General features: G+C 72.0%; 119 protein-coding genes, 1 pseudogene and 1 riboswitch (1 of these 121 running past the window's edge). Of the genes and pseudogenes, 52 read left to right on the forward strand and 68 right to left on the reverse strand.

The features are described 5' to 3' along the window. Positions 1 to 666: DUF222 domain-containing protein (locus tag EFL26_RS16515; protein WP_123224008.1), on the reverse strand; the 666-nt coding region annotated here is incomplete at its 3' end. 751 nt (positions 667 to 1,417) lie between these two features. Then, entirely contained in the window at positions 1,418 to 3,154 is a 1,737-nt protein-coding gene (locus tag EFL26_RS16520; RefSeq protein ID WP_123224009.1) for a fumarate hydratase, read from the reverse strand. Between the two features lie 377 nt (positions 3,155 to 3,531). Here EFL26_RS16520 and EFL26_RS16525 point away from each other — a divergent pair, with 377 nt between their 5' ends. Next, positions 3,532 to 8,667, forward strand: coding sequence for a hypothetical protein (locus tag EFL26_RS16525; RefSeq protein ID WP_148046749.1), 5,136 nt, complete (start codon positions 3,532 to 3,534; stop codon positions 8,665 to 8,667). A gap of 84 nt (positions 8,668 to 8,751) precedes the next feature. Here EFL26_RS16525 and EFL26_RS16530 read toward each other — a convergent pair whose 3' ends face one another. Beyond that, on the reverse strand, positions 8,752 to 9,870 hold the full coding sequence (locus tag EFL26_RS16530; protein ID WP_123224011.1) for a hypothetical protein: 1,119 nt from the start codon (positions 9,868 to 9,870) through the stop codon (positions 8,752 to 8,754). Positions 9,871 to 10,009: 139 nt separating this feature from the next. Here EFL26_RS16530 and EFL26_RS16535 point away from each other — a divergent pair, with 139 nt between their 5' ends. Beyond that, positions 10,010 to 10,336 carry a hypothetical protein gene (locus EFL26_RS16535; protein WP_123224012.1) on the forward strand — a complete coding sequence of 109 codons (327 nt, stop codon included), beginning with the start codon at positions 10,010 to 10,012 and terminating at the stop codon, positions 10,334 to 10,336. 42 nt (positions 10,337 to 10,378) lie between these two features. Here EFL26_RS16535 and EFL26_RS16540 read toward each other — a convergent pair whose 3' ends face one another. Continuing rightward, positions 10,379 to 11,557 (reverse strand): hypothetical protein, encoded by a 1,179-nt coding sequence (locus tag EFL26_RS16540; RefSeq protein ID WP_123224013.1) that lies wholly within the window; start codon positions 11,555 to 11,557, stop codon positions 10,379 to 10,381. A 62-nt stretch (positions 11,558 to 11,619) separates the two neighbouring features. Next, a riboswitch (TPP riboswitch) is annotated at positions 11,620 to 11,730 on the forward strand. Here EFL26_RS16540 and thiE point away from each other — a divergent pair. The 8 genes from thiE (at position 11,726) to EFL26_RS16580 (ending at position 17,999) form a co-directional block, all read left to right on the forward strand. Then, positions 11,726 to 12,316, forward strand: coding sequence for a thiamine phosphate synthase (gene thiE / locus EFL26_RS16545; protein WP_123224014.1), 591 nt, complete (start codon positions 11,726 to 11,728; stop codon positions 12,314 to 12,316). Its footprint overlaps the riboswitch before it by 5 nt. Further along, the gene (locus EFL26_RS16550) at positions 12,316 to 13,323 is read left to right on the forward strand and encodes an FAD-dependent oxidoreductase (RefSeq protein WP_123224015.1); all 1,008 of its coding nucleotides are present in this window, start codon (positions 12,316 to 12,318) and stop codon (positions 13,321 to 13,323) included. Before thiE ends, EFL26_RS16550 begins: the two co-directional genes overlap by 1 nt. Further along, positions 13,320 to 13,520 (forward strand): sulfur carrier protein ThiS, encoded by a 201-nt coding sequence (gene thiS / locus EFL26_RS16555; protein ID WP_123224016.1) that lies wholly within the window; start codon positions 13,320 to 13,322, stop codon positions 13,518 to 13,520. Before EFL26_RS16550 ends, thiS begins: the two co-directional genes overlap by 4 nt. Beyond that, positions 13,517 to 14,278, forward strand: coding sequence for a thiazole synthase (locus EFL26_RS16560; RefSeq protein WP_123224017.1), 762 nt, complete (start codon positions 13,517 to 13,519; stop codon positions 14,276 to 14,278). Before thiS ends, EFL26_RS16560 begins: the two co-directional genes overlap by 4 nt. Beyond that, on the forward strand, positions 14,275 to 14,844 hold the full coding sequence (locus EFL26_RS16565) for a thiamine phosphate synthase (RefSeq protein ID WP_123224018.1): 570 nt from the start codon (positions 14,275 to 14,277) through the stop codon (positions 14,842 to 14,844). The genes EFL26_RS16560 and EFL26_RS16565 overlap by 4 nt, the downstream gene beginning before the upstream one ends. Next, positions 14,841 to 15,620 carry a bifunctional hydroxymethylpyrimidine kinase/phosphomethylpyrimidine kinase gene (thiD, locus tag EFL26_RS16570; RefSeq protein WP_246000236.1) on the forward strand — a complete coding sequence of 260 codons (780 nt, stop codon included), beginning with the start codon at positions 14,841 to 14,843 and terminating at the stop codon, positions 15,618 to 15,620. Before EFL26_RS16565 ends, thiD begins: the two co-directional genes overlap by 4 nt. A 49-nt stretch (positions 15,621 to 15,669) precedes the next feature. Continuing rightward, positions 15,670 to 17,358, forward strand: coding sequence for a phosphomethylpyrimidine synthase ThiC (gene thiC, locus EFL26_RS16575; RefSeq protein ID WP_123224019.1), 1,689 nt, complete (start codon positions 15,670 to 15,672; stop codon positions 17,356 to 17,358). Positions 17,359 to 17,390: 32 nt separating this feature from the next. Then, a complete protein-coding gene (locus tag EFL26_RS16580) occupies positions 17,391 to 17,999 on the forward strand; it encodes a DUF1707 SHOCT-like domain-containing protein (protein ID WP_123224020.1) in 609 nt (202 codons plus the stop codon). Positions 18,000 to 18,015: 16 nt separating this feature from the next. Here EFL26_RS16580 and EFL26_RS16585 read toward each other — a convergent pair whose 3' ends face one another. Next, positions 18,016 to 18,975 (reverse strand): alpha/beta fold hydrolase, encoded by a 960-nt coding sequence (locus tag EFL26_RS16585; RefSeq protein ID WP_123224021.1) that lies wholly within the window; start codon positions 18,973 to 18,975, stop codon positions 18,016 to 18,018. 138 nt (positions 18,976 to 19,113) lie between these two features. Between EFL26_RS16585 and EFL26_RS16590 the strand changes: the two genes are divergently transcribed. Then, the gene (locus EFL26_RS16590) at positions 19,114 to 19,977 is read left to right on the forward strand and encodes an alpha/beta hydrolase (protein WP_123224022.1); all 864 of its coding nucleotides are present in this window, start codon (positions 19,114 to 19,116) and stop codon (positions 19,975 to 19,977) included. On the opposite strand, the gene EFL26_RS16595 is transcribed toward EFL26_RS16590, so the two are convergent. From EFL26_RS16595 to EFL26_RS16625, 7 genes are read right to left on the reverse strand one after another with little or no spacing between them, the layout of a single operon-like run. Next, entirely contained in the window at positions 19,910 to 20,827 is a 918-nt protein-coding gene (locus EFL26_RS16595) for a carbohydrate kinase family protein (protein ID WP_123224023.1), read from the reverse strand. The two genes, EFL26_RS16590 and EFL26_RS16595, sit on opposite strands and share 68 nt — an antisense overlap. Positions 20,828 to 20,846: 19 nt before the next feature. Then, positions 20,847 to 21,872 (reverse strand): class II fructose-bisphosphatase, encoded by a 1,026-nt coding sequence (gene glpX / locus EFL26_RS16600; RefSeq protein WP_123224024.1) that lies wholly within the window; start codon positions 21,870 to 21,872, stop codon positions 20,847 to 20,849. A 9-nt stretch (positions 21,873 to 21,881) separates the two neighbouring features. After that, positions 21,882 to 22,964, reverse strand: coding sequence for a sulfate/molybdate ABC transporter ATP-binding protein (locus EFL26_RS16605; protein WP_123224025.1), 1,083 nt, complete (start codon positions 22,962 to 22,964; stop codon positions 21,882 to 21,884). Next, complete coding sequence (locus EFL26_RS16610) at positions 22,961 to 23,761, reverse strand: ABC transporter permease (RefSeq protein ID WP_246000237.1); 801 nt, start codon at positions 23,759 to 23,761, stop codon at positions 22,961 to 22,963. The genes EFL26_RS16605 and EFL26_RS16610 overlap by 4 nt, the downstream gene beginning before the upstream one ends. After that, positions 23,758 to 24,513, reverse strand: coding sequence for a molybdate ABC transporter substrate-binding protein (gene modA / locus EFL26_RS16615; protein WP_123224026.1), 756 nt, complete (start codon positions 24,511 to 24,513; stop codon positions 23,758 to 23,760). Before modA ends, EFL26_RS16610 begins: the two co-directional genes overlap by 4 nt. Continuing rightward, positions 24,510 to 24,923 (reverse strand): TOBE domain-containing protein, encoded by a 414-nt coding sequence (locus EFL26_RS16620; RefSeq protein WP_221177004.1) that lies wholly within the window; start codon positions 24,921 to 24,923, stop codon positions 24,510 to 24,512. Before EFL26_RS16620 ends, modA begins: the two co-directional genes overlap by 4 nt. 37 nt (positions 24,924 to 24,960) lie before the next feature. Further along, entirely contained in the window at positions 24,961 to 26,205 is a 1,245-nt protein-coding gene (locus EFL26_RS16625; protein WP_221177005.1) for an SLC13 family permease, read from the reverse strand. Between the two features lie 60 nt (positions 26,206 to 26,265). Between EFL26_RS16625 and EFL26_RS16630 the strand changes: the two genes are divergently transcribed. Next, a complete protein-coding gene (locus EFL26_RS16630) occupies positions 26,266 to 26,841 on the forward strand; it encodes a DUF4245 family protein (protein ID WP_183408232.1) in 576 nt (191 codons plus the stop codon). A gap of 2 nt (positions 26,842 to 26,843) precedes the next feature. Here EFL26_RS16630 and EFL26_RS16635 read toward each other — a convergent pair whose 3' ends face one another. Next, positions 26,844 to 27,053, reverse strand: coding sequence for an exodeoxyribonuclease VII small subunit (locus EFL26_RS16635; protein WP_123224028.1), 210 nt, complete (start codon positions 27,051 to 27,053; stop codon positions 26,844 to 26,846). After that, entirely contained in the window at positions 27,046 to 28,323 is a 1,278-nt protein-coding gene (xseA, locus tag EFL26_RS16640; protein WP_123224147.1) for an exodeoxyribonuclease VII large subunit, read from the reverse strand. Before xseA ends, EFL26_RS16635 begins: the two co-directional genes overlap by 8 nt. A 101-nt stretch (positions 28,324 to 28,424) precedes the next feature. Between xseA and EFL26_RS16645 the strand changes: the two genes are divergently transcribed. Together EFL26_RS16645 and EFL26_RS16650 are read left to right on the forward strand one after the other, a co-directional pair. Next, positions 28,425 to 29,432, forward strand: a complete 1,008-nt coding sequence (locus tag EFL26_RS16645; protein ID WP_123224029.1) for a 4-hydroxy-3-methylbut-2-enyl diphosphate reductase — start codon at positions 28,425 to 28,427, stop codon at positions 29,430 to 29,432. Positions 29,433 to 29,444: 12 nt separating this feature from the next. Then, positions 29,445 to 30,062: an L-threonylcarbamoyladenylate synthase gene (locus EFL26_RS16650; RefSeq protein ID WP_123224030.1), complete on the forward strand. Its 618-nt coding sequence runs from the start codon at positions 29,445 to 29,447 to the stop codon at positions 30,060 to 30,062. Between the two features lie 71 nt (positions 30,063 to 30,133). On the opposite strand, the pseudogene EFL26_RS24965 reads toward EFL26_RS16650, so the two are convergent. Together EFL26_RS24965 and EFL26_RS16655 are read right to left on the reverse strand one after the other, a co-directional pair. After that, positions 30,134 to 30,535 (reverse strand): annotated as a pseudogene (locus tag EFL26_RS24965) (DUF6542 domain-containing protein); the annotation flags it as partial. Further along, positions 30,519 to 31,646 (reverse strand): DNA recombination protein RmuC, encoded by a 1,128-nt coding sequence (locus EFL26_RS16655; protein WP_123224031.1) that lies wholly within the window; start codon positions 31,644 to 31,646, stop codon positions 30,519 to 30,521. The gene EFL26_RS16655 and the pseudogene EFL26_RS24965, both read right to left, overlap by 17 nt. Positions 31,647 to 31,761: 115 nt before the next feature. Here EFL26_RS16655 and EFL26_RS16660 point away from each other — a divergent pair, with 115 nt between their 5' ends. Next, positions 31,762 to 32,523 (forward strand): YwaF family protein, encoded by a 762-nt coding sequence (locus tag EFL26_RS16660; RefSeq protein ID WP_221177006.1) that lies wholly within the window; start codon positions 31,762 to 31,764, stop codon positions 32,521 to 32,523. Here EFL26_RS16660 and EFL26_RS16665 read toward each other — a convergent pair. Both EFL26_RS16665 and EFL26_RS16670 read right to left on the reverse strand, forming a co-directional pair. Further along, positions 32,490 to 33,284, reverse strand: a complete 795-nt coding sequence (locus tag EFL26_RS16665) for an exodeoxyribonuclease III (RefSeq protein ID WP_123224033.1) — start codon at positions 33,282 to 33,284, stop codon at positions 32,490 to 32,492. The two genes, EFL26_RS16660 and EFL26_RS16665, sit on opposite strands and share 34 nt — an antisense overlap. A gap of 9 nt (positions 33,285 to 33,293) precedes the next feature. Continuing rightward, a complete protein-coding gene (locus EFL26_RS16670; protein WP_183408233.1) occupies positions 33,294 to 33,899 on the reverse strand; it encodes a TetR/AcrR family transcriptional regulator in 606 nt (201 codons plus the stop codon). 47 nt (positions 33,900 to 33,946) lie between these two features. Here EFL26_RS16670 and EFL26_RS16675 point away from each other — a divergent pair, with 47 nt between their 5' ends. From EFL26_RS16675 to EFL26_RS16685, 3 genes are all read left to right on the forward strand, one after another. Further along, entirely contained in the window at positions 33,947 to 34,777 is an 831-nt protein-coding gene (locus tag EFL26_RS16675) for an oxygenase MpaB family protein (protein WP_123224035.1), read from the forward strand. 25 nt (positions 34,778 to 34,802) lie between these two features. After that, entirely contained in the window at positions 34,803 to 35,225 is a 423-nt protein-coding gene (locus EFL26_RS16680; protein ID WP_123224036.1) for a hypothetical protein, read from the forward strand. An 86-nt stretch (positions 35,226 to 35,311) separates the two neighbouring features. After that, on the forward strand, positions 35,312 to 37,144 hold the full coding sequence (locus EFL26_RS16685; RefSeq protein WP_123224037.1) for a sensor domain-containing diguanylate cyclase: 1,833 nt from the start codon (positions 35,312 to 35,314) through the stop codon (positions 37,142 to 37,144). Between the two features lie 69 nt (positions 37,145 to 37,213). Here the strand turns inward: EFL26_RS16685 and EFL26_RS16690 are convergent, their stop codons facing one another. Continuing rightward, complete coding sequence (locus tag EFL26_RS16690) at positions 37,214 to 37,846, reverse strand: hemerythrin domain-containing protein (protein WP_123224038.1); 633 nt, start codon at positions 37,844 to 37,846, stop codon at positions 37,214 to 37,216. A gap of 148 nt (positions 37,847 to 37,994) precedes the next feature. On the opposite strand from EFL26_RS16690, the gene ychF reads away from it, so the two are divergent. The 3 genes from ychF to EFL26_RS16705 are packed head-to-tail and all read left to right on the forward strand — an operon-like array spanning position 37,995 to position 40,177. Further along, on the forward strand, positions 37,995 to 39,071 hold the full coding sequence (gene ychF, locus EFL26_RS16695; protein ID WP_123224039.1) for a redox-regulated ATPase YchF: 1,077 nt from the start codon (positions 37,995 to 37,997) through the stop codon (positions 39,069 to 39,071). An 8-nt stretch (positions 39,072 to 39,079) separates the two neighbouring features. Then, positions 39,080 to 39,904 carry an SDR family NAD(P)-dependent oxidoreductase gene (locus EFL26_RS16700; protein ID WP_221177007.1) on the forward strand — a complete coding sequence of 275 codons (825 nt, stop codon included), beginning with the start codon at positions 39,080 to 39,082 and terminating at the stop codon, positions 39,902 to 39,904. A 60-nt stretch (positions 39,905 to 39,964) separates the two neighbouring features. Then, positions 39,965 to 40,177, forward strand: coding sequence for a hypothetical protein (locus EFL26_RS16705; protein ID WP_123224041.1), 213 nt, complete (start codon positions 39,965 to 39,967; stop codon positions 40,175 to 40,177). A gap of 36 nt (positions 40,178 to 40,213) precedes the next feature. Here EFL26_RS16705 and EFL26_RS16710 read toward each other — a convergent pair whose 3' ends face one another. Then, a complete protein-coding gene (locus tag EFL26_RS16710) occupies positions 40,214 to 41,347 on the reverse strand; it encodes a hypothetical protein (RefSeq protein ID WP_148046750.1) in 1,134 nt (377 codons plus the stop codon). Positions 41,348 to 41,412: 65 nt separating this feature from the next. Between EFL26_RS16710 and EFL26_RS16715 the strand changes: the two genes are divergently transcribed. Beyond that, on the forward strand, positions 41,413 to 42,876 hold the full coding sequence (locus EFL26_RS16715; protein ID WP_148046751.1) for a phospholipase D family protein: 1,464 nt from the start codon (positions 41,413 to 41,415) through the stop codon (positions 42,874 to 42,876). Positions 42,877 to 42,892: 16 nt separating this feature from the next. Here EFL26_RS16715 and EFL26_RS16720 read toward each other — a convergent pair whose 3' ends face one another. Continuing rightward, positions 42,893 to 43,324, reverse strand: coding sequence for a hypothetical protein (locus EFL26_RS16720; RefSeq protein ID WP_123224043.1), 432 nt, complete (start codon positions 43,322 to 43,324; stop codon positions 42,893 to 42,895). Positions 43,325 to 43,332: 8 nt separating this feature from the next. Next, the gene (locus EFL26_RS16725) at positions 43,333 to 43,668 is read right to left on the reverse strand and encodes a PRC-barrel domain containing protein (protein WP_123224044.1); all 336 of its coding nucleotides are present in this window, start codon (positions 43,666 to 43,668) and stop codon (positions 43,333 to 43,335) included. A 93-nt stretch (positions 43,669 to 43,761) separates the two neighbouring features. Here EFL26_RS16725 and EFL26_RS16730 point away from each other — a divergent pair, with 93 nt between their 5' ends. From EFL26_RS16730 to EFL26_RS16745, 4 genes are all read left to right on the forward strand, one after another. Beyond that, positions 43,762 to 44,049: a DUF1905 domain-containing protein gene (locus tag EFL26_RS16730; RefSeq protein WP_123224045.1), complete on the forward strand. Its 288-nt coding sequence runs from the start codon at positions 43,762 to 43,764 to the stop codon at positions 44,047 to 44,049. Then, positions 44,046 to 44,630, forward strand: a complete 585-nt coding sequence (locus EFL26_RS16735; RefSeq protein ID WP_246000238.1) for a GNAT family N-acetyltransferase — start codon at positions 44,046 to 44,048, stop codon at positions 44,628 to 44,630. Before EFL26_RS16730 ends, EFL26_RS16735 begins: the two co-directional genes overlap by 4 nt. 64 nt (positions 44,631 to 44,694) lie before the next feature. Then, positions 44,695 to 46,116 (forward strand): glycosyltransferase, encoded by a 1,422-nt coding sequence (locus EFL26_RS16740; RefSeq protein ID WP_123224046.1) that lies wholly within the window; start codon positions 44,695 to 44,697, stop codon positions 46,114 to 46,116. A 26-nt stretch (positions 46,117 to 46,142) separates the two neighbouring features. Beyond that, positions 46,143 to 46,589 carry a globin domain-containing protein gene (locus EFL26_RS16745; RefSeq protein ID WP_123224047.1) on the forward strand — a complete coding sequence of 149 codons (447 nt, stop codon included), beginning with the start codon at positions 46,143 to 46,145 and terminating at the stop codon, positions 46,587 to 46,589. Here the strand turns inward: EFL26_RS16745 and ppsA are convergent. Beyond that, the gene (gene ppsA / locus EFL26_RS16750; protein ID WP_123224048.1) at positions 46,582 to 48,948 is read right to left on the reverse strand and encodes a phosphoenolpyruvate synthase; all 2,367 of its coding nucleotides are present in this window, start codon (positions 48,946 to 48,948) and stop codon (positions 46,582 to 46,584) included. The two genes, EFL26_RS16745 and ppsA, sit on opposite strands and share 8 nt — an antisense overlap. Before the next feature lie 116 nt (positions 48,949 to 49,064). Then, positions 49,065 to 49,376, reverse strand: a complete 312-nt coding sequence (locus tag EFL26_RS16755; protein ID WP_123224049.1) for a hypothetical protein — start codon at positions 49,374 to 49,376, stop codon at positions 49,065 to 49,067. A gap of 95 nt (positions 49,377 to 49,471) precedes the next feature. Between EFL26_RS16755 and EFL26_RS16760 the strand changes: the two genes are divergently transcribed. Beyond that, complete coding sequence (locus EFL26_RS16760) at positions 49,472 to 49,654, forward strand: hypothetical protein (RefSeq protein WP_123224050.1); 183 nt, start codon at positions 49,472 to 49,474, stop codon at positions 49,652 to 49,654. Between the two features lie 13 nt (positions 49,655 to 49,667). On the opposite strand, the gene EFL26_RS16765 is transcribed toward EFL26_RS16760, so the two are convergent. Further along, positions 49,668 to 50,525, reverse strand: coding sequence for a TIGR03619 family F420-dependent LLM class oxidoreductase (locus EFL26_RS16765; protein WP_123224051.1), 858 nt, complete (start codon positions 50,523 to 50,525; stop codon positions 49,668 to 49,670). 207 nt (positions 50,526 to 50,732) lie between these two features. Here EFL26_RS16765 and EFL26_RS16770 point away from each other — a divergent pair, with 207 nt between their 5' ends. The 5 genes from EFL26_RS16770 (at position 50,733) to EFL26_RS16790 (ending at position 59,805) form a co-directional block, all read left to right on the forward strand. Beyond that, on the forward strand, positions 50,733 to 54,668 hold the full coding sequence (locus tag EFL26_RS16770) for a VPS10 domain-containing protein (RefSeq protein ID WP_123224052.1): 3,936 nt from the start codon (positions 50,733 to 50,735) through the stop codon (positions 54,666 to 54,668). A gap of 100 nt (positions 54,669 to 54,768) precedes the next feature. After that, complete coding sequence (locus EFL26_RS16775) at positions 54,769 to 56,853, forward strand: oxidoreductase (RefSeq protein ID WP_221177008.1); 2,085 nt, start codon at positions 54,769 to 54,771, stop codon at positions 56,851 to 56,853. A gap of 62 nt (positions 56,854 to 56,915) precedes the next feature. Continuing rightward, positions 56,916 to 57,692, forward strand: a complete 777-nt coding sequence (locus tag EFL26_RS16780) for an SDR family oxidoreductase (RefSeq protein WP_123224054.1) — start codon at positions 56,916 to 56,918, stop codon at positions 57,690 to 57,692. Continuing rightward, the gene (locus tag EFL26_RS16785) at positions 57,689 to 59,182 is read left to right on the forward strand and encodes an ArnT family glycosyltransferase (protein ID WP_148046752.1); all 1,494 of its coding nucleotides are present in this window, start codon (positions 57,689 to 57,691) and stop codon (positions 59,180 to 59,182) included. Before EFL26_RS16780 ends, EFL26_RS16785 begins: the two co-directional genes overlap by 4 nt. Before the next feature lie 41 nt (positions 59,183 to 59,223). Next, complete coding sequence (locus tag EFL26_RS16790) at positions 59,224 to 59,805, forward strand: NADPH-dependent FMN reductase (RefSeq protein ID WP_123224056.1); 582 nt, start codon at positions 59,224 to 59,226, stop codon at positions 59,803 to 59,805. Positions 59,806 to 59,813: 8 nt separating this feature from the next. On the opposite strand, the gene EFL26_RS16795 is transcribed toward EFL26_RS16790, so the two are convergent. Further along, the gene (locus EFL26_RS16795; protein ID WP_123224057.1) at positions 59,814 to 60,128 is read right to left on the reverse strand and encodes a hypothetical protein; all 315 of its coding nucleotides are present in this window, start codon (positions 60,126 to 60,128) and stop codon (positions 59,814 to 59,816) included. Positions 60,129 to 60,164: 36 nt separating this feature from the next. On the opposite strand from EFL26_RS16795, the gene EFL26_RS16800 reads away from it, so the two are divergent. Beyond that, entirely contained in the window at positions 60,165 to 60,485 is a 321-nt protein-coding gene (locus EFL26_RS16800) for a cupin domain-containing protein (RefSeq protein ID WP_123224058.1), read from the forward strand. 9 nt (positions 60,486 to 60,494) lie between these two features. Further along, on the forward strand, positions 60,495 to 61,136 hold the full coding sequence (locus EFL26_RS16805) for a TetR/AcrR family transcriptional regulator (RefSeq protein ID WP_123224059.1): 642 nt from the start codon (positions 60,495 to 60,497) through the stop codon (positions 61,134 to 61,136). Positions 61,137 to 61,152: 16 nt separating this feature from the next. Here the strand turns inward: EFL26_RS16805 and EFL26_RS16810 are convergent, their stop codons facing one another. Beyond that, positions 61,153 to 62,400 (reverse strand): cytochrome P450, encoded by a 1,248-nt coding sequence (locus tag EFL26_RS16810; protein ID WP_123224060.1) that lies wholly within the window; start codon positions 62,398 to 62,400, stop codon positions 61,153 to 61,155. A 170-nt stretch (positions 62,401 to 62,570) separates the two neighbouring features. Here EFL26_RS16810 and EFL26_RS16815 point away from each other — a divergent pair, with 170 nt between their 5' ends. Continuing rightward, a complete protein-coding gene (locus EFL26_RS16815) occupies positions 62,571 to 63,743 on the forward strand; it encodes an oxidoreductase (RefSeq protein WP_221177010.1) in 1,173 nt (390 codons plus the stop codon). A gap of 84 nt (positions 63,744 to 63,827) precedes the next feature. Here the strand turns inward: EFL26_RS16815 and EFL26_RS16820 are convergent, their stop codons facing one another. Then, positions 63,828 to 64,418: a hypothetical protein gene (locus tag EFL26_RS16820; RefSeq protein ID WP_148046753.1), complete on the reverse strand. Its 591-nt coding sequence runs from the start codon at positions 64,416 to 64,418 to the stop codon at positions 63,828 to 63,830. A 58-nt stretch (positions 64,419 to 64,476) separates the two neighbouring features. Between EFL26_RS16820 and EFL26_RS16825 the strand changes: the two genes are divergently transcribed. Beyond that, on the forward strand, positions 64,477 to 65,340 hold the full coding sequence (locus EFL26_RS16825; RefSeq protein ID WP_123224063.1) for a thioesterase family protein: 864 nt from the start codon (positions 64,477 to 64,479) through the stop codon (positions 65,338 to 65,340). A 1-nt stretch (position 65,341) separates the two neighbouring features. On the opposite strand, the gene EFL26_RS16830 is transcribed toward EFL26_RS16825, so the two are convergent. Continuing rightward, the gene (locus EFL26_RS16830) at positions 65,342 to 66,346 is read right to left on the reverse strand and encodes a hypothetical protein (RefSeq protein ID WP_148046754.1); all 1,005 of its coding nucleotides are present in this window, start codon (positions 66,344 to 66,346) and stop codon (positions 65,342 to 65,344) included. Positions 66,347 to 66,384: 38 nt separating this feature from the next. On the opposite strand from EFL26_RS16830, the gene EFL26_RS16835 reads away from it, so the two are divergent. Both EFL26_RS16835 and mshB read left to right on the forward strand, forming a co-directional pair. Further along, the gene (locus EFL26_RS16835) at positions 66,385 to 66,780 is read left to right on the forward strand and encodes a (deoxy)nucleoside triphosphate pyrophosphohydrolase (protein ID WP_123224065.1); all 396 of its coding nucleotides are present in this window, start codon (positions 66,385 to 66,387) and stop codon (positions 66,778 to 66,780) included. Between the two features lie 10 nt (positions 66,781 to 66,790). Further along, a complete protein-coding gene (gene mshB, locus EFL26_RS16840) occupies positions 66,791 to 67,693 on the forward strand; it encodes an N-acetyl-1-D-myo-inositol-2-amino-2-deoxy-alpha-D-glucopyranoside deacetylase (protein ID WP_123224066.1) in 903 nt (300 codons plus the stop codon). Between the two features lie 141 nt (positions 67,694 to 67,834). On the opposite strand, the gene EFL26_RS16845 is transcribed toward mshB, so the two are convergent. After that, positions 67,835 to 68,770, reverse strand: coding sequence for a GNAT family N-acetyltransferase (locus tag EFL26_RS16845; protein WP_148046755.1), 936 nt, complete (start codon positions 68,768 to 68,770; stop codon positions 67,835 to 67,837). A 59-nt stretch (positions 68,771 to 68,829) separates the two neighbouring features. Between EFL26_RS16845 and fdxA the strand changes: the two genes are divergently transcribed. Together fdxA and dapC are read left to right on the forward strand one after the other, a co-directional pair. Beyond that, entirely contained in the window at positions 68,830 to 69,156 is a 327-nt protein-coding gene (gene fdxA, locus EFL26_RS16850; protein ID WP_123224068.1) for a ferredoxin, read from the forward strand. Further along, complete coding sequence (gene dapC / locus EFL26_RS16855; RefSeq protein ID WP_123224069.1) at positions 69,153 to 70,274, forward strand: succinyldiaminopimelate transaminase; 1,122 nt, start codon at positions 69,153 to 69,155, stop codon at positions 70,272 to 70,274. The genes fdxA and dapC overlap by 4 nt, the downstream gene beginning before the upstream one ends. Here the strand turns inward: dapC and EFL26_RS16860 are convergent. The 4 genes from EFL26_RS16860 to EFL26_RS16875 all read right to left on the reverse strand — a co-directional run bounded on the left by EFL26_RS16860 (position 70,271) and on the right by EFL26_RS16875 (position 73,541). Then, positions 70,271 to 70,525, reverse strand: a complete 255-nt coding sequence (locus EFL26_RS16860; protein ID WP_123224070.1) for a hypothetical protein — start codon at positions 70,523 to 70,525, stop codon at positions 70,271 to 70,273. The two genes, dapC and EFL26_RS16860, sit on opposite strands and share 4 nt — an antisense overlap. Before the next feature lie 138 nt (positions 70,526 to 70,663). After that, a complete protein-coding gene (locus EFL26_RS16865; protein WP_123224071.1) occupies positions 70,664 to 71,488 on the reverse strand; it encodes a hypothetical protein in 825 nt (274 codons plus the stop codon). 31 nt (positions 71,489 to 71,519) lie between these two features. Next, entirely contained in the window at positions 71,520 to 72,476 is a 957-nt protein-coding gene (dapD, locus tag EFL26_RS16870) for a 2,3,4,5-tetrahydropyridine-2,6-dicarboxylate N-succinyltransferase (protein ID WP_123224072.1), read from the reverse strand. A gap of 45 nt (positions 72,477 to 72,521) precedes the next feature. Next, positions 72,522 to 73,541 (reverse strand): M48 family metallopeptidase, encoded by a 1,020-nt coding sequence (locus EFL26_RS16875; RefSeq protein ID WP_123224073.1) that lies wholly within the window; start codon positions 73,539 to 73,541, stop codon positions 72,522 to 72,524. A 34-nt stretch (positions 73,542 to 73,575) separates the two neighbouring features. On the opposite strand from EFL26_RS16875, the gene EFL26_RS24780 reads away from it, so the two are divergent. From EFL26_RS24780 to EFL26_RS16905, 6 genes are all read left to right on the forward strand, one after another. Further along, positions 73,576 to 74,268, forward strand: a complete 693-nt coding sequence (locus EFL26_RS24780; protein WP_123224074.1) for a VOC family protein — start codon at positions 73,576 to 73,578, stop codon at positions 74,266 to 74,268. Between the two features lie 84 nt (positions 74,269 to 74,352). Further along, positions 74,353 to 75,414 carry a succinyl-diaminopimelate desuccinylase gene (gene dapE / locus EFL26_RS16885; RefSeq protein ID WP_246000239.1) on the forward strand — a complete coding sequence of 354 codons (1,062 nt, stop codon included), beginning with the start codon at positions 74,353 to 74,355 and terminating at the stop codon, positions 75,412 to 75,414. Then, a complete protein-coding gene (locus tag EFL26_RS16890; protein ID WP_123224075.1) occupies positions 75,411 to 76,190 on the forward strand; it encodes an LOG family protein in 780 nt (259 codons plus the stop codon). Before dapE ends, EFL26_RS16890 begins: the two co-directional genes overlap by 4 nt. Positions 76,191 to 76,215: 25 nt before the next feature. Further along, a complete protein-coding gene (locus tag EFL26_RS16895) occupies positions 76,216 to 76,494 on the forward strand; it encodes a DivIVA domain-containing protein (protein ID WP_123224076.1) in 279 nt (92 codons plus the stop codon). Beyond that, positions 76,491 to 76,907 (forward strand): hypothetical protein, encoded by a 417-nt coding sequence (locus tag EFL26_RS16900; RefSeq protein WP_123224077.1) that lies wholly within the window; start codon positions 76,491 to 76,493, stop codon positions 76,905 to 76,907. The genes EFL26_RS16895 and EFL26_RS16900 overlap by 4 nt, the downstream gene beginning before the upstream one ends. Continuing rightward, the gene (locus tag EFL26_RS16905) at positions 76,907 to 77,692 is read left to right on the forward strand and encodes a M14 family zinc carboxypeptidase (RefSeq protein WP_123224078.1); all 786 of its coding nucleotides are present in this window, start codon (positions 76,907 to 76,909) and stop codon (positions 77,690 to 77,692) included. Before EFL26_RS16900 ends, EFL26_RS16905 begins: the two co-directional genes overlap by 1 nt. Before the next feature lie 84 nt (positions 77,693 to 77,776). Here the strand turns inward: EFL26_RS16905 and EFL26_RS16910 are convergent, their stop codons facing one another. Both EFL26_RS16910 and EFL26_RS16915 read right to left on the reverse strand, forming a co-directional pair. Continuing rightward, the gene (locus tag EFL26_RS16910) at positions 77,777 to 78,574 is read right to left on the reverse strand and encodes an enoyl-CoA hydratase-related protein (RefSeq protein WP_123224079.1); all 798 of its coding nucleotides are present in this window, start codon (positions 78,572 to 78,574) and stop codon (positions 77,777 to 77,779) included. Further along, positions 78,571 to 79,380 carry a PaaX family transcriptional regulator gene (locus EFL26_RS16915; RefSeq protein WP_123224080.1) on the reverse strand — a complete coding sequence of 270 codons (810 nt, stop codon included), beginning with the start codon at positions 79,378 to 79,380 and terminating at the stop codon, positions 78,571 to 78,573. Before EFL26_RS16915 ends, EFL26_RS16910 begins: the two co-directional genes overlap by 4 nt. Positions 79,381 to 79,609: 229 nt before the next feature. Between EFL26_RS16915 and EFL26_RS16920 the strand changes: the two genes are divergently transcribed. The 3 genes from EFL26_RS16920 (at position 79,610) to EFL26_RS16930 (ending at position 81,716) form a co-directional block, all read left to right on the forward strand. After that, positions 79,610 to 79,777, forward strand: coding sequence for a DUF3117 domain-containing protein (locus tag EFL26_RS16920; protein WP_082574674.1), 168 nt, complete (start codon positions 79,610 to 79,612; stop codon positions 79,775 to 79,777). Between the two features lie 77 nt (positions 79,778 to 79,854). Further along, the gene (locus EFL26_RS16925; RefSeq protein ID WP_123224082.1) at positions 79,855 to 81,354 is read left to right on the forward strand and encodes a leucyl aminopeptidase family protein; all 1,500 of its coding nucleotides are present in this window, start codon (positions 79,855 to 79,857) and stop codon (positions 81,352 to 81,354) included. After that, positions 81,351 to 81,716, forward strand: a complete 366-nt coding sequence (locus EFL26_RS16930) for a hypothetical protein (RefSeq protein ID WP_246000240.1) — start codon at positions 81,351 to 81,353, stop codon at positions 81,714 to 81,716. The genes EFL26_RS16925 and EFL26_RS16930 overlap by 4 nt, the downstream gene beginning before the upstream one ends. Before the next feature lie 6 nt (positions 81,717 to 81,722). Here EFL26_RS16930 and EFL26_RS16935 read toward each other — a convergent pair whose 3' ends face one another. The 32 genes from EFL26_RS16935 to EFL26_RS17090 form a co-directional block, all read right to left on the reverse strand. Continuing rightward, positions 81,723 to 81,977 carry a hypothetical protein gene (locus EFL26_RS16935; RefSeq protein ID WP_123224083.1) on the reverse strand — a complete coding sequence of 85 codons (255 nt, stop codon included), beginning with the start codon at positions 81,975 to 81,977 and terminating at the stop codon, positions 81,723 to 81,725. A gap of 22 nt (positions 81,978 to 81,999) precedes the next feature. Then, positions 82,000 to 84,036, reverse strand: coding sequence for a flagellar biosynthesis protein FlhA (gene flhA / locus EFL26_RS16940; protein WP_123224084.1), 2,037 nt, complete (start codon positions 84,034 to 84,036; stop codon positions 82,000 to 82,002). 77 nt (positions 84,037 to 84,113) lie between these two features. Then, positions 84,114 to 85,259, reverse strand: a complete 1,146-nt coding sequence (locus EFL26_RS16945) for an EscU/YscU/HrcU family type III secretion system export apparatus switch protein (protein WP_123224085.1) — start codon at positions 85,257 to 85,259, stop codon at positions 84,114 to 84,116. A 76-nt stretch (positions 85,260 to 85,335) separates the two neighbouring features. Next, on the reverse strand, positions 85,336 to 86,100 hold the full coding sequence (locus EFL26_RS16950; protein ID WP_123224086.1) for a flagellar biosynthetic protein FliR: 765 nt from the start codon (positions 86,098 to 86,100) through the stop codon (positions 85,336 to 85,338). Positions 86,101 to 86,113: 13 nt separating this feature from the next. Next, complete coding sequence (gene fliQ, locus EFL26_RS16955) at positions 86,114 to 86,383, reverse strand: flagellar biosynthesis protein FliQ (RefSeq protein ID WP_123224087.1); 270 nt, start codon at positions 86,381 to 86,383, stop codon at positions 86,114 to 86,116. An 11-nt stretch (positions 86,384 to 86,394) separates the two neighbouring features. Next, positions 86,395 to 87,318, reverse strand: a complete 924-nt coding sequence (gene fliP / locus EFL26_RS16960) for a flagellar type III secretion system pore protein FliP (protein WP_183408234.1) — start codon at positions 87,316 to 87,318, stop codon at positions 86,395 to 86,397. Further along, a complete protein-coding gene (locus tag EFL26_RS16965; RefSeq protein ID WP_123224088.1) occupies positions 87,315 to 87,803 on the reverse strand; it encodes a FliO/MopB family protein in 489 nt (162 codons plus the stop codon). The genes fliP and EFL26_RS16965 overlap by 4 nt, the downstream gene beginning before the upstream one ends. A gap of 6 nt (positions 87,804 to 87,809) precedes the next feature. Then, positions 87,810 to 88,715 (reverse strand): flagellar motor switch protein FliN, encoded by a 906-nt coding sequence (gene fliN / locus EFL26_RS16970; RefSeq protein ID WP_123224089.1) that lies wholly within the window; start codon positions 88,713 to 88,715, stop codon positions 87,810 to 87,812. After that, positions 88,712 to 89,587 carry a flagellar motor switch protein FliM gene (locus tag EFL26_RS16975; protein WP_246000241.1) on the reverse strand — a complete coding sequence of 292 codons (876 nt, stop codon included), beginning with the start codon at positions 89,585 to 89,587 and terminating at the stop codon, positions 88,712 to 88,714. Before EFL26_RS16975 ends, fliN begins: the two co-directional genes overlap by 4 nt. Positions 89,588 to 89,762: 175 nt before the next feature. Beyond that, positions 89,763 to 90,212, reverse strand: coding sequence for a flagellar basal body-associated FliL family protein (locus tag EFL26_RS16980; protein WP_123224091.1), 450 nt, complete (start codon positions 90,210 to 90,212; stop codon positions 89,763 to 89,765). After that, complete coding sequence (locus tag EFL26_RS16985; protein WP_123224092.1) at positions 90,209 to 91,105, reverse strand: flagellar motor protein MotB; 897 nt, start codon at positions 91,103 to 91,105, stop codon at positions 90,209 to 90,211. Before EFL26_RS16985 ends, EFL26_RS16980 begins: the two co-directional genes overlap by 4 nt. Continuing rightward, positions 91,105 to 91,875, reverse strand: coding sequence for a motility protein A (locus EFL26_RS16990; protein WP_123224093.1), 771 nt, complete (start codon positions 91,873 to 91,875; stop codon positions 91,105 to 91,107). The genes EFL26_RS16985 and EFL26_RS16990 overlap by 1 nt, the downstream gene beginning before the upstream one ends. Beyond that, complete coding sequence (locus tag EFL26_RS16995; RefSeq protein ID WP_123224094.1) at positions 91,875 to 92,180, reverse strand: flagellar FlbD family protein; 306 nt, start codon at positions 92,178 to 92,180, stop codon at positions 91,875 to 91,877. The genes EFL26_RS16990 and EFL26_RS16995 overlap by 1 nt, the downstream gene beginning before the upstream one ends. Positions 92,181 to 92,375: 195 nt before the next feature. Continuing rightward, on the reverse strand, positions 92,376 to 93,230 hold the full coding sequence (locus tag EFL26_RS17000) for a flagellar hook-basal body complex protein (RefSeq protein WP_123224095.1): 855 nt from the start codon (positions 93,228 to 93,230) through the stop codon (positions 92,376 to 92,378). Positions 93,231 to 93,255: 25 nt separating this feature from the next. After that, complete coding sequence (locus EFL26_RS17005; RefSeq protein ID WP_123224096.1) at positions 93,256 to 93,705, reverse strand: flagellar hook capping FlgD N-terminal domain-containing protein; 450 nt, start codon at positions 93,703 to 93,705, stop codon at positions 93,256 to 93,258. 10 nt (positions 93,706 to 93,715) lie between these two features. Further along, the gene (locus tag EFL26_RS17010) at positions 93,716 to 94,942 is read right to left on the reverse strand and encodes a flagellar hook-length control protein FliK (protein ID WP_123224097.1); all 1,227 of its coding nucleotides are present in this window, start codon (positions 94,940 to 94,942) and stop codon (positions 93,716 to 93,718) included. After that, positions 94,939 to 95,958 carry a transglycosylase SLT domain-containing protein gene (locus EFL26_RS17015; protein ID WP_123224098.1) on the reverse strand — a complete coding sequence of 340 codons (1,020 nt, stop codon included), beginning with the start codon at positions 95,956 to 95,958 and terminating at the stop codon, positions 94,939 to 94,941. Before EFL26_RS17015 ends, EFL26_RS17010 begins: the two co-directional genes overlap by 4 nt. After that, a complete protein-coding gene (locus tag EFL26_RS17020; RefSeq protein ID WP_123224099.1) occupies positions 95,955 to 96,410 on the reverse strand; it encodes a flagellar FliJ family protein in 456 nt (151 codons plus the stop codon). Before EFL26_RS17020 ends, EFL26_RS17015 begins: the two co-directional genes overlap by 4 nt. Further along, positions 96,407 to 97,711: a FliI/YscN family ATPase gene (locus EFL26_RS17025; RefSeq protein ID WP_123224100.1), complete on the reverse strand. Its 1,305-nt coding sequence runs from the start codon at positions 97,709 to 97,711 to the stop codon at positions 96,407 to 96,409. Before EFL26_RS17025 ends, EFL26_RS17020 begins: the two co-directional genes overlap by 4 nt. A gap of 79 nt (positions 97,712 to 97,790) precedes the next feature. Then, positions 97,791 to 98,459, reverse strand: a complete 669-nt coding sequence (locus tag EFL26_RS17030; RefSeq protein WP_183408235.1) for a FliH/SctL family protein — start codon at positions 98,457 to 98,459, stop codon at positions 97,791 to 97,793. A gap of 133 nt (positions 98,460 to 98,592) precedes the next feature. After that, positions 98,593 to 99,606 (reverse strand): flagellar motor switch protein FliG, encoded by a 1,014-nt coding sequence (gene fliG / locus EFL26_RS17035; RefSeq protein WP_123224102.1) that lies wholly within the window; start codon positions 99,604 to 99,606, stop codon positions 98,593 to 98,595. Further along, positions 99,603 to 101,201, reverse strand: coding sequence for a flagellar basal-body MS-ring/collar protein FliF (gene fliF, locus EFL26_RS17040; protein ID WP_246000242.1), 1,599 nt, complete (start codon positions 101,199 to 101,201; stop codon positions 99,603 to 99,605). The genes fliG and fliF overlap by 4 nt, the downstream gene beginning before the upstream one ends. After that, positions 101,201 to 101,542 (reverse strand): flagellar hook-basal body complex protein FliE, encoded by a 342-nt coding sequence (gene fliE / locus EFL26_RS17045; RefSeq protein ID WP_123224103.1) that lies wholly within the window; start codon positions 101,540 to 101,542, stop codon positions 101,201 to 101,203. The genes fliF and fliE overlap by 1 nt, the downstream gene beginning before the upstream one ends. Next, on the reverse strand, positions 101,539 to 101,931 hold the full coding sequence (locus tag EFL26_RS17050) for a flagellar basal body rod protein FlgC (RefSeq protein ID WP_123224104.1): 393 nt from the start codon (positions 101,929 to 101,931) through the stop codon (positions 101,539 to 101,541). The genes fliE and EFL26_RS17050 overlap by 4 nt, the downstream gene beginning before the upstream one ends. Continuing rightward, entirely contained in the window at positions 101,931 to 102,296 is a 366-nt protein-coding gene (flgB, locus tag EFL26_RS17055; RefSeq protein ID WP_123224105.1) for a flagellar basal body rod protein FlgB, read from the reverse strand. Before flgB ends, EFL26_RS17050 begins: the two co-directional genes overlap by 1 nt. Positions 102,297 to 102,437: 141 nt before the next feature. Further along, complete coding sequence (locus tag EFL26_RS17060; RefSeq protein WP_123224106.1) at positions 102,438 to 102,917, reverse strand: hypothetical protein; 480 nt, start codon at positions 102,915 to 102,917, stop codon at positions 102,438 to 102,440. 1 nt (position 102,918) lies between these two features. Then, positions 102,919 to 103,284 carry a response regulator gene (locus EFL26_RS17065; protein WP_123224107.1) on the reverse strand — a complete coding sequence of 122 codons (366 nt, stop codon included), beginning with the start codon at positions 103,282 to 103,284 and terminating at the stop codon, positions 102,919 to 102,921. A gap of 164 nt (positions 103,285 to 103,448) precedes the next feature. After that, entirely contained in the window at positions 103,449 to 103,775 is a 327-nt protein-coding gene (locus EFL26_RS17070; protein WP_123224108.1) for a hypothetical protein, read from the reverse strand. Continuing rightward, complete coding sequence (gene fliS / locus EFL26_RS17075) at positions 103,772 to 104,161, reverse strand: flagellar export chaperone FliS (RefSeq protein ID WP_123224109.1); 390 nt, start codon at positions 104,159 to 104,161, stop codon at positions 103,772 to 103,774. The genes EFL26_RS17070 and fliS overlap by 4 nt, the downstream gene beginning before the upstream one ends. A 13-nt stretch (positions 104,162 to 104,174) precedes the next feature. Next, positions 104,175 to 105,506, reverse strand: coding sequence for a flagellar filament capping protein FliD (fliD, locus tag EFL26_RS17080; protein WP_123224110.1), 1,332 nt, complete (start codon positions 105,504 to 105,506; stop codon positions 104,175 to 104,177). 131 nt (positions 105,507 to 105,637) lie between these two features. Next, positions 105,638 to 106,462 (reverse strand): flagellin N-terminal helical domain-containing protein, encoded by an 825-nt coding sequence (locus tag EFL26_RS17085; RefSeq protein ID WP_123224111.1) that lies wholly within the window; start codon positions 106,460 to 106,462, stop codon positions 105,638 to 105,640. A gap of 131 nt (positions 106,463 to 106,593) precedes the next feature. Continuing rightward, positions 106,594 to 107,433 carry a sigma-70 family RNA polymerase sigma factor gene (locus EFL26_RS17090; RefSeq protein ID WP_123224112.1) on the reverse strand — a complete coding sequence of 280 codons (840 nt, stop codon included), beginning with the start codon at positions 107,431 to 107,433 and terminating at the stop codon, positions 106,594 to 106,596. Between the two features lie 216 nt (positions 107,434 to 107,649). On the opposite strand from EFL26_RS17090, the gene EFL26_RS17095 reads away from it, so the two are divergent. The 3 genes in view from EFL26_RS17095 to flgL are tightly spaced (at most 1 nt apart) and all read left to right on the forward strand, a layout consistent with a single transcriptional unit that may run on beyond the window. Next, positions 107,650 to 108,129 carry a flagellar protein FlgN gene (locus EFL26_RS17095; RefSeq protein ID WP_123224113.1) on the forward strand — a complete coding sequence of 160 codons (480 nt, stop codon included), beginning with the start codon at positions 107,650 to 107,652 and terminating at the stop codon, positions 108,127 to 108,129. Position 108,130: 1 nt separating this feature from the next. Continuing rightward, positions 108,131 to 109,525: a flagellar hook-associated protein FlgK gene (gene flgK, locus EFL26_RS17100; protein ID WP_123224114.1), complete on the forward strand. Its 1,395-nt coding sequence runs from the start codon at positions 108,131 to 108,133 to the stop codon at positions 109,523 to 109,525. Beyond that, positions 109,525 to 110,233 carry the 5' portion of a flagellar hook-associated protein FlgL gene (gene flgL, locus EFL26_RS17105; RefSeq protein ID WP_123224115.1) on the forward strand. Its footprint extends 182 nt past the window's final position, so only the first 709 of its 891 coding nucleotides appear in the window; the start codon lies at positions 109,525 to 109,527; its stop codon lies off the right edge, out of view. The genes flgK and flgL overlap by 1 nt, the downstream gene beginning before the upstream one ends.

The raw sequence follows: 110,233 nt of genomic DNA on the forward strand, positions 1-110,233 counted from the left end.
TCGCCGGACGGCGTCGTCGAGGTCGATCGCATCAGCCAGGTCGAGCTCGCCGTGGACCCTGGAGGTGCCGGCGAAGGAGACCTGGTCGTGGTCGATGGCGAAGTACCGCTGCTCCGCTGACCGGTCGCGTTGCTCGGCGGCCAGCTCGGGCATGAACAACGCGATGGCTTGGTCGACCAGGCGTTGGGTCTGGGTGGGTCCGGTCTTGTGCGCGAACGGTGCCACTTGGGCGTCCACGAACCCAGCGGCCTCCTGGTTCAAGTGGAGGGTCGCGTCGGCGATCCGCTTGGCCCGCCACGGCGCCAACGATCCGGCCTGGACCCGTGCCCACGTCTTCGGCAACCGGTGCGCCAGCTCGAGGGCTTGGGCGACCAGGTTCCGACCGGATTCGATGGACAGTCCCAGGGCGGCGGCGAGCTCCCAGACCGCGAACTCGCTGACCAGCGGTGCACCTTCGCCGGCGATCGGGATGCCGGTGTCCCGACCGGTGCCGGTGACCAGCGTGGCTGCGTCGTCGAGGTCGTCGACCACATGGAGGTGCGCCCACTCGAGAACGGTGGCGAGGACGCGGGCTTCGGCTGCGTTCGCTTCGGCCCGGGCCTGCCGGATCGACCCGAGCACAGCACCAGCCGCGGTGGCGGCGTGGGTGCTGGTGGTCGGGTTCATGGTTCGAATCTAGGGGTGACCACCGACACTTTCGGCCCGGATTCGCCTTGCTAGTAGGGGAATTCGGAAGATTTCTCGAGAATCTTTCGCGGCCCGCCGCCGCCCTCGGGTCGGGTGGTTTCGGCAGGCTCAACCACCTCGGGCTGGGCTCAGCCGTCTGTGGTGGGGTCTCTGCCCCGGGGTGGTTTCGAGGCTCGCTGGCGCTCGCACCTCAACCACCGAGGCACCGCAGACCCGCGTCCGACAGCAGGACCCAGCCACGCGCCGGACCCCGTCGTCGCTGCCCGTCCCCCCGGCACAGACCGCTACCTGCCGAGCGTGGTGTCGAGGCTCGCTAGCGCTCGCACCTCAACCACCAATGCACCAGACCCGCGGCCGAGGGCGAGGCCGGGCCCGACGCCGTACCGCCTCGTCGCTGCCCGTTCCCCCGGCACAGACCGGAACCGCCGAGAGTGGTTTCGGCAGGCTCAACCAGCGGTGGCTGGGTCCCTGCCTGACGAGCGTGGTTTCGAGGCTCGCGGGCGCTCGCACCTCAACCGCCGACCCACAGAGCTGCCGCCGACAGCGAGGCCCGGCCCAACGCCGTACCCCGTCGTCGCCGCCCGTTCCCCGACACAGACCGCCACCCGAGAGCGTGGTTTCGGCAAGCTCAACCACCGAAGTGCAAGCTCAACCACCGAAGTGCAAGCTCAACCACCTGAGACCAAGCTCCATCACCCGCGAGCAGGCCCCGTCGAGAGCAGGCCCCCGCTCACTTCTCCTTCGACCGCACCCGGATCCCGCTGGCCGCCAGCGTGCTCAGGGGCACGGTGACCGCGCCGGAGGGGTCGGTGAAGAAGTCGTTGCCCTTGTCGTCGACGACGATGAAGGCGGGGAAGTCCTGGACCTCGATCTTCCAGACCGCCTCCATCCCGAGCTCGGCGTACTCCAGCACGTCGACCGACTTGATGCAGTCCTGGGCCAGCCGGGCGGCCGGGCCGCCGATCGAGCCGAGGTAGAAGCCGCCGTACTTCTGGCAGGCCTCGGTGACGACCTTCGAGCGGTTGCCCTTGGCCAGCATCACCATCGAGCCGCCCGCGGCCTGGAACTGGTCGACGTAGGAGTCCATCCGGCCGGCCGTCGTCGGGCCGAACGAGCCGGAGGCGTAGCCCTCGGGAGTCTTGGCCGGGCCGGCGTAGTAGACCGGGTGGTCCTTCAGGTACGCCGGCATCTCCTCGCCCGCGTCGAGCCGCTCCTTGATCTTGGCGTGCGCGATGTCGCGTGCCACGACCAGCGGCCCGGTGAGCGAGAGCCGCGTCTTCACGGGGTGCTTCGACAGCTCGGCGAGGATCTCGGCCATCGGCCGGTTGAGGTCGATCGGCACGACCTCGCCACCCTGGATGAGGTGCTCCTCAGTGGTGTCGGGGAGGTACTTCGCGGGATCGGTCTCGAGCTGCTCCAGGAAGACACCCTCCGGCGTGATCTTGCCCAGCGCCTGCCGGTCGGCCGAGCAGGAGACCGCGATCGCCACGGGGCAGGAGGCGCCGTGACGAGGCAGCCGCACGACGCGCACGTCGTGGCAGAAGTACTTGCCGCCGAACTGCGCGCCGATGCCGAAGGACTGGGTCAGCTTGAAGACCTCCTCCTCCAGCTCCAGGTCACGGAAGCCGTGGGCGCTCATCGACCCCTCGGTCGGCAGGTTGTCGAGGTAGTGCGCGCTGGCGTACTTCGCGGTCTTCAGTGCGAACTCCGCGCTGGTGCCGCCGATCACGATCGCGAGGTGGTACGGCGGGCAGGCGGCCGTGCCGAGCGAGCGGATCTTCTCGTCGAGGAACTCCAGCATCCGGGTGGGGTTCAGGACCGCCTTGGTCTCCTGGAACAGGAAGGACTTGTTGGCCGACCCGCCGCCCTTGGCCATGAAGAGGAACTTGTACTCGGGCTTCGCGCTGGTGGTTGAGCCTGCCGAAACCTGCGGCGTCGAGTAGATCTCGATCTGCGCCGGCAGGTTGGTCCCGGTGTTCTTCTCCTCCCACATGGTCAGCGGCGCGAGCTGGGAGTAGCGCAGGTTGAGCTTCGTGTAGGCGTCGTACACGCCCTGGCTGATCGACTCACCGTCGTCGGCACCGGTGAGCACGCCCTCCGACTTCTTGCCCATCACGATCGCGGTGCCGGTGTCCTGGCACATCGGCAGCACGCCGCCGGCGGAGATGTTGACGTTCTTGAGCAGGTCGAGCGCGACGAACCGGTCGTTGCCGCTGGCCTCGGGGTCGTCGATGATCCGCCGCAGCTGGCGCAGGTGCGCCGGCCGCAGGTAGTGCGCGATGTCGTGCATCGCCTCGGCGGTGAGCCTGCGGATCGCCTCCGGCTCCACCTTCAGGAACGTGCGTCCGTCCGCCTCGAACGTCGACACGCCCTCGGTGCTGACCAGCCGGTACGGCGTCTCGTCGGGGCCGGTCGGCAGCAGGTCGGCGTAGCGGAAGTCGGGCCCGGAAGCAGGTGCGGTGCTCACGAGGGGAGGGTATTCCGCCGCCGGCCGCGACTTCGACGGTGGGTGGCCGCGTGGACGGGTCCGGACGCGACGGGCGAGCAAGGAGGCGGAAGTAAAGCACCGGGATACAAACCCGGAGTCATTTCGGCGGAACTGGGCTGTGTGCTTTCTGTGAGAACGCCGGAATTGCCGTGGAGAATGTCCGCCTTTGGCCGGGAAATATCGACCGTCCTGTCACTCCCGAAACATCTAGACCGCTGCGATCGGACACGCGGGGCACGTCTTGCGGTACCGGAAATGCCGGATCGATAGTGGCGGGCGATGTCGGAGCCGACCCTCCCTTAGCGACGACGACATCAGCCGTCAATATTCCGTCTGTGTGGGGCAGGTGCATTTCCATGCGTTCCAGGTTCCTGGTTGCTCTCGTGGCCGTGGCAAGCGTCTTCATCGCGGCGTTCATGAATCCCGCGTCAGCGGTCGCGGCCCCGTCGCCCGCCGCTGAGGTGACCGCGACGCCGAGGCTGGCCGCGTGCGACTCCCCGCCCGCCTCGCCGGACGCGACCCCGGAGAACCGCGACCGGTTCGTCGGGCTCTGGTCGGCGCGGATCGCCGACAAGGCGTGGATGCAGAGCTATCTCGACGCCTCCTCCGTGCCTGCCGACATCCAGGCCGAGGGCTTCCACGCCATGAGCGCCGACGTGCAGATCTGGCTGGTCTCCTGCCTGGTCGACGACATGCTGACGCAGACCGGCGAGACGCCCGGCGCGGCGAAGTACAACCAGTACCTCAGCGGCATCAACGTGATGATCTTCGGCAAGGCCGAGATCCAGAAGCTCCGTCACGACCTCACCGCGCCCCCGCAGGACAGCGGCGACACCCTGCCGGTGAAGAAGGACCAGACCGCCGGCGAGCTCAAGGACATGACCAGCCACCTGGTGTCCCAGCCCAGCGTCACGTCCGCCGACCAGCCGAAGGCCGGCGTCAGTGCGCCCACCACCTCGGTCAGCAAGGACGCCGGCGGCTCCGCGTCCCCGCAGCTGCAGCAGCTGGCCGGTCAGCCGGCGATCACGCCGACCACCTCGAGCCCGGCCGCTCCGGCGCTCACGCCGAACCCGAACCTGACCGGGATCACGGTGCTCGACGACCTCGTCGGCATCCCGCTCGTGCAGCTGGTGCTCAAGGCGATCAACGAGCTGCTCCAGGTGGTCGCGAACATCCAGCAGAAGCTGTTCACCTTGCCGGTCGTCAACGTGCTGGCCTCCGCCTTCTACCGGATCTGCGCGGAGTCCCCGACGATGCCGCTGGCCTGCAGCGTGTCCCTGCCCGTCGGCGTCCCGATCCCGGCCGACGTCACCGGCGACAACCTGCCCGACGTGACCGGCACGCTTTTCCCGACCGTCAACCTGATCAAGGGTGACGTCGGCGCGAACTTCCTCGTGCAGCGGCTCTACCCGAACTCCGGCCCGCTGCCGGCGCACGTCTTCGCGGTCTACGACACGCCCTTCGTCAAGAAGCGGATCGAGTTCGGGTACGACGGCCGCGCCTCGACCCTGGCCAGGAACACCCAGACCGCCTTCAAGCTCAACAACGCGGTGGCCGCCCTCACCGGCGACATCTCCGTGTCCGCGGACGTCCAGAGCAACGACCCGGGCTCGACCGAGGCGCTCACCTTCGCGGTGAAGTCGCTGGTCGGCGGCTCGGCCGGCGTGCTGCCGACCGAGGCCGACCCGGTGACGGGCTCGGTGCAGATGAGCCCGTTCCCGAACACCTTCTCGGTGAGCGGCCACCTGACGCACGCCTCGTCGAAGGACGAGGACGTCTTCACGGTCGCGTCCTCGACGCCGACGCGGGTCGACGCGACGATCGACCAGCGGACCACGACGACCTCGCCGCAGAGCAGCCGCCGTTTCACCGCGACCGTCGACAAGCTGCCGACGTCGGTCACGCTCGACCTGGTCCACCAGGGTGAGAACCAGAGCATCGACTACTCCGCGAGCGCCCCCATCGACCTCGTCCGCGCCAGCGACACCGCCACCGGCGACGTGAGCCACCCCGGGTCCTTCACCCAGAGTGCCTACGAGGTCCACGGCGTGCCCACCAACGTCCACGTCGACCTCCAGGGCGCCCAGGACGTGAAGTACACCGCATCCGCCAAGATCCCCGAGGTCGACTTCTCGACCCGGACGCTCGTGGACAACAACCTGCAGCAGCAGGTCACGGCGAAGGCGCACCAGGTGCCGAAGTCGATCCACGTCACCAACCTCACGACCGCCGCCGACCAGAAGGTCGGGTACACCGCCGACGACAAGCTCGCGGATGTCGAGCTCGGCATGTACGACAAGGACGAGGCCGGCGTGGAGACCAACCTGGTCGCCAAGGCGACCGGCATCCCGACGCAGATGCAGTTCACCTCGACCAAGGCGACGGGTGCCTACGACTTCACGTCGAACACCGGTATCGACCTCATCGAGGCGACCCTGACCCGGAACAACGGCTCGATCCTGCCGATGCCCGGCCTGGACCACGCCACCGTCTACAAGCGCGGCGAGCAGCTCGGCGTGGACTTCCGGCTGAGCGGGTTCACCTCTGCCCACTTCGACGGGCACCAGAAGACCGACGTGGGCCTCGGGCTGAGCCCAGGTGGCCAGACCTTCGACGCGATCGCCGACATCGACGACCCGGGCACGGGACCCAACGTGCTGGCGACGGCACACGTCGGCGCGCTGCCCTCGTCGATGCAGGTGACCTTCGACCCGGACAACGGCAAGGCCACCTACCTGGCCTCGAGCGTGATCCCGCTGCTCACGGCGACGTTCACGGACCGCGACACCCTGATGTCCGGCGACGTGAAGCTGACCGACCTCCCGAAGAGCATCGGTCTGACCTTCAACACGAGCGGTGCCGTCCCGACGATCACGTACGACGCCGACTCGCGGCTCGGCTCGATCGAGGCGAACTACACCGAGAAGCCCGGTGGGCTGGTGATGCACGCGAAGATCAGCGATCTGCCGAAGTACATGAAGATCGGCGGGATCAACCCGATCGTCTTCGACGCGCGCGCGGCCGCTCCTGACCTGTCCGGCTCGTCGTACCTGGGCCAGATCTTCTTCCAGTACGGCACCGACGGCACGTTCGCCAGTGCGCCGACGACCGACGACCACGCCTACCTGGACACCAACACGGTGGACCGCACGCACGCGGAGCTGCTCTACAGCGGCCTGCAGCTGCTCAGCGTCGACACCGCGAACCAGGAGCTGCACGCCGAGGTGCGCAACACGGCGCCGCGGCTGTTCCGGGCCTACGTCACCACGCCGTCGGTGAGCCTGACCGGGTTCATCGACAAGGTGCCGGCCGACGTCAGGATCGACCAGGTCGACAAGGTCGTGACCTACGACGCCAGCTCGTCGATCAACGAGATCTACACCACCGTCGACCGCGCCAACGGCGACCACCTCGCCGTCGACGTCACCAGCATCCCGAAGAAGGTGTCGGTGCTGTTCGACGGCGGCAACGCCAAGCTGCAGTGGGACTCCTCGGCGGCTGCGGGCGGCTTCTCGGCGATCGCGCACCTGACGCCCTCCACCGTCGGCGGGACACGCGCCTTCGACGCGAGCCTGGGCATCAACTCGATCCCGACGCACTGGGACGCCTCCTGGGCGGACGGCAACGTGCTGTTCCAGGCGCCCTCCCCGGGCATCGGGTCGATCACGGCCCGCGTCACCAACCACGGCGCCTACCACGTCCTGGGCGGTGACCACCTGAGCGCGTTCTTCGACCAGACGGCCGGTGACGCGCCCGGCGACCTGGACGCCAGCCTGGCGATCAGCAACCTGACCAAGGCGTCGTTCGGAAAGATCACGAACGCCACCGGCGGCGGGTTCCAGGCGAACCTCGACATGGGCACCCACGGGGCGTTCGCCTTCAACGGCAACGTCACGCTGCCCGGCACGAAGCTGCTCGCCTCCGGCCAGTTCGACAACCTGCCGTCCCACATCTCGCTGAAGAGCGACAGCGGTCGGATCACCTACACCGGCGACACCAACCCGGACCTGACCCTCTCGGTGAAGGCCGGCACGCCGGCGGCGATCTCCGCGCTGCCGGCCGTGCCGATGGTCCACGGCGTCGCCGCACGCGATGCGACCGGCGGTGGCGGCAAGGCGTACGGCGCCAACGTGTACCTGACCGGCCTGCCGACGGGGCTCGACCTCAACACCCCGGCAGGGACGTACCAGGTCACCGGCTACCACCCGACCAACAACACCCTGCACATCGACGTCGCGCTCACCACGCTGGCCGCGCAGCCGCTCACGCTGCAGGCCCAGCAGGTGGTGCCGACGGCCAGCCCGGTGAACTTCACGTTCGGACCGTTCGTGAGCGCCACCGACGGGGCGGGCAACCACACGATGAGCCTCAACTACACGGCCAACCAGGACCTCGGTGCGTTGACGGCCGAGGCGACGTACGGCAACACCGACGACGCCAAGCTCGAGATCAGCGAGATCCCGAAGTCGATCTCGGTCAACACCAGCTTCGGTGCCGACCAGAAGACCGTCGGGGTCGCGATGAACCACGGGATCAGCGGCATCACCGCCTCCTACAAGAAGGTCGGCGAGCTGAACTTCGCGGCGTCGGTGCACCTCGGTGACGTGCCGAGCGCGGTCAACCTGACCATCGGCCGGGCCACCGCCTCGGGCGACGGCAAGGACGTCGCGACGCCGGACTTCACGTTCACCGCGAGCCAGCCGGGTCTGGACATCCAGGCCGCCGCGACGGCCGAGATCGCCACGCCGGTCAGCGCCGACGCAGCGGTGTCCCTCGAGGTCGCCGACATGGGCAGCACGGTCACCGGCCAGCTCGACGGCACCACGCTGAAGATCAACTCGGCGCCGAAGACCGCGAAGTTCCTGATCCAGGGAGCGGGCAAGGTCGACTTCGGCACGGGTCTGGACTTCGAGGCCGGACCGTTCAAGAACACCGGCCACCTCGATGCCGACATCAAGATCCACCAGCTCACGCTGGGCTTCGAGAACGCCGGCTACCTCCAGCTGGACCTGGGGCTCACGACCGGACTCAAGGGTGACTACGACACCTTCACCTTCGGTCTGGACACGGACACCACGATCACGCTCCAGGACACCCTGGACTTCTCGATCGGCACACCGTTCGGCGACGCGTCGTTCAACCTCTTCGACGTGCCGACGACGGTCATCCCGCTGCACAACGTGATCGACCACTTCCGGCTGGCGAGCAACACGATGCAGACGCTGTTCACGATCCCGGTGATCGACGTCGGGCTCGGCTACTGCGGGTTCGACGTGAACATCCGGCCGTTCGCGTACGGCGACACCAACGGATCGTCGTTCACGCTCGGCCAGCCGCCGGCGGACGACAACCCGTCGGCCTGGCTGATCATGCCGAACCCGAACCTGCTGGGCTTCAGCCTGCCGGACTTCGTGCTCGACATCGTCATGTACTTCACCTCGCCGTACGGCCACGACATCGGCGGAGACCTGGGCTGCCACAGCAGGATCTAGGCCTTCCCGCGCGGTCCTGGGAGACCAGCGGCGGCGCCGCGGACGTGGGGTCCGCGGCGTCGCCGCCTCACCGGCGTCGCCGCCTCACCAGACGGAGATCTCGGTGCTGAGGCTCTCGTCGAGACCGGTCGGCGACCGCACACGCAGGTAGCGGGCGGTCGTCCGGCCCGGCGGCTCCACGGCGTACGCCGAACCGAAGCCGGTGGCCAGGCTCTGCCAGGTCGTGCCGTCGCGTGAGGTCTCGACCAGGAACTGGCCGCTGAAGCCGCGGACCACCACCAGGCTCAGAGCGCGCGGGGACCCCAGGTCCACGGCGGCGCCGGAGACCGTCCCGCCGCCGCTGAGCCCTGCCGGCCGGCTCAGGTCGCCGTCGGTCTCGGCGCACGCCCCGAAGGCGCCGACCGTCCCGGCAGCGCCGATGACGGGAGCGCAGGGGCGGCCGCGCGAGGGAGGGGCGACGGCGCGCCCGGGGACCGGCAGCCGCGGCGAGAGGTAGCTGGCGCGCACCTTGCCGGCGCCGCTGCCACCGGGGAGGTCGGTGCCGGCGCTGACCGCCGCCGCGCCGTGCACGTCCTCGAGGAGACGCGGATCGACGTCCGCGCGGCTGCCCGACGCCGGCTGGGTCCAGAGCGCGGCTCCGCTGCGGACGTCGGAGAGCTGCACCGAGTAGCCGGTGCCCTTGCCCGCCGGGGCCGGCAGCGGCCGCCAGGAGAGCCGGACCCGGCCGGGCTGAGCCGAGATCCGGGCGCCGAGGTTCCACAGCCGGGCGTCGGGCACGGTCACGCTGGTGTCCTCGGTGGTGAAGCTGACCGTCGTGCTCGTCTGCGAGGAGCGCCCGGAGAAGACCACGTTCATCGTGGCCTTCGTGCCGAGCGAGCCCTGGGTGTCGGAGCCCTTCAGCTCGAAGCGGTAGCGGCCGTCGGCATCGGTGGTCGCCGTGCGCGCCTTCTCGCAGATCGCCGGCGGGTCGGGGGCGAAGCAGATCGTCGAGAGCGTGCCGACCGCGAGCACGCTGCCGAAGATCACCTGCCCGATGTCGGCCTGCCTGACCAGCACCACGTGGGCATGGGCGAGGGGCTTGCCGGACGCGTCCAGGGCACGTCCGGACACCGACACCGAGCTGTGCGGGTCGACCGAGCTGAATCCGCACCCGGCCACCGCAAGACCGAGTACGGTGACGACCGCGGGCACCTCCCTGCGCATGCCCGTCAACGTAGACCAGCTCGCACCCGCTGGAGGGCACCTCATGCGAACCCTTCCCAGGACTGCGGCCGTTTTCGCCGCATTCCTGCTCATTCCCGTGGCGGGATGCTCGTCATCCGACGACAAGCCGTCCTCCGGCATGACCCGGATGACGGTCGACTGCAAGCAGTACGCCGACACCGCGAAGAAGATCACCGACGCCCAGTCGGAGCTCTACAACCCGGCCGGCGGCAGCTCCGGGACGCAGGCCGTGGACGACCTGCTCGGCGAGCTCGCCGGGCTCGAGAAGGGCGCTCCGTCGGACGTGAAGGCCGCGCTCGTCGAGATGAGCGACGCGTTCCGCAAGGCCCAGAACGTGATGTCACACCCGTCGCAGGACGACGCGGCAGCTCTCGCCGCGCTCGGACCGAAGCTGTCGAAGGACAGCCAGAAGATCACCGCGTACGTCGTGTCGCGCTGCCACTGAACGCGCTGCCACTGAACGCAGGGCCACTGACCGCCGCTGCGATCAGCCAGGGGAGACGGCGCTCCAGGCCGACGCCCACACCCGGCCGGTGCTGCCGTCGTCGGTCAGCAGCAGCACCGCGTCGTCGTCGGCGGCGACGGTGACCTGGGTGTCGCCGGTGCTGCGCGGGGTGACCGGCAGCGCCAGCGGCTGCCAGCCACCGTCGGCCGTGCCCGTCCACGCGCGGTAGCGGTCGCCGTCGCTGACGGTTGCCAGGAGGGTGCCGTCGCGCGCGACGAGACCGCTGACGAAGGGAGGCTCGCCGCCTCCCGTGGCGAGCCGGCCGAAGGACCCCGCAGCCCGCCAGACTCCATCCGTCCGCCGCCAGAGGCCGAAGTGGCGGTCGCGGATGCCCGCCGCCACCAGGCCGGCCCGGTCGGTGACGACGCGCTCGAGATCGGCGAAGCCGCCCGTCGTCGCGGGAACCTCCTGCCGGGTCCAGCGGGTGCCGTCGGGCGAGGTCCAGGCGAGGGGAGCGGGGGCGGCTCGGTCCGGCGTCTCCGCCCGGCCGACGACCGTCCACCCGGTGCCGTCGGCGACCTGGTCGAGCACGCTGGTGCGGTGACCGGCGTCGCTGCTGAGGGCCGGGTCGTGCTCGAGGATCCGGAAGGACGTCGCATCCGAGGATGTCCACACCGCGCCGCCGGTGAGCCGGTTGCCGACGATCAGCCAGCCGGCGGGCCCGGCCGCGACCCGGCGTACGCTCACGGCCGCGGGACCGCCGAACAGCTCGAAGGGCGCCCGCGCGTCGACGAGGGTGCCGTCGGCCCGCAGGTACCAGCTCGTGGTGCGCGGGTTGCCGTGCGCGCCTCCGGAGCGGGCGCCGAGGGCGGCCACGTGGCCGTCGCGACAGGCCACCGAGCCGAGGATCGCCCGGCGGGCGTAGTACGCCGACGGTGCCAGCGCGACCGGCTCCCACGTCCGGAGGTCGTCGCTCTGCCAGGCCGCGGGACGGCTCGCGCCGTCAGGTCCGAGCACGGCCCCGACGACGTACCAGGTGCCGTCGCACACGGCTGCGTCCCGGACCGCGACCCGGCCCGCCGGTCCGGGCGGGACCGGGAGCGTGATGGCGCGCCAGGCCGGGCGGAGGGTCGTCGGGCGCTCGACGTCGCCGGCAGAGCTGCAGGCAGCGAGGAGACTGGCCGTCAGGGCGAGGGCGACGACGGCGGACCAGCGCTTCACGGCACCGACCGTACGACGACACGAGGGCCCCGAGCCCGCCCTTTCGGCTGTGCTAGCGTCCGGGCATCCACCACGGGAGCCCGCGGCAGCGGGCTGAGAAGGAGCTGGAGCCGCTCCGACCGTCGAACCTGATCCGGGTCATGCCGGCGAAGGAAGCGAGGAGCTGCCGTGTTGCCGAACCTCTTCTGCCTGGTCGACGCGGGCGCCGACCCGAGCGTGCTCGCCGAGCTTGCCGCCACCGGTGTGCCCGGCTTCCAGGTCCGAGCCAAGGGGCTCACCGACGCCGACCTGCTGGGCCTCACCCGGGCCGTGGTCGGCGCCGTCCGGATGCACGGTGCCACCGTCGTGGTCAACGACCGGCTCGACGTGGCCATGGCGGCAGGCGCCGACGGCGTGCACCTCGGGCGCGACGACCTGCCGGTCGCGGCGGCCCGGCGGCTGGCGCCCGCGCTCCTCGTGGGCGCCACCTGCCGCGACCGGAACCAGGCCGAGGCCGCGGCCCGCGACGGCGCGGACTACGCCGGCTTCGGGCCGGTGTTCGCGACCTCGAGCAAGGCCGGTCTGCCGGCGCCCCTGGGACTCGAGGCCGTGACCGCGGCCGCCGGCGTCCTGCCCCTGGTCGCGATCGGCGGCATCGAGCCCGCCACCGCGCGCGCCGCCCGCGAGGCGGGCGCCCACGGCGTGGCCGTGATCGGCGCGATCTGGCGACAACCCGATCCCGTGGTGGCGGCGAAGGAGCTCCTCGAAGCGGTCGCCTGATGCGGGTCGCGGTCCTCGGCGCCGGCATCATCGGCCTCTTCTGCGCCGACGAGCTGATTCTGCGCGGGCACGAGGTCACCGTCGTCGACCCCCGCCCGGCGTCCGGAGCGTCGTACGCCGCGGCCGGGATGCTCGCCCCGTCCGCCGAGGTGTGGCACGGCGAGGAGGCGCTGCTCGCGCTCGGGCTCCGCAGCCTCGACCTGTGGCCCGAGGCCGCAGCCCGCCTCGGCGTGCCCCTGCAGACGACCGGCACGCTGCTGGTCGGCGCCGACCACGGTGACCTGCAGCAGGTCGAGCGGCAGCGTGCGCTGCTGGAGAAGCACGGGCGCGAGGTCGCGGTCCTCGACCGGCGGGCCCTGCGCGACGAGGAACCGGAGCTCGGTCGCACCGTCATCGGCGGCGTCCTCCTCCGCGACGACCCGAGCGTCGACCCGAGGGCCGTGCTCGCCGCACTGCTCGCTCGCGTGCCGGTGGTCCCCGACGATCCGGGGAGTGCCGACCTCGTGGTGGTCGCGACCGGGTCGGTCCTGCCGGCTCCGTTCACCTCGCTGGTGCGCGGAGTGCGGGGCGAGATCGTCCGCGCCCGAGGCGGCTCGGTGCCGGCGCGGACGGTGCGCGGCTGGGTGCACGGCGAGCCGGTGTACGTCGTCCCGCGACCCTCGGGCGAGGTCGTGATCGGCGCGACGTCGGAGGAGCACGACGCCGAGCCGGTCCCGACGGTCGGCGGCGTGCTCCGGCTGCTCCGCGCCGCCCGCGAGCTCGTGCCGGGGCTCGACCGGGCGGAGGTCACCGAGGTGATCGCGCGCGACCGGCCCGCCACCGCCGACAACCTGCCCCTCGTCGGTCCGTCGGGCGTCGACGGGGTGGTGCTCGCGGCCGGCCACTTCCGGCACGGTGTGCTGCTCGCACCCCTCACCGCCCAGCTCATCGCCGACCACGTCGAGACCGGCCGCATCGAGCCTGGGCTCGACCCCCGTCGGCTGACCAGGGCAGGGGCCCTTCGATGACGATCGTCCTCAACGGAGCCGACGCCCCGGGCGCAGCCAGCGTCGCCGACCTCCTGGAACGTCACCTCGGCGTCCGGGAGCCGCACGGCGTCGCCGTCGCGGTCGGGGGCGAGGTGGTGCCCCGGTCGGGCTGGCCGTACCGGTCGCTGCCGGAGGGCTCCGTGGTCGAGATCGTCACGGCGGTGCAGGGCGGATGAGCGTCACGATCGCCGGCCGCGAGCTCGGCTCCGCGCTGTTCCTGGGCACGGGCGGACTGCCCAGCCTGGCGCTGCTCGATCCCGTGCTCGTGGCCGCCCGCCCGGGTCTCGTCACCGTGTCGGTACGCCGCACGTCCGCCGCCCAGGAGGGGGGCCTGCTCGACGTGCTGCGCCGCACCGGCGTACCGCTGCTCCCGAACACCGCCGGGTGCACCAGTGCCCGCGAGGCCGTGCTGACCGCGCGCCTGGCGCGCGAGGCCCTGGAGACGACCTGGGTGAAGCTGGAGGTCATCGGCGACGAGGCCAGCCTGATGCCCGACGCACTCGAGCTCGTCGATGCGGCGGAGACGCTGGTGCGCGACGGCTTCGTGGTGCTGCCCTACACCACCGACGACCCGGTGCTGGCCCGGCGGCTCGAGGACGTCGGCTGCGCGGCCGTGATGCCGCTCGGCTCGCCGATCGGGTCGGGGCTGGGCGTGCTCAACCCGCACGCGATCGAGGCGGTCGTCGCGGCGGTCTCGGTGCCCGTCGTGCTCGACGCCGGCGTCGGCACGGCGAGCGACGCCGCCCTGGCGATGGAGCTCGGCTGCTCGGCGGTGCTCGCCGCCACGGCGATCACGCGGGCCGACGACCCGGTGACGATGGCCCGCGCTCTCCGGCTCGGGGTCGAGGCAGGGGCAGCGGCACGCGCGGGCGGTCGGATCCCGCGGCGCACGACGGCGCGCGCGTCGAGCCCGACGACGGGGCGGATCGGATGAACATCCCGCGCCTGCTGCTCCTCACAGACCGGTCCCAGCTCCCCGCGGGTCGAGGACTGATCGACGCCGTGCGCGCCTGTGCCGGCGCCGGTCTGACCCACGTCGTCGTCCGCGAGCACGACGTGCCACCCCCGCGCCGCGAGCGCCTGGTCACCGCTCTGGCCGCCGTCGACGGCCTGACGGTGCTGTCCTCGCGGCTCCCGGCCGAGGCTGCTGCCGGACTGCACCTGTCCGCCGATCAGGCGCAGCCGCCGTCCGGGTGGTTCGGCCGGTCCTGCCACGACCTGGGCGAGGTTCGGCGCGCGGCGGCGGAGGGGGCGGCCTACGCGACGCTGTCCCCGTTCGCCGCCACGGCGAGCAAGCCGGACTACGGACCTCCGGTCGCCCGGGTCGACTACGCCGGCCACCACGGCGTACCGGTCCTCGCGCTGGGCGGGATCGATCCCGGCAACGCCGCGGACGCCCGCGCCGCCGGCGCGCACGGTGTCGCGGTGATGGGCTGCGTCATGCGCGCCGCCGATCCCGCATTGGTCGTGCGTGCGCTGCTGAGGGAGGTCGGCGCGTGAGCCGGTTGGCCCCGCCACCGGTCGTGCTCGCGGTGGCCGGCACCGACTCCGGAGGCGCGGCCGGGCTCGCCGCCGACCTGACCACGATCGCCGACCTCGGCGCCCACGGCGCCTGCGTGGTCACGGCCGTCACGGCCCAGGACACGGCCGCCGTCCATGCCGTCCATGCCCTGCCGGCGACGATGGTGGCCGCGCAGCTCGACGCGGTGCTCGACGACCTGCCGGTCGCCGGCGTGAAGACCGGCATGCTCGGCAGCGCCGAGGTCGTCACGCTGGTGGCCGAGCGGCTCGGTGGCCGAGGGATCCCACTGGTGGTCGACCCCGTGCTCGTCGCGACCTGCGGAGCCGTGCTCGGTGACGAGCAGGTCGCCCGCGCCTACGTCGAGCAGCTGCTCCCCTTCGCCAGCGTCGTCACCCCGAACCTCGACGAAGCCCGCGCTCTCCTCGGCGCGAACCAGCCGGCGGAGCGCCTCGCCTCGATGCTGTCCCGCCTGGGACCCGCGGTGGTGCTCACCGGAGGCGTCTCGTCCGGTACCTGCACCGACTGGGTCGCCGAGCCCGGGGAGGAGCCCGTCGCCCTGCGCCACGCCGCCGTGGAGACGACGAGCGACCACGGCACCGGCTGCACCTTCAGCGCGGCGCTCACCGTGCACCTCGCCCATCGCGTCCCCCTGACCGTCGCCGTCCGCCGGGCCGCGACGTACACCGCTGCCCAGCTGCAGCTGAGCCGGCACTGGGGCCTCGGCCGCGGCCGAGGCCCGATCGCCCACACCTGAGCGGCCACACCTGTTCGCCCCACCCCGATCGTCGACCACCAGGAGAGCCATGACCGTCCACGAAGCCCACACCCGCGTCCTCGTCGAAGGACCGCGCCCCGACGTCCGGGTGCCGGTCACGCGGGTCGCGCTCACCAACGGCGAGACCTTCGACCGCTACTGCACGGAGGGGCCCGGGTCTGCTCCGGAGGCCGGGCTGCCGCGGCTCCGCGCCGCCTGGATCGAGGAACGCGCCGACACCGAGCCGTACGACGGTCGCGATACCGACCTGCTCGACAACGGCCGCGCGGCCGTGCGCCGTGGGGCGGCCCGTGAGGAGTGGCCCGGCGCCCAGGCCCGCCCGCGGCGAGCCGTCGGAAGTCGGCGGGTCACGCAGCTGCACTACGCCCGCGCCGGGATCGTGACGCCGGAGATGGAGTACGTCGCCGTTCGCGAGGGCTGCGACGTCGAGCTGGTCCGCAGCGAGGTGGCCGCCGGCCGCGCGATCATCCCGGCCAACGTGAACCACCCGGAGTCCGAGCCGATGATCATCGGCCGCCGCTTCCTCGTGAAGGTCAACGCGAACATCGGCAACAGCGCGGTGACCAGCAGCATCGCCGAGGAGGTCGACAAGCTCACGTGGGCGGTGACCTGGGGAGCGGACACGGTGATGGACCTCTCCACCGGCGACGACATCCACACCACCCGCGAGTGGATCCTGCGCAACTCCCCGGTGCCGATCGGCACCGTCCCGATCTACCAGGCACTGGAGAAGGTCGACGGCCAGGCCGACCGGCTCACCTGGCAGGTGTTCCGGGACACCGTCATCGAGCAGTGCGAGCAGGGCGTCGACTACATGACGATCCACGCCGGCGTGCTGCTGCGCCACGTGCCGCTCACCGCCGACCGGGTCACCGGCATCGTCTCGCGTGGCGGTTCGATCATGGCCGGGTGGTGCCTGGCCCACCACGAGGAGAACTTCCTCCACACCCACTTCGACGAGCTCTGCGAGATCTTCGCCCGGTACGACGTCGCGTTCAGCCTCGGCGACGGCCTGCGTCCCGGCTCGGTCGCCGACGCCAACGACGCCGCCCAGCTCGCCGAGCTGCGCACGCTCGCCGAGCTGACGACCCGGGCCTGGGAGCACGACGTCCAGGTGATGGTCGAGGGCCCCGGCCACGTGCCCCTGAACCTGGTGGAGGAGAACGTCGTGCTCCAGCAGGACTGGTGCCACGGCGCGCCGTTCTACACGCTCGGGCCGCTCGCCACCGACATCGCGCCCGGTTACGACCACATCACCAGCGCGATCGGCGCTGCCACGATCGCCATGCACGGCACGGCGATGCTCTGCTACGTCACGCCCAAGGAGCACCTCGGCCTGCCGAACCGCGACGACGTCCGCACCGGTGTGGTCACCTACAAGCTGGCCGCGCACGCCGCGGACGTCGCCAAGGGCCATCCCGGTGCCCGAGCCTGGGACGACGCGCTCAGCAGGGCCCGCTTCGAGTTCCGCTGGCGCGACCAGTTCGCCCTCGCGCTCGACCCGCAGACCGCGGAGTCCTTCCACGACGAGACCCTGCCCGCCGAGAGCGCGAAGACCGCCCACTTCTGCTCGATGTGCGGTCCGAAGTTCTGCTCGATGCGGATCTCCCAGGACGTCCGTGACCGCTTCGGTTCCGGGGTCGACGCGGAAGCAGGGATGAGGCAGAAGGCGGCCGAGTTCCTCGAGCTCGGGGGGTCGGTCTACGTCGAGCGCTGACCGCGTGGCGGTCGCGGCCTAGGCTGGCCACCATGAGCGAGCTGGACCCGTTGCGGATGCGCGTCTCGGACGCCGACCGCAACAAGGTCGCCGAGATCCTGCGTGAGGCAGCCGGCGACGGGCGGATCGACCTCACCGAGCTCGACGAGCGCCTCGAGGCGACGTTCGCCGCGAAGACCTACGCCGAGCTCGTGCCGATCACCCACGACCTGGCCTCGGCAGTCGCGTCCCAGGCTGCGGTGGTGCCGGGCGTCTCCGCGGAGCGAGCCGTGGCGATCATGGGTGGCGTCGAGCGCCGCGGCATCTGGACCGTGCCGGAGCAGTTCTCGGTGTTCTGCTTCTGGGGTGGCGCCGATCTCGACCTGCGCGAGGCGCGCTTCTCCGCGCCGGAGGTCACCTTGACGATCAACACCTTCATGGGTGGGGCCAACGTCGTGGTGAACCGCACGACCCACGTCGTGGTCCACGGCGTCGGCATCATGGGTGGCTACTCGGGCCCTCGGTCGGACCCCGGGGTGCAGCTGACCGCCGACTCACCCGTGGTGCACGTCAAGGGCGTGGCGATCATGGGCGGCGTCAGCGTGGTCCGCAAGCGGATGCCCGGCGAGGACAAGACGCCCGGCTGGCGCTACCGGCACTGAGGGTTTCGACCAGAGGTCAGGCGCGGTCGGCGGTGCGCCGGATGGCGTCGCGGAAGGTCTCGAACAGCGCCGGCGGGAGGTCGTGGCCCATGCCCGGGATCAGCAGCAGCTCGGCACCGTGGATCGCCTGGGCGGTCGAGCGACCGCCCGAGACGTGGACCATCCGGTCCTGCATGCCGTGGATGACCGTCGCCGGGATGCGCAGCGAGCGCAGGGCGCGGGCACGGCTCGGCTGGGTCAGGACCGCCATCATGTGGCGCATCACGCCGGCGGGGTTCAGGCCGCGGTCCCAGGTCTCCCGCGCCCGCGCCCGGGCGGCGTCCTCGGGCTCGAGGTAGGCCGGCGAGCCGATCGCGGCGGCGCCCTTGACCGAGGCCTCGACGTACTCCTCCAGGGTGCTGCCGCGCCGGCCGAGCATCATCGGCAGCAGCCGCGGGTCCAGCCAGCCGACCGTGCGGCGACCGGTGGTCGACATGATCGAGACCAGGCTGCGCACGCGGGACTGGTCCTGGATCGCCATCGTCTGGGCGATCATTCCGCCCATCGACACCCCGACCACGTGGGCCGACTCGATGCCGAGGTGGTCGAGCAGCCCGAAGCCGTCGCGGGCCAGGTCGGCCAGGGTGTACGGCGGCCGCACCGGCCGGCCGAGGAAGGCCTGGACCAACATGCCTCGGGTGACGCGGCCGGTCCCGCGGCTGGACCTGCCGGTGTCGCGGTTGTCGTAGCGGATCACGAAGAACCCGGCCTCGGCGAGCATCCGGCAGAAGGAGGGGTCCCACCACGTCATCGGACCGCCGAGGCCCATCACGAGCAGCAGCGGCTCGTCGTCCGCGTTGCCGAAGGTCTGGTAGCACAGCTCGACACCGGGGCTCACCGGCGCCGAGAGCTCGGCCGACTGCGCGACCTCCTGGATGGCCTCGGGTGTCCCGGCGGGACCGGAGGACCGGCGACGGGTGCGGATGCGTGGTGGCATCGGGGGGCTCTCCTCGGGGTACCGGGCAGTAATGAAGGGCTGCGAGAGGAGTGTACGGGCCGCGCCGAAGCGGCGCGCGGGCCGCGGATAACGTCGAATTGCGGCGCAATTGACGTTGAATCCTTTACTTTCGAGGACATGAACTCACCGATGGGCGACTTCCTGAGACCCGAGGGCTACCTCGGTCCGCAGGGCCTGCGCGCCCTCTCGCGGGAGAGCAGCGCGGCCGTGGAGCTCGCGCGCTACCTGCGCCGGGCCCGGGCCGACCGGAAGTCGCGCAAGTCAGGCGCGTACGCCGACGCCGGCCGGCGTCACGCCCACGAGCCGGTGATGCTGATCCCGGGGTTCATGGCCGGTGACCCGACCCTGCGCGCGATGTCCTCGATGCTGCGCGGCGCCGGCTACCGCACCTACCGTGCGCAGATCCAGGTCAACGCCGGCTGCACGCGCGAGGCCGCCGACCGGCTCGAGCGACGCCTCGAGGCGATCGCGATCCGCCGCGGTCGCAAGGTGAGCATCGTCGGGCACAGCCTGGGCGGCATGCTCGCCCGCGGCCTGGCCGCCCGCCGCCCGGACCTGGTCGCCGGCATCGTGTCCATGGGCAGCCCGATCATGGCGCCCGGCGCCGTGCACGGCGTCCTCGCCTGGGACGCCGAGATGTTGACCCGGCTCGCCCGCGCGGGCTTCGGCGGCCTGATGAGCGACGACTGCGTGGGCGGCGAGTGCGCGCGCACCAGCTTCGAGGAGATGCAGGCGCCGCTCGATCCCGACGTCGCCTTCACCGCCATCTACTCCCGGCGCGACGGCATCGTCGACTGGCGGGCGTGCATCGACCCGGCCGCGGAGGCCGTCGAGGTGCCGACCAGCCACGTCGGCATGGCGTTCGACCCGGTGGTCTTCGACGTCGTGCGCGACGCCCTCGACCGGCACCAGGTCATGCGGGCCAGTCGGGCCGCAGCTCCGGACGCGTCGGCGCCGCTGCGCCCCGCCGTGAACAGGTGATCCCGGCGACCTCGACCGCCGCCTGCAGCATCTGCTCGAGCCGGACCTCGTCGGTCGGCACGCCCGCGCCGTAGCCGCCGAACGCGGACCCCTCGTACAGCACGGCCAGGGTGGCCGCCATGAACGCGTCGCCCGCCCCGACGGTGTCGACGACCTCGACCCGGGCCGCGGGGACCCGCACGACCAGGTCGCCCACGAAGCCGACGGCGCCCTCGCCGCCCCTCGTGAGCAGCACGATCTCGGTGCGCTCGCCCTGCAGCAGCGACCGGGCGATGTCCTCGGGGTCGGCCCCGGGGTGAAGCACCTCGACGTCCTGGTCGCTGAGCTTGACCAGGTGGGCCCGCCCGGCGAGGGACTCCAGGTCGCGCCACGCCTGCACCGGGTCGGCCACGAGCGGTGCGCGGACGTTCGGGTCGTAGCTGACGAAGACGTCGCGCGCCCAGGCCTGCTCGACCAGGTCGAGCACGCTGTCCCGACCCGGCTCGAGCACGGTGCCGAGGGAGCCGACGTGCAGGGCGTCGCAGTGCGGCAGCTCCTGGTGGGGCAGTGACCAGCCGATGTCGAAGTCGTACGACGCCTCGCCGCCGTCGAGCAGCACGGTGGCCGTGGCGGTCCGGCCGGTCACCGACGGAGCGGCGATCAGCTCGGCACCGCTGTTCTCGATCTGCTCGACGATGCGGGAGCCGCGCTCGTCGTGGCCGACCTCGGTGATCAGCAGCGTCGGCACGTCCAGGCCGGCCAGGGTGGTCGCGACGTTCAGCGGCGAGCCGCCGACGGTCTCACGCGCGTGCTCGGGGTGGCCCGGGTCCGCCACGACGTCGACCAGCGACTCCCCGACGACGACGATCATCTCGGTCGCGCCCGGCCGTTCAGCGGCCGAAGTCGACGTCGGCGTACGCCTTCAGCTTGCTGAGCTTGTGCTCGCTGATGATCTGCCGGATCGTGCCACTGCGGCTGCGCATCACCAGCGAGTGCGTCGACGCGCCACCGGCGCGGTAGCGCACGCCCTTCATCAGCTCGCCGTCGGTGATGCCGGTGGCCACGAAGAAGCAGTCGTCGCCCGAGACCAGGTCGTCGGTGTAGAGCACCCGGTCGAGGTCGTGGCCGGCGTCGACCGCGCGCTCGCGCTCGGCGTCGTCCTGCGGCCAGAGCCGGCCCTGGATCACGCCGTCCATGCACTTCATCGCGCAGGCCGCGATGATGCCCTCGGGCGTGCCGCCGATGCCGAGCAGCAGGTCGATGCCGGTGTCGGCCCGCGCCGCCATGATCGCGCCCGCGACGTCACCGTCGGTGATGAACTTGATGCGGGCGCCGGCCTCACGGATCTCCTGGGCGAGGCCTGCGTGGCGCGGCCGGTCGAGGAGCACGACCGTGACGTCCTCCGGTGCGCTGCCCTTCGCCTTGGCGACCTGGTGGATGTTCTCCGCCACCGGGTAGCGGATGTCGACGACGTCGGCGGCCTCGGAACCGGTGACCAGCTTCTCCATGTAGAACACCGCGGACGGGTCGTACATCGAGCCGCGCGGTGACACCGCGAGCACCGAGACGGCGTTCGCCATGCCCTTGGCGGTCAGGGTGGTGCCGTCGATCGGGTCGACGGCGACGTCGCACTCCGGACCCTCGCCGCTGCCGACGCGCTCGCCGTTGTAGAGCATCGGGGCGTTGTCCTTCTCGCCCTCGCCGATCACGACGACGCCGTTCATGCTCACGGTCGAGATCAGCGTGCGCATCGCGTTGACCGCGACGCCGTCGGCGCCGTTCTTGTCGCCCCGGCCCACCCAGCGACCCGCAGCCATCGCGGCGGCCTCGGTGACCCGGACCAGCTCCAGGGCGAGGTTGCGGTCAGGTGACGACGGGGCCACGGCGAGCTCGTCGGGGAGGGGTGCGTCGGCCATGGCCCGATGCTATCGGGCCGAGAACGCCGTGGGGCGGCTCGCGGCGTAGATGGTCACCTCGGTCGCCTTGACCATGAGCTGGACCGTCGCGCCCGGGCCGAGGCCCAGGTCGGCGACCGCCGCCGGAGTCACGTCTGCCGCGAGCCGGTGCCCGGAGGCCTCCGTGCGCACGCGCACCCGGTCGCCCAAGGGCTCGAGGTCGGTGACCACGGCGGAGAAGGCGTTGCGCGGGCTGCCGGTCGGCGTATCGCGGAAGACGGACACCGCGTTCGGGGCGAAGACGGCGACCGCCTCCTCGGCGCGGGCAGGGGCCGGATCGCCGGTCATCCCGCGCACGACCAGGGGCGCTGCCGCGACCCCGGAGCCGTCCCACGTGCCGGCGACCAGGTTGAGACCCGCGATCCGGGCGGCGAAGACGCTGCGGGGGCGCGTGAGCACCTCGGTGGTCGGGCCGTCCTCGACGACGCGGCCGCCGTCGACCACGACGACCCGGTCGGCGAGGAGCAGCGCGTCGAGGGGTTCGTGGGTGACGAGCAGGACGGAGCGGTCGACCAGCACCTCGCGCAGCAGCTGGCGGACCGAGGGCGCGACCGCCACGTCGAGCGCGGCCATCGGCTCGTCGAGCAGGAGCAGGGCCGGATCGGCCGCGAGGGCGCGTGCGACGGCGACGCGCTGGGCCTGGCCGCCGCTGAGCTGGTGCGGCCGGCGGTCGCCGAGGTCTGCGACGCCCACGCGGTCGAGCCACAGCCGGGCGGTCGCCCGGGCCTGCGGGCGGCGTACGCCGCGTGCCCTGGGCCCGAACGCGACGTTCTCCAGCGCGGTGAGGTGCGGGAAGAGGAGCGGGTCCTGTGCGAGCAGGGCGACGTCGCGGCGGTGGGGCGCGACCACCGGGCCCGTGGCGGAGACCAGGGTGCGACCACCGAGCGTCACCTGTCCGGCCGTGGGAGCCAGGAGTCCGGCGATCACGCCGAGGACCGTCGACTTGCCGGCGCCGTTCGGGCCGAGCAGGGCCACCGTCTCGCCCGGCCCCACGGTGAGCCGGACGCTCACGTCGCGAGCGCCGACGGTGGCGTAATACTCGAGGGTGGTCATCGGGTCCCTCGGCGGTGGCGGACGGTCGCGCGGCTCGCCGGGGCGATCACCAGCACGGCGACGACGACGAGCAGCAGGGAGAGGGCGACGGCTGCGTCCGGGTCGTCGAACCGCTCGAGGTAGATCTGGATCGGCAGGGTGCGCGTGGTGCCCGCGAGCGAGCCGGCGAAGGTGATCGTCGCGCCGAACTCGCCCAGGGACCGGGCGAAGGCCAGCACGGCACCGCTGACCAGGCCCGGCAGCACCAACGGCAGGGTGACCCGCCGGAAGACCGTGCTCGGAGAGGCGCCGAGCGTCGCGGCGGCGACCTCGTAGCGCTGTCCGGCGGTGCGCAGCGCGCCCTCGAGAGAGATCACCAGGAAGGGCAGCGCGACGAAGGTCTGCGCCATCACGACTGCGACCGACGTGAACGCGACCTCGACGCCGACGACGTGCAGCGCGTGCCCGAGCAGGCCGCGCCGCCCGAAGGTGTAGAGCAGGGCGATCCCGCTCACCACCGGCGGGACGACCAGCGGGAGGAGCACGAGCGATCGTGCGGCGGCCTGCCCGCGGAAGTCGGTGCGGGCCAGCACCACCGCCATCGGCACGCCGAGGACCACGCACACGAGCGTGCTCGCGGCGCTGGTGCGCAGGCTCAGCCACAGCGCCTCGCGGGAGGACGGCGACGTGATCAGGGCGACGAGGTGGGTCCCGTCGACGCGCGAGACCATCGCGGCCAGGGGCAGCAGCACGAAGACGGCGCCGAGCCCCGCCGGCAGGTACAGCCAGCGCGGCAGCCCGACGCCCGGTGGTCTCACGGCTTGCCGAACCCCGCGTCGGCGAGCACCTGCTGGCCGTCCCGGCCGAGCACCAGGTCCACGAACTCCTGCGCGAGACGGCTCTGCTTCGCATCGCGCAGCGCGGCGATGGGGTAGACGTTCACGGCGCCCGCAGCCTCCGGGAAGGTGATGCCCTCGACCTTGCTCCCCGCGCCCTTCACGTCGGTGACGTAGACGACGCCGGCGTCGGCCTCGCCGCTGGCGACCTTGCCCAGGACGTCGGTGACCGACTGCTCCTCGCTGACCGGCTTCAGGGTGAGGCTCGCGGACCGGGCGACGCTCTGGGTCGCCGTGCCGCAGGGGACCTCGGGCGCGCAGACGACCAGCTTGACGCCGGGCTTCGTGAGGTCCTGCAGGTCCGTGATCCCGGCGGGGTTGCCGGGCGGGACCGCGATCTCGAGCGTGTTGGACGCGAAGCTCCTCGGGTCGGTTGCCGCGTCGCCGAGCTTGTCCATGTTCTTCGTGTCGGCCGAGGCGAACACGTCGGCCGGTGCCCCGGACCGGATCTGCTCGACCAGGTCGGAGGACCCACCGAAGCCGAGCCGCACGGTGACGCCGTGGTGCTCGGCCTCGAACTGCCTGCCGAGCTCGGTGAACGTCCTGGTCAGCGAGGAGGCGGCGAACACGGTGAGGGTCTGCTTCGACCCCGAGTCGTCCGAGCCGCACCCGGTCGCCGTGACGGCCAGGACCGTGGCCAGCGCGAGGGCGGACAGCGTCCTCGTGGTCCTCACGGGCGCTCCAGCACCACGTTGGTGGACTTGATCGAGGCGATCGCCCGCTCGCCGCGGGCGAGGCCGAGCTCGTCGACGGCGTCGGCGGAGAGCAGCGAGACGATCCGGTGCGGTCCGCACACCATCTCGACCTGGGCCATCACGGTGTCGCGCTTGACCGCGACCACGATGCCGGGCAGCCGGTTGCGAGCGCTGACCGAGGACGCCCGCAGGCCCTCGCGGTCGGGCTCGTCGACCAGCGCCTCCGCCAGCGTCGCCAGGTCGGCACCGCGGACCGCGCTCCGCCCGCCTTCCTGCACGGTCGCGACCCGGCCTTGGTCGATCCACCGGCGCAGGGTGTCGTCGCTGACGCCGAGCAGCTCGGCCGCCTCCGCAATTCGGTACGTCGTCACGGTGACAGTCTGCCGCATCTGCGGACGATAGGGCTCCGCGGTTCCGCTCGTGCGGTCAGACCAGGCGTGCCCAGAGATCCAGGATCGTCACGCCTGCGACGACCGCGACCGGGGTCGCGAGGAGCGCGACCGCGTGGAAGTCCCGGCTGCTCACCGTGCCGCCGTGGTGACCGACGGAGCGTCGCCAGAGGAGGTTGGCCAGCGACCCGGACCAGGTCATCGAGGAGCCGAGGTTCACGCCGATCAGCGCCGCCAGGGCGGGCGTCGTGCCGAGCGGTGCGACCAGCGGCACGATCAGCAGCGTCGCGGGCAGGTTGTTCACCAGGTTCGCGAGCACGGCGCCGACCAGCGCGGTCCCGAGCAGCGCGAGCAGCCCGGTGCTGTCCGGCAGGACCGCCCCCAGAAGGTCGCCGAGCGGACCGCGGCCGAGGGTCGCCACCACGAGCCCGAGCGCCAGGACGAACAGTGCGAAGGACGCGTGAGTGCTCCGCGCGAGTCGACCCCAGGACACCTCGCGGTGGCGCCGGGCGCGCACCGCGAGGACGGCCGCGGCGCCGCCGGCGACCCAGGCCGGGTCCACTCCGACCAGCGAGCCCGCGGCGAACCCGGCCAGCATCGCCGCGACGACGACGAGCGGCACCGTCGGCAGGGGCAGCGGGCTCGGCGCGTCCCGGCCGGAAGAGGCCTGGCGGAGGTCGTCGCGGAACCAGAGCCGGTGCGCGGCGTACTCGATCAGGAGGGTGAGCACCCACACCGGTGCCATCAGCAGCGCGAAGCGGCCGAAGCCGACGTCGAGCCGCGGCATCGCGAGCAGGTTGGTGAGGTTCGAGACCGGGAGCAGCAGCGAGGCGCTGTTGGCCAGCCGGACGCAGACCAGCTGCAGCGGACGGGCCGTCACGTGCGTCGCTGCCGCACTGGCCAGCACCACGGGCGTGAGCAGCACGACCGTGGCATCGAGGCTGAGCACGACCGTGGTCGCGGTGGCCACCACGAACGCGAGCGCGAAGATCCGCTGGTGGCTGCCGGCTCGTGCCAGCCGGGTGCCGACCGCGCCGAAGAGGCCGGCTCCCCGGCAGCACTCGGCGACGACCAGGATCGCCATCAGGAAGAGCACCACGGGCAGCAGCCGCTCGAGCTCGCGGCGCACCTCGGTGGCGTCGAGCGTGCCGGTGGCCAGCACGACCGCGCTGCACCCGAGGGCGAGGAGCGCCTCGACCCGTCCTCGGGGGTGCAGGTACGCCGCCGCGAGCAGCGCGACGAGCGCCACCACGGGGATGCCGTCGCCGAGAGCATGGAGCACCGGGAGAGGCTAGCCGGGGCTCGGTGCGCCCCACTGCGCGGTGGTTGGCAGGATGTGCGCGTGAGCCAGACCGAGCGACCCGGACCCCGACCGCCGCGCACCTTCGGCGCGATGTCGGGCGCGCTCATCTTCCTGCTGCTCCTCGTGCTGGCCTGGGTCGGGTTCCGCGCGCTCACCTCGGACAAGAAGGCGACGCCGGTCCCGACCGTCGACTGGTCGGCGTGGGTGAACGCCGGCCGCACCGAGCAGCGGCTCGCGACGTTCGCCCCCGAGAAGCTGCCCGCGGGCTGGCGCGCCACCTCGGTCCACTACGCCGGTGGCAACGAGCCGCAGTGGCACCTCGGCCTGCTGACCGACCGGGGGAAGTACGTCGGGATCGAGGAGTCGCTCTCCTCCACCAAGGACCTGGTCACCCAGTACGTCGACGAGGCAGCCGTGCGCGGCAAGGACGTCGAGGTCGGCGGGCAGACCTGGCAGAGCTGGTCCGACGCCGGTGGCGACCACGCCCTGGTGCGCTCGGTCGAGGCAGCGGGCCGGCCCTACGAGTCGGTGCTGGTCGGCGGCTCGGCCGATGCCGCGACGGTCGCGCGGTTCACCGGCTCGCTCACCGCGGGCACGGTGACCCCGGCACGCTGAGGTCAGCCCTTCTCCTCGAGCGCGGCGTCGAGCCGTTCCCGGGCGCCGTCGAGCGCGGCCTGGCAGATCCGGGCCAGCTCCTCGCCGCGCTCCCACAGGGCCAGCGACTCGGCGAGGCTGGTGCCGCCCTGCTCGAGCGTGCGGACCACCTCGATCAGCTGGTCCCGGGCCTCCTCGTAGCTGGGCTCCGGGGCGTTCTCGGGATCAGTCATCGGACTCCTCGTCCTCCTCTGCGGTGTCGTCCTCGGGGCTGCCCACGGTGGGCAGGGGGATCGGTTCGACGCCTTCGACGGCCGCCGAGATCCGGCCGTCGGCGACGCGGATCGTCACCCGTTGTCCTGCCGTGACGTCCTCGACGCTGCTGAACAGCCGACCCTCGCCGTCGGAGAGCACCGCGTAGCCGCGGCGCAGCGTGGCCAGCGGCGACAGCGCGCGGACGCGGGCGACCTGGTGCACGAGGTCGTCCTCGGCGCGGTCGAGCACATGGCCGAGGACGCGCCGGCTGCGCGCCCGCAGCGCCATGACCTCCTCGACCCGACCGGCGAGCCCGCTGCGGGGGTCGGCCAGGCTGGGCCGGCTGCGCAGGGCGTCCAGCTGGTGCTGCTCCTGAGCGATCCGCTGGTGCATCCAGCGGCGCATCCTCTCCCGCGTCTGGAGCACCCGCTGGGCCTCCTCGGCCACGTCCGGGACCACCCGACGCGCGGCATCGGTGGGCGTGGACGCGCGCAGGTCGGCGACCAGGTCGAGCAGGGGAGTGTCCGGCTCGTGGCCGATCGCCGAGACCACGGGCGTGGTCGCGGCGTGGACCGCGCGCACCAGGCCCTCGTCGGAGAACGGCAGGAGGTCCTCCACCGAGCCGCCGCCGCGCGCGATCACGATCACGTCGACGGTCGGGTCGGCGTCGAGCTTGCGGAGGGCGTCGATGACCTGGGCCGCGGAGTTCGGGCCCTGCATCGCGGCGTACTCGACCGCGAAGGCGACGCCCGGCCAGCGCCGCCGGGCGTTCTCCAGCACGTCCTTCTCGGCAGCGGACGCCTGTGCGGTGACCAGACCCACCTGCCGCGGCAGGAACGGCAGCGGCCGCTTCAGCTCGAGCGCGAACAGGCCCTCGGCGGCCAGCAGCTGGCGCCGGCGCTCGAGACGGGCGAGCAGCTCGCCCTCGCCGACCAGCCGGATCTCGCGCACCTGCAGGGACAGCGAGCCGCGGCCGGGGTAGACGGTCGGCTTGGCGTAGGCCACGATCTGGGCGCCGTTGACCAGCGGGCTCGGCAGCGCGTCCACCACCGCCCGCGGGGCGGTCAGGTCGACCGACACCTCGGCGAGCTTGTCGCGCAGCCGGATGAAGTCGGTGCCGGAACCGGCCGGGCGGTTCAGTCCGATCACCTGGCCCTCGACCCAGATGGCGCCGAGGCGGTCGACCCAGCCGGCGATCATCCCGACCACCTGGCGGACCGGCACGGGCTGCTCGGGAGAGGTCTCCATGCGGGTGCCGGCTGCCACGTGCGAGACCCTACGCCGTGGCTCCGTCAGTCGAGCGGCTGCGCGCGGCACGGCGCGCGTTCGCCGATCCGTAGGATGGGCCCATGACCACCGACCTGGGCAACCCGGCCGTCTTCTCGCCCGACGAGGCCGACCGCGCCGTGCTGCTGGCCGCTCCCCGCGGCTACTGCGCCGGCGTCGACCGGGCCGTGATCACCGTGGAGAAGGCACTCGACCTGTACGGCGCGCCGGTCTACGTGCGCAAGCAGATCGTGCACAACAAGCACGTCGTGGCCAACCTGGAGTCGCGCGGCGCGGTCTTCGTCGAGGAGCTCGGCGAGGTCCCCGAGGGCGCCACGGTGGTGTTCTCCGCCCACGGGGTGTCGCCGACGGTGCACGCGGAGGCCGAGGCGCGCGGCCTCAAGACGATCGACGCCACCTGCCCCCTCGTGACCAAGGTGCACCACGAGGCGAAGCGGTTCGCGGGCGAGGACTACGACATCCTGCTGATCGGCCACGAGGGCCACGAGGAGGTCGAGGGCACCGCCGGCGAGGCTCCCGAGCACATCCAGCTGGTGCAGACCCCCGAGGACGTCGCCCACGTGGTCGTGCGCGACCCGGCGAAGGTCGCGTGGCTCTCGCAGACGACGCTGTCGGTCGACGAGACCATGACGATCGTCGACGCCATCCGCCAGCGCTTCCCGCAGCTGCTGGACCCGCCCAGCGACGACATCTGCTACGCGACCCAGAACCGGCAGCTGGCGATCAAGGAGATCAGCAAGGACGCCGACCTGGTGATCGTGGTCGGCTCGGCCAACTCCTCCAACAGCGTCCGGCTCGCCGAGGTCGCGCTCGAGTCGGGTGCCAAGGCGGCGTACCGCGTGGACGACGCCTCCGAGATCGACCTCGCGTGGCTCGACGGCGTCGACAAGGTGAGCGTCACGTCCGGTGCCTCCGTGCCCGAGGACCTCGTCCAGGGCGTGCTCACGTTCCTCGCCGACCACGGCTACCCCGCGGCGCAGGCCGTGCACACGGCGGAAGAGTCGCTGATCTTCGCCCTGCCGCCCGAGCTCCGTCGCGACCTGCGCGCCCGGGAGAAGTCGCAGGCGTAGGCGACCGACCCCGTGGCCCGCTATCTCGACATCCATCCGGTCAACCCGCAGCCGCGGCTGATCGAGCAGGTCGTCTCGCTGCTGCGCGACGACGGCCTGATCGCCTACCCGACCGACTCGGGCTACGCGCTCGGCATCCAGCTGGGCAACCGGGCCGGGCTCGACCGGATGCGGGCGGTGCGCCAGCTCGACGACAAGCACCACTTCACGCTTCTGTGCCACGACTTCGCACAGATGGGTCCGCTGGTGCACATCGACAACGCGGTCTTCCGGATGGTGAAGGCCGCCACGCCCGGGCCGTACACGTTCATCCTGCCGGCCACCTCGGAGGTGCCGCGCCGGCTGATGCACCCGAAGAAGCGGACGGTCGGCGTGCGCATCCCCGACCACGTGCTGGCGCACGCGCTTCTCGAGGCGCTGGGGGAGCCGCTGATCTCGACGACGTTGCTCCTGCCGGGCCAGACCGAGCCGCTCACGGAGGGCTGGCTGGTCAAGGACGAGCTGGATCAGCTGCTCGACGCGGTCATCGAGGGCGAGGCCGGCTCGCTGCCGTCCACCGTGGTCGACTTCACCTCGGGGGTCGCCGAGATCGCCCGGTACGGCGCCGGCGACGCGTCGCGGTTCGAGTGAGCCCGACCGACCGGCAGGTCGGTGACGGCGTCGTCGCCGAGGGCCGCGCCGGTGCCATGCCGTCGCAGCACGCGTGACCGGATCGCCAGGACCACGAGCGCGAGGGCGTAGCCGGCCAGCAGGGGACCGGAGTGACGCGCCAGGCCGGAGATCACCGACTGGACGAAGCCGTCGCCGGACGAGGCGATGGCCGCGCGGTGACCGAGCCCGAGCAGCACGCAGATGCCGAGCAGCAGCATCGGCGGCAGCACGCCCACCCGGAAGAAGTCCTGGGGTCGGATGGCCAGGGCCATGCCCACGCAGAGCACGATGAAGCCGCTGTCGAAGATCCGCTCGAGCCGACCGGTGACGACCAGGTCGGCCGCGACCAGGAGCGCGGAGACGAGCGTCGAGAACCGCGTGACCCGGCGTCCGGACCAGCGGCCCTCCTCCCACAGCGTGGGTGCGCTCACCTCTTCACGGTAGGTCGGCACGTCGCTGCCTCAGGGGAGCCACGCCGGACGGTGTCGGCGCGGGATCGGGGAGCTCGGGACGCTCCTCGGCGACCGCGTCGAGCAGCTCGGCCGCCGTGAGCGGCCGCGGGGAGTCCTCGACGGGCCGGGGTGCCTCGATGCGCTCGTCGAAGTCGGCCACGTCGGCGAAGTGCCGGGCGGTGACGAAGACCCGGCTCTCCAGGGAGCCGACCGTGCTGTTGTAGGCGTCGATCGTGCCCTTCAGCGAGCGGCCCAGCTTGTCGAGGTGCCGGCCGACCGTGCCCAGGCGGGAGTAGAGGTCGCGGCCCAGCTCGTGGATCTCCCGGGTGCGCTCGGCGAGTGCCTCGGTCGTCCAGCCGTAGGCGATCGTGCGCAGCAGCGCGATCAGCGTGGTGGGGGTGGCCAGCACGACGTTGCGACCGGCGGCGTGCTCGAGCAGCGTCGGCTCGGCCTCGAGCGCGGCGGACAGGAACGACTCGGCGGGCAGGAACAGCACCACGAACTCCGGCGACTGGTCCAGGGCGCGCCAGTAGGACTTCGCGGACAGCTGGTCGATGTGCGCACGTACCTGGCGGCCGTGGTGCGCGAGGTGCGCGCGCTGCTCGTCCGGGTCGTCGGTGGCCAGCGCGTCCAGGTAGGCCGCCAGCGGCACCTTCGCGTCGACGACCACGCTCTTGCCGCCGGCGAGGTGCACCACGACGTCGGGCCGCTGCACACCGTCGGGGCCGGCGAGGTGGACCTGCTCGGAGAAGTCGCAGTGGTCGACCATGCCGGCCAGCTCGACGCTCCGGCGCAGGTGCATCTCTCCCCACTGGCCCCGGACCTGCGGCTTGCGCAGCGCGCTCGCCAGCGCGGTGGTCTCGCGGCGCAGGGTGTCGGTGGAGTGCCGGACCTCGTCGACCTGCTGGTGCAGCGTGCTCTGCCAGGACACCCGCTGGTGCTCGAGGTCACGCATCCGGTCGTGCAGGCGGTCGAGCCCGTCGCGGATGACCGCGGTGTCCTGGGCGCGGTCGAGGTCGGTCGCACCGCCGCGGCCGCCGACCAGGACCGAGCCCAGGACGCCCAGGAGCACCCCGATCACCAGGGTCAGCAGGGGAAGCAGGATGTCCATGCCCCGAACGCTGCCAGCACCCTCCGACAGATCCCGTGGCGCCACGCGCGGGCGGGCAGCCCTGCAGTGGCCGGTTCCGGTACGCCGGGCCGGGCCGGAGGAGCACGATGGGAGGGTGACCGCGCCCCTGGCCTCGGAGAAGTTCCAGGCCTTCACCGGACAGCACTGGTTGCTGATCGGGATCTTCCTGATCGGGCTCGTCGTCGTGATCGTCCGGGGCCGCTCGCACCGCGGCACGCCGCGGGAGCGGCCGATCCGCCGCGGCTACGCCGTCGTGCTCGCGCTGGCGGCGGTGACCATGCTCGTCTACTACACGGTCGAGCCCGGCGGCTTCCGCCTCGGCACGTCGTTGCCGCTGGAGCTGTGCGACCTCGCGGAATTCACGGCGGTCGTCGCACTCTGGACGAAGAGCCCGCGAGCCGCGGCGTTCACCTACTACGTCGCCCTCACCCTCTCGATCCAGGCGATCGTCACCCCGTCGCTCGGTCAGACCTTCCCGAGCCCGCGCTACTTCGGCTTCTGGACGCTGCACTTCCTGGTGGTGTGGGCGGCGGCGTACCTGACCTGGGGCCTGGGCTTCCGCCCCACCTGGTCGCTCTACCGCGCCACGCTGGTGGCCACCCTGGTGTGGGCCCTGGTCGCGTTCCCGCTCAACGAGGTGCTCGACACCGACTACGGCTACCTCAACCGCAAGCCGTCCTCGGCGTCGCTGCTGGACCTGCTCGGGCCCTGGCCCTGGTACCTCGTGGCAGCCGCGGCCATCATCGCGACGGGCTGGGCGTTGGTCCTCACGCTGCCGTGGACGCTGGCCGCCCGGCGCCGCGCGGCCGACCCGGCCGCCGGTCAGTCGGCGAGGTCGACGATCACCGGGGCGTGATCCGAGGCTCCGTTGCCGTGGCCGTCGGAGCCGCCGCGCTCCTCGCGGTCGACGCGGGCGCCGGTGACGCGGTCGGCGACGGCCGGCGAGCCGAGCACCAGGTCGATGCGCATGCCGCGATTGCGCTCGAACCGCTGGCGGTAGTAGTCCCAGTAGGTGAAGCCGTCGGCGCCTTTCACGTGCGGCTCGACGAGGTCGGTCCAGCCGGCGTCGAGGAACCGGCGGTACGCCGCCCGCTCGGCCGGCGTGACGTGGGTGGAGTGGGCGAAGCGCGTGATGTCGAAGACGTCGTCGTCGGTGGGCGCGAGGTTCCAGTCGCCGCCGAGCACGGTCGGCGTGCCGAGCCACGCCGTGGCCGCGTCGTGGAGCCGGTCGAGCCAGTCGAGCTTGTAGACGTAGTGGGGGTCGTCGGGCTTGCGGCCGTTGGGGACGTAGAGCGACCACACCCGGATGTCCCCGCACGTCGCTCCGACGGCACGGGCCTCGGCGGTCATGGAGTCGCCCCACCCGGGCATGCCGTCGAAGCCGACGCTCACGTCGGCGAGGCCGACCCGGCTGATGATCGCGACGCCGTTCCACTGGTCGAAACCGGCGGCAGCGACGTCGTAGCCGAGCGACTGCAGGCCCATCAGGGGCAGCTGGTCCTCGCGTGCCTTGGTCTCCTGCAGCAGGAGCACGTCGAGGTCGTGGCGCTCCAGGAGTGCCTCGACCCGGTCGATCCGGGAGCGGAGGGAGTTGACGTTCCAGGTGGCGATGCGCACCCGGCGAGACTAGGACACGTGCCCGAGCACCAGGGGGACGACGACCGCGGCGGCGTACCGGCGCGCGGCCGCCGGGGTGTCCAGGTCCGGGCCGCCGTCCGGGGTCAGCACCAGCGAGTGGATCAGGCGGGCCACGGTGTGCCCGAGGTCGCGCGGGTCGGCCGGGGGCTCGGTGCCCCGCCACCGGTGGAGCTCGCGGATCCGGTGCGCCAGGGTGTCGGCGGCGAAGCCCAGCACGTCGCCGGCGCCGACGGTCATGCCCTGGGCGATGAGGTCGCCGTCGATCTGCCGCATCCGCTCGAGCAGCGGGTGGCTGCGCATCAGGGCGACCGCCTCGGTGAACATCGTCACGACGTTCGCGGCCGGGTCGAAGTCCGCTCCGGAGTCCGCGTCCTCCGGTACGTCGGGCACACGCCGGGTCAGCTCCTCGAGCACGCGTCCCGCCTCGTGCAGGTACGCCGCGGCGAGCAGCTGCTCGCGACTGCCGAACCGGCGGTAGAGGGTCGCGCGGTTGACCCCGGCCCGCCGGGCGACGTCGTCGGTGCTGGTGCGCCGGATGCCCGTCAGGGCGAACTGCTCGAGGGCGGCCTCGAGGATCGCGACGTCGGTGGCCACGCGTCCCTCCTTGCGACAATGCAACAAATCGTGTTTCATTGTTGCACATGACCGCGAGTCCCGCCGTACCGGCGCCCGAGCAGGACCCGGCGTGGCGACCCGCCGTGACGCTGGCCGACCTGCTGCACGAGGTCGGGCTGATGCTCGGCTCCGGGTCGGCGGTGATGTACCAGCTCGCGGTCTGGGGCGTCGGCAAGGGCGTGGCCGAGCACTCGACCACGATGCAGAGGCCCGTCGACCGGCTGCGCACCACGCTGACCTACGTCTACGTGATGGGCCTGGGCACCGACGAGGAGCGCGCGACGGTCGCGCGCATGGTCAACCGGGCGCACGGGCCCGTGCGCGGCGAGGGCTACAGCGCGTTCGACCCCGACCTCCAGCTCTGGGTCGCCGCGACGCTGGCCGAGGTGGCCCGCGAGATGTGGGAGAAGATCGCCGGTCCGCTGGACGCGGCGACGCTCGAGCACCTCTACCGGGAGGGCTGGGTCTACGGCACCGCGCTCCAGGTGAAGCCGGAGATGTGGCCGCCGACGCGCGCGGAGTTCGAGGCGTACTGGGAGCGCATGCAGGGCGAGTTCCGCTCCGACCCGCAGATCCAGCGGTATGCCCGCGCGCTGCTCTCGACCAAGGATGCGAAGTGGTTCGTCAAGCCGATCACGCCGTTGATCAGTCTGGTCACCCGGGGCAACCTCAGCCCGGCCGCCCGCGAGGTGCTCGCCCTGCCGTGGAGTGCGCGCGACCAGCGCCGCTACGACCGCTTCTGGCGTGTCGTGCGGGTGGTCTACCCGCGGGTCCCGAGACGGATCCGCGCGCTACCCGCCCGCGTCGCCATGGCGGAGGTCCGCTGGCGGATGCGGACCGGTCGCCGCGTCATCTGACCGCCGGGGTGGTTTCATCGTCGCCATGAGGCGGCTGATCGAGATCATGCTGGTCGTCGCGATCCTGCTCGACGCGGCGTACTGGACGATCTGGTTCAGCAACCGTGACTGGATCGCGAGCGAGCACAGGAAGGCGTACTACGACTTCGAGAACGCCTTCCCGCTGGCCGACCTGTGGCTCGGGGTCGCGTGCGTGCTCGCCCTGGTGACCCTGCGGGCCCGTCGTCCGAGCGCGTTGCTGTGGCTGGTCTGCGCGGGCAGTGCCGGTCTCTACCTGTTCGGCATGGACTTCCTGTACGACGTGGAGCACGGCATCTTCACCAAGGGGGGAGGCGGGGCGTTCGAGGCCGTGATCGTCGCGCTGACGCTGGTCTTCTCCGTGACGTTGCTGCGCTGGTCGTGGCGGCACCGCGGCGAGCTGCTCTCGGGAGACCGCGCCGGCGACTGAGTCCGTCGCCACTCCTTCGCTCCGAGGGGTGGGATTCTTCGGACGTTTCGCCCCGACCCGACCCTGGTTTCGGAAACACTGTCCGCATGCCGTTTCGGAAGTCGGACCGCGGCTCGGGCGTGCTGAGCATCGCCGAGGGCGTGGACCGGGTCTTCCGCGACGTCATCGTGATGATCGCCGTGGCGGCGGTCGCGCTCACGACCATCTTCGTCTATCTGGTGGCCGCGATCAGGCCGGAGCAGAGCAGGTACCGGTCGGCCGCCAGCGCCCTGGCGCTCGCGCACGCGGCGATGCTCGACGAGGCGTCCGGGCTGCGGGGCTACCTGCTGGTGCGCGACCAGCGGCTGCTCGACACCTACCAGCAGGGCATGACCGCGGTCGAGGCGCAGAACGCGAGGCTCGACGGCTACCTCGGGGCCGATCGCACGCTGGCGCCCCTGCTGCTGAAGATGCGGGTCGCGGCGCAGGCCTGGGAGTCGGAGTGGGTGCGCACGGTCCTCGCCGGGAACGTGCCGAGCGACATCCAGGCGGCCGAGGTGTTCTACGCGCGCGGGGACGACCTGTTCCAGGCCTATCGCCGGGCAGAGTCCGTGCTCAACGATCGGCTGCAGGCTCGTCGTGACGACCTGTACTTCCAGCAGGACCGGCTGCTCGCCTCGGGGCTGGTCACGACGGTGGTGCTCGCGGCGTTCATCATCGTGATGGCGAACCGGCAGCGTCGCCGGCTGAAGGACGCCGTGGTCGCGCCGGTCCTCGGCATCATCTCGGCCACCGACGCGATCGCGCGCATGGACCTCGGCGTCCAGGTCGAGCCCTCCGGCCCGGCAGAGTTCCAGCGGATCGGCGAGGGCATCAACCGGATGCGGGACGCGCTCTCGGAGTCGCTCTACCAGGAGCTCGCCGCCCAGGAGCGGATCGAGGCCCAGGCAGACCAGCTGCGCACGATCCTCGCCATGTCCCGCGAGATCTCGGGCAGCCTGAACCTCGGCTACGTGCTCGAGGCGGTTGCCTCGGCGGCCTCGACGGTCAGCGGCTTCCCGCGGGTGATCATCTGGCTCACCGACGACGAGAGCGGCCGCACCCTCTCGGGGGTCTACGACTCCACGACCGGGCACGGCGTACCGGAGGAGAACCTGAAGGCGGAGCTGGGTGTCGGCGTGGTCGGGCAGGCAGTCCGCTACGGCCGCACCGCGACCACCCACGAGCTCGGCGAGCCGACCGTCGAGATCAACCTCGGGCACACGCTGCGCATGCTGGCGGTGCCGCTGATCGTCGGTGCACGCATCGCGGGCGCGATCGAGGTCTCCAGCACCACTCCCAGGCTGCTCTCGCCCGGCAGCCTGGACGTCCTCGAGACCCTCGCCAGCCACGCCGCCGCGGCGATCGAGGCAGCCAGCCTGCACACCTACACCGCGGAGCTCGCGCACACCGACGGCCTGACCGGCCTGGCGAACCGCAGGCTGCTCGACCACGACCTCGCGCTCGAGTGCGAGCGTGCCGCCCGCTACGGCCGGCCCTTCGCCCTGATCATGTTCGACCTCGACCACTTCAAGCGGCTCAACGACACCTACGGCCACACGCGCGGCGACGAGGTGCTCCAGCAGCTCGCCGAGGTCGTCTCCCGAGAGGTCCGCACGACCGACACCGTCTACCGGTACGGCGGTGAGGAGTTCGCGGTGCTCGTCCGCGAGACCGGGCCGGACGACGTCCACGGGCTCGCGGAGCGGCTGCGCTCGCGGGTCGAGGAGCACTTCGCCTCCCGGGGATCCGTCGGGCCGGTCACCGCGTCCTTCGGGATCGGGCTGGTGCCGCCCCTGCCGCCGGTGCCGGCCGAGGTGGTCGGTGCGGCCGACGCGGCGCTCTACTGGTCGAAGGCCGAGGGCCGCAACCGCGTCACGATCCGGCACGCCGAGGCGTGAGCGACGAGGGCACAGGCTCGTGAGTCGTTCGTGCGGACTCGGTCGTCACGCGAGTGCCGACGTGCGCGGTCAGGACCGCCAGACCGAGGCCACGTCGCGGCGGTAGCCACGACCGAAGAGTCCGCCGATGATCGCCAGCACCGGCTTCGGCACCGACGCGGTGAGCGCCGCCATCTCCTCGGGGCTCGCGCCGTCGCTCACCCACGCGAAGAACCGGCCGCCCTTGGCCGGCGACACCTTCGCGAACTGCTTGCCCATCGCCTTCATCTCCGGGCCGTCGGCGTGGGCGAGGTAGACCGCCTCGGTCTCCTGCTCCTCGTGGTCGAGATGGGCGACGGCCACGGTCCGGAGCTCGGTCATCGCCGCGCGAGCCGCAGCGGCGTCGGCCGCGGTGGCGGTGCCCCTGAAGGTCGCCATGGCGGACCGCGTGGCGGCCAGTGCCTGCGCCATCCGGTCGTGCTCCTCGTCGAACGTCGCGAGCAGGTCCTGGCTGACCCCGATCGACGCCATCGCCGGCCACGCGATTTCGTGCTCGCCCTCGTGGTGCTCGGTCAGCTGGGCGTCGAAGTTGTCCCAGGCCGTGCCCAGCTGGGCGGCCCGGGCGTGGTCGCCGTCGCGGAAGGCGGCCAGCGCGTCCAGGAAGCGTTGGAGGTCGCGGCGGACCGCACCGTGGATCACCTTGTTCATGCTCATCGCAGCCATGCCGCGACGCTACCGCTGCCACTCGTTCATGCCGAGTGCATTTGCGCCCGTAGAGTGCCCCTCCGTGCTCCTCGCTCCGCTCGTCGACCCGACGTCGCCGACTCGGCCTCGACGAGCAAGCTCGTCGGGCGCTCGCTAGGCTCCGCGGGTGGCCCTCACGATCGGCATCGTCGGACTTCCCAACGCGGGCAAGTCCACGCTCTTCAACGCCCTCACCAAGAACAACGTCCTCGCGGCGAACTACCCCTTCGCCACCATCGAGCCGAACGTCGGCGTGGTCGGCGTACCGGACCCGCGCCTGCACGTCCTCGCGGAGATCTTCGGCTCGGCCCGCGAGCTGCCGGCGACGGTGGAGTTCGTGGACATCGCCGGCATCGTGGCGGGTGCGTCGAAGGGGGAGGGCCTGGGCAACAAGTTCCTCAGCCACATCCGCGAGTCCGCGGCGATCTGCCAGGTGACGCGCGTCTTCCGCGACGAGGACGTGACCCACGTGGAGGGCAAGGTCGACCCCGCGTCGGACATCTCCATCATCCAGACCGAGCTGATCCTCGCCGACCTGCAGACGGTCGAGAAGGCGATCCCCCGGCTGGAGAAGGAGGCCCGGGGCAACAAGGACCTCGTGCACAACCTCGAGGCCGCGCGCGAGGCCCTCGCCGCGCTCGAGTCCGGCACGCCGGTCATCGCCACGAAGATCGACCGCGACCTGATCCGCGAGCTGATGCTGCTGACCGCGAAGCCCTACATCTACGTCTTCAACTGCGACGCCGACGAGCTCGGCGACGACGACCTCAAGAAGCGGATGAGCGAGCTGGTCGCGCCGCACGAGGCGATCTTCCTCGACGCCAAGTTCGAGGCCGAGCTGGTCGAGCTGGGCGACGACGACGAGGCCCGCGAGATGCTGCACGAGATGGGAGTCGACGAGCCCGGTCTCGACGTGCTCGCGCGCGTCGGCTTCGACACCCTCGGCCTGCAGACCTACCTGACTGCCGGGCCCAAGGAGGCCCGGGCCTGGACGATCCGCAAGGGCGCCACGGCCCCGGAGGCTGCCGGTGTGATCCACACCGACTTCCAGAAGGGCTTCATCAAGGCCGAGGTGGTCTCCTTCGACGACCTCGTCGAGGCCGGCTCGATGGCGGCCGCCAAGGCGGCCGGCAAGGTGCGCATGGAGGGCAAGGACTACGTGATGGCCGACGGCGACGTCGTCGAGTTCCGCTTCAACGTCTGAGTTCGAGGGTGAGCGTGGAGTTCGTCGAGAAGTACGGTCCCTGGGCGCTCGTCGCCGGTGCCAGCGAGGGCGTGGGTGCGGCGTTCGCGGAGGCGCTCGCCGCGCGCGGGCTCAACGTGGTGCTGCTCGCGCGACGCCAGCAGGCGCTGGACGAGGTCGCAGCACGGATCCGCGCGACGTCCGGCGTCGAGACGCGCACGCTGGCGGTCGACCTCGCCGGGCCCGACGCGACCGCGTCGGTGACGTCCGCGCTCGCCGACCTGGAGATCGGCCTGCTGGTGTACTGCGCGGGCGCCGACGCCGACTACGCAGCTCTCCTGGACAAGCCGGTCGGCACCGCACAGGCCCTGATCCGGCGCAACTGCACGGTCCTCGTCGAGCTGTGCCACTCCTTCGGTGCGCCGATGGTCGCGCGTGGCCGCGGCGGCATCGTGATCTTCGGCTCGGGCAGCGGGTTCGCGGGTGCACCGAAGCTGGCGACGTACGCCGCGACCAAGGCGTTCGACATGGTCTTCGCCGAGGGCCTGTGGGCCGAGCTCGAGCCGCACGGCGTCGACGTGCTGGGTCTCGTCCTCGGTGAGACCGACACCCCGGCCCTGCGGCGCATGCGCCACCAGCTCGGCCTCGCCGGCTCGCCCGACGAGCGGCCACCCGGCGCCGCCCGGGTCGAGGACGTCGTCGCCGACGGGCTCGCCCACCTGGGTCGCGGGCCGATCCGGATGGCCGATCGCAAGCTGCGGCTGGGCTCGCGCGGCTTCTTCCCGATGGGCCGCAACCGGATGGCCCGGCTGATGACCCAGGCGACGGTGAAGACGATGGAGCCGCGCGGCTGAGGTCGACCGCGGACGTCGACGTCCGCGCCGCGGGGCTGCCGGCGTCGTAGGATCGGCGACGTGAGCGGGGACACGCACCGGTCGGCCGAGGGCGAGGACGCGACGCCGCCCGTGGCCCAGGACGACTTCGCGGAGTTCGCCGAGCCGCCGCGGCACCGGCCGCCCGAGGAGGCGTTGCAGGAGCGCCCGAGCGAGCCCGAGGCCGACAGCGCCCAGAGCGAGGTGGACGACGTCATCGCCCGGCTCCGTCGGAAGCGGGCCGAGGAAGGCTGACGCACCTGGGCGCGGCCGAGCCCGCGGCGGGTCGTCCTACACGGACTCGCGCGCCCGGCCGACCCCCGGCACCAGCAGCACCAGCGTGACCGCCGCGACCGACCAGCCGACGTGCGTGGCGCCGACGGCGCCCGGGTGGGCGAACCACCAGTGCGTCAGGCCGTGCGTGGTCGTCATCCGGTGCGCGTAGTCGGTCACGAACGGCTGCCACAGCACGACCACGGTGACGAGGGTCGTCCACGGGACCGTCCAGGTCGTGCCGAGGAGGTCGAAGAGCACCGCGGCGAGGGCGGCGCTCCCGACGTAGTAGGCGTTGTCCTGCGGGTCGAGCGCGAGGCGCACGGCCACGGTCACGAGCAGGACGCCGGGCCAGCGGCCGGTGAGTCCCGCGACGGCCGCGGTCACCGTGGACCCGAGCAGCTGGGCGGTGCGGCCCCAGCCCGGGACCACCGTGCCCCGCACGCCGAGCGCGTGCAGCCCGGACGACGGCACCAGCGCCACGTTCGGGCGCAGCGCCGTCAGGGTCGCGGAGTCGGCCAGCACGAACGGCAGCCAGGCGGCACTGGTGCCGAGCACCGCCGTGGCCACGGACCCTGCCCAGGCCGAGGCGGGGAGGGAGAGCAGCAGGCCGACGGTCCCGAGTGCCCACGGCTTGCAGGCGATCGCGGCGGCGACGGCGAGCCCGGCGAGGACGGGGCGACCGGCGCACAGGGCGTGGACCGCTGCGACGACCGCGATGAGGGCGAGCACGTCGTCGAGGTGGCCCCAGCGCACCGAGAGCACGGTCCAGGCGGGCGCGAGCACGAGGCCGGCAAGGAGGACGCGGACGGTGCGGCGGGCTGTCGGCAGGAGGGGCACGAGTGCCGCCAGCAGCAGGGGGCCGGCCGCGGTCATCGCGACCAGCGCGGTCTTCTCCGCGGCCCCGGACGGCAGCACCCGCAGGCACGCCGCGACCAGGAGCGACAGCGGCCCGGTCTGCAGCTCCGGATGGTCGGCGTACACGTGCAGGGCGTGCGGACCGGTCAGCCATCGACCACCGTCGGCGAAGAAGTGCCAGGACAGGCCCGACACCGACCACGCACGGCTCGCCCACCACGCCGTCCACGCCGCGACCACCACGAGAGCACCGACGGTCGGCCCGGAGCCTCCGATGAGCCGTCGCGCCACCACGCTCCGACAGTAGGGGAGCAGCCGGTGCGACGGCGGGCCATTGACCACCGTGCCAGCCTTGGAAGGTGAGCGACTGGTTCCTCCCCGAGGACGAGCGACCGTGGACGTCGGGCAACCTGGTGCGTCCGCTCGTCCACGGCGCGAGCTACTTCGCTCGCCTGGTGGAGGTCGTGGGCGGCACGCGTGCCGGCGACCGGATCGTGTTCACGGACTGGCGTGGCGACGCGGACGAGCGCCTCGCCGACGGCGGCCCGACGATCGGCGAGCTGCTGCGCGACGCGGCGCACCGCGGGGTCGACGTGCGCGGCCTGCTGTGGCGCTCGCACAGCGACAAGGCCCGGTTCAACGCCCAGGAGAACCGCCACCTCGGGGAGGTGGTCAACGAGGCCGGCGGCGAGGCGCTGTTCGACGAGCGGGTACGCCGCGGCGGCTCCCACCACCAGAAGCTGCTCGTCGTCCGCCACCGGGGCCGGCCCGACGAGGACGTCGCCTTCGTCGGCGGGATCGACCTGTGCCACGGCCGGCGCGACGACGCGGAGCACCGGGGTGATCCCCAGCCTGCGCCGCTGGACGAGCGGTACGGCCCCCGGCCGCCGTGGCACGACGCCTCGCTGGAGATCCGCGGACCCGCGGTGAGCCACGTGCTCGACGTGTTCTCCGAGCGCTGGGACGACCCGACGCCGCTTGACCACCGCAATCCCTACCGGGCCCTCATGCAGCGGGCCGCGCGGATGCCCCGGCACCCGGAGCCCCTGCCGGAGCGCTGGGACCCACCCCCGGACGCCGGGCCGCACCTCGTGCAGGTGCTCCGGACCTATCCCGCCAAGCGGCCGGCGTTCCCGTTCGCGCCCGAGGGCGAGCGCTCGATCGCCCGGGCCTACGAGCGGGCCTTCGCGCGCGCCAAGCGCCTGGTCTACGTCGAGGACCAGTACTTCTGGTCCGGCCTCGTGGCCGGGGCCCTGGCCGATGCGCTCCGGCGCGAGCCCGGCCTGCAGGTGATCGCGGTGGTGCCCCGGTTCCCCGAGGAGGACAGCGCGGTCAGCGGCACGCCGATGCGGTTGGCCCAGCACGAGGCGCGCGACGTGCTCCACGAGGCCGGTGCCGGGCGGTTCGCGATGTACGACATCGAGAACACCGCCGGCACGCCGATCTACGTGCACGCGAAGATCTGCATCGTCGACGACACCTGGATGACCTGCGGCTCGGACAACCTCAACGTGCGGTCGTGGACCCATGACTCGGAGGTCACCTGCGCGGTGGTCGACCCGGAGGGCGAGCTGCCCGTCGCCCTGCGCACCAGCCTGTGGGCCGAGCACCTCGGGCTCCCGCAGGACGACCCCCGGCTCCGCGATCTCGACCAGGCGACGAGCCTCTGGGAGCAGCGGGTGGGCGCCCCGGGCAGCCGGATCCGCGCGCACGTGTTGACGGCGCCGCGACGGGCGGTGCGGGCGTGGGCCGGGCCGGCGTACCGGCTGCTCTTCGACCCCGACGGTCGCCCGCGCCGGATCCGCGGGACCGACAGGTTCTGAGGGGGAGCGCTCTCGCTCAGCGGTGGAGGCCGGCGACCTGTCCGTGCCAGCGCGCTCCACTCGCGGCTGCACGCGCCGAGGCCAGCCACGCCGTCATCGCGACGACGTACACCGCCAGGGCGAGCAGCCCGACACCGACCCAGGCGTCCCACCACGGCTGGCTCTCGGACCCGTCGGGCAGGCCCGCCGCCGTGCTCACGAGGAAGACCGCGGTGACGCCGAGGCAGGCGAGCGCGCCCAGCGACCACATCCCCCGCCGGCGCGCCGGGCTCCACAGGTCGAGCCCGACGATCACCAGGAGGATCGCCCCGACGAGGTAGAGCATCCCCACCCACGGCTGGTCGTCCAGGTACGACGACGCGACCCGTCCGGTCACCACGCCCAGGACGAGGGCGCCGAGCGCGCCGACCACCGTCGCGATCGACCCGGCGACCGTCTCGCTGCGCATCGCGGGCCTCAGTCCGGGGCGAACGGGCCGTAGTGCTCGGAGTGCTGCTCGCGCGCCGTGTCGTCGAGGTCCTGGTCGAAGTCCGGGGCCGCCTTGACCTGGTCCTTGGACAGGCTCACCATCACCGTCCGCGCGTCGTGGTCGACCTTGATCACCGCACCCGCGGGGATCAGCCGCTTCTTGCCGAAGATCCAGAAGCCGGTGTCCACGACGATGTGGGCCCGGTCGGTCTCGCTGGTCGCCTCGGCCACCGTGCCGATCGAGCCGTCGACCGCGTGCACGTCGTAGCCGACGACGTCGCCCTCCGACCAGGTGGTGTCGCGGTAATTCCAGGTCTCGCTCATGGTCCGCCTCCGTGTCTCCCCCTGAGGAGCGGTACCCGGCGCGAGCGGGCGGCATTCGCTGGGGCTGTCGGCCCCGGCTCCTATGCTCCCGTCATGGACCTCGAGTTCAGCGGCGACGTCTGGCACTGGCGCGGCCCGTCGCCGTACCACTTCGTCACGGTGCCGGCCGAGGAGTGCGGCGTGCTCGAGGAGGTGGCGCCGGCGGTCAGCTACGGCTGGGGGATGATCCCGGTCTCCGCGGTGATCGGCGACACGCACTGGACCACGTCGCTGTTCCCCAAGGACGGTGCCTACGTCGTGCCGCTGCGTGACGCGGTCCGGCAGGCGGAGGGCCTCGCCGTGGGTGACGAGGTGACGGTGCGCCTGGAGGTGGACCTGTGAGCGACGAGCTCGTCGTGCGCGCGGCCACGCTGGACCGCTTCGACGACGTGACCACGATGATCGGCCCGAAGAACCCGACGTCCACCGTGTGCTGGTGCCTCAGCCACCGGCTCGACGCGCGCACGAACCGGTCACTCTCGGGGCCGGCCCGCGGGGACTACGTCCGCGAGCTCTGTGCTCGCCCCGTCGCGCCCGGAGTCCTGGCCTACGACGGTGACGAGGTCGTGGGCTGGGCGGCCGTGGCGCCGCGGTCGGAGCTCCCGTTCGCCCGCTCGCGCAAGATCCCGCACGTGGACGACCTGCCGGTGTGGTCGGCCTGGTGCGTCCGCGTGCGGCCGGGGCACCGCGGCCGTGGCGTGGCGCACTCACTGCTGGCCGGGGTGGTCGACTACGCACGCGAGCAGGGCGCGCCCGCGGTCGAGGGCTACCCGGTCGACAACCGGGGCGAGAAGGTCGACCTGACCATGGCCTTCGTCGGCACGCGCGGGCTCTTCGAGGCCGCGGGCTTCGTCAAGGCAGCCGACACGACCTCGGTCGCGGGCGGGTTCCCGCGGGTCGTCATGCGGCGCGACCTGCGCTGAGGGTCCCAGGCCTCCGGGTCGCTCGTCCCTTCCGGCACCGGCGTCGGGCTGGCAGTCTCGGAGCATGCGTGAGGTGGAGATCGATGCCGTCCCGCTCGACCGGCTCGCGGCCCTGCTGGAGCCGGAGCGGATCGAGCGACTGTCCGAGTACGCCGCCCGGGCGCGCGACCTGCTCGAGGGCCGGACGGTCTGGAGCGTCAACGCGACCGCGACCGGCGGGGGAGTGGCCGAGATGCTCCAGGCGCTGCTCGCCTACAGCCGGGGCGCAGGCGTCGACGCCCGGTGGCTGGTGCTCGACGGCACGCCGACCTTCTTCGGCCTGACCAAGCGGATCCACAACGTGCTGCACGGCTCGCCGGGCGACGGCGGTCCGCTGGGTGAGGAGGAGCGGGCGACGTACGAGGGCGTGCTGGCGAAGAACCTCAAGCAGCTGCTGCGGTTCGTACGCCCCGACGACGTGGTGCTGCTCCACGACCCCCAGACCGCCGGCCTGGTCCCGGGCGTGCAGGCCGCCGGTGCGCACGTCGTCTGGCGCTCGCACATCGGCCGCGACACCCCGACGGACCTCACCGACGTCGGCTGGGCGTTCCTGCGCCCGTACGTCGAGCAGGCGGAGGCGGTGATCTTCTCGCGCGGGGCCTACGTGCCGGCCTGGGTCGACCAGAACAAGGTCTGGGTGATCCCGCCGTCGCTCGACCCCTTCACCGCGAAGAACGGTGACATCCCGCCCGGCGACGTCGAGGCGGTGCTCCGCCACGCCGGTCTGACCGTGACCACCGAGCGGCACGGCCGCTTCCTGTTCACCCGCCGCGACGGGTCCACCGGGCTGGTGCGCCCGCACGCCGGGCTGATCGAGGGCGGCCACCCGGTGCCGGGCCATGCCAGGGTCGTGCTGCAGGTGAGCCGGTGGGACCGGCTCAAGGACATGGCGGGGGTGCTCGCCGGCTTCGCCGACCACCTGCCGCACCTGCCCGACGACGTCCAGCTGATGCTGGTCGGGCCGGAGACCGCCGGCGTGACCGACGACCCGGAGGGCGCGGAGGTCTTCGAGGAGTGCAAGGAGCTCCGGCTGCAGCTGCCCGAGGAGTCACGTCGTCGGATCCACCTGTGCAGCCTGCCGATGGACGACGGCGACGAGAACGCCTACCTGGTCAATGCGCTGCAGCGCTACGCCACCGTGGTGGTGCAGAAGAGCCTGATCGAGGGCTTCGGGCTCACCGTCACCGAGCCGATGTGGAAGGGCAAGCCGGTGATCGCCTCGCGGGTCGGCGGCATCCAGGACCAGATCATCGACGGTGAGAGCGGCCTGCTCCTCGACGACCCGACCGACCTCGACTCCTTCGGTGCTGCACTCGACCGGCTCCTGGGCGACGTGGCGCTGGCGGCCAAGCTCGGCGAGAACGCCCGCGAGCGGGTGCGCAACCACTACCTCGGCGATCGCCACCTGATGCAGTACGTCGACCTGTTCGAGCAGCTCTACCGCTGAGCCCGCCGCTGCTGGAGCATGGGCCCGTGGACGAGAGCCTGTACGACGCGGCCGGGGGCCGGGACGTCCTGGTGGCGCTGGCCGGTGCCTGGCACCGCCGCTGCCTCGACGATCCCCTTGCCAGTCACCCGTTCATCCACACCGACCTCCATCCCGACCACGTCGAGCGGCTGGCGGCGTACTGGGGCGAGGCGCTCGGCGGGCCACCCGACTACTCGTCTCTGATCGCGGACCACTCGACGGTGCTCCGGATGCACGCGGGCAACGGGGAGCACGCTGACCTCGACGAGCGGGCGGTCGAGCTGTTCGTGCAGGCCCTGGACGACGCGGACGTCACGGAACGAGTCCGGCCGGCACTCGTCGCCTGGTTCCGCGACGCCGTCGCCGAGATGGCGCGCTTCCCGGGATCGGCTGCGGATGTGCCGGCCGGACTCCCCTTCCCACGCTGGTCCTGGGACGGACCCGTCACCTGAGCCCGTGCAGCGCCCGGGTGTGCTCGAGCAGCATCCGGCGCTCCGCGCGGGCGATCACCCGGCGCGCCTGGTCGGCGGCGTCCGGGTTGACCGACACCGACGTGATCCCCTGACGCACGAGGAACTCGGCGAACTCCGGCCGGTTCGAGGGCGCCTGGCCGCACAGCGACGAGGTCATCCCGGCGTCACGCGCGCCCCGGATGATCCGGCCGATCGCGTCGAGCACGGCCTCGTCGGACTCGTCGAACAGCTCCGCGCAGATCTCGGAGTCGCGGTCGACGCCGAGCATGAGCTGGGTGAGGTCGTTCGAGCCGATCGAGACGCCGTCGATGCCGAGTGCGGCGTACTCGGGAATCCGGTAGACGACCGACGGCACCTCGGCCATCACCCAGCGGTGCAGACCGCGATGGCTGCCGAGCGGGTGGTGGTCGACGGCCTCGAGGCAGGCCTCGAGCTCCCAGCGGGTGCGGACGAACGGGATCATCAGGTGCAGGTTCGGGGTCTGCTCGCGCACCCGGGCGAGCACGTCGAGGTCGAGCGCGAAGATCTCGGGGTCGCGGATGTAGCGGTAGCACCCGCGGTAGCCGATCATCGGGTTCTCCTCGTGCGGCTCGAACTCCTCGCCGCCGGTGAGGCCCCGGAACTCGTTGGTGCGGAAGTCCACGGCCCGGTAGATCACCGGCCGCGGCGCGAATGCCTGCGTGATCCGCAGCACCGAGGCGGCCATCCGGTCGACGAACTCCTCGCGCCGTCCCTGCGCCAGCAGGTGCTTGGGGTGCTCGCCCTTGAGTGCGTCGGTGATCATGAACTCCGCCCGGAGCAGGCCGACGCCGTCGACCGGCTGTGCGGCCACCTCCTCGGCGTGGTCGGCGATCGCCAGGTTCACGTAGAGCAGCGTCCCGGTCGATTCGGCCGCCACGACCGCCGCCGGTGGGGCAGCCGCCGCTGCCGCCGGAGCGTTCGTGGCGACGTCGTGGGTGCCGGCCGGAGGAGTGGCGACAGCTCCGGCCAGCACCACGCCCTTGGCCCCGTCGACGGTGACGATCTCGCCGTCGCGGAGCACGGTGGTCGCGGTGCGGGTGGCGACCACGGTCGGCAGGTGCAGCTCGCGTCCGACGATGGCGGCGTGGCAGGTGACCCCGCCGCCGTCGGTGACCAGCGCGGCCGCGCGCCGCATCGTCGGCACCCAGTCGGGGCTGGTCATCGTGGCCACCAGCACGTCACCGTCCTGGAGGCGGTCGCCCTCGTCGGTGCTGCGCAGGATCCGGACGGGCCCGCTGACCAGCCCGGGAGCGGCGGCGAGGCCGCTCACCAGCACGGTGCCCGCGGGCTCCTCGCCCTGCGCGGTGCCCGTCACGCCCGTCTCGTCGAGGGTGGTGATCGGGCGCGACTGCACGATCCACAGCTCCTCGCCACGGCGGGCGAACTCCACGTCCTGCGGCACGCCGTAGTGCTGCTCGATCCGGAGTGCCATCCGGGCGAGCTCCAGCAGGTGGGCGTCGTCGAGCACCCGACGGGCCCTCGCCTCGGCCGGCACGGCGACGCGGAGGTCGCGACCGTCGGGGCCGCGCAGGATCTGCTCGGCCTTGCTGCCGATCCGCACGTGCACGACGCGAGGCCCGTCGTCGGGACCGCCGCGCTTCGCGACGACGTAGGAGTCGGGCTCGACCTGGCCGCCCACGACGACCTCGCCCAGCCCGTACGCCGCCTCGATCACCAGCGTCTCGCGGTCGCCGGTGGCCGGGTCGGCGGTGAACATCACTCCGGACGCCTCGGACTCGACCATCTGCTGCACGACGACGGCGATCGCCGGCTCGTCGGCCAGCCGCTGGCTGGCGCGGTAGGCGATCACCCGAGGGCTCCACAGCGACGCCCAGCAGTCCACGATCCGCGCGAGGAGCTCCTCGGCGCCGCGCACGTTGGTGTAGGTCGCGTTCATGCCGGCGAAGGAGGTCGACCCGGTGTCCTCGGCGGTCGCGGACGAGCGGACCGCGACGTGCGGGTCGTCGCCGAGCGCGGCGTACGCCGTCTCCACGGCGGCGCGCAGCTCGTCGGGCACTCCGGCCGAGTGCACCAGCGACCGGATCCGCCGAGCCGCGGCGTCGAGCGCCGCAGGTGCGTCGGTGTCGGCCGCGGCGACCTCGTCGAGCAGCGCACGCCGTACGCCGCCGTGGTCCATCGCCTCGAGGTAGGCCTGTGCGGACACCACGAACCCGGGCGGCACCGGCAGCCCGGCCCGCGTCAGCTCACCGAGATTCGCGCCCTTGCCGCCGACCCGGGGCACATCGGCCTTGGACAGGTCGCTGAACCAGGCGACGAGATCGGTGCGGGCGCGCAGAGGTACCTGGGTGTCGGTCATGTCTTCAGGCTCGTCCCGCCGTCGACCAGGGCACAGGGGACAAGGTCACCGGCCGCGCAGCCGGTCGTCCTGCACCGGACGCGCGCGATGGGAGCCGGTCGGTTCAGCCGGCCGATTCAGCCGTACCGCACCTGCACGACGAGCAGTCCGACGAGGGTCGACAGGCCGAGCGCGAGCCCGACCGCGGCCCAGAAGCGGGGCCTGCTCAGCAGCCCCACCACGCCGGAGGAGAGCGACCCCAGGACGCCGACCGGCAGCAGGAGCAGGCCCGGCGCCCGCACCCACTGAGGAGGGTCGATGCTCGTGGTCAGCAGCCACGCCCACGCCAGTGCGGCCAGCCCGATGCCGCCCAGGACGGCGCTGAGCACGCCGACGGGATTGCGCGCGTGATCGATCAGCGGGGGGTGGATGTGCCCGGTGATCGTCATGGTCCACCTCCTGGTCCCACCCTCATGATCGGTCGACCGAAGGGCGGCCTCAAGGGTCCAAGGACCCCGCTGCCCGCGGGGGTAGCGTGCTCGGCATGAGCGACCAGGACGTGACCGCCGAGGTGCCGGAGACCTGCCCGATCTGCGGCACGGAGATGCAGACCGCCACGATCGACTTCGACGAGACCAACGAGCCGCGCGCGGAGCTCAACCCCGGTGAGATGGCCCAGGTCGCGTTCTGCCCGAACCCCGACTGCCCGGGCAAGCGCGAGGCTTGATCGTCGGTCCGGGTCAGCGGTCGAGCACGTCGTCGGCGAACCGGCGCATCCCGTCGATCTTCTGCTCCAGCGTCGCCTGGAAGCCGTGGTAGTACAGCCACGGCATGGTCATCACGTCGGTGATCCCCCCTGCCTCGGCACGGGCGAAGTCGCCCCGGGTGAGCGCGTCGTTCAGGGCGACGACGACGGCCGGGTCGCCCTCGCGGCCGAGCTCGGCGCGCAGCTCGCGCAGGCGCTTCGCGAAGCCGATCGCGTCCTCGGTCGAGCACACGTCGCCGATCCAGCCGTCGTGCCTGGCTGCGCGGCGCAGCGCCACCTCGGACATGCCGCCCACCAGGATCGGCACGCGCTGCTCCGGCCGCGGCCGCATCGTGAGCCGCGGGGTCGGGTAGAGCGGCCCGCCGGACTCGACCCAGTCGTCGCTCCAGAGCCGGTCGACCAGCTCCAGCGCCTCGTCCGTGCGCCGACCGCGGGTCGCGAAGTCCTGGCCGAGCAGGTCGAACTCCTCGCGACACCAGCCGACGCCGACGCCGAGCCGCACGCGGCCGCCGGAGAGCACCGCGGCGGTGCCCACCGACTTGGCCACCTGGTAGGGGCTCCGCAGGGCGGCGACGTAGATCGAGGTGAAGAAGGTGAGCCGGGTCGTGACCGCGGACAGGGCGCCGACCAGGACCCACGGGTCGGGCCACTCGGTCGCGTGGTCCCAGCGCCGGCTGCCGTCGGCCTCGTACGGGTACGGCGTGGCGATCGTCTCGAGGTCGACCACGTGGTCGGCGATCGCGAAGCCGGCGTACCCGAGCTCGTCGGCGGCCCGCGCGATCGGAACCAGCTCGTCGGTGGGCAGGAACGCGCCGGCGATGGCGAAGTCCACGCAGCCTCCTGAGGTGCGACCGAGAACAGTGTCGGGTGCTCTCTACCAGAACCGTCGGCTCGCTGCGATCGGCGAGGACGGATCGGGGCGGAAAGAGGGTCCCGCGAAATTTCGTCCGTCAAATGCTTGAGATTCGCGCAGAATGCGCGGAGAGTGCCGCTTGGCTGATCGACCCGCATCAGCGGTCCATCGTTCTCGGGGGCACCCATGACCGTTCCGTCTCGACTTCGCCTGCTCGTCCCGACGACCGTCCTCGCGATGGCGGGCGCGTTCCTCGCGGCGGTCGCCGTGCCGGCGCACAGCTCGCCCACGGCCGACGACACCCCGGTGCTGCTCACCCCCAAGGGGGAGATCGCCGACGAGTTCAACGGCGTCGACGAGTCCCAGGAGGGCATCGACAAGCTCCGCGACGCCTACTACTGGAGCCGGCTGCTCTCCGGTGACAACCCGATCACGCTCACCCAGGCCGCGACCCTGCGAGGCAACGCGGTGAAGGCGGCCCGCAACACGCCCACGGCGGCGCCGGCAGGCGCGACGCGCGGCGGAGCCTGGACGCAGCAGGGGCCGAACCCCATCGTCCAGAACGGGCGGACCACGAACGCCTTCCAGGCGGTGTCCGGCCGCATCGGCGCGCTGGTCATCCGCAACGACGGGACGATCATCCTGGGTGCCGCCCAGGGTGGCGTGTGGACCTACAACGCGACGTCGGCCACCTGGACGCCGCGCACCAGCGCCAGCGACAGCCAGGCCGTCGGGGCGCTGGCCCTCGCGCCGAGCGACGACCACATCGTCTACATGGGCTCCGGTGAGGGAGCGCTCTCCGGCGACAGCTACTACGGCGACGGCTTCTACCGCTCGACCGACGGCGGCCAGACCTGGACGCACGTCTCGACGCTGTTCACCGGCCAGGCGGTCAGCGACATCGTGGTCGACCCGACCAACCCCCAGCACGTGTACGCATCGACCGTGCGCGGTCGCGGCGGCAACCACCGCACGACCAAGCCGTCCGACCAGCCGTACGGCGTGTACGAGTCGACCGACGGCGGCGCGACCTGGACGCTGCGCAAGGGGACGACCGACCAGCTGCACGGCGCGACCGACCTCGTGATGGACCCGCGGGACCCGAACGTGCTGTTCGCCTCGTTCTGGGGCGACGCGATCTACAAGTCCACCGACGGCGGCCACACCTGGGCGACCGCGATGACCGGTCTGCCCGCCGGGAACTTCCTCGAGGGCGGCACGCGGTTCTCGCTCGGTATCTCGCACCCGGCCGGCGACGCCGCCGCGACGCTCTACGCCGGCTTCGACTGGTTCGACCTCTCCGACGCCTACCACACCGCGCGCGTGTTCAAGTCGACCGACGGCGGGGCGTCCTGGGCCCAGACGGGCACCGGTACGGGCACGAACTCGATCGCCAACTACTGCGGCACCCAGTGCTTCTACGACAACGCGCTGCAGCCCGACCCGACGAACCCGAACGTCGTCTACGCGCTCGGCTCGTACGGCTACAGCAACAGCCCGCAGTCCGGCGGCGTCTACCGCTCGACCGACGGCGGCGCCACCTGGAAGAACCTGGGGTACGACCTGCACCCCGACTTCCACGCCTTCGCCTTCCAGGCCAACGACACCTCCCACATCGCGATCGGCAACGACGGCGGCGTGTGGGAGTCGCACACCGGCGGCGGGCGCAACGTCGCGGGTTCGCCGCTCTCCACGGCCGACTGGCAGAACCTCAACGGCACGGTGAACCCCGCCACGGCCGCGCTCGTCCACTCGACCGGCCTGGCCATCACGCAGTTCTCGTCGATCGCGACGGTCCCGAAGATCGCCGGTCAGTTCTGGGGCGGCACGCAGGACAACGGCACGCTGCGAAAGTCCCTCGCCAACCAGCGGTGGTTCGACCAGGCCAGCGGTGACGGCGGCCAGGTGATCGTCGACCAGACGACGCCCAACACCGTGAACCCCGGTGTGCCTGCCTACGTCTTCGGCACCTACACCGGCACCTCGATCTACCGGTACGGCCCGTCCGAGACCAACACCTTCTTCGGCAACGAGCCGATCGACGGTGGCATCGACACGCACGACCGTGCCGAGTTCTACATCCCCTGGGTGCAGAACCGCGGCGACGTCGACCAGATGTTCCTCGGCACCTACCGGATGTACCGCACCGACAACGCGGAGGCGGCGAACGCCGGGGACGTGACGTGGACACCGATCAGCGGTGACCTCACGAGCGGCTGCTCGGGGTCGGCGCCGAACGGCGCCCGGGGCTGCCTCATCTCCGCGGTCGGCGTGGCCGACGGCGGTGAGGGGGTGTACGCCGGGACCGACGAGGGCTGGATCCAGGTCAGCCCCAACGCCGTGATCTCCGACTCGCCGAGCTGGACCCGCGTCGGAGTGGGCACGCTGCCCGACCGCCCGGTGAACCAGATCACCGTGGACCGCTCGAACTGGCGCATCGCCTACGCCGCGTACGGCGGCTTCAGCGCTGCGACGCCGGGCAACAGCGGCCACCTCTTCGCGACCACGGACGGTGGCCAGCACTGGGCGAACATCACCAACAACCTGCCCGACGCGCCGGTCAACTCGGTCGTCGTCGACCCGGCGGACGCGCACACGCTCTACGCCGCGACCGACGTGGGCGCTTTCCTTTCGACCAACGGCGGGAGCAAGTGGTTCGCCCTCGGCTCAGGGCTGCCGAACGTCGCGGTGTGGCAGCTGGACTACGACGCCACCCACGGTGTGCTCGTGGCCGGCACCCACGGTCGCGGGAGCTACACGCTCACCAACGCGACGCCGCGGCGGGCGCTCGTCGTGTCCAAGACCGACTCGGGCAAGCCCGTCGGACCGGGCAGCACGATCGCCTACACGATCACCGTGAAGAACATCGGCAACGCCGATGACGCGGGTGTCTCGATCACCGATCCGGTGCCGGCGCACACCTCGTTCGTGTCCGCGGGCTCCGGCGGCTACCTGGGCGGCAAGGCGGTCCACTGGGACAACCTCACCGTCCCGGCGGGTGGCAGCGTCTCGGTGACCTACAGCGCGCGCATCGACCCGAACCTCTCGAGCTCGATCTCGGCGATCACCAACGACGGGATCGTCGTCAAGGACGTGAACGGCGTCGCGGCGACCGGCAGCCCGCACACGACCCGGATCGCGCCGGCCCACGCCGCCACGATCGAGCCGACGTCGGGCCTCGAGGGCGCGAAGGTCGGTCAGAGCGCGACGTTCACGGAGCACATCACCAACGACGGCTACCAGACGGACACCTACGCGGTGTCGGCGTCCGGGGGCAGCTGGCCCGCATCCGTGTACGACGGCTCGTGCACCACGCCGCTCACGACGACGCCGAGCGTGGCCGCCGGTGACACGGTCGACGTCTGCGTCAAGGTCGACGTGCCGGCCGACGCGGCCGACAACGCCACGAACGACACCTCGTTCACGGCGACGTCGACGTCCGACTCCTCCGTGACCGGATCCGCGACGCTGCGGACCATCGCCGTGGCGAAGGACACGCTGCTCGTCGACCAGGACACGAACGACCCGGTCGACTCGGCGCCGTACTACCAGGCCGCGCTGACCACCGACGGCGTCGACTACAGCTACTGGGACCTCGCCGCCGACCCGGCAGTCCCGGAGTCGTACCTCGCCGCTCACCAGACGATCGTGTGGTTCACCGGTAACAGCTACCCGGCACCGCTCGGCCCCTACGAGACCGAGCTGGCGGCGTACCTGGACGGTGGCGGTCACCTGATGATGTCCGGCCAGGACATCCTCGACCAGGCAGCGGGCACCACGGCGTTCGTGCGGAACTACCTGCACATCAGCTGGGACGGCTCCGAGGCGCAGAACGACAAGGCCACGGCCGACGTGCACGGAGTGAGCGGCAACCCGGTGACGGGTGCGATCGGTGCGGTTCCGCTCGACCACTCCGTGCTGGGTGCCAACTTCGAGGACCAGATCACGCCGACCGGTCCGGCGACGTCGGCCTTCACCGACGACGGCGGCGCGACCGACGCACTGACGGTCGCCGACGGCAGCTACAAGGTGATGTTCCTGGCGTTCCCGGTGGAGGCGTACGGCTCGGCAGCCGACAAGGCGGCTCTGGTGCAGTCGGCGCTCACCTGGTTCGGCAGCTGACCGGGGTCGGGGCTCGGCCGGCACCTCCCTGTCGGCCGAGCCCATCGACCCCTCTATGAGAAGCCTTGAGCTCCTCGCGCCACGTGTGCGAGCCTCAGCCGTGCCCACAGACCCATCCCTTCCACCGGCCGGGCGCAGGGCGTCCTTCGAGCACCTGCTCCGGCCGGGGCGGATCGGCCGGATGGAGATCCGCAACCGGCTGGTGATGTCCCCGATGGAGACCATGTACGGCACTCCGGAGGGACTGCCGTCGGAGCGGACGATCGCCTACTTCGAGGCCCGTGCGCGCGGAGGCGCGGGCCTGATCACGGTCGGCGCGACCGGCGTCGACCACGAGCACCCCGAGACGCCGGGCGGGTTGCACCTCGGCGCCGACGCGGCGGTGCCGGCGCACCGGGCGCTGGTCGAGGCGGTCCACGCGCACGGAGCGAGGATCCAGCCGCAGATCGTGCACGCCGGCCCGGACGGGCTGGGTCCGGAGATGCACGGAGCGACCTCGCTGGGCCCGTCGGTGATCCCGTCGTACCTGACCGGACGGCCGTCGGAGGAGATCACGACCGCGCAGCTGGGCGAGGTGCTGGACCGCTACCGGGCCGCCGTCCACCGCGCCTGCGAAGCCGGGTACGACGGCATCGAGCTGCACGCCGCGCACGGCTACATGATGCTCGGGTCCTTCCTCGCCCCCCAGCGCAACCGGCGCACCGACGCCTACCGCGGCGACACGATCGCGGGTCGCTACCGGATCGTGCTCGAGGCCCTGGCCGCGATCCGTGCCGAGGTCGGGCCGGACTTCCCGGTGACGCTGCGGATCTCCGGCTTCGAGCGGGTGGCCGGCGGTCGACCGATGTACGAGACCGCGCAGGTGGCGCCGATGCTCGTCGAGGCGGGCGTCGACGCGTTCCACGTCAGCGGCGGGGTCATCGACCGGCTGGTCACCCAGATGGTCAACGGGGCCGACGACGGCGACGGGCTCAACGTCGGTGCGGCCGCCGCGGTCAAGGAGGTCGTCGACGTGCCGGTGATCGCGGTCGGCCGGCTGCACGACCCCGCCCTCGCCGAGCGGGTGCTCGCGGACGGCCGCGCGGACTTCGTCGCGATGGGTCGGCCCTGGCTCGCCGACGACGCGCTCGGGGTCAAGCTCGCGACGGGAGGTCGCGTACGCCGGTGCATCTCCTGCGAGAACTGCATCGACGCCCTGGAGCATCGGTTCTCCGTCGACTGTGCGGTCAACCCGCTGACCGGCAGGGAGCGTGAGCTCGCGGTCGGGCCGACGCGCCGACGCAAGCGTGTCGTCGTGGTGGGCGGCGGGCCGGCCGGCATGGAGGCCGCGCGAGTGGCAGCGGGTCGCGGCCACGACGTCGTGCTGCTGGAGCGGGCACACCAGCTCGGCGGGGCGCTGCTGTGGGCGTCCGTGGTGCACCCGGAGAACGAGCCGTTCCTCCACCACCTCCGCGCCGAGGTCGAGCAGAGCGGGGTGCGGGTCGAGCTCGGGTGCGAGGTCACGGCGGCCGACGTCGCGGCGTACCGGCCGGACGCGGTGGTGGTCGCGACCGGCGGGCGGGTCGAGGTGCGGTCCCTGCCCGGGGACGACCTCCCGCTCGTGGAGCGCGGCGTCGACCTGCGCGAGCTGCTGGCCGGTCGCAGCGATCCCGGTCAACCGCTCGGCCGGCGCCTGGGCGCCCGCCTGGTCGCTGGCGTGGGCCGGCACCTGGTGCGGCCCGGCGTGGTGCGCGCGGCCAGCCGTGCCTGGCTGCCCCTCGGTCGCCGCGTCGCCGTCGTCGGCGGTGACCTGGTCGCCGTCGAGCTGGCCGAGTTCCTCGCCGACCGGGGGCGGCTGGTGTCCGTCCTCGAGCACGGCGACACGATCGCGCCCGAGGTCGGATGGAAGCGACGCACCGAGCACATGCACCGGCTCGACCGGCTCGGCGTCACCGTGCACGTCACGGCAGAGGTCGAGCGGATCGTCCCGGACGGACTGTGGTTCCGTCCGGCGGGCGGCTCCTCGCGGCACCTCCCGGCGGACACGGTGCTGCTCGCGGGGACCCTGCAGCCCGACCTGCGCCTGCACGACGCGCTGGTCGCTCGGCTGCCCGAAGTCGAGATCGCCCCGATCGGCGACTGCAGCGGCCTCGGCCTGATCCGCAAGGCGACCGAGGACGCCGCCCGGGTGGCGCTCGCGCTCTGACCGGCGTTATCGCCTTGCCCCGTCGTCGCCACCCCCTCGACACTCGGGTCCAGGAGGTGCGGATGAGGATCGCGATCGCCGGAGCCACCGGCCAGGTCGGCTCGCCCCTCGCGGAGGCGGCAGCCCGTACCGGTCACGACGTGGTGCGCCTCGCGCGCAGCACCGGGGTCGACCTGACGGCGCCCGTCGACCCGGCGCTGCTGGCCGGGGCCGACGTCGTCGTCGACGTGACCCGGACGGCCCTGCGTGAGGAGGAGGCCTCCGCCGCGTTCTTCACGGCGGTCGCCACGAACCTGGGCGAGGCGGCCCGCTCGGCCGGGGTGTCCCGGACGGTGCTGCTCTCGATCATCGGCGTCGACCGCATCGGCCGGGCGCCGCGCGAGCCCGCCGGTCGCGGACCCGAGGACCACTACCGCGCCAAGTGGGCCCACGAGCAGGCGACGCGAGAGCACGCGCCCGGCGTACGGATTGTGCGGGCCGCGCAGTTCCACGACCTGGCCAGGGTGCTGCTCCTCGCGCTGCGCGAGGGGGACACGTCCCGCGTCGCCGAGATGCCGGTCCAGCCGGTTGCCCTCGAGGTCGTGGTCGACACGCTGCTCGACGTGGCCACCGGCACGGTCGACGAGCCGGTCGTCGAGGTCGCCGGTCCACGGGTCGAGCGGTTCTGCGACCTGGCGGCTGCGTTCGCGACGCGTGACGTCCCGGGGCTCCACGTCGAGCCCGCACCGGTGAGCGCGGTCCTCGCCGGCGGCGCACTGCTTCCCGGACCCGACGCCGTCCTCGGCGGACCTGACTTCCAGACGTGGTTCCGGCACTCGAACGTCGCGTCGTCGCCGTGACCGACACGTCTGCGGACGACTCCGCGCCGAGCGGGTCGAGCCCGGCCCGGCCGGGTCGGTGGCAGGGCCTGGTGCGCACCCGGCCCGAGCTCGTGGTCGCGGCCACGGGCGGCCTGCTGATGCTGCTCACCTCCGGCCGCTACGGCTACCACCGCGACGAGCTGTACTTCCTGGAGGCGGGCCGCCACCTCGCCTGGGGCTACCCCGACCAGCCCCCGCTCGTCCCGGCCGCCGCACGGCTGATGTCGCTCCTCCTGCCCGACTCGCCGATGACGCTGCGGCTGCCCTCGACGCTGATCGCCGCGACCGTGGTCGCACTGTCGGGGGCGATGGCCCGCCGACTCGGCGCTGCCCCGGCCGGTCAGGTCCTCGCTGCGGTGACCACCGGGATCTGCGGGTTCGTGCTCGGCATGGGCCACTTGCTGAGCACCTCGACGTTCGACCTGATCGGCTGGACGCTGCTGACCTACCTCCTGCTCCGGCTCCTGCAGGGCGGTGGCGCCCGGCTGTGGCTGTACGCCGGCGTGGTCGCGGGGATCACCCTGCAGGCCAACGTGCTGGTCGGCTTCCTGCTCGCCGGGTTCGTGGCCGGGGTGCTCGTCGCCGGACCGCGGACGCTGTTGCGCTCGCCCTGGCCGTGGATCGCGGCGGTGCTCGCGCTGCTCGTCGGGCTGCCCTACCTGGTCTGGCAGGGCGCTCACGGCTGGCCCCAGCTCGACGTCGCTCGGGGCATCGCGCGCGGCGACAGCGGGTCGTCGGCCTCGCGGGTCGCGTTCCTCCCGCTGCTGCTGCTCGAGGTCGGGCCGTGGCTGGTGCCGGTCTGGCTCTTCGGTCTGGTGCGGCTGGGTCGCGACCGGGTGCTGCGGTGCTTCGCGGTCGCCTTCGTGCTGCTGCTGGTCGTCTTCGTGCTGACCGGCGGGAAGCCCTACTACCTGGCCGGGCTGTTTCCCTTGCTGTTCGCGGCCGGCGCCCAGCCGTTCCTGGACCGGGTCGGCCGGCCCTGGGTGGTGGCCGCGGTCCTCGTGCTCAGCACCCCGGCGCTGGTCTTCACGCTGCCGCTGCTGCCGGTCTCGGCGGTCGACCCCGTGATCGCCGTGAACTACGACGCCGGCGAGACCATCGGCTGGCCCCGGTTCACCCGCCAGGTCGCCGACGCGTACGCCGGCCTCCCGCCGGGCACCGCGATCGTCACGTCGAACTACGGGCAGGCCGGGGCGATCGACCGGTACGGCGGACCGCTCGGGCTGCCCTCGGCGTACAGCGGCCACAACGGGTACGCCGCGTGGGGCCACCCGCCCGGCAAGACACCCGCCCTCGTGATCGGTGAGGATCCCGCACTGCTCGCGGACAGCTGCACGGATCTGCGCACGCTGGGCCGGATCAGCAGCCCGTCGGACGTCGACAACGACGAGAACGGCACGGTGCTCCGGTGGTGCGTGCCCGCACGTTCGTGGCGCGAGCTGTGGCCGTCGTTCACCCACCTGGGATGAAGCGCCCGCATGAGCCGCCGCATGCGGGTAACAGGGTCATCATGAAGATCGCGATCATCGTCGGAAGCACCCGTCCCGGACGCAAGGGCACGACCGTGGGTCGCTGGGTGAACGACCAGGCCCAGCAGCGCGACGACGTGCCGGGCAGGGTGGAGTTCGACCTGCTCGAGCTCGAGGACTACGACCTGCCGCTGCTCGACGAGCCGACCGTGCCTGCCGCGGCCGACCGCGAGTACGAGGTGCCCCAGACCCGCCGCTGGAGCGAGGCGATCGACTCCTACGACGGCTTCGTCTTCGTCACGCCGGAGTACAACCACGGCGTCCCCGCCGCCCTGAAGAACGCCGTCGACGTGCTCGGGCCGGAGTGGGCGAACAAGGCGATCGGCTTCGTCTCGTACGGCGCGGACGGCGGTGTCCGCGCTGTCGAGCAGTGGCGGACGATCGCAGCGAACCTGATGATCACCGACGTGCGTGCCCAGGTGTCCCTACTGGTCTTCGAGGACTGGAAGGACGGCGAGTTCCGGCCGCTGGACCGCCGCGAGGGCGAGCTGCAGACGATGCTCGACCAGCTGGTCGAGATGAGCGCCGCGGTGCGCACGCTGCGGGTCGGCTCCGGCGTGTGAGCTTCGGCTCAGCCGAGCAGCCGGACCAGCATCCCCACGAGCACGACGGCACCGAGCACGCGGCGCACGGGCGACGAGCCGCGGAGCAGCTCGTCCAGCGACCAGGCGACCAGGGCGCCCTGCCCGATCGTCGTCACGACGTGCTCGCGGTGCGAGTCGAGCAGTCCGGTCCAGCCGACGACCACGCTGAGCAGCCAGACGACGAGCGCAGGGTTGGGGGGCTGCGCGACCGCGAGGTTCCCGTGGCGGTCGCGGACCCACCACTGGGGCGAGGGGAACGCCGGTCGCGCGGGCGTCTCGGTCTTCGGGGAGGTTGTCGTCATGCAGGCAAGGTAGCCAGCGCGCGTAGATTCACACCCGTGAGCGACGCGACGTACGTCACGGGCCTGATCGGCAAGCTCGAGCCGTTCGACGACAAGCCCCGGGCAGAGCACGTGCTGAAGGTTCCGGAGGCACACGTGGTCGCCTTCGAGTTCGCCGCGGGTCAGGAGCTGCACGAGCACCAGGCCCACCACCCCGTGCTGATCCAGGCGCTGGCCGGGCACCTCCGGCTGACCCACGACGCCGGCGAGGTCGAGCTGCGGCCCGGCGACCTGCTGCACCTCCCGGCGATGCTGCGCCACTCGGTCGCCGCGGTCGAGGACTCGACACTGACGGTCACCATGCTCCTGACGCCCTAGGGTGAGCGGGTGAGCGCCACGCCCCGCCGACGAGGCCCCCGGGTCGACGTCGACGTCCGCGAGGCCCTGCTCGACACCGCCGAGGAGCTGTTCGGCACCGCCGGCGTCGAGGTGGTCTCGCTGCGTGCGGTGGCGCGGGCTGCAGGGGTGGCGCCGGCCGCGCTGACCCACCACTTCCCGTCGAAGCGGGCGCTGCTGGAGGCGGTCGTGCTCCGCCGCGGCCGCCCGGTCGGCGACGACGTGCGGCGGCGCATCGTCGCGCTGCAGGACCGGGCCGACCTGACCGCCCGCGACCTCGTCGACGCCGTGCTGGTGCCGTTCGTCGAGGAGCTCGACCGCGAGCCGGTGCGCGCGGTGCGCTGGCTGAAGATCCTGGTCACGCTCGCCCTCAACGAGGACGAGATCGTGATGCGCGAGCTGGTGGACCAGGTCGACGTGACCGCGCTGTTCCTGGGCGCGGCGTCGTCGGTGCCCGGGCTGCGCGACACGGTGGTCAGCCAGCGGGCCGGCATCGCGATGTTCTCGATGCTGACCGCGCTGGCCGGGGCCGACCTCGGTGGCTACGGTCGCCCGATCGGGCCCAGCGGCCTCGACCCGGCGTACGTCGAGCAGCTGGCGGTGTTCACCGCCGGCGGCCTCGAGGCCCGCTGAGACGAGCCGGGCCGGGTCAGGCGTCGAGGCCGACCCGGAGGTGCTTGATCCCGTTGATCCAGCTGTGCCGCAGCCGGTCGGCCTCGGCCAGACGCGTCACCCGGGGCGCGATGTCGGCGAGCGCGTTGAAGATCGCCCCGACCTCCATCCGGGCGAGGTTCGCGCCGATGCAGTAGTGCGCGCCGTGGCCGCCGAAGGAGAGGTGGGGGTTCGGGTCGCGCCGGATGTCGAACGCGTAGGGGTCGTCGAACACCTCGGGGTCGAAGTTCGCCGCGCCGTAGAACAGCGCCACCCGCTGCCCCTTCCGCACCCGTACGCCGTTCAGCTCGACGTCCTCGAGGGCCGTGCGCTGGAACACGTTGACGGGCGTGGCCCAGCGGATCACCTCGTCGACCATGGTCGCGGTCGGGCGCTCGCGCTTGAACAGCTCCCACTGGTCGGGGTGGTCGAGGAAGGAGTTCATGCCGTGCGCCATCGCGTTGCGCGTGGTCTCGTTGCCGGCCACGGTCAGCGCGATCACGAAGAAGCCGAACTCGTCCTCGGTCAGGCCGCGACCGTCCTTGTCGGCGTGCACGAGCTGGGTGACCAGGTCCTCACGCGGGTGCGCGAGCCGGTCCGCGGCCATCGCCATCGCGTAGCCGAGGATCTCGGCGGACGCGACGTCGGACTGGCCGGCGTACTCGGGGTCCTCGCCGGACATCATCTGGTTCGACCACTCGAAGAGCTTGCCGCGGTCCTCCTGGGGCACGCCGAGCAGGTCGGCGATCACCTGCAGCGGAAGCTCGGCGGCGACCTCCGTGACGAAGTCGACCTCGCCCTTCTCGAGGGCCGTGCGCACGATGTCCTCGGCACGCTGGTGCATGACCTCGTCGAGGCCGCCGACCGCGCGGGGGGTGAAGGCCCGCGACACGATCCGCCGGGTGTGCGTGTGCTCGGGTGCGTCCTGGTTGATGATGATCACGCGCTGCATCTCGACCATCTCGCGCTCGATGCCCGCCGGGAAGCGGATGATCGCGCCGTTCTCCCAGCTCGAGAAGACCTTGCTGTTCTTCGACACCGCCGCGACGTCGGCGTGGCGGGTGAGCGCGTAGTAGCCGTTGCCCGCCTCGGTGGCCATGCCGTGGCGCGCCGCCTGCTCCTGCTCGACCCAGTGGATCGGAGAGGTCTCGCGGAACGCCCGGAACTGCTCGTGGGGCATGCCCTGGCTGAGCAGGTCGGGGTCGGTGAGGTCCACCGTGGGCAGCGGCTGGTCGATGGTCGTCATGCCGTCGTTCTCCTGGTATTTGGTCAAGCGAGCAAATAGCGGAGTCGACGGTAGCACGAACGTGGTCCGGGTCACAGGCCCTGACGTCCCGACGAGGGAGACGGACCGGCGTCACCCCTGCTGTCGGATCAGCGCATCGCGAGAAACTGAAACACGTTATAGTTCTGAAGGTGGTTCCAGACGTCTTCGCGCCCGCCGAGCTCGGTCCGGTCCGGCTGCGCAACCGGGTGGTCAAGGCAGCGACCTTCGAGGGCCGTACGCCGCACGGGCAGGTGACCGACGAGCTGATCGACTTCCACCTCGCGCCCTGCCGGGGCGGGGTCGGGCTCACCACGGTCGCCTACCTGGCGGTCGCGCCGGAGGGGCGCACCCACCGGGAGGTGATCACGGTCGACGCCGGCTCGGCGGCCGGACTCGCCCGCCTTGCCGACGCCGTGCACGAGACCGGGGCGAAGATCGCCGGGCAGCTGGGTCACGCGGGCCCGGTCGCGAACGGCCGCTCCAACGGCGTGCACGCGCTCGCCGCGTCCCGGATGCCCTCGCCGCTGAGCATGCAGATGATCCGATCCGCCACCGAGTCCGACATCACCCGGATCACGCGCGACTACGTGCGGGCCGCGCGGATCATGGTCGACGCCGGCTTCGACGTGCTCGAGATCCACATGGCCCACGGCTACCTGCTCAGCTCGTTCCTCGCTCCCGGGCAGAACCGCCGCAAGGACGGCTGGGGCGGCTCGCTGGAGAACCGCGCGCGGTTCGCCCGCCAGGTGGCGCGCGTCGTACGCGAGGAGGTGGGTGACGCGGTCGCAGTCACCGCCAAGGTCGGCATGACCGAGGGGTCCCGGGCCGGGTTCTCGATGCCGGAGAGCGTGGAGTTCGCCCAGATGCTCGAGGCCGACGGCCACCTGGACGCGCTCGAGCTGAGCGCCGGCAGCTCGCTGCTGAACCCGATGTACCTGTTCCGCGGCGACGTCCCGCGCCAGGAGTTCGCCGCGAACATGCCTCCGCTGGTGCGGTGGGGGATGAAGACCCCCCTGGGCAAGGGGTTCTTCAAGGAGTACCCGTTCGAGGAGGCGTTCCTGCGCGAGAAGGCGCTGACCTTCCGGATGGCGGTGAACCTGCCGCTGATCATGCTCGGCGGGATCAACACCCGCGCCACGATGGAGCGCGCGATGGCGGAGGGCTTCGAGTTCGTCGCGATGGCCCGCGCCCTGCTCCGCGAGCCCGACCTGGTCCACCGGCTGCAGGGCGGCCGGGCCAGCGAGGGGGCCTGCATCCACTGCAACCAGTGCATGCCGACGATCTACACCGGCACACGCTGCACGGTGCTCGATTCCCTGTGAGCTGGTTGAGCCCTTCGGCAGGCTCAGGAACCACTTGGCGAAACCATCGGTGGTCTCGGCAAGCTCAACCAGCGACAGCCGGGCTCAGCTCTCCCCGGCGATCGCGGGCTGGCCCGGCGGGTTGACCACCACGAACACCACGCCGTTGCTCGGATCGCGGACCATCGTGCCGGAGATGCGGCCGTCGAAGACGAGGTCCCAATAGACCTGCTCGTTGCCGAGCTCGTAGGAGACCCCGAGGCGCACCCGGAAGCCCATCTGGGGCAGCACCCGCTTGTAGAAGGCGATCACGCTGTCGAGGTCGGCGGCGTGGATGTCGAACTGCCAGGTGTCGTCGAGCGGGCCCGGGTCCTTGACCTTCACGCCCGGGGGCACGGGGAAACCCTGCACGGAGCGGAAGCCGTGGGCCGGCAGCTCGCTGGCTCCCGGCACCGCGGAGAGGGTCGCCTGGGGCTTGATCGTGGCCTCGGCCTTGGGCTGCTGGAGCGCGGTGTCCTTCGGCTCGGCGGGCTCGTCCTGCCCGAGCTGGGAGGTGTCCGTGGCGCTCGGGGTGCTCGGGGTCGTCGTACCGGCGCTCGCGCCCGCACTCGGCCGGTCGCTGCCTCCGCACGCGGCGGTGGTCGCGGCTGTGAGCAGGATGACAAGGATGGCGCCCACGAGGCGTCGAAGGGACACGAACCCTCCCCCTAGAGTCGTCGAGAATCCCTGCGACCGTACCTGACAGGACTGAGCCGTGCCTGAACGCCCGACGACCTACGAGTTCGACCGCGGCATCGCCGTGACCGCCCACCCCGACGGCGGGTACGCCGCCGAGCTCGACCCGGGCTGGGTCGTCGGCGGCGGCGTCAACGGCGGCTACCTGCTCGCCGTGATCGGCAACGCGGTGCGGGAGAGGCTGGCGGCGTCCGGGCACGTGGACCCGTTCTCGGTGAGCGCGCACTACCTGAGTGCCTCGGTACCCGGGCCGGCGACGGTGGAGACCGAGGTGGTGCGCGCGGGGGGCCGGTTCTCGACGGTGGCGGCCACGCTGGTGCAGCACGTGGACGGCGTCCGGGTGCCGCGGATCAGCACGCTGGCGACGTACGGCGACCTCGACGCCGCGCACGACGCGACCACCGACGCCGCCGCGGCCGCGCTCCACCTGGCCCTCCCCGTGCCCGAGCTGCCGCCGCTCGAGGAGTGCCTGCTGTCCTCGGACGCCCCGCCGGAGTTCAAGGTCGTCGCGCCGCTGCTCGACCGCTTCGGGACGCGGCTCGACCCGGCGACGGCGATGTGGGCGGTGGGCAAGCCCAGCCGCAACGGCGTGATCCAGGGCTGGTTCGAGCTCGCCGACCACCGGCCGCTGGACCCGATCGCGCTGCTGATGGTCGTGGACGCGCTGCCGCCGGTCACCTTCGACCTCGGCATGCCGGGGTGGGCACCGACCCTGGAGCTCACCGCGCACGTGCGGGCCAAGCCGGCGCCGGGCTGGGCCGTGGTCCGGCACTGCACCCGCACGGTCGCGGGCGGCCTGTTCGAGGAGGACTGCGACGTGTGGGACTCCACCGGCACGCTGGTGGCGCAGTCGCGGCAGCTGGCCCTGCAGCCCCGGACCTGAGTCACGGCCGGAGGTCGCCGCGCCGCACGCTGAAGACGAACCGCCGGCCCGGGTACTCGGTCAGCGACCAGAGCAGGTCGTCGTCCTCCCGGTAGCACAGGTCCTCCGGGCCGGCCGGGAGCGCCTGTCGGTGGGCGTGGAAGGCGCCCGGGTGGCCGACCTGGAGTGCGCCGAGCTTCCAGCGGCCGCGGCTGGTGGTCACGTAGTAGGTCCCGCGCACGATCGCCGCGCCCTGCATGTGGCCGAGCCCGCGGTCGTCGAGGAGGACCGGTCGCGACAGACCGTCCTCCTCCGCTGCGAGGTGGAACGTGCCGGGGTCGAGCGGGTACCGCACGATCCGCCGGGTCATGTCGCCGCGGGCGTACTCGCCGGCCACCAGGTGCGGCACCTCCGTGCTGCGGTCCAGGGACAGGAAGGAGTACCGCATCGGTTCGCCGTCGCCCGAGGCGTCGTACCCGAACCGGACGGGGAGCACGAAGCGGTGGCCGGAGGTCTCCCGACCGGGCTCGACCTCGAGGATCTCCTCCATCCGGCAGGTGAACAGGCCGCGTCGTGTCCCCGCGACGTACAGGTAGGGGCCGGCCCACACCAGACCCCCGGCATGCACGGCGAGCGGCCGGAGCCGCGCCGCCCCGGACTCGATCTCGGGCACGACCAGCAGGACGTGGCGGTAGCGCAACGTTTCGAGATCGACCACGGTGATCCGGCTGCCGCGGCCGTCCTTGGCGTACCAGCTGATGACCAGCAGCCGCTGCTCGATGCCCGGGACGTGGGCGGAGTTCGTGATCCCCTGCGGCCACCACCGTTCGGAGGCGGCGTCCTCGTCGTCCCACCGGAATCCCCACTCGACGGCCAGTCCGGGCACCGGAGTCCGCTCGGCACTTCGGTTGAGGTGGTCGAGCACACCGGCGACGCCGACGGGCTCGCCGTGCCGGTCGACGAGCGCATCGATCGCGGCGACGTGCCTCTCGGTACGACGCAGGTGGACGCTGGCCGGCCTGGTCACGAACAGCAACCTAGTGGCGGACTCCGTACGCTGCGCCCATGCAGCTGGTCGTCGGCGTCGCGATCGTCCACGGCGGACGCGTCCTCGCCGCTCGGCGTTCCTACCCGGCGGAGTCGGCGGGTCGGTGGGAGCTGCCCGGAGGCAAGGTGGATCGGGGCGAGACGCCGGCCGAGGGGGCCGAGCGCGAGATCCTCGAGGAGCTCGGGTGCCGGATCACCGTGACCGGCTGGCTCGAGCCCGAGGTGCAGATCCGCGACGGCCTGGTCCTGCGCGTGGCCACCGCTGCCCTGTCCGACAGGGAGCCCGTGCCGCGTCACGGCGAGCACGACGCGGTCCGCTGGCTGCGTGCCGACCGGCTCGACGACGTCGACTGGCTGCCGGCCGACCGTCCGTTCGTCGAGGCGCTGCGAAAAACGCTGGGCGCGGAGAACTAGGGTCGTGCCCATGGACAAGCACCTGCTCCTCGTGCACGCGCATCCTGACGACGAGAGCATCGGTCAGGGCGCGACGATGGCGAAGTACGTTGCGGAGGGCGTCGGGGTCACCCTGGTGACCTGCACGGGCGGCGAGATGGGCGAGATCCTCGTGCCCGAGATGGAGCACATGGCCGCGGACAAGGACGACACCCTCGCCGACCAGCGCAAGATCGAGCTGGACAACGCGATGAAGGAGCTCGGGGTCACCGACCACCGTTACCTCGGCGGCTTCAAGCGCTACCGCGACTCCGGGATGAAGTGGCACGAGGACGGCCACGCGATCCCCGACGACACCATCCACGAGAACGCCTTCTGGCACGCCGACCTCACCGAGGCCGCGAACGACCTCGTGGCCGTGATCCGGGAGGTGCGGCCGCAGGTGCTGGTCACCTACGACGAGTTCGGTGGCTACGGCCATCCCGACCACATCCAGGCCCACCGGGTCGCCACGTACGCCGCGTCGCTGGCTGCGGTGCCGTCGTATCGGCGCGACCTGGGGGAGCACCACGACATCCCGAAGATCTACTGGGGTGCGATGTCGGAGAGCCGCCTGCGGGCCGGGCTCCGGCTGCTGCGCGACGCCGGCGACACGACGACGTTCGAGGGCATGGACCCCGACGGCCCGCTGCCCCCGTTCGTCACCGCCGACGAGAACCTCTCCGCGATGATCGACGGGACGGCCTACCACCAGCAGAAGATGGCCGCGCTCGCCGCCCACGCCACGCAGATCACCACCGACGGCCCGTTCTTCGCCCTCTCCAACAACGTCGGCGAGACCGCATGGGGCCTGGAGTTCTACCGGATCGCCAAGGGCGAGCGGGGTCCGCTCAACGAGGACGGCCTCGAGACGGACCTGTTCGCCGGGCTGTGAGCGTGGTTTCGGCAGGCTCAACCACCGGTGGTTGAGCCCTTCGGCAGGCTCAGGAACCTCCTGCCGAAACCTCAGTCGGCCGACAACGGAGCCCTGGGTGGTTGAGCCCTTCGGCAGGCTGAGGAACCTCCTGCAGAGACCTCAGCCGGCCGGGGCCAGGTACCGGCAGCCGTGGTGGACCTCGAGCCCCATCGACTCGTAGAGCGCGATCGCCGGAGCGTTGCCGGTCTCCACGTGCAGCCACACCGTCAGCGCGCCCTGCTCGGCGCCCCACTCCAGGAGGGCGCCGGTCACCGCGCGCGCCAGCCCCTGGCGGCGGGCGGCCGGATCGACGTGCAGGCTGTGGATGCCGAGCCAGTCGCCGTCCACCGCGGCCTTCGCGACCGCTCTGCCGGCGATCGCGGCCGTCGCCCGAGGACCCTCGACGTCGACCTCGACGTCGGCCTCCGCCGGTCCGACGGTGCCGAGCCGGCGTCGGACCCGGGAGAGCGACCCGACCAGGAACAGCGCGTCGCCGCCGGCCACCGGCTGCCAGCCGGCGCTCTCGAACCATCGTTCGTCGTCGGAGTCCGCCTCGACCTGGACCATCGGCGGGCGCCCGTGCGCGCGGTAGAAGGACACGACCGCGTCGGCGGCGGAGTCCAGCGGCATCCCCGGGTCACCCATCGCCAGGCACGAGTTGGCCCGCTTGCGCAGCCGGTCGGCCGGCTGCGGCTCGGTGCGCAGCTCCCACTCGCCCAGCGGCTCGCGGACCACGCCCGGCCAGAGCGGTGCCGCGTGCCCCTCCGACTCGCGCACCGAGAAGCGCAGTCGGGCGCTCGGCCGGGGCGGGACCGGCTTGCCGGACACGATGTCGGCGGTGGCGATCTCCACCGCGGTGCCGTCCTCGCGACGGACCACGACGACGCCGTCGCCCCACGACTCGCAGATCCCGAGCACGTCGGTCATCGCCGGCCCCCCCGTGGGGCCGGTCTTGCCGGGCAGCACACGGCGTACGACGACCCGCTGACCGACGACCTGCGGGCCGAGCCCTGATCTGGTCGGATGTCGAAACGCGGGTCCGTCTGCCTGTGTCACTCCGGGGATACTAGGCTTTGCCGAAGTCCGCACCGGACTCGTACCCCAGGAGGATCCAGGTGACCTACGTCATCGCCCAGCCCTGTGTCGACCTGAAGGACCGCGCCTGCGTCGACGAGTGCCCCGTCGACTGCATCTACGAAGGCAAGCGGATGCTCTACATCCACCCGGATGAGTGCGTCGACTGCGGTGCGTGCGAGCCGGTCTGCCCGGTCGAGGCGATCTACTACGAGGACGACACCCCGTCGGAGTGGAAGGAGTACTACGACGCGAACGTGCACTTCTTCGACGACCTGGGCTCCCCGGGCGGCGCCGCCAAGATGGGTGTCATCGACAAGGACCACCCGCTGGTCGCGGCGCTGCCGCCCCAAGAACACGACGAGTGACCTCGCCGGTCCTCCGAGACCTCGTCTCCTCCCGGCTCCCGGACTTTCCCTGGGACCAGATCACCTCGTACGGCGACACCGCGCGAGCGCACCCTGACGGCATCGTCGACCTCTCGGTCGGCACGCCCGTGGACCCGACGCCCGCCCTCGTGCAGCAAGCGCTGCGCGAGGCGGCGGACTCGCCGGGCTACCCGCTGACGATCGGGCTCCCGCAGACGCGACAGGCGTGCATCGACTGGCTGGGCCGCCGGTTCGGCGTGACCGGGCTCGGCCTCGACGCGGTGCTGCCCGTCATCGGCTCCAAGGAGCTGATCGCCTCGCTGCCGACCCATCTCGGCGTCGGCCCGGGCGACCTGGTCGTGCAGCCGCTGCTGGCCTACCCGACGTACGAGGTCGGTGCGGTGCTGGCCGGCGCGCGCGTGCTGGCCGCGGACTCGCTGACCGCGATCGGCCCGGAGCGGCCGCGGATCCTCTGGCTGAACTCCCCGTCGAACCCGACCGGCAAGGTGCTTCCCGTCGACCACCTGCGCAAGGTGGTCGACTGGTGCCGCGAGCGGGACGTCCTGCTGATCTCCGACGAGTGCTACCTCGAGCTCACCTGGGAGGCCGACGCCCCGGCCGTCTCCGTGCTCCACCCCGACGTGTGCGGCGGCAGCCACGACGGCATCCTGGCGGTGCACTCGCTGTCGAAGCGCTCGAACCTCGCCGGCTACCGCTGCGCGTTCGTCGCCGGCGACCCGGCCGTGGTCGGCGAGCTGCTCGCCGTGCGCAAGAACCTCGGGCTGCAGATGCCCGGCCCGCAGCAACGCGCGATGATCGCGGCGCTCGGCGACGACACCCATGTCGACGAGCAGCGGGCGCTCTACGCCCGCCGCCGGCGGTGGCTGAAGGACGCCCTCGAGGGCGCCGGCTTCCGGATCGACCACTCCCAGGGCTCGCTCTACCTCTGGGCCACCCGAGACGAGCCCTGCCTGGACACGCTGTCCTGGTTCGCCGAGCGCGGCATCCTGGTGGCGCCCGGGTCGTTCTACGGGCGCGCCGGGGGCGAGCACGTCCGGGTCGCGTTCACGGCCACCGACGAGCGCGTCGGGGCAGCGGTGGAGCGCCTCGCCGGTTAGACCTGGGGCGCTGCCTGCATGGGAACGCTCGGACGCGAGGGGGCCGGTGAGTGCACCCGGACCGCGCTGATCGCCTCCAGCCGCGCGACCGCGTGCTCCTGCTCGGAGGTCTCGATCACGACACCGTGTCCGTCGGTGGCGACGACCTGCCCGCTGATCCAGGTGCCGCTGACCAGGATGTCGACGGACAACTCGTTCGCCTGGGCTCGTTCCAGTGCGGTCCCCATCGAGTAGATCATCGTGGTCTGCATGGCGGCTCCTCCCCCTGTGGCGCCATGATCCGGACGGACCGGTACGGGCGCCAGCCCTCGCCTCCGGTGGTGTAGACCGCCGCCGGTGGTCCGGCACCAAGGGATGCGCCTGATCGTGGGCCTCTGCCGTGCGGCCCGTCAGCCGAAGGACACGGTGACCTTGGTCGGCGACGCCGAGGACGCCACCCAGCCCTTCTCGGAGTGGTCGCCCGTGCGCCAGACCTTGCCGTCGTAGGAGACCGCGGTGACCTTCAGGTCGGAGGCGTGGGCGAGCAGGAACGCGGCGACGGACCAGCCGATCCGGTTGCCGTCCTGGCCGGTGGCCACGGTGACGGCCAGGTCCTGCCGAGAACCGGTGCGGGCGAGGGTGAGGTCGCCGTACGCCTTGGTCAGGGCGGACGAGGCGGCGGCCGCGGTGCCGTGCCCGGAGGGCTGGCGGACGACGCAGGTGAAGGTTCCGGCGGGGCTGTAGCCGGTCAGCGCCGACGCCAGCGCGCGTGCGTCGGGGGCGTGCACCGCGTACGCGTCGGGGTAGCCCGACCGCTGCACCTTCTGCGCGGCCACGGTGATCGGCATCGTCTGGTAGCCGTGGATCTTCTCCAGCGCGTCGTAGAACTTGTTGATCGTGTAGTACTCGTCGCTGATCTGCGCCGCGGTGCCCCAGCCCTGCGAGGGCCGCTGCTGGAAGATGCCGATCGAGTCCCGGTCGCCGTGCGCCAGGTTGCGGATCTTGCTCTCCTGGTACGCCGTGGCCAGGGCGATCGACACCGCCCGCGCCGGCAGCCCACGGCGGACCCCGATCGCCGCGATCAGCGCGGCGTTGCGCGCCTGGTCGGGCGCGAGGTCGACCGAGCGCCCCGCGACCTCGGCGGTGCACCCCGGCGGGTTGGGCAGCGGCCCGGTGCCACGCCACACCGCGATCGTCACGCCCGCGACCACCGCCAGGATGGCGAGGAAGAGCACGAACCCCGACCGCCGGCGCCCAGACCGCCCGCTAGTTGGCATGCAGGTCGGCGTTGAGCGCGATGCCGTCGGAGCGCCACGGCACGGCCTCGATGGTGCCGGTGACGGAGTTGCGCCGGAACAGCACGTTGTTCGCGCCGGAGAGCTCGGCGGCCTTGATCACCTTCGGCTTGTTGTCGATGTCGCGGACGGTGACCTTCGTGCCGGCGGTGACGTAGCAGCCCGCCTCCACGACGCAGTCGTCGCCCAGGGAGATCCCGATGCCGGAGTTCGCGCCGAGCAGGCAGCGCCGACCGACCGAGATGACCTCCTTGCCACCCCCGGACAGCGTGCCCATGATCGACGCTCCACCGCCGACGTCGGAGCCGTCGCCGACCACGACACCCGCGGAGATCCGGCCCTCGACCATCGACGCACCGAGCGTGCCGGCGTTGTAGTTGACGAACCCCTCGTGCATCACGGTCGTGCCCTCGGCGAGGTGCGCGCCGAGCCGGACCCGGTCGGCGTCGGCGATCCGGACCCCGGTCGGCACGACGTAGTCGGTCATCCGCGGGAACTTGTCGATGCCGAACACCTCGACCGGCCCGTCGGCGCGGAGCGCCGCCCGGACCTCCTCGAAGCCCGCGACCGCGCAGGGCCCGCGGCTGGTCCACACGACGTTGCTGAGCAGGCCGAAGATGCCGTCCAGGTTCACCTGGTGCGGCGCGACCAGCCGGTGGCTGAGCAGGTGCAGGCGCAGGTAGACGTCGGCAGCGTCGGCCGGGGGAGCGGAGAGCTCGACCGAGGTCAGCACGACCTCGGTGTGCACCCGGCGGGCGGGGTCCTTCGCCTCGAGCGAGGTCAGCGAACCGGGCGCGACCGCGTCGCCGGGCGCCTCGCCCAGGGTGGGGGTGGGGTACCAGGTGTCGAGCACCGAGCCGTCGTCTGCGAAGGTCGCGAGACCGAAGCCCCACGCCCTGTCCTGGGCACCGGTCGGGGAGTCAGACATGGACCTCAGGCTACCCACCGTGCCTGAGTGCCGGACCGGGCGGGCTCAGTCCTCGGATCGCGGACGGCGCAGGTTCTCGTCCAGCCATCCCTTCACCGACCCGAGCAGCCCGGCCACGTCGTGGACCAGCTTGCCGAGCGCGTTCTGGCTCTGCCGGAACGACTCGGCGTAGCTCTGCGCGGCCTCCTGGGCGGCGGCGCTGAGCGGGGCGTCCGGGTCCTCCGAGCGCCGGGGATAGGTGCCGGAGAGGATCGCGGTGTACTCGCCGGAGTCGACCCAGCGGCGCAGCTCGGCCGCACGTACGACGGCGAACGGATGCGACCGGTTCTCGATCAGCAGCATCTTGAGCACCGAGTCGCGCAGGTCGCCGGACTCGTCGTACTCGCGGCCCTGGTCGAAGAAGGACGTCGTGTCGAGGTCGTCGAGGTGGCCCCCGCTGGCGAGCTTCATGTGCACGCGGAACGCCACCGCCGGGTCCTGCGTCGCGAGCAGGCCGGCCCGGTCCGCGGACAGCTCGGACTTGCGCGACCACTCCCGCAGCGCCGCCACCACCATGCGGATGCCGAGTCCGCCGAGCGGGACGGCGTTCAGCACACCGGTCAGCTGGAGAAGGCGGCGCAGCAGCGTCTGGTAGACGGCGTGGCCGCTGAGCGCGTGGCCGAGCTCGTGCGCCAGCACGAAGGCCATCTCCTCCTCGTCGAGGAGGTCCACGAGGGCGGAGTTGACCACGATCAGCGGCCGGTCCATGCCGATGGTCACGGCGTTCAGCGTCGGGTCGGCCGTGACGAAGAGGTCGGGCACCTCCGGGGCGTCGAGCACGGCCGCCACCTCGGCCAGCTGGCGGCTCATCGCGGGGAACTGCCGGTGGTCCGTGCGGATCGCCGAGCCGAGCAGCTCCAGGCGCACCGCACGCTCGTTGACCAGGCCGGACATCGCCTTCAGCACCGCGTCGAACCCGCGCAGCTTGCGCAGCGCCACGAGCGCTCCGCGGTCGGCGGGGTGCTCCCACGCACGGGAGCTGATCTCGGGCAGCGGCACTCGGCGCCGAGTCGGCGAGGACGACATGCCCGCCAGTGTGCCGGTCGGGCACGATGGGCGCATGGGAAACGGAGGAGCGCGGTTCAAGGAGCTCTGTCTCGACACCGACGGCGACGGTGAGGCGGTCGGCCGGTTCTGGGCCGCGGCGACCGGCTGCGAGTACACGCGGAGCGGTCCCGACGACCCGGGCGACGTCGTCGGCTCCGAGGAGGGCATGGGCATCGCGATCTGCCGCGTGCCCGAGCCGATGACCGTCAAGAACCGCGTGCACCTCGACCTGCACACGGCCTCGATCGAGGACCTCGAGGCCCTCGGCGCGACCGTCGCCCCCGAGCAGGACGACGACGACCCGTGGACGGTCATGCTCGACCCGGAGGGCAACGTGCTGTGCGGCTTCGTGCGCGAGCCGGAGCGCATGCCGGCGTACCGGGTCTACGAGCTGGCCGTCGACGCCGCCGACCCCGAGGCGATCGGGCGCTGGTGGGCCGACGTGTTCGGGGTCGAGCTCCGGCACAAGGACGGCACCACCTGGTGGTGGCTGGAGGACGTGCCCGGCATGCCCTTCGACGCCTGGGTCTTCGGTGCCGTCCCGGAGCCGAAGACGGTCAAGAACCGCATGCACTGGGACGTGTACGGCGACGTCGCCGACTTCGAGGCGCGCGGCGCCACGCGGCTGTGGGAGATGCCGCGCTGGACCGTGCTCGCCGACCCCGAGGGCAACGAGTTCTGCGCCTTCCCCTTCCCCGAGCAGTAGTCGATGGGTTTCGGCAGGCTCAACCACCGGGTGGTTGAGCCTGCCGAAACCACGCAGCCGCGCCGTGCTGACAAGATGACGGGCATGGTTCTGGATCTCTCCACCGACGTCGTCGCGCTGACCGAGGCCGTGGTCGACGTCGAGTCGGTCAGCCGCAACGAGCAGGCACTCGCCGACGCGATCGAGGCCGCCCTGCGGGCGTGCGACCACCTCGAGGTGACCCGCCTGGGCAACTCGCTCGTGGCGCGCACGGACCTCGGCCGCGGCGAGCGCGTCGTGATCGCCGGGCACATCGACACGGTTCCCCTCAACGACAACCTCCCCGTGCGCAACGACGGCACGATGCTGCACGGCTTGGGCACCTGCGACATGAAGGGCGGCGTCGCGGTCGCCCTCAAGCTCGCGGCCGGCGTGCGGGACCCGAACCGTGACATCACCTATGTCTTCTACGACTGCGAGGAGATCGAGGCCGTGCACAACGGTCTCCGCCGGATCGCCGAGGAGCGCCCCGACCTGGTCGAGGCGGACTTCGCGATCCTGATGGAGCCCTCCGACGCCGCGATCGAGGCCGGGTGCCAGGGCACCCTGCGGGTCGAGGTGCGCACCCACGGCGAGCGGGCGCACTCCGCGCGGTCCTGGAAGGGCGTCAACGCGATCCACCGGGCGGGCGAGGTGCTGCGCCGGCTCGAGGCGTACGACGCGCGCCGGCCGGTCGTCGACGGCCTCGAGTACCACGAGGGCCTCAACGCCGTGCTGATCAGCGGCGGGGTCGCCACGAACGTGATCCCCGACGAGGCCGTCGTCACGGTCAACTACCGGTTCGCCCCCGATCGCACCGAGGAGGAGGCGCTGGCCTTCGTGCGCGACTTCTTCGACGGGTACGACGTCACGGTGACCGACTCCGCCCCGGGCGCGCGGCCCGGGCTCGACCTGCCGGCGGCCAAGGCGTTCGTCGAGGCCGTCGGAGGCGAGGTGAAGCCGAAGTTCGGCTGGACCGACGTCGCCCGGTTCACCGTCCTGGGCGTGCCCGCGGTGAACTACGGGCCGGGTGACCCGTCGTACGCGCACAAGGCGGACGAGCACGTGCCGATCGAGCACCTCCGCCGCTGCGAGCAGACCCTGCGGTCCTGGCTGGGGGCGTCATGAGCGACCGGCCCGACGCGCAGTCGCCCGACCGGCCCGGCGACGTCGCCCACGACCTGGCCCGGCCGGTCAAGCGCAAGGGGCCGACCTTCCTGCGCGACAAGCAGGTGGACCTCTCCACCACCGACCAGCGGCTGCTCGACTCGCGCGGCTCCAGCGACTGGGTGCACACCGACCCGTGGCGGGTGCTGCGGATCCAGGCGGAGTTCGTCGAGGGCTTCGGTGCGCTCGCCGAGCTCGGCCCGGCGATCGCGGTGTTCGGCAGCTCGCGGACGCCGCGCGACGATCCTTATTACGCCCAGGGCGTCGCGCTCGGCGCCGCGCTCGCGCGGGAGGGCTTCGCCGTGATCACCGGGGGCGGCCCGGGTGCGATGGAGGCCGCCAACCGGGGTGCCGCCGAGGCCGGCGGCGTCAGCGTCGGGCTCGGCATCGAGCTGCCCTTCGAGGAGGGCGTGAACGACTTCGTCAACCTCGGCGTGAACTTCCGCTACTTCTTCGCCCGCAAGACCATGTTCGTGAAGTACTCCCAGGGCTTCGTGGTGATGCCGGGCGGCATGGGCACGTTCGACGAGCTGTTCGAAGCGGTGACCCTGGTGCAGACGCGCAAGGTCACGTCGTTCCCGGTCGTGCTGGTCGGCGTCGACTACTGGACGGGTCTGCTCGACTGGCTGCGCGGCACGGTCCTGGGCGAGGGCAAGATCAGCCAGACCGACGTGGACATGCTGCAGCTGACCGACGACGTGGACGAGGCGGTCGCGATCATGGCGGCCGCCCGGTGAGCCGGGAGGAGATGGTGCGGCCGTGATGTGGTTCTTCGCCGTCCTCATCGTGCTCGCGATCGGCGGGGTCGCGGTCGTCGCCTCCGGTCAGGGCGCTCCGCTCGCACCGGCGTACGACGACCGGCCCGACGCCGTCGTACCGACCGACCGGCCACTGACCGGCGACGACCTGAGGGCGGTGCGGTTCTCCACGGCGGTCCGCGGCTACCGCGCCAGCGAGGTCGACGCGCTGCTCGAAAGGCTCGCGGCACAGCTCGACGCATCCCCCCCTCAGGAGTCCGGTTCGGGCACACTGAGCCCGTGACTCCCGAACGCATCGCCTTCGTGCTCACTGCCCTCGCGGCCGTGGTCGTCGTGCTGACCCGGGTGCGGATGACCAGCCGCGAGGAGGAGGCCGCCGGACGGCTGGACATCCCTCGCCAGCTGGTGAACGTGCACACGGTCTTCGGGGTGCTCGCACTCGGGCTCTGGGGCACCTTCCTGTTCGCCCACGTCAGCACGGCGATCGGGTACGCCGGCCTCGCCTGCTGGTGGGTGACCAACGCGGCCGGCCTGCTTGTCCTCATGCGCTGGCTGCCCGCGCGCGGACGGCACGCGTCGGGTCCCGCGGCCGACTCGTGGGGCGAGGGGCCCGGCCTGTCGGTGCTCGGTCACGTGGGGCTGCTGGTCGGCTCGATCGTGTGGACCTACCTCTTGGTGGCGGGCAGACTGTCCTGATGCCCCGCCTCTCGGGTGTGCTGTCCTTCGTCCTGACGATCCTGCTCGTCCCAGCGGCCGGGCTCGCGCCCGCCGCCGACGCGCAGGGCCTGCACCCTCACGCAGCCGTGGCGTCGACGGTGTCGTCGTCGGCGGGCGCGGTGCTCGAGGAGCGGGTCATCGGGCACAGCGTCCTGGGCCGGCCGATCCGCGCCTGGCACCTCGGCGACCCGGCGTCTCCGGTGAAGGCGGTGTTCATCGGGGCGATGCACGGTGACGAGGCCCAGCCGTCGCGGATCCTGCAGAACCTGCGCGACGGCCGGACGATCATGGGCGCCGACGTCTGGGTGGTGCCGTTCATGAACCCCGACGGCGTGCACCGGCACACGCGCCGCAACGCCCACGGCGTCGACCTGAACCGCAACTTCCCGGTGCACTGGATCCGGCAGGGCGGCAGCTTCTACTCCGGCCCGCGGCCCGCCTCGGAGCCGGAGACCCAGGCGATGATGGCCTTCCTGGCGGAGATCCGGCCGGCGTACGTCGTGAGCTTCCACCAGCCGCTGTTCGGTGTGGACACGTCGTTCTCCAAGACCCGCGCGCTCGGCCGCCGCCTGAGCCGCTACCTCCGCCTCCCGCGGAAGCGGTTCAACTGCAACAACGGCTGCCACGGCACGATGACCCAGTGGTTCAACCAGACCCTCCCCGGAGCCGCGATCACCGTCGAGTACGCCCACCACCTGACCTTCCGGCAGAAGTACCGCACCGGCCCCCGCGGCCTCCTCCGCTCCGTCGGCGCCACTCGTTGAGTTGGGGGTTCGTACCCCTTGAGTGGGGTGTTCGTGCTCGTTCCGCGGAACGAACTCCCCACTGACCGGGGACAAACGCCCCACTCAACGGCCGTGGAAGGTGGGCTTCTCCTTGGCGAGGAAGGCGGCGACGGCGTTGCGGTGGTCCTCGGAGGCGCCGGTGAGGTTCATCTTGTCCCGCTCGAAGTCGAGCGACTCGACGAGGTCGTGGGTGCTGGAGAAGTTCACCGACTGGCGCATGGACGCGTAGGACAGGGTGGGGCCGGAGGCGAGGGTCGCGGCGAGGGTGGTGACCTCGGTGACCAGGTCGGCGTCCGGTACGACGGACGTGGCCAACCCGAGCTCGAGGGCCTTGCCCGAGTCGATCGTGCTGGGGAAGTACAGCAGCTCGATCGCCTTGGCCCGGCCGACCAGACGAGGGAGGGTCCAGGACGCGCCGGTGTCGCAGGAGAGCGCGACGCCGGGGAAGGCGAGGTTGAACCCTGCCGACTCGGCCACCACGCGCAGGTCGCAGGCGAACGCCAGGCTCGCACCGGCGCCGGCGGCCACTCCGTTGATCGCGGCGATCACCGGCTTCGGCATGGTCGCGAGCGCCGTCACGGTCGGGTTGTAGTGCTTCTCGACCGTCGTGAACAGCTGGTCGGAGCCGCCGCTCTCGAGCAGCTGCACGTGCTCCTTGAGGTCCTGGCCGACGCAGAAGGCCCGGCCGGTGCCGGTGAGCACCACGCAGCGGACGGCGTCGTCCTCGGCCGCCTCGACCACGGTGTCCCGGAGCAGCTCCTTGGTGGCGATGTCCAGGCTGTTCATCGCCTCGGGCCGGTTGAGGGTGATCGTCGCGACGCCCTCGGTGAGGTCGTAGGTCACGGGCTGCGGGTCGGTCATGTGCGGGCTCCTGCTTCGGTCGGGGTCAGGCACTGGTCGATGAACCGGGTGGCTGCGGGGAGGAGTCGGGCGGCGTGCTCGTCGAAGAATGCCGCAGCACGTCGACCGGGCCAGTCGGGGGGCAGCAACGCGGGCGGCAGCCCCGGGTCGCTGAAGAGGAACTTGCGCCAGCTGTGCAGCAGCTCGGACCGTACGACGAACGCGGTGACCGGGTCCGCCCCGGGACCCGCCCTGCCGACCAGTCGGGTCGCCACGGTCAGCCACGCCTCGTAGCTCTCGGCGAGCGCCGTGACGTCGAAGGCCTCCAGCAGCCGCGGCAGCGGACCGACGTCGGCGCTGCTGAGGCACACCGCCGAGATGCCCTCGTCGGCGAGGAGCCGGTCGACCTCCTCGGAGGCGTGCGGGCTGACCCAGGTGCTGTCGCTGATCGGCGCGAGGCCCAGGAAGCGGAGCTGGCTGCGGACCCGCTCGCGTCGGCTCCGGTCCGCGATCGGCGACAGCACGCGCAGGTGCCAGCGGCCGTCCCAGTCGGTGTGATCGGTGCGGTAGATACGGGCGCCGGCGTGGTCCAGCCGCACGCGGGCCCGGTCGGTGACCGCGTAGCCCGGGACCGAGGTCCCGGCCACCTCGAGCTCCACGGGTGCGAGCCACCCCTGCGCGACCATGCGGGACACGGCGGTCCGCACCGCGGCCGCCCGGATCCCGAGCGGCTCGAGCAGCCGGATCAGCGCCGCGACGGGCGCGCTTCCGCCGCGGCCGAGGAGGTGGTCGCCGTACAGGTCGAACAGCGCGGAGCGGGCATGCACAGCCCGAGTCTGCCGCACGCGGGCGGATCGGATCGGGCGACGGCTACCGGTGCGGGCCCGGGCGCTCCGCGGCCGCGGACTACCACGAACGCCCGTAGCAGCGGCCGTGCCTCGCCGGGCGCACTTTCCGCGGATTGTCCGCCGTCGGCGGTCATGGGGAATAATGACCTCGGCAGCGTCATACGTCTTGAAGCGGCGCTCGGATTCTCGCAAAGGAAGAGGTGTGCGCATGGCGGCGATGAAGCCGCGGACCGGCGACGGGCCGCTCGAGGTCACCAAGGAGGGGCGCGGCATCGTGATGCGGGTCCCGCTCGAAGGCGGTGGTCGACTGGTGGTCGAGCTCAACGCGGAGGAAGCCGGCGCACTCGGCGACGCACTCAAGGACGTGGTCGGCTGACGCCGCCCCCAGGCATCACGAAGGCCCCGCCACCGCATCCGGTCGGCGGGGCCTTCGCGTAAGGTCGCTCCGTGCCGATGCCGCCCGCCTTCTCGCCCCCGGCGTTCTCCCAGAGCGAGGAGGCACCGTCGCGCACCGGCGTACCGGTGCTGGCTCTGGCGCTCCTCGACGACGACGGCGAGCTCGAGCTCGGTCCCGGTGCCGCGGAGCTCGCCGAGGACCTCGACCTCGACCTGCTCGAGCTGCTCGAGCCGCTGGGGCCCGGCGCACGGGCGGGCGACCTCACCACGCTCTCGCTGCCCGGGTACGTCGTCCACGTCGTCGGCGTCGGGGACACCGGGCCGACGGCACTGCGTCGCGCCGGGGCATCCTTGGCGCGGGCCACGCGGGGCTGCGACGCCGTGGCCTCGGCGGTGCAGGCCGTCGCGGACGAGGACGGCCTGACCGCGTTCGTCGCCGGCGCCGTGCTGGGCGCCTTCACCTACTCGCTGCGCACGCCGGGCGGCCCCGGCTCACCGGACCCCGCGGTCGCCCGCATCCTGCTGGCGTCCGGGCCCCGCGTCGAGGCCGCGGTGCTCGAGCGCGCCGAGGCGATCGCGCGGGCCGGCTGGGAAGCCAGGCGGCTCGCGGCCGTGCCGTCGAACATCAAGTCGCCGGCCTGGCTCGCCGACGAGATCGTCCGGATGGGCGAGGCGGCCGGGCTCCAGACCCGCGTCTGGGACGACGAGCAGCTGCGCAAGGAGGGCTTCGGTGGCATCGTCGCGGTCGGGCAGGCCTCCGCGACCCCACCCCGGCTGGTCCAGCTGGAGTACACCCCGCGCCGGTCGAGGCGGGTCCCGCACGTCGTCCTGGTCGGCAAGGGAATCACGTTCGACACCGGCGGGCTCTCGATCAAGCCCGGCGAGAGCATGGTGAACATGAAGCGCGACATGACCGGCGCCGGAGTGGTCGCCGCGACCCTGTGCGCGCTGGGCGCGGTCGGCTCGCAGGTCCGCGTGACCGGCCTGATGGCGATCGCCGAGAACGCGATCGGCGGCAGCGCCCTCCGCCCCGGCGACGTGATCCGGCACTGGGGCGGCCGCACCACCGAGGTCACCAACACCGACGCCGAAGGCCGGCTCGTGCTCGCCGACGCGCTGCAGTACGCCGCGACGAAGCTGCGCCCCGACCTCCTCGTCGACGTCGCCACCCTGACCGGCGCGATGAAGGTGGCCCTCGGGCTGAGCACCGGTGGGTACTTCGCCACCGACGACGCGGTCGCCGCCCTGATCGACGCGGCCGCGGTGTCCTCCGGTGAGCGGATGTGGCGGATGCCGCTGGCCGAGGTCTACGAACCGCTGCTCGAGTCGAAGGTCGCCGACGCCGACAACGCGCCGCGCCAGGCGCAGGCGATCTCGGCCGCCCTCTTCCTCCAGCACTTCACCGGTGGCCTGCCGTGGGCGCACCTCGACATCGCCTCGGTGGGCGACTCGGTCCGGGAGAACTTTGAGTGGACCAAGGGCCCGACCGGCTTCGGAGCCCGCCTGCTGCTGCACTGGCTGGGCTCGGCCCAGCCCCTGGAAGGAGTTCGCACATGACCGCCACCCCGATGCCCGGGCTCACCGTGCGCTGGTCCCTCGCCGACGCGCCCGACGGCGCCGAGGAGGCCCTGGCCGCGTACGTCGAGAGGACCTCGCACGCGCGGTTCACGGGCATGGCCGGGCTCCGTTTCAAGACCTGGCGGATGCGCCCGCGCGAGTGGTTCGAGGGGTGCTACGTCTTCGTCGACGAGGCCGCGCGCGACGCGTTCGAGACCGCCTTCACGGCGACCGCCGCCGAGTCGCCGGGCTCGCAGCTGGTCGGGTCGGCCCCGATCCTCATCGAGCCGTGCAGCATCGTCGCGGTCGCCGAGGGCGGGGCAGGGTTCGCCGCTCCCGCTCGCTACGCGGTCGGCGGCTGACCGGCCTCAGACGTCCTCGAGGTCGCCGACCTCGGGTACCTCGCCGGTGGCCTCCTGCGCCGGCTCGCGCTTGACGGCGGCTGGGTCCGGCAGGGCCCAGGTGGCGACCACGCTCAGGGCCGCCCAGCACAGCACCAGCGCGACCAGGTAGCGGGTCAGCGCGACGTCCAGCGGCAGCGTCCGGTCGACCAGCGCCAGCCAGAGCGCGGGCGAGGAGACGATGGTCGCGCCGCCGATCACGCCCCCGGACAGCGGGCTCATCGGAGGGCACCCGGGAGAGGTGTCATGCAGTCACCGCCATTCGGTCGGGGGAGACCACGCCGACCGACCGCACCGTCGCGGCGCCGACGAGCTCCTGGTAGGACAGCACCGGAAGCTGGTGGAACGAGGGCCGCAGCAGCCGCCGCAGGGCGGAGCGGATCTGCGGTGAGCAGACCAGCACGGGGTGGTGGCCGGAGTTCTCGGCGGACGTGAGCAGCCCGGAGACCTGGTGCAGCACGGACTGGCCGAGCTCGGGGTCCAGGGCGATCACGGTGCCGTGCTCGGTCGGACGCAGGTCCTCGAGCATGCGCTGCTCGAGCTGCGGGTCGAGGCTCATCACGTGGATCGCGCCGTCGGCGACGTACGGCGCGACGATCGCCGGGCCGAGCGCCTGGCGAGCGGCGTCGACGAGCGAGTCGAGGTCCTTGGTGACGGCCGCCCGCAGCGAGAGCGCCTCGTAGATCCGGACCAGGTCGCGCACCGAGACGCCCTCGTCGAGCAGCGACTGGAGGACGCGCTGCACCTCGCCGAGGCTCAGTGCGGCCGGGGTCAGCTCGTCCACGACGACAGGGTGGGTCCGCTTCACGACGTCGGTGAGCATCCGCACGTCCTCGCGGCCGAGGAGCCGCGCGGCGTGCGTGGTGACCACCTCGGCGAGGTGCGTGGTGATCACGGAGGCACGGTCGACGACCGTCGCCCCGCCCATCTCGGCCTGGTTGCGCAGCTCGGCAGGGATCCACTTCGCCTCGAGGCCGAAGACCGGCTCCCGGGTGGGCTGGCCGGGCAGCGAGCCGAGGAAGTCGCCGATCGCGAGCACCGTGCCCGGGGGCGCCTCGCCGCGGGCGACCTCGATGCCGAACAGCTTGATCGCGTAGGTGCGCAGCGGCAGGTCCAGGTTGTCGCGGGTCCGCACGGGCGGCACCACGATGCCGATGTCGGAGGCCACCTTGCGGCGCAGGGCCTTGACCCGGTCGAGCAGGTCGCCCCCGGCGCTCGGGTCGACCAGGTCGATGATGTCCGCGGACAGCTCGAGGCCGAGTGGGTCCACGCGGATCTCAGCGGCGAGGATCTCCGGCGAGTCCGGCGACGGCAGTGCCAGCGCAGCGGCCTCGGACAGCTCCGGCTCGACCTCGTCGGCGACCCGCGTCGAGGCGAGCAGCACGATGCCACCGGCGATGATGAACGGGATCTTGGGCAGGCCCGGGATCAGGCACAGCGCCAGCGCGGCGAAGCCGGCCACGCGCATCGGCACCCGGTTGCTGGTCATCTGGCGCAGGATGTCCGAGCCCATGTCCTCCTCGCCGGTGGACCGCGTCACGATGAGGCCGGTCGCGACCGAGAGCAGCAGGGCGGGGATCTGGGAGACGAGGCCGTCACCGATCGACAGCAGGCTGTACGTCGACACCGCGTCGCCGAAGGGCATGTGCTTCTGCGCGACGCCGACGCCGAAGCCGCCGACCAGGTTCACCAGCGTGATCACGATCGCGGCGATCGCGTCGCCCTTCACGAACTTCGAGGCACCGTCCATCGCCCCGTAGAAGTCCGCCTCGGCGTGCACCTCGCGCCGACGGCGGCGTGCCTCCTCCTCGTCGATCAGCCCGGAGTTCAGGTCGGCGTCGATCGCCATCTGCTTGCCGGGCATCGCGTCCAGGGTGAACCGCGCGCCGACCTCGGCGACCCGGCCGGCACCGTTGGTGATGACCACGAACTGGATCACCAGCAGGATCGCGAACACGATCAGCCCGACCAGCAGCGAGCCGCCGACGACGAAGTGCCCGAAGGTGTCGATCACCTTGCCGGCGTACCCGTGCAGGAGGACGAGCCGGGTGGCGCTGACGTTGAGGGCCAGCCGGAAGAGCGTCATCACCAGGATGACCGCGGGGAACGCGGCGAAGTCCAGCGGCCGGTGGATGAACATCGCGGTGAGCAGGATCAGCAGCGCGCCGGTGATGTTGAGGGCGATGAACAGGTCGAGCAGGATCGCGGGCAGCGGGACGACCAGCATCACCACGATGAACACGATGCCGACCGGGACGCCGAGCTGCGTCGCACGCTTCATGGGCGGTTCGACTCCGTCGAGTTGCGGGGCGCGCCGTCCGTGGCGTGGGGTGACGGCCGTCCTGGGCGTCGAGGTCCCTATCGGCCGATCGCCGGAGGACCTGAGGGCTTCGAACGCCGTCTTCCGGCCGGTACGACGCTCGGCAGCTCGCCCTGGCCACGCGGGGTGTGGTGCTCGCCGCCGTGCTGGCCCTGGGTCCGGCGGCTGATCACGAACGCGAGCACCTGGGCGACCGCGGCGAACAGCTCGGGCGGGATCTCCTGCCCCACCTTGGTCGAGCGGTAGAGCGCGCGCGCGAGGGGGACGTCGCGCACGAGCGGGACCTTCTCGTCGGTGGCGAGCTCGCGGATCTTGGCCGCGATCGCGCCGGCCCCGCGTGCGACCACCCGGGGTGCCCCGCGCGCCGGCTCGTAGCGCAGGGCCACCGCGACGTGCGTGGGGTTGACCAGCACCACGTCGGCGGTCGGCACGTCGGCCATCATCCGGTTGCGTGCGGCGGCCAGCTGGCGCGACCGGATCGCGCTCTTGACCATCGGGTCGCCCTCGGACTGCTTGTGCTCCTGCTTGACCTCTTCCTTGCTCATCCGGGTCTGCTTGCCGACCCGGCGCCGTTGCATGGCGTAGTCGGCCGCGGCCATGCCCAGCCCGACGAACGCGATGTTGCGGACCAGGCCGAGCGCCCGGCCGCGCACGGTGTCGAGCACGGTCTCGACCGGCACCAGGCCGCCGATCAGCGGCATCACCGACCGGATCGTGGCGTAGACGAGGAGCGCGACGAACGCGCTCTTCAGCAGCATCTTGGCGCCCTCCCACAGGGCGTGCGGCCCGAAGATCCGCTTGGCTCCCTTGATCGGGTCGAGCTTGCTGAGCTTGGGCTTGAGCGACTTGGTGGCGAAGTACAGGCCGCCCTGGGCGAGCGCCGAGCCGACCCCGATCACCATGATCGAGCAGCCGAGGATCACGAGCGCGTAGATGATGTGCTGGCCGCCCTGGCCGAGCAGGCCCAGGGCCCGTTCGGGCGTCGCCCGGTCGCCGAGGCTCAGGCAGGTCACCATCAGCTGCTGCAGCGACCCGAGCTCCCGGGAGAGCAGCGTCGGCGCCGCGGCACCGACGACGAGCAGGGACGCCCAGCCGCCGAGCTCCTGGGTGCGCGGGACCTGTCCCTCCTTGCGCGACTCCTTGCGGCGCCGGGCGGTGGGCTTCTCGGTCTTCTCCGAACTCATCCGCGTCCTCGCTCCGCTGCGGGCGCGGGCGAGGCTCCCACCGCACTGTGCCTGATGGTGAGCTCGCTGCGCTCGCTCACGGTGCCCCCGCAATCGTCGAGGTGGCCTGGTTGGCCAGGTCGATGAGCCGACTCATCGCCTCCGGAAGCACCGGGAACGACAGCCCGACCAGGAGGAGGGTGAGGCCGATCTTCGCCGGGAACATCACGTTGATCGCGTTCAGCTGCGGCGCCACCTTCGTGAGGAGCGCCAGGCCGAGGTCGGCGATGAACAGCACCGCGATCATCGGCAGGGCGATCTGCACCGCCGTGGTGAAGAACATCCCGAACGCGGTGACCAGCATGTCGGTGGGCCCGCTGATGTGCGGGCTCTTGCCCAGGGGCAGGAACTGGAAGGTCTTGAGCAGGCCCCCGATCACCAGCAGGTGCCCGCCGCTGGCGAAGAGCAGCATGGTCGCGAGCATCTGGTGGAACTTGCCGAAGATCGTGTTCATCGTGAGACCGAGCGGGTCGAAGCCCTGGGCGAGGGCGAAGCCGCCGAACAGGTCGATGAGGCTCCCGGCCGTGGCGATCGCCTGGAACAGCAGGTAGGTGATGAACCCCATCCCCGCGCCGATCAGCACCTGCGTCACGACGTTGACCGCGAGCTCGGCGAAGCCGACCGGGATGTCGCCCGAGAGCGTCGGCGACACCGCGAAGGCCAGGCCCAGGGAGAGCACCACCTTGGCCATCGAGGGCACCGCCCGCGAGGAGAACGGCGGCACGATCGCGAACCACGCCAGGATGCGCACCGAGGCGAGCAGGTAGGCGATCAGCGGCTCGCCGGCCAGGGTGAGGGTCACGACAGGGGTGCCTTCAGCCCAGCAGGGAGGGAATGCCCTCGAACAGGTTGACGGTGAAGTCCACGAGGGTGTGCAGCATCCAGTTGCCGCACACGAGCAGCGCGATGCCGACCCCGATGACCTTGGGGACGAACGCCAGCGTGAACTCCTGGATCTGGGTCATCGACTGGAACAGCGAGATCGTGAACCCGATGACCAGCGAGGTGACCAGGATCGGCGCGGAGAGCTTCAGCGCGACCAGCATGGTCTGCAGGGCGAGGGAGATGATCGTGGTGTCGGACATGGCGCCGTTCCCTACCCGGTTCCGTAGCTGGCCACGACGGACCGGATCACCAGGCCCCACCCGTCGACGAGCACGAACAGCAGGAGCTTGAACGGCAGCGACACCATCACGGGCGGCATCATCATCATGCCCAGTGCCATCAGGGCCCCGCTGACGACGATGTCGATCACGAGGAACGGGATGAACACGATGAACCCGATGATGAAGGCCTGCTTGAGCTCGCTGAGCACGAACGCCGGCACGAGCGTCGCCATCGAGACGTCGTCCTTGTTCTTGGGCAGGTCGCGCTTGGCCACGCTGGTCAGCAGGGTGAGCTCGTCCTTGTTCGTGTGCTCGAGCATGAAGCCCTTCAGCGGCTTCACGCCGTCCTGGTAGGCCTGCGCGCTGGTCTTGGTGCCGTGCAGGTAGGGCTGCACGCCGGCTTCGTTGATGCTGCTCAGCACCGGGGACATGATGAACAGGCTCAGGAACAGCGCGAGGCCGGCGAGCACCTGGTTCGGCGGCGTCTGCTGCAGGCCGAGCGCGTTGCGGGTCAGGCCGAGGACCACGAGGATCTTGGTGAAGCTCGTGCAGGTGAGCAGGATCGCCGGCAGCAGCGAGAGCAGGGTCAGCGCGATGATCACGGTGACCGAGGTGCTCGGCTTGTTCGTGAGCCCGCCCAGGTCGACGGTCACCGAGGTGTCGGTGCCCGTGCCGGTGCCCGTGGGCCCGTTCGGCCCGTGGGGACCCGGTACGTCGGGCATCCGGACGTCGATCGCGCTGACCGGCCCGACGCGAGGCGCCGTGACCGGCGTACCGGAGGAGGCGGCGGCGGTGCGCGCGGTGACGGCCGAGGGGTCGGCGGACGCTGCTCCGGCGGGCGCCAGCACCAGCACGACGCCGGCGGCCAGGCCGAGGGCGAGCGTGCCCAGGACCTGCACGAGTCGCCGGGTCACGAGGCCCGCCGGCCGGTGGCCCGGTTGGCGGCCTGGCTGGCCACGTGGAACGCCTGCCGCCAGGTCTGCACCGACAGGACCGACCCGGCGAGCGGCCCCCGCTGCAGCGGGTCGGCGATCATCGGACGCTGGTTCCGGACCGCGTGCCGGACCCCGAGGGTGTCCAGCGTCGCGATCTCGTCGGTCTCGTCGAGGGGGTCGACCAGGTCCGTGGCGAGGGCGAGGTCGGCCTCGCCGTCCAGCTCCTCCGGCTCCAGCTCGGTGAGGATGCTGACCTGGTGCTCGGTGGTGCCGAGGACGAGGACGCGCGAGCCCACCGTGACCACGGCGACCGCCGAGGTGCGGCTCAGCGGCTGCCGGTGCACCACGCGGACGAGCGCTCCGGCCTGGCCGCGGAACTTGCGCGCGCCCACCCGGGCGAGCACGAGGAGGAGACCGACGACGATCGCGAGGGAGACGATCAGCCGGATGGTGAGCTCGAGCATCGGGCGTCAGACCGCCCTGGCGTCGTCGACGATCTCGGTGACCCGCAGGCCGAAGTCCTCGTCGACGACGACGACCTCGCCCCGCGCGATCAGGCGGCCGTTGACCAGCAGGTCGGCCGGGCTGCCGGCCGCCCGGTCGAGCTCGAGCACGGCGCCGGGCGTGAGGGCGAGCAGGTCGCGCACGGTCATGCGGGTGCGGCCGAGCTCGACGGTCACCTCCATGTCGACGCCGTGGAGCATCTCGATACCGCGGGTCGCGGGCAGCGGGGTGACCGACCCGCCGGCGGCGACCGGCTGGCCCACGGGCTGGGCGACGGGCTCGGCAACGGGCTGGGCAACGGGCTGGGCAACCGGCTGGGTGACCGGCTGTGCGGGCGCCGGCGGCGCCGCGTCGACGACGGTGTCCGCGAGCTGCTGGGCCGCGGTGGGCTCGGGCTGAGCGGCGACCGGGGCGGCCGCGACGTCGACCGGCTGGTCGAGCAGGTGGTCCTGGATCAGGATGGAGGCGGCGATGCCGGCGCCGATCAGGGGCACCACGGTGAAGTCCGCGCCCAGGTCGGAGACCACCAGGTCGAGGTCGACCGTGCGCGCGGCCCGGGCGGCGACACCGAGGGTGGCGGCGACGGCGTCGAGGGCCGGCTGGGTCGCGGCCGCGAGGTCGAGCCCCTCGAGCGGGCTGGCGGCGAGCGCGTCGGTGAGCTCCTCGCCGACGAGCACGGCGATCCGGCCGGTCCGGGCGCCCTCGAGCTCGGCGATCGCGGCTCCGGAGAACGCGGCCGTGACGTGCTCGTTGCCCGGCTGCGCCCCGGCGGCCATGAGCGGCTCCACCGACGGCAGCACGGCCGCGGCGGCGGTGGCCGCGGCCAGCGCGAGGTCCGCACCGGTCGGGTGGTCGAGCGGGGAGGTGGTCATCGGTTCTCCTTACGGGTGCCCACGATGAGGGCGGCGAGGCGCTGGCCCTGGGCGCCGGCGGTGGCGTGGGCAAAGGTCACGTCGTCCACGGTCACGTCGAGCGGTGCGGACGAGGGGTGGTTGAGGCGCAGGACGGCACCCGGCTCGAGGGTCGTGAGCGCGTCGGGGGCGAGGTGGGTGGCGCGGAAGCGCACGGCGACGTCCAGCGGGACGCTCTGGAACCGCGTCTGCAGCTGCTGGGCGGCTTCCGCGCGCTTGAGGCGCTCGCGCTCGGAGGCCGGGGCCGGGGCGGCGGCGGAGGTCAGGTGGGGGAGCAGCCCGCTGAAGGGCAGGCAGACCGTCAGCTGGTTCTGCCGCTCGTCGATCCGCAGGTCGAAGGTGCAGACCACCATCACGTCGGCAGCGCCCGCGACCTGCGCGAACTGGGGGCTGTACTCGATGCCGCGCACGGCGGGCTCGAGCGGCACGATCGCGGCGAGGGAGTAGCGCATCTCGCCGAGCAGCCGCTCGATGAGGCCGCCGATGACGCCGCTCTCGATCTCGGTCAGCGGGCGCTCGGGCTGGTCGGTGTGTCCGGGCCCGCCGAGCATGTGGTCGACGCAGGCCATCGTCGCCACCAGCGGGATCTCGAGCACGCCGAGGCCCGGCATCGGGTCGGCCGAGAACATGGTGAGGTACGTCGAGGCGTCCAGCGAGTCGACGTACTCGGCGTAGCTGCGCTGCTCGATGGAGGCCAGCGAGACCTGGCACACGGTGCGCAGCGAGGACGTGAACACGGTGGTCGACTGGCGCGCGAAGCCGTCGAAGCCGAGCTGGAGGATGCGCGAGTGCTCCCGGGAGAGCTGGATCGGCCGCCGGAAGTCGTAGGGCACCGGCGCGACGGTGCCCGCACGCCTGCGGGCGCGCGAGGACGTCGAGCCCGACCGCGCGGGGGACGCTGACCCAAGGAGACTCACGGGGGTCGAATCGGCGCGGTCGGCGCCGACCTGAGTGAAACTGGCCAAGGACGTTTCGCCCGCCGGGTTCCGGCGGGCGAGCCGACCTGGACTACTGGGTGACGAATTCGGTGAAGTACACCCCCATCACGTCCCCGTCGTAGCTCTTGCCGAGCTTGTCCTCCAGCGCCTTCTTGTACGTCGCCCGCTTGGCCGGGTCGTTCACCGCGTCCATCGGGAGGCCGCTGAACTCCTCGATGGTCGCGTCGAGCGCCTTGCTGCCGTCCACCTTCGCGGCGCCGGCGACCAGCTGCAGGGCGATCCCCACCCGCAGGTAGTGGGACGCGGAGAGGTTCACCTGGATCGGCTCGAGCGTGACCACGTCCCCGGGCTTCGGCGGCCCCGGAGGCGGGCTGGGCTTGAGGAAGAACCAGTAGCCGCCGCCGCCGATCGCCAGCACGGCGACGAGGATCACGATCAGCTTCTTCTTGCTGCGGCCGCCCTTGGCGGCGGCGTCGGCCTCGTCCTGGGTGGGTGTCTGGGGTATCGCGGTCACGGTCATGAGAGCCCTCCTCCGGCTCCTTGCTCCTGCATCACCTGGGTGATCAGGGCTCTGGTCTCACTGGGCAGTGTCGAGAGGATCACGATGTCCACGCGCTTGTTGATCCGCTGGGATCCGGGCTTGGACGGGTCCACGAGCGGCTTCTCGTGGCCGAACGCCGACGCCGTCATCCGGTCGGCCGGCACGCGGTCGACCTCGTTGAGGTGGCGCAGGACGGTCACCGCGCGGGCCGCGGAGAGCTCCCAGTCGGTGGGGTAGAACTTCGGCTTGACCTTCACCTGGTTGGTGTGGCCGTCGATCTCGAGCGGGTCGGGGATGTCACGCAGCACCGGCGCCAGGGTGTCGACGACCAGCTGGCCCCGGGGTGAGAGCGTCGCGAGGTTCGGCTCGAACACCACGTGCCGCGAGACCAGGCTGACCACCAGGCCGCGGTTGTCGATCGAGGCCTGGACGTCGTCCTGGAGGTGGTGCGCGCGGAGGGCCCGGTTCAGCCGCTCGAGCAGCGCCTTGAGCCGGTCGACCTCGGAGCGCGCGTCGGCCAGGCGGGCCTGCTGCACGGCGTCCTCGTGCGCCGCGATCGCCTTCGACGTCGCCGAGGTCTTCATGCTCTTGGGGTCGAGGGACAGCTGCTGCGGGGCGATCGCCTCGGCTGCGCTCTCGCCCTGCTGGTCCAGGATCGACGACGATCCCTCCTTGATCGAGGGCGACTGCCCGAAGCCGACGGCGAGGCCGGCGCGGAGCTGGTCGAACTTCTTCTGGTCCACCTGGCTCATCGCGAACATGACGATGAAGAGCACCATCAGCAGGGTCACCATGTCGGCGTACGTCACCAGCCAGCGCTCGTGGTTCTCGTGCTCCTCCTCGTGCCCGGAGGAGCGGCGACGGCGTGACATCAGGCCGCCTCGACCTCGGCGCGCTCCCGCGAGGGGAGCAGCGACGTGAGCTTCTGGGCGATGATGCGCGGGTTCGAACCGGCCTGGATCGCCGCGACTCCCTCGATCGCGAGCTCCATCCGGTCGCACTCGAGCTGTCCGAGGCGCTTGAGCCGGCTGCTCAGCGGCAGCCAGAGCACGTTGGCCGAGGTGACGCCCCACAGGGTGGCGACGAACGCCCCGGCGATCAGCGGCCCGAGCTCGTCGGGGGTGGTGAGGTTCTCCAGCACGTGCACCAGGCCCATGACCGTGCCGATGATGCCGATCGTGGGTGCGTAGGCGCCGGCGTCGGCGAAGAACTTCGCGGCCTGGCGGTCCTCGCCGCGCTTGGCGTGCACCTCGGCCTCGAGGATGTCGCGCAGCTCCTCGGGGTCGGTGCCGTCGATCGCCATCGTGACGCCCTTGACCAGGAAGGGGTCGTCGATCGTGGTCAGGGTCTCCTCCAGCGCGAGCAGGCCCTCGCGGCGGGCGCGCTCGGCGAGCGTGACGATCTCGGGGATCATCGCGGAGGCCGGCTCGACCTTGCCCGTGAAGGCGCGCACCATCGACCCGACGATGTTCTTCGCGTCGCTCATGGTGCCACCGGCGATGCTGACCAGGATCGTGGTGCCGAAGACGAGCAGCAGCGGCGGTCCGAGGATGAGGCTGGAGGGGTTGCCGCCTTCGAGGACGTTGGCGGCGATGACGACCGCGAAGCCGCCGGCGATGCCGATTGCGGGTGCGAGGTCCATCAGCACTCCCCGTGGGGACGAGCCAGCGGGACGAGGTTGGAGCGCTCGGACGACGCGTGCTCGGGCTCGTTGCCGCGTGCGCTCCTCAGCGGCGGGGGCGGTGCCTCGGCGATCTGGGAGCCGAAGGCGACCACCTGGCTGCGGTAGTCGCGGACCGCGTCGACGATGGTCTCCAGCGACTCCGAGACCACGTACTTCTTGCCGTCGATCAGGGTGATCACGGTGTCAGGCGTGCAGTCGATGCGCTCGATCAGGTCGGAGTTCAGCACGAACGCCGATCCCGAGAGCCGCGTGAGCGTGATCATGTGCGCACCTTCCTTGTGCCTGGAACCCGGGCCGTCCATGGCCCTTCGAGGAGGTAGATCGGCTGCCTGTCGCCGTACTTGAGCGGTTGGGGCGAAGCGCCGGGAGCAGGTGCTTCCGGTCCGGTCACGCCCGGACGCGCCGAAGCGCCGCAGGCGGGGGATGACCCCACGCCTGCGACGCCTCGACAGCGTGCGTCAGCGCTTGATGTTGACCAGGTCCTCGAGCACCTGGTCGGACGTCGTGATCACGCGCGAGCTCGCCTGGAACCCGCGCTGGGCGAGGATCAGGTTGGTGAACTCCGCGGACAGGTCCACGTTCGACATCTCCAGCGCACCGCCCACGAGCGTGCCCAGGCGGCCCTGGCCGGCGACGCCGAGCTGGGCGACGCCGGAGTTGGCCGACTGCCGGAACGACGTCTCGCCGACCTTCTCCAGGCCCATCGGGTTGTTGAAGTTGGCCAGCGCGAGCTGGGCCATGTCGCGCTGGACGCCGTCGTCGAAGATGCCGCGCAGCTTGCCGTCGGCACCGATGTTGTACGACGTCAGCTGGACGCCGGCCGGCACCGGCGGGGTCAGCGCGCCCGTGTTGAGGGTGACGTCGATCAGGCCGCCGGTGGGCAGGCCCGCCGCGTCGAGGGCGTAGCCCTGGACCCGGTTGCCGGTGGGGGTGACCAGCGTGCCGTTGTTGTCGAAGGTGAACGCGCCGGCCCGGGTGTAGAGCTGCTCGTTGCCCTTCTGCACGACGAACATGCCGTCGCCCTGGATCATCAGGTCCGTGGGACGCCCGGTGGTCTGGGCGGCACCCTGGTTGAAGTTGGTGTTGGTGGCCGCGAGCTGCACGCCGAGCCCGACCTGCATGGGGTTCGTGCCTCCCCGGGTGGCGTTCGCGCTGGAGGCTGCGGTGAGCATCTGGCTCAGCGTGTCCTGGAACACCGTCGACGAGGACTTGAAGCCGATCGTGTTCGCGTTGGCGATGTTGTTGCCGGTGACGTCGAGCATGGTCTGGTTGACGCGGAGCCCGCTGATGCCGGCGAAGAGTGAGCGAAGCATGGTGTGTCCTAACCGTTCGGTGGCCTCAGGCGGCCGGGTTGGTGGTGGAGTTCTTGTCGGTGACGGAGACGACGGAGGCGAGCGGGAGGGTGGTCCCGTTGACGTCGAGCTCGGGTCCCTTGGCCCCGAACGTCACGCTCGAGACGACCCCGCTCTTGCTGGCGCCGTCGGAGTCGAGCCAGCTGACCTGCTTGCCGATCAGCCCGCTGGCGCCGAACGCCATCTGGGCCGAGAGCAGCATCGAGGTCTGGTCGGCGACGTTCTGCATCTTCTCCAGCGCGGTGAACTGGGCCGACTGGGACAGGAACTGGCTCGAGTCGGTCGGGTTCATCGGGTCCTGGTACTTCATCTGCGCGACGAGGAGCTGCAGGAACATGTCCTTGTCCGCAGACGTCTTCGTCGTGCCGGCCGTCGACGAAGCCGTCGTCGTGCCGAACATGCCGGGGGTCACGGACTCGGTGGCCGGGATCGACATCGTTCCCTCCTCACATGGTCACGTCGACACCCGAGGGGGTGCGCGTGACCGACTGGACCGGCCGGGGCGCGCTCGCCCCGGTGGTGCTGCTGATCTGCCGGCCGTCCGTGGCTTCGTGCTCCGCACGCGTCCCTGCGTGCTGGTCCTGGGACCGGTTGTCCCCGGCACCGAGGCCCGCGCCCTGACCGAGGTCGGGGCCGGTGCCGGATCCGGTGTCGGAACCGGTGCTGGTTCCGGTGGTGGGTGCGGTCGCTCCGGAGAGGTCGCGCACGGCGATGCGGGTCTCGGTCGCGCCGGCCCGCTCGAGCAGCCGGCTCAGCTCGGTGGATCCCTCGAGCAGGGCCTGCTGCGCCTCGTGCCCGGCCGCGAGGCGCACGTGCACCGCGCCGTCGCGCACGGTCATCACGACCCGCACCTCGCCGAGTGCCTCGGGCTTGAGGGTGAGCGTGATCCGGTGGGTGCCGTTGCCGCGGGAGACCAGGCTGGTCACCTCGGGGAAGACCTGTCCGCCGACGTGCGCGGCCGGTGCGGTCGCGGTCGCGGGGGCGGTTCCCGCTGCCGGCGCTGCAGTCGCCGTCGTCGGCACGAGGCCGAGCAGTACGTCGCCCTGGGGACGACCACCCGGGTCCCCGTGCTGGCCGAGGCTCTGGCCGCTGTCGCCGGCGGCGGTCGGGGCGGCGGGCGCCGCGGGTGTCGCCGTCACGTCGGCGGCCGGGCCACCGGCCGGGTCCGAGGCGTGGTGGCTGGATGTGCCGTGTCCGGCCGCGCCCTTCGCGACGCCGTCCGTGGCGGGGAGACCCTGCCCGGTGGAGGCGGCGGTGACCCCGGGGGCCGAGCCGTCGGACGGTCCGGTGCCGGTGGGCGTCACCTGAGGCATCGGAGCGACCACGGCCGTCAGCCCGGCGGCGGCCGCGGCCAGGGCCGCGTCCTTCCCGGTGTCCGTCTCGGTGCCTGCCGTGGGGTCGGCCGGGTCCGGACCGGCGGACGCACCGGCGCTCGTCCCGGTGGCTCCGGGCAGGGCCGGCGTGGCGCCGACGACGGTCGCGGCCGGCGTACCGGTGGCGGCCCCCGGGGTCCCGGTGCCTGCGGACGCGCTGTCCGGCGCGCCCCCGAGCGCGTCGGCGAGGGCCTGCTGGACCAGGGCGAGGAAGTCGCCGGGCACGGTGGCTGCCGCGCCCGGCTCGGCCGCGCCGGCCGGCACGACCGCGGGTGCGGGGGCGGTGGGTGTGATGGTCATGCGGCCGCCTTCATGAGGGACATGACGTTGCGCACGTAGCGCTGCGTCTCGGGATAGGGCGGGACGCCCTGGTACTTCAGGACGGCTCCCGGGCCGGCGTTGTACGCCGCCAGGGCGAGCTCGGTGCTGCCGAACCGGTGGGTCAGGTCGCGCAGCATCCGGGCGGCACCGTCGATCGCCTGGGCCGGGTCGAGCGGGTTGACGCCGAGGTGCTTCGCGGTGCCGGGCATCAGCTGCATCAGCCCCTGGGCGCCGGCCCGGCTCACCGCCGACGGGTTGTAGCCCGACTCCTGCTTGGCGACGGCGGAGAGGAGGGCCGCCGGTACGCCGTACTTCTGCGCCGCGGCTGCGAACATGCCGTCGTACGGCGTGGCGCCGGCGGTGGTCCGGAAGGCGGTCCCGGTGATCGCGTTCCACCCGTTGACCGTGCCCGCCGAGGCGGTGGCGCCGGTGGCGCCGGTGGTGCCCGCCGTGGCCGCGGTGCCGGCGTCCGGGAGGATCCGCCGGATGATCGGGCTGCCGTAGACGTCGCTGATCCGGATGTTCGTGCCCGGGCGCGCGGCCTCGATCATCTTGCCGTCGCCGATGTAGATCGCCACGTGGTCGGCGCCGTTGTTCCGGCTCGAGTTGTCCCAGGCCAGGATGTCGCCGGGCTGGGCGTCGGCGAGGCTGGCGACCGGACGACCTGAGCGCGCCTGGTCGGCCGAGATCCGCGGCAGGTCGTAGCCGAGGTCCTTGTAGACCCGCTGCACCAGCCCGGAGCAGTCCAGGCCCTTGGTCGGGTCGGTGCCGCCCCAGATGTAGGGGAGGCCGAGGTACTTCTTCGCGTCCTCGACGACCGCCTGGCCGTCCCCGCTGCCGGTGCCGCCCGACGCGGTCGGCGTCGACGTGGCGTCGAGCGCGGCGGCGAAGTCCGAGCCGCTGGTCGCCGTCGTACCGGTGGTGGCCGCCGGGTTGAGCAGCGCCAGCTGCGCCTGGATCTGCTGGATCCGGGCGGTCACGTCCGTGACGCTCATGCGCCCTCCCGCTCGGACGCGCGGCGCTGCCACCGCTGCACGGCGATCTCGTCGAGCTCGCGGGCCTCGCGGCGCGCGGCCTCGGCCCGCGTGGCCTCGGCGCGCCGCTCGATCAGTGCCTCCACCGCCGCGAGCCGGGCCCGGTCCAGCGCCCACTGCGCGTACGCCGCCTCGCTGACCGTGCGGTGCGCGGCGACGTCGAACTCCGCGGACCGGATCGCCGCGCTGAGCGCGTCCAGCGAGGCCCGCAGCGCCAGGAACGAACCGGCCGAGCCCGAGTCGAAGAAGCTCCCGCTCTCGAGGCGTCCGCGGAGCTCGGCCACACGGGCCTCGTGCAGCCGCTGCTCGGCGAGCGCCTGCTGGAGACCGGTCCGGCTGTCCTGCTCGCGCACGCCGCGCACGCGCTCGACCGCCCGCATGCCGTCCTGGCTGCGGTTGTCCTGGGCGCTCATGCGGCCACCAGCTCGTGCAGGCGCGACCAGGTCTCGGCCAGCGGCGTCGACTCGTCCATCGGCTGCCGCAGGAACGCGTCGATGTCCGGCATCAGGTCCAGTGCCCGGTCGGCGTCGTGGTCGGCGCCGGAGACGTAGGCCCCGATCTCGACCAGCTCGCGGACGTCGCGGTGGGCGGCGAGCATCCGGCGCAGCGCGGTCGCGTCCGCGCGCTGACCCGGGCCGGTGACCGCGCTCGTCGTCCGGGAGATCGACTCGAGGACGTCGATGCTCGGGAAGTGCCCCGAGGTGGCGAGCCGACGTGAGAGCACGACGTGCCCGTCGAGGATCGAGCGCGCGGTGTCGCCGATCGGGTCCTGGAGGTCGTCGCCCTCGACCAGCACCGTGTAGAGCCCGGTGATGCTGCCGTGCGCCGAGGTGCCGGCGCGCTCGAGCAGCCGGGGCAGGAGCCCGAAGACGCTCGGCGGGTAGCCGCGGGTCGCGGGCGGCTCGCCCGCGGAGAGCCCGATCTCGCGCTGCGCCATGGCGACCCGGGTGAGGCTGTCCATCATCAGCACCACGTGGCGGCCGGCGTCGCGGAAGGACTCGGCGATGCGGGTGGCGACGAACGCCGCACGCAGCCGCTCGACCGGAGGCGCGTCGCTCGTCGCGACGACCACCACCGAGCGGGCGAGACCCTCGGGCCCGAGGTCGTTGTCGAGGAACTCGCGCACCTCGCGTCCACGCTCGCCGACGAGCGCGATCACCGAGACCTCGGCGTCCGTGCCCCGGGCGACCATCGAGAGCAGGCTCGACTTGCCCACGCCGGAGCCCGCCATGATGCCGATCCGCTGGCCGCGACCGCAGGGCACCAGCGCGTCCAGGGCGCGCACGCCGAGGCCGAGCTGGTGGTCGATCCGCGGGCGGCTCAGCGCCGGCGGGGCGCTGTGCTCGACCGGGACCGCGGGCAGGTGGTCGAGCGACGGTCCGCCGTCCACGGGTCGGCCCAGCCCGTCGAGCACCCGGCCGCGCAGGGCGTCGCCGACGTGGATGTGCAGCGGGCCACCGGTGTGGCGCACGAGCGCTCCGGCCTGGAGCCCGGACGTGCTGGTCAGCGGAAGGCAGACGAGGCCTCGAGGTCCGCTCGCGGCGACCTCGGCGAGCGCCGGCGTCGGTCCCTCGATCTCCACGAGGTCCCCGACCGCGGCCGGGAGGCCGGTGACGAGCAGGTGCAGGCCGACGAGCTCCACGACGCGTCCGAGCCGCAGCGGCGCGGCGGCGCGCAGCGCCCGGTGCCGCACGTAGGGCGTCAACGTGGTCATGCGCGCCTCCCTGAGAAGGTCTGGCGCAGGCGTGCGGACGCGCATGACCACGGGTGGCTGTGCTGTATCGGTCGCTCGCTCATGAGAGCACCTCCCGCACCCGCTCGAGCGCGGTCCGGAAGCGCATGTCGATCACGTGGTCGGAGGTCTCGGCGAGGGCGTCGCCCCAGGCGAGCGCCGGGTCGTTGACCACCTTGATGCCGTGGTCGGCCAGCTCGGCGAGGTCGGCCGCGGTGAGCTCGGCCGCGTGGTCGGGGTGCAGGTGGAGCTTGGCGATCGGCTCGGTCGGCGCCAGCTGCAGCGCCCGGCGTACGACGTCGGGGCCGGTGGCGCTGCGCAGCTCGTGCCCCACCAGCTCACGGGTGAGGTCCCAGGCCAGCGTGGTCGCCTGCTCCTCGACGTGTGCGGCCATCCCGTCGACGGCCTCGTGCAGGCGTGCCGCGGCGAGCTCGAGGGCAGCCACCGCGGCGCGGTGCTCGCGCTCGCGCTCCTCCTCGGCCTCGAGCCGGTCCTGCTCTGCGGCGTCGGCCTCGATCCGGGCCCGCTCTCGCGCGGCACGCTGGCCGGCGGCCCAGCCGACGGCGTAGCCCTGCGACCGGGCGGCGGTGCGGGTGCTCTCGGCGAGGGCCGAGAGGGTCTCCTCGGTGACCGCGTCGCCGAGGACCGCGCTGTCCCCGAAGCGGGTCCAGACGCCGGTCCGCAGCTCCGGGGTCGCCAGCCGGGTCAGGCTCTCGGTGGACGCGACCACGGCGACCTGTCCGGCCGCCGTGGTCGCGAGCTCGGATTTCGAGACACGCGGTTCCGGCCTCGTCCCTCGGCCGGACGCGCCCTCAATCTCTTCGGCCGACGCGTCGTGCGAGCGAGCTCGCACGACGCTGGCCTCAGACGACGAACTCATCGTCGTTGCCTCGGCGGACCATGATCTGGCCCTGCTCCTCGAGCTGGCGGATGGTGCGGATGATCGACTGCTGCGCCTCCTCGACCTGGGTCAGCCGGACCGCACCGAGCAGCTCGACCTCCTCGACCAGGTTCTCGGCGGCCCGCGCGGAGAGGTTGCTCGTGATCTTCTCGCGCACCGGGTCCGGCACGCCCTTGAGCGCCAGCGCCAGCTCGTTGCCCTCGACCTGCCGCAGCACCAGCTGCACCGAGCGGTCGTCGAGGCTGACGATGTCCTCGAACATGAACATCCGGCTCTTCACCTCGTCGGCGAGCGCGGCGTCCAGGGCCTCGAGGCCGTCGACGATCTGGCGCTCGGTCGACCGGTCGGAGCGGTTGATGATGTTGACCAGGGGGTCGACGCCGCCGACGCGGGACATCTCGGCCGGCTGCAGCATCGAGGACAGCTTGCGCTCGAGCGTGCTCTCCACCGCGCGGATGATCTCCGGCGACGTCCGGTCCATCACCGCGATCCGGTGGGCGACCTGGGCCTGCTGCGTCGGCGGGAGGCCGGAGAGCAGGAGCGAGGCCTTGTCGGGCGTCATGTGGGCCAGCACCAGGGCGATCACCTGCGGGTGCTCGTCGGCGATGAAGGAGCGCAGCTGGGCAGGGTCGGCCCGGTGCAGGAACTGGAAGGGCATCTGCACCGCAGCGGCCTTCACCCGCTCGATGATCTCCGCGGCGCGGTCGGCGCCCAGCGACTGCTCGAGGAGGCTCTGGGCGAACCCGAGGCCGCCCTGGGCGATGTGGGCACGCGCGACCATCATGTCGCGGAACTCGCTGAGCACCTGCTCGGTCTCCGCGCCGCTGATCGACTCGAGCCGGGCGATCTCGGCGGAGATCGCCTCGACCTCGGCGTCGGACAGGTGGCCCATCACGCTGGAGGCACGGTCCTTGCCCATCTGGATGAGCAGGATCGCGGCCTTCCGGACGCCCAGGCCGGCAATGGTTGCCGTCATCGGGGCTCCACCAGCCATCCGCGGAGCAGGGCGGCGACGTCCTCGGGCTGGCGCTCGACCAGCGACGCCAGCTCCTCCCGGATCTCGTCGGACTGCGAGTGCTCCATCGACTCCAGCGCCAGCATCGCCGCGGACGGCTCGACGGGCGTCTGCGTCGCGGCCCGCTCGAGGGCCTCGAGGCGCAGCTGCTCGACGACGTACGACGCCGCGTCGGCGCGCTCCTTGGCCCGCTTGCGGCCCTTGAACCAGGCGAGCAGGACGATCAGCAGGATCAGCACGGCCAGGCCGCTGTTGCGGATCAGCGTCGCCTGCTTGGCGCTCGCGTCGGCCTGCTTCGCCGCGGCCAGCTCGGCCTTCGCGGCCTTCTCGGCAGAGCGGTCGAAGGGCAGCGAGTCGACCTGCACGGTGTCGCCGCGCGTCGGGTCGATGCCGACCGCGCTGGCGATCAGCGTCTGGATCTGGTTCGGGTCGATGGACCGCGCGGCCGCGGCATCGAGGACGACGCCGACGTGCAGGTTGCGGACGCCGCCCGGAGCGGTCTCCCGGTGCTCGACGGTCGTGTCGACGGCGTTGTCCACGGTGTCCGAGGACTTCTCGTACTGCGAGTTCGCGCTGCCCGCCACGCTGGTGGAGTCCATCTGCCCGTCCGGGCCGACGACGCCGGTCAGGCCACTGCCCGCACCGGGACCGGTGAACTTCTCGATGTTCTTGCTCTCCGAGAGCGGCGGGTTGTTCTTGTTGTAGGTGTAGGACTTCTTCTCGGTCACCGACTTGTCGAAGTCGAGGTTCGCGGTGACGGCGACGCTCGAGTTGCCGGGCCCGACGACGCGGTCGAGCATCTGCTGGACCCGCGTGCTCATCTGGTTCTGGTAGTCCTGCACCTGCTGGTCGCGGCTGCTGGCGATGCCGGCGGTGCCGTCGGTCGCGGAGAGCACGTGGCCGGCCGCGTCGGCGACGGTCACCTTGTCCGGCTGGAGGCCGTCGACCGAGGACGCGATCAGGTTCACGATCGCCTGGACCTGCTCGGCGCTGAGCTCGCTGCCGGGCTTGGTCGAGACCAGCACCGACGCCGTCGGCGGGTCCTGCTTGTCGGCGAAGACCTGCTTCTCCGGGAGCGCCAGGTGCACGACCGCGGTGTCCACGCCGTTGAGCGCCTCGACGGTGCGGGAGAGCTCGGCCTCCATCGCCCGCTTGAAGTTGGTCTGCTCCTGGAACTGCGAGGTCGACAGGCTCTGCTTGTCGAGGATCGAGTAGCCGCTGTCCGAGCTGCTGGGCAGGCCCTGGCCGCTGAGGCTGATCCGGGTCGAGTAGACCTTGTCCTTGGGCACCATCACGGTGTTGCCGCCGTTGGTGAGCTTGTACGGCACGCCCTGGCTGTCCAGCTTGTCGATCACCGCGGAGGCGTCCGACGACGAGAGGTTGCTGTAGAGCGGGGCGTAGCTCGGGGTCGACGCCCAGCGGAAGATCATGAAGCCGGCCAGCAGCAGCGCGACCGTGCCGACGACGGCCACGGCCTTCTGCCCGGGCGTGAACCCGGCGAACGTGCGCTGGTAGCGGCTGAGCGTGCGGGAGAGCCCGTCCTTCATCGTGCGCATCAGACCTGCATCCGCATGATCTCGTTGAACGCGTCGACGGCCTTGTTGCGGACCGCGACGGTCAGCTGCGTCGTGACGTTCGCCTCGGTGGCCGCGATCGTGTAGTCGTGGATCGCGTTGAGGTCACCGGTCGCCGCCTTCACCGCCAGCTGGTCGCTGGTGTCCTGCACCCGCTCCAGCTTGTCGAGCCCGTCGAGCACCATGCTGCCGAACGCCTTGCCGGTGCCGGTGACGTCGCTGGTGCCCGTCGAGAGACTGGTGGTGTCCGTGGTGCCGACCTGTGGAGCGACGTACGGCGTGAAGCCGGAGGCCCCGATGCCTGCGATCCCTGAGATACTCATGCCCGTCCGATCTGGAGTGCGGAGCTGTAGGTGTCCTGTGCGTCCTTGGTGACCTGCACCGAGGCCTGGAAGCCGCGCTGGGCCATGACCAGCTGGCTCATCTCGCTGGCGAGGTCGATCTCGGGCATCCGCACGTTGCCCTGCGCGTCGGCGACCGCGTTCTCCGGGTCGTTGACGACCCGTCCCTGCGGGTCGGAGTAGGCGATGCCGCCGACGTCGACGCCACCGTCCGGGCGGGCCTTCGCCATGACCATCTGGGCCTGGAAGGCGTTGCCGCTCGTCGGCTGCGCGGTGTTGATGTTCGCGATGTTGTTGGCCAGCGCGTCGAGCCAGGTCTGGTGGAAGCCGAGGCTCGTGTTCGCGATCCTCAGCATGTCGAAGGCGCCCATCAGAACGGCCCTGCTGCGGTCTTGACGAGGTTGTACCGGTCGTTCACCGCGCGGGTGAGGATCTGGTACTGGAACTGGCTCTGGACCGCGGCCATCGTCTCCTTGCGGAGGTCGACGTTGTTGCCGTTCGCCCCGACGGGGGTGTCGGTGGGCGACGTGGTGGCCTGGATGCTGTCGACGCCGTTCTCGAAGCTGCCGTCGCTGATCGCGGCCTTCAGCTGCGTCTCGAAGTCGACGCTGGACGCGCGGAACCCCGGGGTGTCGACGTTGGCGATGTTGTCGGCGATCACCCGCTGACGCAGGGACACGCCGTCAAGGGCCGACGCCAGGACCTGGCTGACCGCATCGGACACGGCGAAGGACAAGGCGAGCCTCCGGGAAGCAAGAGGGTGGCGCCGGTCCTTCGGCAGCAGGTGAGCGTTCCGTGCTCGATGAGTTGTTCGGCTTCAGGCGGGCCGTCCTGAGGCAAACGCGGTGGTCGGGACGTTCGGCCCCAACGATCTGTCCTAACGGACGAGCACGACCGACAGTCGACCCGGGCCGTAGCCGCCGACCTCGACGGCCAGGTCCTCCCGGCGGCCCAGGGTCAGCGCCTTGGCGAGCACGTCCGGCGGCAGCGGTACGCCGATGTGGTGCGCGTCGTAGAGGCGGAGATGGTCGGCGCCCTCCACGTTGAACAGGGAGGCGGCGATGTTGAGCACCTCGTAGACGTTCTCGCGCAGGGTGTCGTTGAGCACGCCCTCCTCGATCGCGGCGTCGGCGCCCGCGGCGGGGACGAGGCCGATCGCGGCGCCGGCGCGGGCCGAGAGTGGGAGGTCGAACGCGACGATCGCGGTGACCTGCAGGCGGTCGTCGACGTAGACGCCGACCGTGCACGGGTTCTTCGGGGTCGGCGCCAGCGGGGCGCTCGGGGAGAGCGTGACCTCCCGGTCGAGCAGGTCGGTGAGGAGGTCGCGGATCTCCTTGGGGACGGGGAGGTGCGACATCTCAGCCCTTCAGGACGGGAGCGAGCGCCTCGTCGAAGGCCTCGGGCGTGAACGGCTTGGCGATCAGGAACAGTGCGCCGCCGGCCGATGCCCGCGCGCGCATGTCCGGCGAGCCCTCGGAGGTGACGAACCCGAACGGCACGGCGGAGCCCGACGAACGCAGGGCCGCGAGCAGGTCGATGCCGTTCATCTCGGGCATGTTCCAGTCCGAGAGGACCAGGTCCGGTGACTCGGCGTGCACCAGGTCGAGCGCCTGGCGGCCGTTCTCGGCCTCGACGATGTCGTGGCCGGCGTACCCCGCCTGGCGCAGCGTGCGGATCACGATCTGGCGCATGACGCGGCTGTCGTCGGCGACGAGGATCTTCATGGTTCGTTCCTTAAGGGCAGTGGAGGAGCGGAGGTCCACCCCCTTGCGGCGCCCCGTGCCCGGCACGGAGCCGCCGCTCGGTGGGGAGGTCCTGACGTGGTTCTGATCGGTCACGGTCGGCCGATCCTGAGCGGATTGGTGGCGCGTCGGAGTCAGTGTCGGGGTCAGGCGTCGACGTCGAGGTACACCGGTGCCGCCGGCGCCTGGCCGGTGGCCTCGGTCACCCGGTCCCCGTAGGCGATCTGCCGCTGCGCGGCCGCGAGCGAGTGGCGGAGCAGCTCGGTCGCCCGGTCCTGGCGGTCGAGCAGCTCCTGGGCGCGCACGACCAGGTCGGAGGGCATCTGGCCGGGGATCGACGGCGGGGTCCAGGGCTCGTTGGGCAGGGCGCTCAGGCCCTTGAGGACCCGCTCGACGCGGAGGACGTCGAGCTCGAGCCGGTCGAGCTCCGCCTCCCAGATCGCCCGGACGCAGCTCTCGTTCACGGCGCTCACGCGCTCTGCTCGGTCGCGCACTGCAGCGCCGCCTGTCGCCAGGTCTCGCAGAGGTCGGTCACGAGGGTGAGCACCTCGTCGGTGATCGAGGCGTCCTTGCGGATGTTGGCCATCACGAGCTGCCGGTGCAGGAAGCTGTAGAGCGCGGCGAGCTCGTAGCCGCCCTTGAACTCCTCGGGCCGCAGGCTGCTGGCCAGCTCGAGGAGGATGTCCTGCGCGTGGGTGAGGTGCTTGTGCGTCTCCTCCACGTCGCCGCCGCGCTGGGCCTCGAGACCGCGCCGTACGTCGAGCACGAGGCGGTCGAACAGCATCACCAGCAGCCGCGCGGGGCTGGCGGTGGCGATCGACGCGTCGAGGTACGCGGCGCGGGCGTTGGGCTTCATCATGTGGGTGCCTTCCTTAGCTTCCCGACTTGAGTGATGAGAGCTGTCCGGACAGCCAGCTGGACTGGCTGTTCATCTGGCTGAGTGCGGTTTCGAGTGCGGTGAACTGGCGCTGCAAGGACTCCTGCCGCAGCGCCAGACGCGTGTCCCACTCGGCGATGCTGTCCTGCATCCGCTTGATCTCGGAGTTGCGGCCCGTGATGGAGGTGGTGATGGTCCCGGTGAACGGGTCGCTGGCGCGCTTGCCGGCGGCCTGGACCCGCGCGGCGAAACCGTCGGTGGCGCCGGTGGTGAACTTCGCCGCCACGCCGGCGGGGTCGGCGGCGTACGCGGTCTTGAACGCCGCCTCGTCGAAGGTCAGCTTGCCGAACTTGTCGAGCTGGATGCCCACGCTGGCCAGGGAGGTGCCGTCGGTGGGGTACACGGTGTTCAGCAGGTCCGAGCGGACGGCACGCACACCGCTGTCGCCCGCCAGGGGACCCGACGTGTTGGTGGACGCGTCGTACGCCGTGAGGCTGTCGATCTTGCTGAGTGCGTCGTTGATCGCGTCGACGATTCCCTTGACCTTCGCGGTCATGCCCGCGGTGTCCTGCTGCGCGTCGAGGTTCACCACGGTGCCGCTCGTCACGGTGGACCCGAGGCTGATCGTCAGCCCGTTCGCCACGTCGGAGAACGTGTTCGTCGAGGAGTGCAGGACGTCGGTGCCGATCGTGATCTCGGCGTCCTGGCCGGCGGTGACCACCGCGCCGCCGAGCAGGTCGGAGCCGTCGAGGTTCTTGAGCGTGAAGTCCGAGGCCGCGCCGGTCGTCGACGCCGTGACCTGGAGCCGGTAGGTGCCGTCGTCGAGGCGCACGGTGCTGGCCTTCACGCCGGTGCCGGAGCCGTTCAGGGCGTTCACCAGGCCCTGGAGCGAGCCGTCACCGGTGTCCAGGTCCATCGTGGTGCCGTCGAGCCGGTCGAGCGTGACGTGGGTCGAGCCGGTGGTGACGGTGGCGGTGAGGGCGGCGGTGCTGGTGAAGGACAGCTGGTGGGCGCGGGCGGTGTGGCCGACGGTGAAGGTCAGCGGGCCGGGGACGGCCGCAGTGCCGGCGGTCGCGGTGACGAGGGTGCTCGAGCTGGTCACCGTGATCGGGTTCCACGCGCCCGGGTCGGCCAGGTCGCCCGCGCTGCTGGTGAGTGCCGCGAACTTGCTGTTCAGGTCCTGCAGGGACTTCAGGTCGGTCTGCGCCGTGCCGAGCTGGGTCTTGATCCGGGTCTGGCTCTGCGCCTCGACCTGCATCAGCTGGGAGATGATCGTGGCCGTGTCGAGGCCGCTGACCAGTCCGCTCACGCTGGTGGTGCCGGCCATCCTGGGTCCTCTCTCCTTGCTGGGTGGTACGTGAAGCCTGGGTGGTACGAAAAGAGGGTCCGGGCGAGGGCGAGTCTGGGACTCTGCCCTCGCCCGGACCGTGTGCTGTGTGACTAGTCGCCGGTGAGCGATCAGCCGCGGAGCAGCTGCAGCACGCCCTGCGGGCCCTGGTTGGCCTGGGCGAGCATCGCGGTACCGGCCTGCGACAGGATGTTGGCGCGGGTGAAGTTCACCATCTCCGACGCCATGTCGGTGTCACGGATCCGGCTCTCGGAGGCCGACAGGTTCTCCACGGCCACGTTGAGGTTGTTGATCTTGTGCTCGAGGCGGTTCTGCACCGCACCGAGACCGGCACGCTCGGTCGAGACCGTTCCGATCGCGGTGTCGATGTTGGCCAGAGCCGTCTGGGCGTTGGCAGCGGTCTTGATGTCGCCGACGCCGCCGGTGATCGTGGCCGCCTTCATGTCACCGATCGACACGGTGAGCGTGTCGCCGGCGTTGGCACCGACCTGGAAGTCCTTGTTGCTGAAGCTTCCGTCGAGCAGCTTGGTGCCGTTGAAGCTGGTCTTGTTGGCGATGTCGTCGAGCTCGGAGGCGAGGGCCTGGTACTCCTTGTCGGCCTTCGTCTTGTCGGTGTTGCTCAGCGCGCCGTCGTTGGAGGCCTGGACCGCCAGGTCACGCATGCGCTGCAGGATCGAGTGCGTCTCGGTGAGTGCGCCCTCAGCGGTCTGCACGACGGAGACACCGTCCTGCGCGTTGCGAACCGCGACCTTGAGGCCACCGACCTGCGAGCGCAGGCCCTCGGAGATCGCCAGACCGGCGGCGTCGTCCGCGGCCCGGTTGATCCGGAAACCGCTGGACAGCTTCTCCAGCGACTTCGACAGCTGGCCCTGGGTGACCGACAGGTTGCGGTACGAGTTCAGGGCGTCGATGTTCTGGTTGATGCGAAGACTCATGATGGTTCCTTCCTGGATGTGTGAGTCACGTGCTGGAGCCCTTCCTTGGGCTCCGTGCCGTACTCATCGGCGGTACGACAACGTGCTTGAGAGGTTTCGCCCGGCTTTTTGGCCGGCTTCCCCGGGACCGGTCAGGCGGTCTCGTCGAGGGCCGACAGGCCGAGCGGCCGGCGTACCGACGCGGCGTGACGGGCGGCGACGGCGGCGAAGTACGCGTCGCGGCGACGGGCGGCCGAACCCTGCGGCCGGGCGTGCGGCGTGAGCTGGCCGGGGTCGAGCTCGTGGTTGAGCGCGTCGCGGAGCAGCACGAGCGCCTCGGCCCGCATCTGGGAGACGCGGGACTCCGTCACTCCGAGCTCGGCGGCGATCTCCGCCATCGGGCGCTCTTCGAGGAAGTAGTCGGAGATGACGATGCGCAGGCGGTCGGGCAGCTCGGCGACGGCCTCGACCAGGTAGGTGAGCCGCTCGCGGTGCTCCACCATCTGCTCCGGCGTGGGCCCGTGGGCCGGGAGCAGGTCGTCGAGCGAGGCGTCCTGCGCACCCTGGAGGGAGAGCACCTGGGCGCGGGCGATGTCCTCGTCGTTCTGGGCGATCTCCGCGAGCGTCATGCCGGCCGCGTCCGCGACCTCCTGGGTGCTGGGGGTCCGGCCGAGGATCGAGGACAGCTGGGCGCGGGTCGCGTCGAGGTCCCGGGCGCGCCGCCGGACCGAGCGGGAGGCCCAGTCGATGCCGCGGAGCTCGTCGAGGATCGCGCCCCGCACGCGGGTGGCGGCGTACCGGGCGAACGGGACGCCGCGCTCGGCGTCGAAGGACTTGCTGGCCTGGACGAGGGCGGCGAGACCGGCCGAGGTGAGGTCGTCGCGATTGACATGGCTGGGGACCCGGCCCATGGTCTCCCGGACGATGTGGCTCACGACGGGGATGTGGCTGGTGATCAGGCTGTCCAGCTCGTGGCTCTCGGTGTCCCTCATGGGCGTAACCTTTGGGGAGAAATGTCCGTTTTGGTAGGGCTTGTCGACAGGATTGACCGCTCGGTTCGGCAGGTCGGGACCAAGGGCCCGATCGGCCATGGCCCGTTGGGATCACACGGGGGCGAAATCGGTTGCGAAAACCCTTCAAGACCGCTTCGCCCTGCCGATGGACAAGGTCAGGACTCCGCTCGGGAGGCCGTCGACGAAGGGTCAATCATGGAGAAGCTGTCACAGATCCTGTGGCGGGAACGAGAGCTGCTCGAGACCTTGCTGTTCAAGCTCGAGGAGGAGCAGCTGGTGCTTGCCGCCGGCCGCACCCGCTGGCTCGCGCGCTCCGCGCGCGAGGTGGAGAACGTGCTGGAGACGATCCGGGAGACCGAGATCCTGCGTGCCGTCGCCGCCGAGGAGGCCGCGGCCGTCTTCGGTCTGGGCCCGAACCCGAGCCTGCGAGCACTCGCCGAGGCGGCCGACGAGCCCTGGCAGAGCCTGCTGCTGGACCACTACGAGGCGTTCACCACGATCACCCACGAGATCACGTCGCTGGCCGACGCGAACCGCGAGCTGATCACGACCGGCTACCGCTCCGCCCGGGAGACGCTGATGACCCTCGGTGAGGGCACCGAGTCCTACGCCGCCGACGGCTCGGCGGTCGCCGTGTCGCAGGCCCGTCGTCCGATGGTCGACTGGAGCCTGTGAGATGACCGGTTCCTTCTCCTCGCTGAACACTGCGCTCTCGGCGCTGCGTTACAACCGCGTGGCGATGGACGTGGCGAGCGGGAACATCGCCAACGTCGGGACCGAGGGCTACGCCCGGCGCCGCGTCAACGGGCAGGCCGTCGGTGCGCCGACACGCCCCGCGATGTGGTCCCGGTACGACGGCGGCGGAGACGGGGTCACCGCGGCCGGGATCGACCGCATGACCGACGCCCTGCTCGACGTGCGCGCCCGTCGTGAGCACGGCAACCAGAGCTACCTCGACGTCCGCCAGTCGGTCCTCGAGCGGGTCGAGAGCGGCATCGGCGAGCCCGGCGACAACGGTGTCGCCGCGGCGATCGCCGACTTCCGCTCCGCGTGGCACGACCTCGCCAACAACCCGGGCAGCGACGCCGCACGCTCCCAGGTGCTCGGCCGGGCGGCGACGCTGGCCGACGCGCTGCGGATCCAGTCCCGCAACATCGACGCGGAGTCCGGGGACCAGCGCGTGCGTGCGGTCGCCGACGTCGCCGAGGTCAACACGGTGGCCTCCGACCTGGCCGCCACCAACCGGAGCATCGCGATCGCCAGCCTGAACGGCGACGACGCCGGTGTGCTCCTCGACAAGCGCGACCAGCTCGCGATGCGGCTCTCCGAGCTCACCGGCTCGAAGACCACCCAGCGGCCCGACGGCGGCTTCGACGTCACCCTCAACGGGGTCTCCCTGGTGAACGGCGCCAGTGCCGGCACGCTGCAGATCGCCTCGGGCATCACCCCCGCGGGCGCCAGCGACGGCAACCCGATCACCTACTCCATCACCGACGCCAGCGGCACCACCGCCGTTCCTGCCGGGATGACCGGCGAGCTCGGCGGGGTCACCGACCTGCTGACCACCACGCTCCCGGCGTACTCGGTCGGGCTCGGTGCGGTCGCCCAGCAGCTGGCGGACGAGATCAACACCCAGCACCAGGCCGGGTACGACGCCGCCGGCAACCCCGGCCAGCCGTTCTTCAGCTACAACCCCGCCGACCCGGCAGGCACGATCGCCGTGGCGCTCACGACCTCGTCGCAGGTCGCGGCCTCCTCCCTGCCCGGGGGCGTGCTCGACGCGGGCAACGCCAACGCGCTCGCCACCGCGACCGGGGCCGAGGACTCCTACCAGCGGCTGATCAACGGCTTCGGCACCGAGGTCGCCTCGGTCAAGCGCCTGGCCGCCAACCAGCAGGTGCTGACCGGTCAGGTGGACGCCTCCCGCGAGCAGCTCTCCGGGGTGAACCTGGACGAGGAGATGGTCTCGATGATGTCCTCGCAGCGCGCGTACGAGGCCGCTTCCCGCGTGATGACCACGGTCGACTCGGTGCTCGACACCCTCATCAACCGGACAGGACTGGTGCACTGATGGCACTCACTCGCGTGACCCAGAGCATGATGAGCAAGGGCTCGGTGGCTGCGATGCAGACCAGCCTGGCCCGCCTGGCGAAGGTCCAGGAGCAGCTGTCGACCGGTCGGGTGCTCAACCGCCCGTCCGACTCTCCGACGGACACGACGTCGGCGATGCGGATCCGCTCCTCGATCACCGACACCCAGCAGTACGGCCGGAACGCCGAGGACGGCAACGGCTGGCTGAGCACGATCGACTCCGCCCTGACCAACGCCAACGACCAGGTGCTGCGCGCCCGCGACCTGGCCCTCCAGGGCGCGAACGACGGCATGTCCGGCCAGACGTCGCGCGACGCGCTGGCCGTCGAGGTCGACCAGATCCGCGACGGCCTGGTGAACACCGCCAACACCAGCTACCTGGGCCGGCCCGTCTTCGGCGGCATCACGGCGGGCCCGGCGGCGTACGACGCCACCGGCACGTACGTCGGCACGCCCGGCGCGGTGAACCGGACCATCGGCGAGGGCACGACCGTGCGCGTCGACGTCGACGGCAACACGGCCTTCGGGCCGGCAGGCAACTCCGTCTTCGACCACCTCACGGCCCTGTCCGCCGCGCTGCGCTCGGGCAACCAGGCCGCGATCAGCGCCGGCATCTCCGCGCTCGAGGGTGACCGCGACCAGATCACGACCACCCAGGCCGACGTCGGCAGCCGGCAGAACCGGATCC

The sequence above is a fragment of the Nocardioides pocheonensis genome (assembly GCF_003725535.1).
GTDB classification, from domain to species: domain Bacteria; phylum Actinomycetota; class Actinomycetes; order Propionibacteriales; family Nocardioidaceae; genus Marmoricola; species Marmoricola pocheonensis.

Bases quoted from the DNA above. Each gene is read 5' to 3' on its own strand.
- EFL26_RS16740 (WP_123224046.1), top strand. From the start codon at position 44,695: ATGCGTGAGGTGGAGATCGATGCCGTCCCGCTCGACCGGCTCGCGGCC.
- EFL26_RS16920 (WP_082574674.1), top strand. From the start codon at position 79,610: ATGGCGGCGATGAAGCCGCGGACCGGCGACGGGCCGCTCGAGGTCACC.
- EFL26_RS16605 (WP_123224025.1), bottom strand. From the start codon at position 22,964: ATGACCACCCTCGAGTATTACGCCACCGTCGGCGCTCGCGACGTGAGC.
- EFL26_RS17025 (WP_123224100.1), bottom strand. From the start codon at position 97,711: ATGACCACGTTGACGCCCTACGTGCGGCACCGGGCGCTGCGCGCCGCC.
- fliG (WP_123224102.1), bottom strand. From the start codon at position 99,606: ATGACGGCAACCATTGCCGGCCTGGGCGTCCGGAAGGCCGCGATCCTG.
- EFL26_RS16875 (WP_123224073.1), bottom strand. From the start codon at position 73,541: ATGTCGTCCTCGCCGACTCGGCGCCGAGTGCCGCTGCCCGAGATCAGC.
- fliF (WP_246000242.1), bottom strand. From the start codon at position 101,201: ATGCGCACGATGAAGGACGGGCTCTCCCGCACGCTCAGCCGCTACCAG.
- EFL26_RS16590 (WP_123224022.1), top strand. From the start codon at position 19,114: ATGAACTCACCGATGGGCGACTTCCTGAGACCCGAGGGCTACCTCGGT.
- EFL26_RS16925 (WP_123224082.1), top strand. From the start codon at position 79,855: ATGCCGCCCGCCTTCTCGCCCCCGGCGTTCTCCCAGAGCGAGGAGGCA.
- thiS (WP_123224016.1), top strand. From the start codon at position 13,320: ATGACGATCGTCCTCAACGGAGCCGACGCCCCGGGCGCAGCCAGCGTC.
- EFL26_RS16760 (WP_123224050.1), top strand. From the start codon at position 49,472: ATGAGCGACCAGGACGTGACCGCCGAGGTGCCGGAGACCTGCCCGATC.
- xseA (WP_123224147.1), bottom strand. From the start codon at position 28,323: ATGGAGACCTCTCCCGAGCAGCCCGTGCCGGTCCGCCAGGTGGTCGGG.
- EFL26_RS16890 (WP_123224075.1), top strand. From the start codon at position 75,411: ATGAGCGACCGGCCCGACGCGCAGTCGCCCGACCGGCCCGGCGACGTC.
- EFL26_RS16930 (WP_246000240.1), top strand. From the start codon at position 81,351: ATGACCGCCACCCCGATGCCCGGGCTCACCGTGCGCTGGTCCCTCGCC.
- EFL26_RS16990 (WP_123224093.1), bottom strand. From the start codon at position 91,875: ATGGACCTCGCACCCGCAATCGGCATCGCCGGCGGCTTCGCGGTCGTC.
- EFL26_RS16725 (WP_123224044.1), bottom strand. From the start codon at position 43,668: ATGAGCGAGACCTGGAATTACCGCGACACCACCTGGTCGGAGGGCGAC.
- EFL26_RS16675 (WP_123224035.1), top strand. From the start codon at position 33,947: ATGACCGCGAGTCCCGCCGTACCGGCGCCCGAGCAGGACCCGGCGTGG.
- EFL26_RS16525 (WP_148046749.1), top strand. From the start codon at position 3,532: ATGCGTTCCAGGTTCCTGGTTGCTCTCGTGGCCGTGGCAAGCGTCTTC.
- EFL26_RS16645 (WP_123224029.1), top strand. From the start codon at position 28,425: ATGACCACCGACCTGGGCAACCCGGCCGTCTTCTCGCCCGACGAGGCC.
- EFL26_RS16580 (WP_123224020.1), top strand. From the start codon at position 17,391: ATGAGCGAGCTGGACCCGTTGCGGATGCGCGTCTCGGACGCCGACCGC.
- EFL26_RS16690 (WP_123224038.1), bottom strand. From the start codon at position 37,846: ATGGCTGCGATGAGCATGAACAAGGTGATCCACGGTGCGGTCCGCCGC.
- EFL26_RS16895 (WP_123224076.1), top strand. From the start codon at position 76,216: ATGTGGTTCTTCGCCGTCCTCATCGTGCTCGCGATCGGCGGGGTCGCG.
- EFL26_RS17005 (WP_123224096.1), bottom strand. From the start codon at position 93,705: ATGTCGATCCCGGCCACCGAGTCCGTGACCCCCGGCATGTTCGGCACG.
- mshB (WP_123224066.1), top strand. From the start codon at position 66,791: ATGGACAAGCACCTGCTCCTCGTGCACGCGCATCCTGACGACGAGAGC.
- glpX (WP_123224024.1), bottom strand. From the start codon at position 21,872: ATGGCCGACGCACCCCTCCCCGACGAGCTCGCCGTGGCCCCGTCGTCA.
- EFL26_RS16810 (WP_123224060.1), bottom strand. From the start codon at position 62,400: ATGACGACCATCGACCAGCCGCTGCCCACGGTGGACCTCACCGACCCC.
- EFL26_RS16620 (WP_221177004.1), bottom strand. From the start codon at position 24,923: ATGCGGCAGACTGTCACCGTGACGACGTACCGAATTGCGGAGGCGGCC.
- dapE (WP_246000239.1), top strand. From the start codon at position 74,353: ATGGTTCTGGATCTCTCCACCGACGTCGTCGCGCTGACCGAGGCCGTG.
- ppsA (WP_123224048.1), bottom strand. From the start codon at position 48,948: ATGACCGACACCCAGGTACCTCTGCGCGCCCGCACCGATCTCGTCGCC.
- EFL26_RS17065 (WP_123224107.1), bottom strand. From the start codon at position 103,284: ATGAAGATCCTCGTCGCCGACGACAGCCGCGTCATGCGCCAGATCGTG.
- EFL26_RS17090 (WP_123224112.1), bottom strand. From the start codon at position 107,433: ATGAGGGACACCGAGAGCCACGAGCTGGACAGCCTGATCACCAGCCAC.
- EFL26_RS16655 (WP_123224031.1), bottom strand. From the start codon at position 31,646: ATGGACATCCTGCTTCCCCTGCTGACCCTGGTGATCGGGGTGCTCCTG.
- EFL26_RS16535 (WP_123224012.1), top strand. From the start codon at position 10,010: ATGACCCGGATGACGGTCGACTGCAAGCAGTACGCCGACACCGCGAAG.
- EFL26_RS24780 (WP_123224074.1), top strand. From the start codon at position 73,576: ATGGGAAACGGAGGAGCGCGGTTCAAGGAGCTCTGTCTCGACACCGAC.
- fliD (WP_123224110.1), bottom strand. From the start codon at position 105,506: ATGGCCGGCACCACCAGCGTGAGCGGACTGGTCAGCGGCCTCGACACG.
- EFL26_RS16860 (WP_123224070.1), bottom strand. From the start codon at position 70,525: ATGCAGACCACGATGATCTACTCGATGGGGACCGCACTGGAACGAGCC.
- EFL26_RS16835 (WP_123224065.1), top strand. From the start codon at position 66,385: ATGCAGCTGGTCGTCGGCGTCGCGATCGTCCACGGCGGACGCGTCCTC.
- EFL26_RS17060 (WP_123224106.1), bottom strand. From the start codon at position 102,917: ATGTCGCACCTCCCCGTCCCCAAGGAGATCCGCGACCTCCTCACCGAC.
- EFL26_RS16755 (WP_123224049.1), bottom strand. From the start codon at position 49,376: ATGACGATCACCGGGCACATCCACCCCCCGCTGATCGATCACGCGCGC.
- EFL26_RS16945 (WP_123224085.1), bottom strand. From the start codon at position 85,259: ATGAGTTCGGAGAAGACCGAGAAGCCCACCGCCCGGCGCCGCAAGGAG.
- EFL26_RS16790 (WP_123224056.1), top strand. From the start codon at position 59,224: ATGAAGATCGCGATCATCGTCGGAAGCACCCGTCCCGGACGCAAGGGC.
- EFL26_RS16565 (WP_123224018.1), top strand. From the start codon at position 14,275: ATGAACATCCCGCGCCTGCTGCTCCTCACAGACCGGTCCCAGCTCCCC.
- flhA (WP_123224084.1), bottom strand. From the start codon at position 84,036: ATGAAGCGTGCGACGCAGCTCGGCGTCCCGGTCGGCATCGTGTTCATC.
- EFL26_RS16985 (WP_123224092.1), bottom strand. From the start codon at position 91,105: ATGTCACGCCGTCGCCGCTCCTCCGGGCACGAGGAGGAGCACGAGAAC.
- EFL26_RS16780 (WP_123224054.1), top strand. From the start codon at position 56,916: ATGAGGATCGCGATCGCCGGAGCCACCGGCCAGGTCGGCTCGCCCCTC.
- thiC (WP_123224019.1), top strand. From the start codon at position 15,670: ATGACCGTCCACGAAGCCCACACCCGCGTCCTCGTCGAAGGACCGCGC.
- EFL26_RS16680 (WP_123224036.1), top strand. From the start codon at position 34,803: ATGAGGCGGCTGATCGAGATCATGCTGGTCGTCGCGATCCTGCTCGAC.
- EFL26_RS17020 (WP_123224099.1), bottom strand. From the start codon at position 96,410: ATGAGCGCCCAGGACAACCGCAGCCAGGACGGCATGCGGGCGGTCGAG.
- EFL26_RS17010 (WP_123224097.1), bottom strand. From the start codon at position 94,942: ATGACCATCACACCCACCGCCCCCGCACCCGCGGTCGTGCCGGCCGGC.
- EFL26_RS16730 (WP_123224045.1), top strand. From the start codon at position 43,762: ATGGACCTCGAGTTCAGCGGCGACGTCTGGCACTGGCGCGGCCCGTCG.
- EFL26_RS16910 (WP_123224079.1), bottom strand. From the start codon at position 78,574: ATGACCGACCCGCAGCCCGTGACCTACGACCTCACCGAGGGCGTCGCG.
- EFL26_RS17000 (WP_123224095.1), bottom strand. From the start codon at position 93,230: ATGCTTCGCTCACTCTTCGCCGGCATCAGCGGGCTCCGCGTCAACCAG.
- EFL26_RS16560 (WP_123224017.1), top strand. From the start codon at position 13,517: ATGAGCGTCACGATCGCCGGCCGCGAGCTCGGCTCCGCGCTGTTCCTG.
- EFL26_RS16935 (WP_123224083.1), bottom strand. From the start codon at position 81,977: ATGAGCCCGCTGTCCGGGGGCGTGATCGGCGGCGCGACCATCGTCTCC.
- EFL26_RS16905 (WP_123224078.1), top strand. From the start codon at position 76,907: ATGCCCCGCCTCTCGGGTGTGCTGTCCTTCGTCCTGACGATCCTGCTC.
- fliQ (WP_123224087.1), bottom strand. From the start codon at position 86,383: ATGTCCGACACCACGATCATCTCCCTCGCCCTGCAGACCATGCTGGTC.
- EFL26_RS16550 (WP_123224015.1), top strand. From the start codon at position 12,316: ATGCGGGTCGCGGTCCTCGGCGCCGGCATCATCGGCCTCTTCTGCGCC.
- EFL26_RS16795 (WP_123224057.1), bottom strand. From the start codon at position 60,128: ATGACGACAACCTCCCCGAAGACCGAGACGCCCGCGCGACCGGCGTTC.
- EFL26_RS16595 (WP_123224023.1), bottom strand. From the start codon at position 20,827: ATGATCGTCGTCGTCGGGGAGTCGCTGGTCGACGTCGTGGCGGACCCG.
- EFL26_RS17050 (WP_123224104.1), bottom strand. From the start codon at position 101,931: ATGGGCGCCTTCGACATGCTGAGGATCGCGAACACGAGCCTCGGCTTC.
- EFL26_RS16685 (WP_123224037.1), top strand. From the start codon at position 35,312: ATGCCGTTTCGGAAGTCGGACCGCGGCTCGGGCGTGCTGAGCATCGCC.
- EFL26_RS17095 (WP_123224113.1), top strand. From the start codon at position 107,650: ATGGAGAAGCTGTCACAGATCCTGTGGCGGGAACGAGAGCTGCTCGAG.
- EFL26_RS16980 (WP_123224091.1), bottom strand. From the start codon at position 90,212: ATGACCGTGACCGCGATACCCCAGACACCCACCCAGGACGAGGCCGAC.
- EFL26_RS17015 (WP_123224098.1), bottom strand. From the start codon at position 95,958: ATGAGCGTCACGGACGTGACCGCCCGGATCCAGCAGATCCAGGCGCAG.
- dapD (WP_123224072.1), bottom strand. From the start codon at position 72,476: ATGTCTGACTCCCCGACCGGTGCCCAGGACAGGGCGTGGGGCTTCGGT.
- fliN (WP_123224089.1), bottom strand. From the start codon at position 88,715: ATGACCACCTCCCCGCTCGACCACCCGACCGGTGCGGACCTCGCGCTG.
- fliE (WP_123224103.1), bottom strand. From the start codon at position 101,542: ATGAGTATCTCAGGGATCGCAGGCATCGGGGCCTCCGGCTTCACGCCG.
- EFL26_RS17085 (WP_123224111.1), bottom strand. From the start codon at position 106,462: ATGAGTCTTCGCATCAACCAGAACATCGACGCCCTGAACTCGTACCGC.
- EFL26_RS16530 (WP_123224011.1), bottom strand. From the start codon at position 9,870: ATGCGCAGGGAGGTGCCCGCGGTCGTCACCGTACTCGGTCTTGCGGTG.
- flgK (WP_123224114.1), top strand. From the start codon at position 108,131: ATGACCGGTTCCTTCTCCTCGCTGAACACTGCGCTCTCGGCGCTGCGT.
- EFL26_RS16995 (WP_123224094.1), bottom strand. From the start codon at position 92,180: ATGATCACGCTCACGCGGCTCTCGGGATCGGCGTTCGTGCTGAACTCC.
- EFL26_RS16720 (WP_123224043.1), bottom strand. From the start codon at position 43,324: ATGCGCAGCGAGACGGTCGCCGGGTCGATCGCGACGGTGGTCGGCGCG.
- fliS (WP_123224109.1), bottom strand. From the start codon at position 104,161: ATGATGAAGCCCAACGCCCGCGCCGCGTACCTCGACGCGTCGATCGCC.
- EFL26_RS16965 (WP_123224088.1), bottom strand. From the start codon at position 87,803: ATGCTCGAGCTCACCATCCGGCTGATCGTCTCCCTCGCGATCGTCGTC.
- EFL26_RS16770 (WP_123224052.1), top strand. From the start codon at position 50,733: ATGACCGTTCCGTCTCGACTTCGCCTGCTCGTCCCGACGACCGTCCTC.
- EFL26_RS16585 (WP_123224021.1), bottom strand. From the start codon at position 18,975: ATGCCACCACGCATCCGCACCCGTCGCCGGTCCTCCGGTCCCGCCGGG.
- EFL26_RS16635 (WP_123224028.1), bottom strand. From the start codon at position 27,053: ATGACTGATCCCGAGAACGCCCCGGAGCCCAGCTACGAGGAGGCCCGG.